Origin of the sequence: Vagococcus luciliae (genome assembly GCF_024637875.1) — a bacterium.
Taxonomy (GTDB): Bacteria; Bacillota; Bacilli; order Lactobacillales; family Vagococcaceae; genus Vagococcus; species Vagococcus luciliae.
Window position 1 is genome coordinate 778,701 of sequence record NZ_CP102451.1, and the last position, 115,343, is coordinate 894,043.

Below are 115,343 nucleotides of genomic sequence, written 5' to 3' on the forward strand. Positions count from 1 at the left end.
GATCAGGTATTATTTTATAATTATTTTTCCTATAGAAACTATTTGAGAATAAAAGATTTATATAATTCACCAAGATTTAATAGGGATAAGTATAAGTATTCATATTTTATAAAATTAGATATTCAGAGATGCTTCCCTAGTATTTATACTCATTCATTGGCCTGGGCTATATTTGGAGATAAAGCTCTTGCAAAAAAATATAAGGGGAAAAAATTTGACAATACTTTTCCTAATGAAAGTGATACAATTTGTCAAAAAATCAATTTTAATGAAACACATGGTCTAGTTGTAGGACCTGAATTTTCTAGAGTTATGGCGGAATTATTATTTACTAGGATAGATATTGACTTACAAATGAAATTAAAAGAACATGGTCTAATTAACAAGAAGAATTATTCTATATACAGATATGTAGACGACTATTTTATTTTTTCTCAACATAAAGAAGAAGCAAAACTTATTGAGGATTGTTTAAAAAAAGAATTAAACAAATATAATCTAAACTTGAATATAAACAAAAGTCAAATGCAAGAGAAACCGTTTAGAATAAGTGGTAATCAAATTATGAAATTAAAATTGATTCTTAAACAGTTTAATCAAGATAAAAAAATGTCATATGATATAAAAAAGGAAAACTCTAATTCTAATAATGAAGTAATGTTCTTTTCAAGTTATAAAGGAAGTCGTAATCAATGGAATCATTTGTTTAATAGGGTGGAAGAATTAATTGTTGATAACAAAGAAGAAAAATCTAAAATAGTGAACTATTTTTTGAAATCAATCCGAAGCTCAATAAGTTATGATGGTAATCATAATTATGTGATTGCTAATATTTTGGAAATAGTTTCCAATATTTTTGTTCTAGATATTAATTATAATAGTACAAATTACTTGATTTCTATTTATATAAAAATTTTGAATAAAGCTAGAGAAATTGCTAAAAAATGCGAACAAAAAGTACAAATTTGTGATAATGAAGAGAATAGGCGTGATTATGAAATAAATATGGTAAATTTAGCTTTTATGGAAGAACACATTTTTCAAAATGCATTTAGGATCTTGAAAAATAATATGAGTAATATAGAACAAATGAATGATTTAATCGTGTTTATGAAGTTTTTAGATAAAAAAGTGTCGTCTTCTTTTTTATGTGAGATATTGTCTAAATATCAAGACTCTTATTTTATTTGTTGCGGAGTAGCATATTATATATTAGATAATAAACAAGAAAAACTGGATTCGAGATTTAAGACAGTAAAATCTAAATTATTAAAAACTATTACTAATAAAATTTATAATTACAAATCAAAAGGTTCTGATTATATGATTTTGGAGGGGGAGTACTTTTATTTTCTAAATGATTTTTCAAAGTATCCGGGATTTGAAAGTAGTGAGAAGAACAAATTAGTAGAAAAGTTACGAACAGAATATAAACGTTGTTCTTCTGGAAATACTTATGTATGGGATAGAATAACTAAATATTCATATTTTGAATGGGACAGTGATGCGGACAGTTTTGTTAGAAAAATAGTTAAAAAGAGTTCCAATACTAGTTTAAATAGTATGGTTGAATATTGATGGCTATACTATCCATAAGTTTATATTAAAAATTTTGTTAGTATTTATATTGATTAGAATATATACAAAAAGACCTGTGTCAATCATTAAGATTGTTAGGTCTTTTTAATTATTAGTAAATAAATTCTATTTAGTTTGTAAATTAAAAAATTAACTCGGAAGAGAAGGTATAATAAAAAAAACCCTACCGAAATTTTCGGTAGGGTTTTTGGTAGGAAATTATATCATTTTTAATGGTAATCAATCATTTTAGCAATTGTAAAACGTTGATTTATCGGCATTCCTCATTTATATTATGTTAGCTTTTTACTCCCACTCAACAGTTGCAGGTGGTTTACTTGTAATATCATACACGATACGGTTAACGTGATCGACTTCGTTTACAATACGAACTGAGATTTTTTGTAGTAAGTCCCAATCAATACGAGCAAAGTCAGCAGTCATACCATCAATAGATGTAATCGCACGGATACCGATAGTGTAGTCATAAGTACGACCGTCTCCCATAACCCCAACAGAACGGATACCTGGTAAAACAGTAAAGTATTGCCAAATATCACGATCTAAACCAGCATTTGCGATTTCTTCACGTAAGATAGCGTCACTTTCACGCACGATTTCTAATTTTTCTTCAGTAATTTCGCCTAAGACACGGATTCCTAAACCAGGACCTGGGAATGGTTGACGCCATACAATTGAGTCAGGCATGCCAAGTTCAGTACCTAACGCACGAACTTCGTCTTTAAATAATGTGTTTAATGGTTCAATTAATTTGAATGCCATATCCTCAGGAAGTCCACCAACGTTATGATGTGATTTGATCACTTCAGCTGTATCAGTTCCACTTTCGATAACATCTGTGTAAAGTGTTCCTTGAGCTAAGAATTCAATCCCATCAAGTTTTGCTGCTTCATCATCAAATAAGTAGATAAATTCATTACCAATGATTTTACGTTTTTGTTCAGGATCAGAAACACCTTTTAATTTATCCAAGAAGCGATCTTTTGCATCCACTTTAATGATGTTTAAGCCAAATTTTCCACCTAAACTTTCCATTACTTGTTCTGCTTCACCTTTACGTAATAGACCATGATCAACAAAGATACAAGTTAATTGATCCCCAATCGCGCGTTGTAACAATACTCCAACAACACTTGAATCAACCCCACCTGATAAAGCAAGTAAGACTTTTTTGTCGCCAACTTGTTCGCGGATTTTAGCAGTTTCAATATCGATAAAGCTATCCATTGACCAATCACCTTTGCATCCACAGATGTCAAAAGCAAATTGACGTAGCATGTCATTACCATTGATTGAATGACGAACTTCTGGATGGAACTGAACAGCATACATTTTTTTCGCATGATTTTCCATAGCGGAGATTGGACAGTTTTCACTTGTCGCTGTAACAGTAAATCCTTCAGGAACTTCTGTCACTAAATCACCATGACTCATCCAAACTTGTTGTTCTTTTGGTAAAGAATCAAATAAAGTTGATTCAGTTGTTAAAGACAACATGGCTTTACCATACTCACGGCTGTTAGCTTCAGACACAACGCCACCTAATTTATATGTCATTAATTGCATACCGTAACAAATACCTAAAATAGGAATCCCTAATTCAAATATTTCTGGATCAATGTTAAAACTTCCTTCATCATAGACACTGTTTGGCCCACCAGAGAAAACAATTCCCTTAGGAGCAATTTCTTTGATTTCTGCTGCAGTGATTTTGTGGCTCAATAATTCTGAGAATACACCCAATTCACGAATACGTCGCGTAATTAATTGATTGTACTGGCTACCAAAATCTAACACTATAATCTTTTCCATATCTTTAAGTTCAGATACTTTCGTCACTTACTTCACCTTTTCTTTCTATATATTAATTTTATTAAAACTTACGTAAATAAATTTCATCAATCTCGTGGTTTTGTGCTTTATGTAAAATAACATCTGCACGACTACGAGTTGGCAAAATGAACTCATTGAGGTTTTTTAGATTGACATCTTTCCACACACGACGAGCCATTGCTAATGCATCTTCACGCGGACCATTAGCATATTCATAATAATAATTAGTTTTATCATTTTTTGCAAGAACCAATAAATCTTCAAAGCGTTTTAAATACCAACTTTCAATCAGTTTTGGATCAGCATCAACATAGACTGAAAAGTCGAAGAAGTCACTGATATAAATGTGTTGGTTGGCTGGTGATTGCAAGACGTTAATCCCTTCGACTATTAATATATCTGGTTGCGAAATTGTTTCAAATTCTCCAGGAATAATATCATAAATCTCATGAGAATAGATAGGGATTTTTAAATTATCTCCACCATTTTTAACAGCATTTAAAAAAGATAGTAATTTTTCCATGTCATAACTCTCAGGAAATCCTTTTTTATTTAAAATACCTTGTTTGGTTAGTTCATCCGTTGAATATAAAAATCCATCTGTTGTAATCAGTTGGACATGACGTCGCTTAAAAATACGGGAGAGCATCATTTGTAACAAACGAGCCGTCGTACTTTTTCCAACAGCTACACTACCAGCAACCCCAATAATAAAGGGAGAGGAAGGTAAAAATTTTTGCATAAATAATCCTTTACTAAGATGGAGGGATTCGTACTCTTTCATATAAATATTGATTAAATGAGTTAGTGGAATATAAATATCTTGTACATCTTGTAATGAAATAGTGTCATTATAGCTTTTAATTTGTTGTAGTTCTTCATCTGTTAGAGGCGCAGTTCCATTACGATAAAAGCTTTGCCATTCCTCACGAGTTAAATGATAGAAATTCGTTTTTTCATCCATAAACAGTATCCTCTACTTATTATCTTCAATCAAATTGGGTAATTGTTGGGTGATGTATTGTCCTAATTCTTTATTAAATGACAATTCTCTTAATCTATTTTCACGTCTTTTTTTGTATCCTTTATGAATCATTTTTTCTTCAGTTGATTCTGGGATAATTTGAGGTACACTAGTAAATGTTTCATTAACTTTAACTACAACAAACGTCATAAAACACGTTGCAGCTAAATAATGTTCTCCAGTTTCTAAATCTTCCCCAGTCACTTTGACGAATACTTCCATAGATTTTTTTCCTGTACCTGAAACATAAGCTTCTACAGTTACAGCATCATTTTCATAAATTGGATGTAAAAAATCCAAACTATCTGTTGAGGCAGTCATTGTTGGAATACGGCAATGACGAGATACAGCGATAGAAGCCGTGTCGTCAATTAACGCCATCAATTTACCTCCAAATAACGCACCAAACGAGTTAAGATCATTTGGAAAAACACGATGTGTTTGGATAGCGTAAGAATCTTTACATTTTTTTTCGTTAGGTAATGGTACAAACACGTTAAAAACTCCTTTTTCGTGGTATGATATTATAAAGTCTAACTGATTATATCATAGATAAACGCTGAGATAAGGAATTGAGGTTTGAAAGATGAAAAAAATCATATTATTTGGTGATAGTATCACAGCTGGCTATAGAAATGGTGAAATTGATATTGTATTAAATACTAAAATTAAGCAACTACTCAATACTAAAATAGAAATTATTAATGCTGGTATTCCTGGTGATACAACTGAGGGGGCGTTAAGTCGGTTTAAAGAACATGTTGTTTTTTATGAACCAGATATTGTGACCGTCTTTTTTGGTGCTAATGATGCTGCTAAGCTTTCAGGTATCTCGCTCATTCAGTATGAAGAAAATTTGACTTATTTAGTAAAAGAAATAGGTACCAAACGAGTGGTATTGGTTGGGCCACCTTACGCTCATCAAATGATGTATCGTGATGACCGTCCTTTAGTTGATTTAATGCAATATAATAATGTGGCTCAACGTGTGGCGAAAACATTTAATATTCGTTATATTGATATACTAAAAGAGATGATTGCTTCAGAAGATCCAACGCGTTTTTTGGAACCAGACGGGCTTCATTTCTCAGATGAGGGTTATGATTTGTTAGCAAAATTAATAGTAGAAACAATTAAAGAAAGAGTGTGAAAAATGAGTGCCCATTATTATACGAATAAACCAGAAACGGCTCATGATAGAAAAACATGGACATACCCATTATTAGGCAAAACATATCAATTTGTAACGGATAGTAATGTGTTTTCAAGAGATACAGTGGACTTTGGTTCCCGTGTTTTAATAGAAGCTTTTTTAGATGAAGATATCCCTAGAGGAGAAATTTTAGATGTCGGTTGTGGATATGGCCCTATTGGTTTATCTTTAGCTCATTCAACCAAACGATTTGTTCATATGGTTGATGTGAATGAAAGAGCAATGGAATTAGCTAAAGAAAATGCTAGTTTAAATAAAATTGAAAATATTGAAGTATATGAATCAAATGTTTATGATAATGTAACAAAAAAAGATTTTGCAGCGGTTGTAAGTAATCCACCAATACGTGCTGGAAAAAAAATTGTCCATAGTATTATTGAAGGAGCTAAGGAACATTTACAACAAAAAGGTACCTTAACGATTGTTATTCAGAAAAAACAAGGTGCACCAAGTGCAAAGAAAAAGATGGAAGAAGTCTTTGGACAAGTTGAAGTAGTGACGAGTTCGAAAGGATATTATATTTTCAAAAGTTATAAATCATAAAAATAAAACACGAACGTTGAATTATAAGAAACAGTATTCAAAAACGATTAAACGAACGGTTTGCATATGCATAGGAAAAAAGTGGGATAAAAAAAGTATAGAAAATCATTATAATGAAATTGCAGTTCCGTTTAGTGATGGTTTATTATAAAACTTATTGACTTTTTATGTCTATAAGGAAGACCAAGTGTTTGAAACACTATACAAGTATGGGTAAGGGCATACAAGTTAATGGTTTAAATATAATGAAAACAAAATAACATTTAATGGCTTATCTAATGTTTGTTAAGGGGAATGAATTTAGAAAGCATATTGGAACGCCAGTCCGGATTAATTAACTCATGTGGATGTTTTTTGTAGGGGAAAAATATGATACGGGCTAGTTTATTATGATGGATTGTTTTATGGGGGAGAGGCTAGAAGAAATTCTAGCTTTTTTATTTTATTTTAATGTTGACATTTGTATTTTTATAGGCTAAAATGATTAGTTGCAGAAACCTTTATGTTTTAAATGTGAAAGGTGATGAAATATTGTCCATCAGCCTTTATTTTATAGGAAAACAAAGATAGATCGACCATATCGAGATATGTTCACCATCTATTTTTGGTTTTTTTTTACTTTAAAACAGATAAGTAATGAAATTGTTATATGTTTTTAACATTTGTAACATAAGGTATTTTTGAAAAAACTCAGAGGGGTGACTAATTTGGTTGGACACGTAGTTAAATACGGAAAACACCGAGAAAGACGTAGCTATTCTAGGATTAGTGAAGTACTAGAATTGCCAAACTTAATTGAAATTCAAACTGATTCTTATAAGTGGTTTTTAGATGAAGGTTTGCGCGAAATGTTTGAAGACATTATGCCAATTACAGATTTTAGTGACAAATTATCATTAGAATTTGTCGATTATGAAATGAAAGAACCAAAGTATACAGTTGAGGAAGCGCGCGCGCATGATGCCAACTACTCAGCTCCTATCCACGTAACATTGCGTTTGGATAATCAAGTGACTGGAGAAATCAAGTCACAAGAAGTGTTCTTTGGCGATTTCCCATTAATGACAGAGATGGGAACATTTATTATCAATGGTGCTGAACGTGTAGTAGTATCACAGTTAGTAAGATCACCCGGAGTTTATTTCAACGAGAAGAAAGAAAAAAATGGACATGAGGGATTTGGAACAACTGTTATCCCTAACCGTGGTGCGTGGTTAGAACTAGAAACAGACGCGAAAAACTTATCTTATGCTCGTATTGATAGAACTAGAAAGATACCTTTAACTGTTTTAGTTAGAGCATTAGGTTTTGGTTCTGATACAACTATTACAGAGATCTTTGGTGAAAGTGAAAGTTTACAATTAACGATTGAAAAAGATATCCATAAAAATGCAAGTGACTCTCGTACTGAGGAAGCATTAAAAGATGTTTATGAAAGACTTCGTCCAGGTGAACCTAAAACAGCAGAAAGTTCAAGAAACTTATTGAACTCTCGTTTCTTTGATCCTAAACGCTATGATTTAGCATCAGTAGGACGTTATAAAATTAATAAAAAATTAAGTCTAAAAACACGCTTACTAAACCAAACATTAGCTGAAACATTAGTTGACCCTGAAACAGGAGAAATCCTTGTAGAAAAAGGAACAGTTATTACTCATTCAGTGATGGATGAATTGGAAAAACATTTAGATAATGGTTTAAACAATGAAACTTACTATCCAAGTGAAGACGGTGTTGTAACTGAACCAATGACAGTTCAAGTGATCAAAGTATTATCTCCAAAAGACCCAGAGCGTATAGTTAACGTGATTGGAAATGGTCAACTTGATGCTGATGTACGTACCGTTCGTCCGGCTGATATTGTGGCGACAATTAGTTACTTCTTAAACTTAATGGAAGATATCGGTAAAGTGGATGACATTGATCACTTAGGAAACCGTCGTATTCGTTCAGTTGGAGAATTATTACAAAATCAATTCCGTATTGGGTTATCTCGTATGGAACGTGTGGTTCGTGAAAGAATGTCTATTCAAGATACTGAAACATTAACACCACAACAACTGATTAATATTCGTCCTGTTGTGGCTTCTATGAAGGAATTCTTTGGTTCTTCTCAGTTATCACAATTCATGGACCAAACAAACCCATTAGGAGAGTTAACACATAAACGTCGTCTATCAGCCTTAGGGCCTGGTGGTTTAACACGTGACCGTGCTGGATATGAAGTTCGTGACGTTCACTATTCACATTATGGTCGTATGTGTCCGATTGAAACGCCTGAGGGACCAAATATCGGGTTAATCAATAGTTTGTCAAGTTATGCGAAAGTAAATAAATATGGTTTCATCGAAACACCTTATCGTCGTGTTGACCGTGAAACAAAACGTGTTACAGAACATATCGATTACTTAACAGCTGACGAGGAAGACCATTACATGGTAGCGCAAGCGAACTCACCATTAAATGACGATGGAACGTTTGCTGAAGATGTTGTAATGGCTCGTATCCAAAGTGAAAACTTGGAAGTTTCAGTAGATAAAGTGGACTACATGGACGTTTCTCCTAAACAGGTAGTTGCGGTAGCGACAGCATGTATTCCTTTCTTGGAAAACGATGATTCTAACCGTGCGCTTATGGGAGCGAATATGCAACGTCAGGCAGTGCCTTTGATTCAACCACGTTCTCCACTTGTTGGGACCGGTATGGAATACAAAGCTGCCCATGACTCAGGAGCAGCACTTTTATGTAAACATGATGGAGTCGTTGAATACGTTGACGCTCGTGAAATTCGTGTTCGTCGTAATGATGGTGCATTAGATAAATATAATATCATTAAATTCCACCGTTCAAATGCCGGAACAAGTTACAACCAACGCCCTATCGTTAGAAAAGGTGAAATCGTTGAAAAAGGCGATACATTAGCTGATGGTTCTTCTATGGAAGAAGGGGAAATGGCATTAGGACAAAACGTTTTAGTAGCATTTATGACGTGGGAAGGTTACAACTACGAAGATGCGATTATTATGAGTCGTCGTTTAGTTAAAGATGATGTATACACGTCTATTCATATTGAAGAATATGAATCAGAAGCACGTGATACAAAATTAGGACCTGAAGAAATTACTCGTGAGTTACCAAACGTTGGGGAAGATGCTCTTAAAAACTTAGATGAAATGGGTATTATTCGTATTGGTGCAGAAGTTCAAGATGGTGATTTACTTGTTGGTAAAGTCACTCCTAAAGGGGTAACAGAATTATCGGCAGAAGAACGTCTATTGCATGCAATCTTCGGAGAAAAAGCTCGTGAAGTTCGTGATACATCTCTACGTGTTCCACATGGTGGCGGCGGTATTGTTCATGACGTCAAAATCTTTACTCGTGAAGGTGGAGACGAGTTATCTCCAGGTGTTAACATGTTAGTTCGTGTTTATATCGTTCAAAAACGTAAAATTCATGAAGGAGATAAAATGGCTGGTCGTCATGGTAATAAAGGGGTAGTATCTCGTATTATGCCAGAAGAAGATATGCCATTCATGCCAGATGGCACACCAGTTGATATCATGTTAAACCCATTAGGGGTACCTTCTCGTATGAACATTGGACAAGTATTAGAGTTGCATTTAGGTATGGCAGCTCGTTCATTGAATATCCATGTTGCCACACCGGTATTTGATGGAGCGAATGAAGAAGATGTATGGAGCACTGTTGAAGAAGCTGGGCTAGCACGCGATGCTAAGACAGTTCTTTATGATGGACGTACAGGTGAACCATTTGATAACCGTATTTCTGTAGGTGTCATGTATATGTTGAAACTTGCTCACATGGTTGATGACAAGTTACATGCTCGTTCTATTGGACCTTATTCATTAGTTACACAACAACCACTTGGTGGTAAAGCACAATTTGGTGGACAACGTTTTGGAGAGATGGAAGTTTGGGCTCTTGAAGCATATGGAGCGGCTTATACTCTACAAGAAATCTTGACTTATAAATCAGATGACGTTGTTGGTCGTGTGAAAACTTACGAATCAATCGTTAAAGGTGAACCAATTCAAAAACCAGGTGTTCCTGAATCATTCCGCGTGCTTGTTAAAGAGTTACAAGCTTTAGGATTAGACATGCGAGTATTAGATGCAGACGATCAAGAGATTGAATTACGTGATATGGATGATGAGGACGATGATTTGATTACTGTTGATGCCTTAGCTAAATATGCTAAAGAGCAAGAAGAAAAAGCATTAGCAGAAAAATCGTTGAAAGATGCACAAGAAAACCAAGAATAATCCAGCTGAATTATTCTGACAGACAAAGAAACGGAGGGACATCTTTTGATCGATGTAAATAAATTTGAAAGTATGCAAATTGGACTAGCTTCTTCTGAGAAAATTAGAAGCTGGTCATATGGTGAAGTGAAAAAACCAGAGACAATAAACTACCGTACTTTAAAACCAGAACGTGATGGTCTTTTCTGCGAGCGTATTTTCGGTCCTACTAAGGACTGGGAATGTGCCTGTGGAAAATATAAACGTATCCGTTATAAGGGGATTGTTTGTGACCGCTGTGGGGTTGAGGTAACACGTTCTAAAGTTCGTCGTGAACGTATGGGTCATATCGAACTTGCAGCTCCAGTAACACATATTTGGTATTTTAAAGGAATTCCTAGTCGTATGGGTCTTGTACTAGATATGAGCCCTAGAGCATTAGAGGAAATCATTTATTTTGCTTCTTATGTAGTAACTGATCCAGGTGACACTAACTTAGAATTAAAACAACTTCTAACTGAACGTGAATACCGTGAAAAACGTCAGCAATATGGCCAAGCATTTAAAGCTGGTATGGGTGCTGAAGCAATCAAACGTTTATTAGAACAAGTTGATTTAGAAAAAGAAGTCGCTGAATTAAAAGAAGAATTGAAAAAAGCGTCTGGACAAAAAAGAACACGTGCTATTCGTCGTTTAGATATCTTAGAAGCATTCCGTACATCAGGAAATGATCCTGACTGGATGGTAATGGACGTTGTACCAATTATCCCGCCAGATTTACGTCCGATGGTTCAATTAGAAGGTGGACGTTTTGCGACAAGTGATTTGAACGACTTATACCGTCGTGTCATTAACCGTAATAATCGTTTGAAACGTTTATTAGACTTAAATGCACCAGGAATTATCGTTCAAAACGAAAAACGTATGCTACAAGAAGCGGTAGATGCGTTAATCGATAATGGTCGTCGTGGTCGTCCAGTAACTGGACCAGGTAATCGTCCACTTAAATCGTTATCTCATATGTTGAAAGGTAAACAAGGCCGTTTTCGTCAAAACTTATTAGGTAAACGTGTTGACTACTCAGGTCGTTCAGTTATCGTTGTTGGACCTTTCTTAAAAATGTACCAATGTGGATTGCCAAAAGAAATGGCAATTGAATTATTCAAACCATTTGTGATGCATGAATTAGTTAAGCGTGAAATTGCAAGCAACATTAAAAATGCAAAACGCCAAATCGAACGTCAAGAAGACGCTGTTTGGGATGTATTAGAAGATGTGATTAAAGAACATCCTGTATTACTTAACCGAGCACCTACTCTACATAGACTTGGTATCCAAGCGTTTGAACCAGTTTTAGTTGAAGGACGCGCAATCCGTCTTCACCCATTAGTATGTGAGGCGTATAATGCCGATTTCGATGGGGACCAAATGGCGGTTCACGTTCCATTAAACGAAGAAGCTCAAGCAGAAGCGCGTATGTTAATGCTTGCTGCTCAAAACATCCTTAATCCAAAAGATGGTAAACCAGTTGTTACACCATCTCAAGATATGGTCCTTGGTAACTACTATTTAACTATGGAAGAACCCGGACAAATAGGTGAAGGAATGATTTTCCGTGACTTAGACGAAGTTGTTTTAGCATGGAGAAATGGTTGTGTCCACTTACATACTCGTATTGGTTTACAAACAAGCTCAATGCCTGAAAAACCATTTACAGAATGGCAACGTGAACGTATTTTAACAACAACTGTTGGTAAAGCAATCTTTAATGAAATTATGCCACCAGAATTCCCTTACTTAAATGAACCAACTGATTATAACTTGACTGTTCAAACACCTGATAAATACTTTGTTGAAGCCGGAGCAGACATTCCTGCATTCATCAAAGAACAACCAGAAGTTGGACCATTCAAGAAGAAAAATCTTGGTAATATTATCGCTGAAGTCTTCAAACGTTTCAAAATTACTGAAACATCTAAAATGTTAGATAGAATGAAAGACTTAGGCTACAAACATTCTACTTATGCAGGTATGACTGTAGGGATTGCCGATATCGTTGTGTTACATGAAAAACAAGCAATGATTGAAGAAGCACATAATCAAGTAGAAAAAGTAACAAAACAATTCCGTCGTGGTTTAATTACAGATGACGAGCGTTATGAACGAGTAATTGGTATTTGGAACGCGACAAAAGATGCTATTCAAGCAAAATTAATGGAAAGTTTAGATGCACGTAACCCAATCTTCATGATGAGTGATTCTGGAGCCCGTGGTAATATCTCCAACTTTACTCAGTTAGCCGGTATGCGTGGATTGATGGCTGCTCCTAATGGTCGTATCATGGAGTTACCTATCGTATCTAACTTCCGTGAAGGATTAACCGTCTTAGAAATGTTTATCTCGACTCATGGTGCTCGTAAAGGTATGACCGATACAGCCCTTAAGACAGCCGATTCAGGTTACTTAACTCGTCGTTTAGTTGACGTGGCTCAAGATGTTATTATTCGTGAAACTGACTGTGGAACTGACCGTGGTTTAGATATTTCAGTGATGAAAGAAGGAAATGAAATCATTGAAACACTAGAAGAGCGTATGTTAGGTCGTTACACACGTAAATCAGTAATTCATCCTGAGACTAAAGAAGTAATTGTTGGCGCTAATGAAATCATTACAGAAGATATTGCAAAACAAATTGTTGATGCAGGTATTGAACAAATTACGATTCGTTCAGTCTTCACATGTAATACAAAACATGGCGTATGTAAACATTGCTATGGTCGTAACTTAGCGACTGGTTCTGAAGTTGAAGTTGGAGAAGCAGTTGGTACAATTGCAGCCCAATCAATTGGTGAACCTGGTACTCAGTTAACCATGCGTACATTCCATACGGGTGGGGTTGCCGGAGACGATATTACTCAAGGTTTACCTCGTATCCAAGAGATTTTTGAAGCTCGTAATCCTAAAGGACAAGCTGTTATTTCTGAAGTAGCTGGTGAAGTTATTGAAATTACAGAAGACCAAGCAGATCGTACAAAAGAAGTGGTTGTTAAAGGTCAAACAGATACAAGATCTTACTCTGTTCCTTACACTTCTCGTATGAAAGTTGCTGAAGGTGATATTATTGACCGTGGTACTCCATTAACAGAAGGATCAATTGATCCAAAACAATTATTAACAGTAAAAGATGTATTAGCTGTTGAAAACTATCTACTTAAAGAAGTACAAAAAGTTTACCGTATGCAAGGGGTAGAAATCGGAGATAAACACGTTGAGGTTATGGTTCGTCAAATGCTACGTAAAGTAAGAGTTATGGATCCAGGTGATTCTGATATCTTACCAGGTACACTAGTTGATATTAGTGAATTTAAAGACCGTAACTACAATACACTTGTTTCTGGTGGAACACCTGCAACTGGACGTCCAGTCTTGTTAGGTATCACTAAAGCCTCACTTGAAACAAACAGTTTCTTATCTGCTGCATCATTCCAGGAAACAACTCGTGTGTTAACTGATGCTGCAATTAGAGGTAAAAAAGACCACTTACTTGGATTGAAAGAAAATGTTATCATTGGTAAAATCATTCCAGCTGGTACTGGTATGGCGAAATACCGTAACATGGAACCAAAAGAAGTGGGTGTAGCAAGTGAAAATGTGTATAGTATCAGTGATATTGAAGCACAAATGGCTGCTGCAGAAGCGTTAAAAAATCAAGAATAAAATGTATTACTAGCATGAGTCAGATTAGACTTGTGCTAGTTTTTTTATCGGCTCTCCGTCAAATGATGTGGATGAGTAAAATTTAGTGAATTTAAGCAACGAAAGACAACAGGTTTTCGTTGCTTATTTATTTACCTTGAAAACTAAGTAAAATTCTATATTTATAGTTTTGGAAATTTCTATAGCCATAGGCTATTCGTTTGATTAGCTTAATTTTATTGATGGTCCCTTCTAATGGTCCGTTAGAAAATGGAAACTTGAAAGTATTATTAATTCTTGGAAGATGTTTTTTTAGTGTTCTGATAGATGTTTTCATTGGTTCAGAGATTAACTCATGACTTAATAATAGTAGATCTGAGAAAGCCTCAAAATCATTGTTTTTACTACAATATAATAAGTTTTGATAGAGTCCGTATGTCTCAGATAGTTCTTTGCTTAAGCTTAGTAAATAATCCATAATATCTGTTTCAGGTAAGATATTTTTAAATAATCGTTGATAACGATAGTCTTTATAATTTAATTCGTTAGAGTCTTTTAAAAATAGCTTCCAATATCTCTTTAGTTTTCTATAATTCTTTAGATCATTAAGGTTTGATGTCTTAAACTTATTCATTGTTCTAATTCTTGTAATATTTAATGAACGACTAATTAATTGAACTAAGTGAAATCGGTCAATAACCACTGAAGCATTTGGAAAAAGTTTATTAGCTAGTTTAAAATAGCCAGCATTCATATCAACAACGATCGTTGCGACTTTATTTCTTACTTTCAAAGGGTATTTTGAAAAGTGTTTTTCTAACGTAATCCTTTTATTATCTGGTAAAATATCAATAATTTTATGTGATAAGGAGTCTGAGTAGATAAAACTGTACTTACCTTGATTGTTTTTTACAGATGTAAACTCATCAAAACATAGGTGTTGAGGCAAGTCCGTAAATTTATTTGACAGTTCTTTCCCAAATAAATTAAGAATTCTACTGATTGTAGTAGTTGATACAAAATGTCTTTTAGATAAGTCTTTCAATGAGATAGCATCGGATAACTCCATGCCAATAGACTGTTTCACTCTGTTAGCAATAAAGCAGTGCTTATCAATTTCTAAAGATTCAGCTATAAAAGAGGTGTGACATTTACGACAAAGGAACCGTTGTTTCTTTAGTGATAGATAGGTTGGATAATGGGCAACACTTAGCCATTTTATTCGAGAAGAAATAAAACCATTTTTTACAATAGAATAGTTTTCATTCTTAATTCCACAACAAGGACAAGCCAAAGGCTTATAAGTAAGTGTTCCGCTATAGATTTTACTTCTAACTCCTTTTATCATTTTTTCTTCACAAAAAATAGAATCAAAATAAATGTTTGTGTCTTTCAAATCCAGCGACACTCGGATACAATGGTTGTGAGACATATGAATCTTCCTTTCTAAAATTTGGTTTGGTCACTTTAATTTTACCTGGAAAATTCGTATGTTTCTTTTTTTTATGTAAAAAAATAGATGCAGATGAATTTCTTCATCCACATCAAAAATTATACAGCCTTTTTATCGAGTCGGTTATCATTTCGTGTTAAACTGATTCTATCAAAATAAAAAATGAGGCGAGTATGATGAAAAAAGGGGTATTGATTATATTTTTATCAATGACACTGGTTGGTTGTGGCAAGCAAGAGAAAACAGCTAACACAAAAGTCAGTGATACAAGCTCAAGTACACAAATCAGTAGTCAATCAAGTACCAAAAATAGTTCAACAATAGACAAAATAGTGGATTCATCATCTATTTTAGAAGAAAAAGTAGAACAACATTCTGGTGTTACAACATTATCTAAAGAAAATTATTATCAAAATAATATCATTCAGGAAATTAATCAGCAATTTTTAAATTGGGCGAGTGACCGAGCTAAAATTGGAGGTATGGCTGTAACGTCTGAATTTTTTGATCACGGGGCAGCAGGTCGAGGAGATTGGTTTGCTGTAACGCCCGATAGATTAGCAATGGTACAAGATTTAAATAATCCAGGATACGATTATTTTCCATTACATGTAGTAGGTGGTGTGACTTTTTACTATTCTTCAAAGGGAACACTTGGCGCAACCAATGAGCGACAACAAAGTTCATTTGCAGCGGGATTTAGTGAAGTAGCTGATATTACTAAACCAATTATTAAGTACATTTTATGTGACAATGGCATGATTTATGAGTTGAATAGTGACTCATCTTTATCAACTGGATTTAATGAAATGAATGATGACGGGACTATCCCACGTAGTCAAATTAATGTAAAAGAATTTCATTATTCTGAAGATACTGATGCGATAAATGAATTACAACGTATTCTATCAATAGTAAATAAATAAGGAGAACATTATGACATTTGAAAAAATATTACCAGAATTAAAAGCAGGAAAAAAAGTGATTAGAACAGGCTGGGGTGGTTTTGAGTTATATGTCACACTTGTATCAGGAGAAAACTATGATAATTGCCCTGTAACTGATTATTTTTTAATTAAAACAAGCGATGAAGGATTTTCCAGTTTTGCTCCAACAGTGTGCGACATTTTGGCAGATGATTGGGAGATAGTAGAATAATGAGTAGTATTACTTATACAGAATTTAAAGGCAAAGTAGTCTTTGTTACAGGTGTTGCATCAGGCATAGGAAAAGAGCAAGCTCATTTATTTTTAGATCAAGGAGCTTACGTATTCGGATTTGATAAAGCAGAAGCTGACAGTGGTTTTTCTGGTCGATTTACTTTTTTTAGAGGTGATGTCACCAATATAGAAGATTTGGAACAAGCAGTTAGTGAGTGCTTAGCCAAGTATAATAAAATAGATATATTATTAAATACTGCTGGTAAGTTAGATGAATTTAAACCACTAGTCGAAACGTCTGAAGAGTTATGGGATGATATTTATGAAACCAACGTGAAAAGTTATTTTCGGTTAACTAAGTTAATTTTACCAATTATGCTAAAACAAAAAAGTGGCACGATTATCAATATGGCCTCTATCGCTGGTTTAATTGGTGGTGGCGGTGGTATTAGTTACACTATGTCAAAACATGCGATTGTCGGGTTTACGAAACAATTAGCCTTAGATTATGCTAATCAAGGGATTCATGTGGTTGGCATTGCTCCTGGTGCCATTAAAACGTCAATGAACGCGGCTGATTTTTCGGGTGATGGTCAGATGGCTAAATGGGTAGCAGATGAAACACCTTGTAAACGCTGGGCTTCACCTGAAGAAGTAGCACAATTGACACTATTTTTAGCAAGTCAAGCTTCATCTTACATACAAGGAAGTATAGTACCAATAGATGGTGGATGGATGACAAAATAGGGTTGTTTTTTTGTAAAAAAAGTGTATCCTATTATTTAGCGAGTTTTCGCACTATAACACTTCGCTGGGAAATTTTTCTCACATCCTTTGGTTGTAGTTATTAGCAAGGTAATCCCTTGTAAAGGAGAAATGTAAATGGAAAATAAAAAAGAACAATCTGCTGTAATATCTTGGACAACACAAGACACAGCAAAGATGGCCATTGTGGCAGGATTGTATGTTGCAGTGACGTTAGTGTTATCGGTCATTAGTTTTGGCGCAATTCAGTTAAGATTATCTGAGATGTTTAATTACTTGTCGCTCTATAACAAACGCTACATAGTTGCTGTGACATTAGGTGTGGCAATAGCCAATGCTTTTTCACCATTAGGAATTATCGATGTATTAGTTGGAAGTATTAGCACGTTTTTAGTATTGGTGATAAATTATGCTATCACTAAACATGTTAAGAATATGAAAATAAAAATGGTCATAACAGCTATTACGTTTGCGATATCTATGTTTACTGTTGCGGGACAACTCACAATACTATATGGCTTACCATTTTTCTATAACTGGTTGATTGTTGGCTTAGGCGAACTATTTTCGATGACAGTTGGTGGGGTTATGATATACTGGATGAGTAAAAAAATTGATTTTACTAAATAAACAAACCTCTATGATTGAGCAATATCAATCATAGAGGTTTTTAAATTATTTAACGTAGTCTTCTGTTAATTCTAAGAATGTGTTCACATCTTGAATCATCATATCAATTCCAGCTTGCCAGAATTCACTTGATGTTAAGTCGACATTTAAATGTTTTTTAGCTAACTCTTCAGTTGTCATTGACGCTGTATCACGTAATAAAGCGATATAGTCATCTTCAAATGATGTTCCTTGTTTTTGAGCGAAGGCATAAATACCTAAGCTGAACAGGTAACCAAATGTGTATGGGAAGTTGTAAAATGGCACATCATCAATATAGAAGTGCAGTTTACTTGCCCAGAAATGTGGATGATAAGAATTCAATGAATCACAGTAGCTTTCTTTTTGAGCAGCTACCATTAAATCAGTGATTTCAGTATCTGTTAGGACTTTTTCTTTGCGTTCAGTATAGAAATTATTTTCAAAAATGAAACGTGCGTGAATGTTCATAAACATGGCTGTTGCATTTTGCATTTTAATATCAAGTAAATTGATTTTTTCTTCAGTTGATTTTGCTTGTTTAAGTGTTGCATCTGCTACAATCAGTTCGGCAAATGTACTAGCAGTTTCTGCTACGTTCATTGCGTAATCTTGACTAACTGATGGTAAATCCCACATCACGTGTGAATGGAAAGCATGTCCTAATTCATGAGCTAATGTAGAGACTTCGTTGATTGATTCACCGTATGTCATGAAGATACGAGATTCTTCATTTTCTGGCAATCCAGTACAATAACCACCTGGACGTTTACCTGGTCTATCTTCTGCTTCAATCCAGCTTTTTTCAAAGGCCATTTTAGCAAAATCAGCCATCTTAGGACTAAATTTATTGAAGTTTTCAACAATGAAATCAGCTGCTTCATTGAATGTATAGCGTTTTTCTTCAAATTCACCTAAAATAACAGGTGCATCTTGATCTTGCCAATCCATTTTTTCTTTACCGAATAATTGTGCTTTACGAGTTAAAAAATCAACGAATGGTTGTTTGTTTGCAGCAATGGTTCCCCACATAGCGTCCAATGTTTCTTTTTTCATACGGTTGTATTCTAAAGGAATCTCTAAATGATCAGTGATGCCATGTAATTTGTTGTTTGTTAAACGGAAACCATCCAAATGGTTCAACGTATCAGAGAACAGTGGTGCATAATTTGCCCACGTTTTTTCCCACGTATCAAATAAACGCTGTCTAACATCTGTATCAGCGTCACCCATCATACGGTTAAAGGCTTGCCCTGCTGAAAGATATGTTGTTTTTCCATCTTCTTCAAATGGAAATTGAATGTTTGCTACAATTGTGTCGTAGTGAGCACTCCATGCATTAAAGCCATCTGTTGATAATTGGTTGATGACTGATTCTTCTTTTTCACTTAAAAGGCGTTTGCTTTGTTCACGTGCTTCTGTTAAATTAAAAGCCACACCTTGTTTTTGAGCAAAATCTGAAGCAAGTAAAGCTTGCCAAGTATCAGTTGACAGGTTAGTTAATTTTTTATTAAAAAGAACATTGGCATTTTTAAACCCAGTGTGTTTTGTAAACAAGCCAGCTAAAACACTGCCTGCTTTTTTATTGTTAACATCTGCTGATTGAATGGCATTAACAAAACTGATTGTTTGGCCAAATCCTTTAGATATTTTTTCTTGAACTGTCATAATAGCTTCGAATGCTTTAAATTCTGGCGTATCTGTTTCTGGATTCCAATCTGTTACGAGTGATTGGTACTCTGTAATCTCATCATCTAGTAATAAAAGGCGTTGTTCTAACTCTTTTGAGTCAATGCCTCCGTTAAAAATTGAATCTAAATCCCATGTTATTGAATATGTCATATTATCTGACTCCTTTCATTATGGTTATATTATACCCTATACTATTAAAAAACAATGATAAAAAAGGAAAAAAGTTTAAGATTGGAGAAGTTCATTATGAAAAGTAAATTAAGTCAATCGAAAGTTTACATAGTAATCTCAATTGTGATTATGGTTATTTTATTTTACAGCTCATCAAAAACATACACAGAGCAAAGTTCTGTCCCACTTCTTCAAAAGTGGCTAGCTAGTGAGCCTTTTGCTTCGAAATTACAAAATGTTGTGTTTCATTATGGAGGAAATGAGGTCAGTATTCAAGCAATGGGATATTTTAAATTTGTGGAATTTTTTATTCGAAAAGCAGCTCATTTTTTTACCTTTTTTATCTTAGGTGGAAGTTTATTTTTAATATTGCATTCAAAATTAAAGCAATCGCTATTTAGTTTATTTTTTGCTTGGTTTAGTGCGACAGGTTATGCGGCAATGGATGAGTTTCATCAGATGATAACGGGTGATAGAACGCCGTTATTTCAAGATGTGATGCTTGATAGCATTGGGGCGTTAACAGCATGTGTGATGTTAGTAATTTATCTTGAATTTGGTCGCAAAAAGTCAAGGTGAGGTCTCTTTTTTAATCAATTTATGATAAAATGACATTATATGTTTGATATTATTTTAGAAAGAGGGGAATTGAAATGGCAGGACATTCAAAATGGAATAACATTAAGAATAGAAAAGGGGCACAAGATGCTAAACGTGGTAAAGTGTTCCAAAAATTATCGCGTGAAATCTATATGGCAGCAAAAAGTGGTGGTTCTGACCCGTCTTCTAACCCTTCGCTAAGATTAGTGTTAGATAAAGCAAGAACAGCGAATATGCCAAATGATAATATTCAACGTGCAATAAAAAAAGCAACGAGTGCTGGTGAAGGTGAAAACTATGATGAAGTTGTTTATGAAGGATATGGACCAGCAGGTGTGGCAATTTTAGTTCATGCTTTAACAGATAATCGTAACCGAACTTCAACTAACGTACGTGTTGCATTTAATAAAAATGGTGGTTCTCTGGGTGAATCTGGTTCGGTCTCTTATATGTTTGATCGAAAAGGCTACATTGTGATTGAAAGAGAAGGACTGGATGTAGATGAAGACACGATGATGCTAAGTGTGCTAGAAGCTGGTGGTGATGATATAGAAGCATCAGAGGAAGTATTTGAAATTTATACTGATCCAAGTGCATTCACAGCAGTACGAGATGAGTTAGAAAAAGAGTATACGTTGGCACAAGCAGAATTAACTATGGTGCCACAGACACTTGTTACATTGAGTGAATCAGATAAAGAAAAATTAGAGAAGATTGTTGATATTTTAGAAGATGATGATGATGTTTCAGAGGTATTCACATCTGCAGACATGTAGCAATAAAGCAAAAAACAACCAGAAAAAATTCTGGTTGTTTTTTTTTTTGCTTTTTTAAGAATATTTTTTAAAAAAAGCAAATATTAAAGATGAGAAAGGAAAAAAATATGAAAAAACTAGCTAAAAAATTATTAGAAGTTGGTTATAAAAACCAAGTGAGTGATTTGTATATTCTCCCTAAATCTTCATCAATGTATGACGTGTCATTTCGGAAGCATCATGATATGACAAGTTATGATTTATTATCCTATAAAACAGCTGAACAATTAATTTTATATTTTAAATACCTTGCAGGGATGGATATTGCCGAAAAGCGTAAAGTTCAGATGGGTGGAACGACTATTAAAGTTAAAAAAGAAACCTTTCGGATTCGATTATCTGTTGTAGGTGATTTCTTGAATCGTGAAACACTTGTGATTCGTTTTTTATACCCGATGTCGAGCAAAAGTCTTCAGTTTGTTGATAATAATCAAATTGAAAAAATAAAAAAACAAATTACACGCAATGGCTTATTCTTATTTTCTGGTCCTACAGGTTCGGGAAAATCAACTACGATGCATTTACTGATGCAATATTTAATTCATCAGGAAAAAAAGCATATTATCACGATAGAGGATCCAGTGGAAATAGAGGATACAGATTGTCTTCAATTTCAAGTCAATGAAAAAATCGGTTTAACTTATCAGGAACTGATTAAGGTATGTTTACGACATCGACCAGATTGCTTGATGATAGGAGAAATAAGAGATACAGAAACAGCACAAATGGCTATGAGAGCAGCTTTAACGGGACATTTAGTCTTTTCAACTATCCATGCTAAAAATAGGAAAGGAGTTGAGGAAAGATTAATCGAATTAGGGATTCCTAGAGAAGAGATGAATCAAAGTGTACAAGGAATTTTCTATCAAGAGATGTTGCCGTTAACATCTGGAAAAAATTATGGAGTGTTATATGACATATTTTATAAAGAAGGAGAAGATGAGTGGGAAAAAAGTTTACAAAAAGCCTATTATGAAAAGAAAATCACACAAAAAACTTATCAAATCTATAAAAATTAAACCGTATAATCATCAAGAAAAATATGAGTTTATCTATCTATTAGGTAATTTGTTAGAAAATGGGTTTAGTTTGGAACAAAGTATTCAATTCATGAAGACTATTTCTTTCAAACAAGAAAAACAATTGACTTATATTGAAAGAAAACTACTAAAAGGTGAGTCTTTAGCGAAGTGTTTACTGGGAGTTGGTTTTTCAAAAGAGCAGTTAGCGCCAATTAAATTCTCAGAAGTTCATGGGGATTTAGTTGGAACGTTAAAGAGAATGTCTTCGCAAATGAAAGAACGACAAAAACAGCGAAAAGAAATGATAAAGGTATTAAGCTATCCTATTTTGTTATTAATCTTTTTAGTAGGGATGATTGTTGGAATGAAGTGGGTAATACTACCGCAGCTTTCAGAATTATCGCAAGACCCTGCAGCACCATCCATGTTTAGTTTGATTGATAAGGGATTGAAATATGGCCTATTTTTCATTAGTACTTTGGTATTATCTGGGTATTTAGTAGTCAATCAGTTAAATCGACACTCGCAAATAAATAAACTGATGCTTTATGCTCGATTACCTGTTATTGGAAAACTTTTAACCAGTTACTATACATCATTGTTTGCAACAGAATGGGGGAACTTATTATCACAAGGAATGGAATTTAAAGAGGTTGTATTGATTATGCAACAAAAAGGGTATTCACAATTAATGCAAGAGATGTCAAAAGAAATAAAAATAAAATTAGAACAAGGTATTTTTATTGATGAGCCAATTAGTCAATGGCGTTTTTTGAAACCAGAATTGACGTGGATTATTAGACAAGGTGAAATTCATGGGAGACTTGGACAAGAGTTAATCATTTTTGGCGAACGAGAGTGGGAAAATTTTATGACAGAATGTGAGAAAAAGATTCACTTGCTTCAGCCAATAACCTTTTTAATCATTGCGATATTAATTGTGTCTGTTTATGGCTCATTATTATTGCCAATATATAATGGAATGGGGGATTTTTATTGAAACTATTACAGAAATTAAAAAAGAAGAATGATGGTTTTACCTTACTTGAAATGTTGATTGTATTGCTAGTTATTGCTGTATTAATTATTTTGTTTGTACCAAATCTTTCTAAACAACAAGCGAGTATTAATAAACAAGGTGATGATGCCTTAAGTAAAGTTATTCAGACGCAAACAGAAATGTATTATTTAGATAATAATGAAAGACCAAAAGATTTAGATGAGTTAGTACAAGGCGGGTATATTTCGAAAGAACAAAAAGATAAGGCAGAAAAAATAGGCATTAAAGTTGAGTAATGACGGGTTTACTTTATGGGAATGCCTATGTGTGTTACTTATTATCAGTATTTTTGGATTACTGCCAATTATCAAAATAGAAAAGTGGAAAGAACAGAAGACTATTACGTCACAATTAATAATGTTTGAAAGATTATATGAAAAAAGTCAACATAGTGCAGTGATAGAAAAGGAAAGTAGTAAAATATTTGCGGATAAAGATTCACAAAGAATCATATTTAATTACACATTAAAAGGCCAAAAGAAGGAAGAGTTTCTTTACATAGAGGAACCATTACTCATTATGAGAGAGAGCTCCCTTGAACTACAAGCAGGAACAGCAAGTCCTAGTAAATTGGAAACGTTCACTTTCTTTGATCAATCAACACAAACAAAAATTGACTATATTGTTCAATTAGGAAGTAGTAAGGTGTTTAAATATGTGGAAAGGCAATGATGGCTTTTTATTATTTGAGAGTTTGTTAGCTTTGTTTATATTAACAGTTGGTATTTTGTTTATGCTACAAATAATATTATTTGTAAGGCAACAAGAAAATCAAAATCAATTATATTTAGAGTTAGCTATTTTTGCTAAAGAATGGGAATATATAGAAACTAAGATTGATGAACAAGGATTAAAAGAAAAAGCAGTTAAACAAAAGATTCAATTAATAGAAAGTAGTGAGGACACTTTTATTATAGAAAAAGAAGGAACAACTTTAGAGATAATGATTTTAGATGTGAATTAAATAATGGCTTTACTTTGTTAGAGTGTTTAATAGCATTAAGTCTTATGACGGGTTTGTTATTGTTTTTAACGCCGTTTATTAAACAAATAAATCAATTATGGACGTATCAAGAAAATGCTTCATATTTAGAAATACATATTGGTAAAAGGCAGTTAGAACATGAAATTGAGTCTTTGACGTTGCTAGAAGTAAAACCAACTGAATTAGTTTATAAAAAAGCAGTGGACGGAAAAGCAGATGAGCGGATTATTTTTGATATGTATGAGGACAAGTTACGAAAAAAACCAGGATTTCAGCCTATTATAGTTGGTTTGAGATCAGCAACATTTGTCGAACTTGATTCATTAATTGAGATGACACTAGTGACATTACAGGGGGAGCGGTATGTTTACTTTCTTAAAAAATAAAGAAGGAAGTATTGCTCTTCCTTTTTTAGCAGTCCTTTTATTATTTACAATAACGACATTATATTTTATCGATGATTATCAACATAAACAATTTGTTATAAAACAAGCAACAGATGCTTATTTAGCAGATATTCTAGAAGAAAAATGTCGAAATTACGCTTTAGAAATGGAAGATAATACATCAAAAATAATTGATTATAATATTGGAACAGTGAAACTTGAAAAAAGTAAGTATGGTACGTATGTTACTATTTTTATTGATTTAAATACAGGTTTTAAACGACAGGTTTTTGTAAAGATTAAGTAAAGGCTATCAAAACTTCAAAAAAACCCTATCATTTTCAGTTTTAATACCTTGAAATATCCAAGTGCTTTCGATAGAATAGGAAAGTAAGAGATTTGTGAATTAAGACAAGGAAGAGGTGACACAATTGTCTCAAACGAATGTGGAGATAGGCTTTAAAAATATGCATGAATCTGTGAAATTGCTTCAGCAAGAACTGGATACATCTTTTTTTGATGCTTATGTCGAAAACGGAGAGAATTTATTGGATGGTGGTAGCGTTCGTGTTATTGATAATGTTCCAAATCAAGTAGCAGTTAAACAGCTTGAAGCGTATTATCAAGAGTTATTAGGCATGACGTTGTCAACTGAAGAAAAGAGAAAAATCACTCAGTTAACATTACTTAGTGGATTAAAAGTGGAACCACTTCAAGCAAATCATCAACTAACACCAGATGGTATTGGCTTTTTATTTGTTTATATGATTGAACAATTGATGAAAGATAAGCAAGACGATATGGTTGTTGGGGACTTGTCTGTTGGTATGGGTAATCTACTTTATACAATTTTAAGCAATTTAAGCGTAGCCGGTTATACTAATATTAAAGGAATTGGTGTTGATATCGATGAGTTATTATTAGAAGTAGCTGCTGTGAATAAAAATTGGTTAGGATTAAAAGCAGAGTTATTTCATCAAGATTCTTTAGAACCATTGCTTATGGAACCATTAGATGTAGCAGTTGCTGATTTACCGATTGGGTATTACCCAAAAGATGATGTATCAAAAGACTTCATGACATCTTTCGCTACTGAACACAGTTATGCACATCATTTATTAATGGAACAGAGTATGAAGTATGTGAAAGAGGAAGGCTTTGGCTTATTCTTAGTGCCAAATAATTTTCTAGAAACAGAACAAGCTGATTCTCTTAAAAAGTGGTTAGTTGAAGAAGTTTATCTGCAAGGTATATTACAGTTACCAAAAACTCTTTTTAGTCAAAAAAGTTTAGGAAAATCGATTGTACTTGTCCAAAACAAAGGAAATAAAGCTAAGCAAGCCCAAGAGGTATTACTAGCAGAGTTACCATCTTTAAAGGAAAATAAAAGTGTATTAAATTTTGTCAATCAGTTTCGTCAATGGTGCGAATCGAATATAAATTAGAGGAGAAAATAAACATGTCAAAAACAATCGCAATTAATGCTGGAAGTTCAAGCTTAAAATGGCAATTATATACAATGCCAGAAGAAACAGTTATCGCTAAAGGAATTGTGGAAAGAATTGGATTAAATGATTCAATTTTTACGATTAAATATGGTGAAGATAAAAAATATGAAGTGATTAAAGATATTGAGGATCATGAAATTGCTATTAATATGTTATTAGAACAATTAACTGCATTAAATATTATTGAATCTTTTGAAGAAATCACAGGAGCTGGTCACCGTATTGTAGCTGGTGGAGAACATTTCAAAGAATCAGCTATTATCGATGATGAAGCACTTGCTTTAGTTGATGATTTAGCAGAATTTGCGCCATTACATAACCCAGCAGAAGCGAAAGTTATCCGCGTATTCCAAAAATTATTGCCAAATACATTAAATGTTGGAGTATTCGATACATCATTCCATACAACAATGCCTAAAGTAAACTATTTATATAGCATTCCAACAGAATACTATGAAAAATATGGCGCAAGAAAATATGGGGCACACGGAACAAGTCATCGTTATGTATCAGAACGTGCTGCTGACATGTTAGGTAAACCAATTGAAGAATTAAAAATCATCACTTGTCACTTAGGTAATGGGGCGTCAATCACAGCTGTTGATGGTGGAAAATCAATTGATACATCAATGGGATTCACACCATTAGCTGGTGTTACTATGGGAACTCGTTCAGGTGATATTGATGCGTCATTATTACAATATTTAATGGGTAAATTAGAAATTACTGATATTAAAGAAATGGTTGATATTTTAAACAAAAAATCAGGTTTACTAGGTTTATCAGGTATTTCAAGTGACATGCGTGACTTAGAAAACGCTGATACAGAAGCTGCTAAAGTAGCAATTGAAATCTTTGAAGACCGTATCCGTAAATACATTGGTAGCTATGTCGCAACAATGAACGGTGTTGACGCTATTGTCTTTACAGCAGGTATTGGTGAAAATGCTATCGAAATTCGTAAAAATATTATTGACGGCTTAAGTGTTTTCGGCTGTGAAATCGATGCTGAGAAAAATAATATTCGTGGGGAAGAACGTGTTATTTCGACAGATGATTCTAAAGTTAAAGTATTATTAATTCCAACGGATGAAGAATTAATGATTGCAAGAGACGTTGAAGCGTTAAAAAAATAATTTATAAATTAATAAAAAGCTGGGATCACTTACTTTAGGGTCCTAGCTTTTTTGTTTAATTAATTTATTTTACTGTTTTATTATCCATATCTGTACGAACAACTAAAACGTCACTTTTGGCATGGATAGAGACATAACTTGATACAGAGCCAAGTAAAATTCTCTCCATAGCATTTAACCCAGTTGCTCCTAGCATAATTAAGTCGATTCCTAATTCTTTTGGTAAATCTTCTGATAGGACGATTTTAGGCACACCTATGCGAATCACTGTTTCTACTTTGTCGAAATTATGCTCATGAGCATACTCAATATATTGTTTTAGGGCCTTATCAGCTTCTTTTTTTGCATTTGTTGCGAGTGTTTCATCGTAGGATGAAACTGTTTCAAATGCGCGCATATCAACAATGTGAGCAATGTAAAGGGTAGCGTCATTTCGTTTAGCAACATGCACAGCTTTTTTAAGTGCGCGTTCAGCTTCCTTTGATCCATCCATTGCGACCAATATTTTTTTGTATTGTTTTTGCATGATAATCCATACTCCCCTTAGTGAATGTTTTGAGATAATATTATACTAAATATTGATGAAACGCAAAGTACAAGAAAGATGTACATTAAACTAATAAACTTTGTTGCAAAAAATAATCCAATAATTATGCCAATTATTGCTAATAAAAGAAGTGATATTGAAAATTTTTTTAATATTGGTTGATTTTTTTCTGTAAAGACAACTAACAAAGCCTTTTGTTTTTTTGATAAAAAATAACTGATTATACATAAAATAAAAGCAAAAATTATAAGGATAAATTTATACAACGTATCACAACCTTTTCATTTTAAACGCAAAAAAATATCCGTCGATGCCGTTTTGTATCCCTGATGGTTGAACCCGCTAAAAAATGCAGGTGGGAATCGCTGTAAATATCTCAAACTACCAAATGAAAAGGCCTGTTTTTAATAAATACTCGTTGATTCCCAAAGTAAAACGATTTGTTCGGTCAACACTAATGGGGATACTGCGTACATCACAGATATTATAGTTATATAATATCACAGGAAATTAAATTCTTCAATTGTTAGGGCTGACGTTTCTTTTGTGAAGTTAGCCATTCCCATTGTTTTCCTAAAGCCATTTCGTATTTCCCTGTTTGAACAGGTTCGTAGTAAGTAGCATATTTTATTTTATCTGGTAAGTATTGTTGTTTGACCCAATGATTATTAAAACTATGTGGGTATTTGTAATCAACACCTCGATTTAGTTTTTCAGCACCTTTGTAATGTGAGTCTTTCAAATGATCAGGCACGTCTCCTGTATTTCCTTGTCTGATGTCACTTAACGCGTTATCAATGGCGACAATACTTGAATTTGATTTTGGTGATAAACACAAATCAATCACAGCATTAGCAAGTGGAATACGAGCTTCAGGAAATCCTAATTTTTCAGCTGCTTGAACAGCAGACACAGTCCTTGCACAAGCTCCTGGATTAGCTAGACCAATGTCTTCGTACGCAATCACCATAAGTCGTCTACAAATCGACATCATATCCCCAGCTTCGACTAGTCTTGCCATATAGTGTAAGGCAGCATCCACATCACTTCCACGAATACTTTTTTGAAAGGCGGAAATCACATCATAATGAGCATCTCCATCCTTATCATGCGTGAGAGATTTTCGTTGCACACATTCTTCTATCACTTCTAATGTAATAACTATTTTTCCTTTATCATTAGATTTAGTAGATTTTACAGCAAGTTCCAAACCATTTAGCGCACTTCTTAAATCACCATTTGTTGCACGTGTTAAATGTGTCATGGCTTCATCAGTGAGTGTAACATCAAGGTTTCCTAAACCATCTACCTCATCAGTCAAAGCTCTATTAATAGCTTCTTTAATATCGACTTCAGTGAGAGGTTTGACTTCAAATATTTGAGTTCGACTGCGAATGGCAGGATTAATTGATATATATGGGTTTTCTGTTGTTGCTCCAATTAAAATCACGCGACCATTTTCTAAATGTGGTAGTAAAAAGTCTTGTTTTGGTTTATCAAGACGGTGAACTTCATCTAGTAACAAGATAAGTGTTCCACTCATTTTGGCTTCTTCTACAACAATTTGTAAATCTTTTTTACTATCGGTTGCAGCATTTAGCATACGAAAAGCATAGTGAGTTGAGCCTGCAATCGCACTAGCAATACTTGTTTTTCCAGTTCCAGGTGGGCCATATAAAATCATAGAAGAAAGTTGTTTCGCATCAACCATGCGGCGAATAATTTTTCCTTCACCGACTAAATGTTTTTGCCCAACAACGTCATCAATTGTTTTTGGTCTCATACGATAAGCGAGAGGTTTATTCATCTGTTTTCCCCCTTTAATAAACTTATTATAACATAGGTTTAGTATTGGCAAATGCTATCAACTTTTGTATGATAGAGACAATACAAAGAAAGTGTAAGTGTGTGAAAAAATGAAAGACAATATGTTAACAGAATTAGAAAAACAGCTTGAAAAAGCCTTAGAAGAATTTGACTTTGCCATTGATTGGGATGTTAAACAACATCGTATAGAATTATCTGTTGTGCTATTTGCTGAAAATAAATCAAACGATGTCATCGAAGACGAAGAAGGCGTTCAATCGGAAGAAGAAGTGATAGAGTTTGAAGATAGTTTAGTATTATATGCTGATGATAAAGAAACACCTGATGAATTAGAATATTTAACTGTGATTCCATTTAATCGTAAAAAAGGAATGACAAAAGGAGATATCACAGCGTTAGCAAACTATTTAGCAGAAGTGTTAGTGAATGGACAAGATGATTTACTAGACTTTTTAAATGATGAAACCATTGAAACATTTGAATTAGTGTGGAATGATGAGGCATTTGAAGAAATGAAAAAAAATAATGATGAGACAGCTATGGTAGCTTATCCAAAGTATTAAAAGGGAGATTAGACAATGAAGTGGAATCAATTATCTGTTATTACTTCCAGTGAGGCAGTAGAAGCAGTATCAAGTATTTTAATGGAAGCAGGAGCTAATGGAGTTGCGATAGAAGACGCGATGGACTTAGTAAATTTTGAGAGTGATCCTTTTGGTGAGATTCTAGATAAGGATACTTTTTCTCATCGAAAAGAAGGGGCAGAAGTCATTGCTTATTTCCCAGAAACGTTATTTTTACCAGAAATTATTCCTAGTATTCAACTAAAAGTAGAAGAACTAGCTTCTTTTGGGTTAGATATTGGTGAACATAGCATCACAGCTTCTGAAGTAGAAGAAAGTGATTGGGCGACTGCTTGGAAAAAATATTATCATCCAGTAAATATTAGCCGTTATTTAACGATTGTGCCTGAATGGCAAGACTATACATCAAACAATCCTGATGAACATATTATCTACCTTGATCCAGGCATGGCATTTGGAACAGGTACACACCCAACCACACGTTTGACGTTACAAGCACTTGAAGTGACTCTTCGTGGGGGAGAAATGGTATTAGATGTGGGAACAGGTTCTGGCGTATTAAGTATTGCGAGTAAGTTTCTAGGAGCAAAAGATGTGTTTGCTTATGATTTAGATGAGGTTGCGGTTAATTCTGCAAAAGAAAATATGGCATTAAATCCTATTGCAAAAGACGTACATGTTTCGGCGAATGATTTATTAAATGGTGTTGATAAAAAAGCAGACGTGATTGTGGCAAATATTTTAGCTGATATTATTGTATTAATGTTAAAAGATGCTCACCGTTGTCTAAAAGATAATGGAACACTGATTATCTCTGGAATTATTGAAGATAAAATACCAATGATTTTATCTGAGTTAGAAAAAGAGAAATTTATCGTTGATCAGTTGTTTAAACAAAAAGATTGGTATGCCATTATTGTTAAAAAGCAATTGGAGGACTAAACATGCAACGATATTTTTTACCTTGTGATTATGAAGAACAAGTAACTTTTGATTTAGTTGGAGATGATTTTCATCATGCGAAACATGTGATGCGAATGGTACTAGATGATGAGTGTTTTTTGGTTTTTAAAAATGAGTTGGCTATAAAAGCGAAAATTATTGAGATAACTGATGAAAAAATTATCTTTGAGGAAGTTGCTAAAGAAGAAATGGTAAAAGAGATGCCGATAAACGTGACGATTGCTTGTGGTTATACCAAGGGAGATAAGTTAGAATTGGTTGCACAAAAAGCAACGGAGTTAGGTATGCATGGATTGATTGCTTTTCCTTCGAAAACATCTGTGGTGAAATGGGATGAGAAAAAACGAAACAAAAAAGCACAAAGACTTGAAAAAATCGTTAAAGAAGCATCGGAGCAATCTCATAGACAAGTAGTACCTAGTGTATCATTGTATGGTTCTTTTAACGACTTACTAGAAAAAGCTATAGATTTTACACAGTGTTTAGTGGCGTATGAAGAGTCTAGTAAACAAGATGAGAATAGTCAACTCGTGAAAACATTAATGACTTGTCAGCCAGGTGATTCTCTATTGATTGTATTTGGACCAGAAGGAGGTTTAACATCCGAAGAAATAAACATATTAGAAGCGAAGAATGTTAAATGTTGCGCATTAGGTCCACGTATCTTACGAGCAGAAACAGCTCCATTGTATGCATTGTCTGCCATGAGTTATCAATGGGAATTAAATAAAAAATAAAATACGAAAAAAATCATCATAAATTGAAAATAGTGATTTAGGTGGGTTATAATAATCGTAATAAGATTAAGTTAAAAAGTACTATTGAGGTACTTTTTTTTCATAAGGAGGGGAAAACATGCCAAAAGAAAAAGATTTAACCGCTGAAGAAGTCATAAAAATGGTATCGACATATATGAACCCTCAGCATGTTGCATTTGTTGAAAAGGCAAGTCATTATGCAAGAGAAGCACATAAAGGACAATTTAGAAAATCAGGAGAGCCTTATATTATCCATCCTATCCAAGTAGCAGGGATTTTGGCTGAACTAAACATGGATCCTCATACGGTTGCGACTGGATTTTTACATGATGTAGTAGAAGATACGGACGTGACGTTAGAAGATTTAGAAAAAGAATTTGGTCCCGATGTCGCTATGTTAGTAGATGGCGTAACAAAACTTGGAAAAATAAAATACAAGTCACATGAAGAACAGTTAGCTGAAAACCATCGTAAAATGTTATTAGCGATGTCACAAGATTTGCGTGTGATTATGGTGAAACTAGCAGATAGAGTTCATAATATGCGAACACTGAATCATTTAAGAGAAGATAAACAACGACGCATTGCAAAGGAAACATTAGAAATTTATGCACCACTTGCTCATCGATTGGGGATTAGTTTGATTAAATGGGAGCTTGAAGATCGTTCGCTTCATTATTTGAACCCTCGTCAATATTATCGTATTGTTCACTTGATGAAATCAAAACGTGGTGAACGTGAACAATATGTCGCTCAAGCAGTAGAAGAAATCAGAGAAGCAACAGAAGAATTGGGAATCTATGGTGAGATTTATGGTCGCCCAAAACATATTTATTCGATATATTGTAAAATGCATAACAAGAAAAAAGAGTTTTCAGAGATTTACGATTTATTAGCGATTCGTGTCATTGTTGATTCAATTAAAGATTGTTACGCTGTTTTAGGTGCAATTCATACAAAGTGGAAACCACTTCCTGGACGATTTAAAGATTATATTGCAGTACCTAAGACAAATATGTATCAATCTCTTCATACGACGATTATTGGACCTAATGGTAGTCCAATCGAAATTCAAATTAGAACACATGAGATGCATCAAATTGCCGAGTTTGGGGTAGCAGCTCATTGGGCGTATAAAGAAGGAAAAACAGAGCAACAAACGGATAATAATGCTAATCAAATTAGTCTACTTCGTGAAATCATTGAGTTACAAGATGAAAATTATGATGCATCTGAATTTATGGCTAATGTTAAAGGCGAAATCTTTAGTGATAAAGTATATGTGTTTACACCAAAAGGGGATGTAACTGAATTACCGAAAGGATCTGGTCCACTTGATTTTGCTTATAACATCCATACAGAAATTGGAAATAAGACTACAGGTGCAAAAGTTAATGGTAAGATGGTTCCGCTTGATTATAAGCTAAAAAATGGAGACATCATTGAGGTCTTAACTTCTCAAAATTCATTTGGTCCAAGTCAAGATTGGATTAATATGGTTGTAACAAGTAAAGCCAGAAATAAAATCAAACGATTCTTTAAAATTCGTGATAGAGAAGAAAATATTGATAAAGGGAAACATCAACTAGAAAAACTATTTGAAGACAATGATTTTGTTGCAAAAGACTTTTTAACGAAAGAAAAAGTCGATGATGCTTTAGAAAAATTTGCGTTTCAACAATTAGATGATTTATATGCGGCTGTTGGTTTTGGTGAAGTAACAGCACAAGTTGTCTTTAATCGTCTAACAGAAAAAGAACGTAAAGAACGAGGCATTAAAAAGCAACAAGAAGAAAACGAAGAATTAATAAAACAATCTGCACAGAAAAAAGAAGTGAACCGAATGAAGATTCGTCATGAAGGTGGCGTCGTTATTCAGGGTGCGGATAATCTATTGGTTCGGATTAGTCGTTGTTGCAATCCTGTACCAGGGGATGAAATTGTTGGCTACATTACAAAAGGTCGTGGTGTGTCTATTCATCGTAAGGATTGCCCAAATATGAATAGTTCTCCTGAAGTAAAAGAACGTCAGATTGAGGTAGAGTGGGAAGACACTGCAGCAAACAGCGATCAAGAATATAATGCTGATTTAGAAATTTATGGGTATAACCGTTCAGGGTTGTTGAATGATGTTTTACTCGTTGTGAATGCTAATACTAAAAAATTGATGAGTGTTGAGGCTAAAACAGCTAAAAATAAAATGGGTGTTATCCATTTAACGATTAGCATCCGTAATCTAGCTCATCTAGAACAAATTGTTGATAAAATAAAAAACATACCAGACGTTCATAGTGTGAAGCGGACAAAAGGGTAGGTGTAAATAGAATGCGAATTGTATTACAACGTGTATCAGAAGCAAGTGTTTCAATAGATAAAAAAGAAGTAGCAAGTATTAAAAAAGGATATGTATTACTAGTTGGTATAGCAGAAGAAGACACAGAAAAAGAAGTCGATTATTTAGCTAAGAAAATAAGCAAACTAAGAGTATTTGAGGATAAAGAAGGAAAGATGAATCTTGATATTCATCAAATTGAAGGAAGTATCTTGTCTATTTCTCAATTTACCTTACTAGCAGATACAAAAAAAGGTAATCGACCTAGTTTTGCTAAAGCGGGTCATCCGGATATGGCAAGTAAACTCTATGATTACTTTAATAAACAATTACGTCAAGAAGGATTAGAAGTTAAAGAAGGTATTTTTGGAGCGGACATGTTAGTTGATATAAAAAATGATGGACCTGTAACGATTGTCTATGATAAATAAAAAAATAATTTGGATAACTTTAGTCAAGTTATTCAAATTATTTTTTGTCTTCTTAACAGACAAATTTCATCATATGGAAAAATATTAAAAAATGTTCTTTCCTTTTAACGATAATTATGATTTAATAGTAAAAATGGTTAAAAGAAGGAGAGATTGTTCGTGTCTAAGTATCAACGAAAAGTTTTAGTATCTACAGCAGCAGGTATTGGGTTAGAGAACATGGATATCATGTTTTTGGCATTTTCATTATCATCTATTATTTCATCACTACAGGTTACAAGTGCTCAAGCGGGATTTATTTCCACTATTACTAATTTGGGCATGTTGGCAGGTGGTATTTTTTTTGGTCTTTTAGCCGATAAAATAGGAAGAGTTAAAGTCTTTTCATATACAGTTATCACTTTTTCGATTGCGTCATTATTAATGTTTTTTGCTTCAAATATTTATTTAGTGTATTTATTCCGTTTGATTGCAGGGATTGGAGCAGGTGGAGAGTATGGAGCTTGTATGTCACTTGTATCTGAAACATTTTCTAAGAAAAATTTAGCCAGAGCAACGTCGGTAGTTGCGATTGGAGGACAAGTAGGAGCGATTGTCGCAGCCATTTTAGCATCCTTAATTATTCCAGTATTGGGATGGAAAATGTTATATGTCATTGGAGTACTACCAATATTTTTCGTTTTATTTATTAGACGAGGTTTAGAAGAACCTGACAGTTTTAAAGAACGTCAGGAAAGTGGTGAAAAGCCAAAATTATCTTTATTATTTAAAGATGGCCAAACGACTTGGCAAACAGTTGGATTAACTCTGATGGTAACCGTTCAAATTGCGGGATATTTCGGGTTGATGAATTGGCTACCTTCCATCATGCAAAAACAGTTAGGATTGTCTGTTTCAGGATCATCTTTATGGATGATTAGTACTATATTTGGTATGAGTTTGGGGATGTTAACCTTTGGAATAATCATGGATAAATTAGGTCCTAAATTATCTTTTGGACTATTTTTGATTTTTTCGTCATTATTAGTTTATTTGATTGTATTGGCAAAAGGGCAATGGAGCTTGTTACTATCAACCATGTTAGTTGGGTACTTTATTAATGGTATGTACGGAGGATATGGCGCAATCATCAGTTCATTATATCCAACAGAAATTCGCGCGACAGCTAATAATGTGATTATGAACTTAGGTCGTGCAATTGGAGGATTTTCTTCTGTTGTGATTGGCTTTTTAATGGACAATTATTCCCTAACAGCTGTAGTGGTGTGTTTATCGGCTATTTACTTAGTAAGTTTATGTATCATGCTGACTATTCCAGGGTTTAAATTGTATAAAGAAAAGTAGAGAGGAATTTATCTTTATATTTTCTTAAGTAAAAGTTTAAATAAACTAATAAAAAAAGGCATTGTTTTATCATGGTTTGATATTATTATATAAGTGTACCAACAAAACAACCCTAACAAACTTTTTCATTTTATTTACTCCTCCAAAGTAAATAAACAACTCCTTTTTGCCACTAGTGAAAACTAGTGGCTTTTTTATGTGGGATGTTCTTTACTTTTTCTTAAGTAAAACGTCACAAAAAGAATAAAAAAGGACATCATTTTTTCATAAAAAGAGGTTAGTATATAGTCATACCAACAAAACAACCCTAACAAACTTTTTCATTTTATTTACTCCTCCAAAGTAAATAAACAACTCCTTTTTGCCACTAGTGAAAACTAGTGGCTTTTTTATGTGAGATGTTCTTTACCTTTTCTTAAGTAAAACGTCACAAAAAGAATAAAAAAGGACATCGTTTTTTCATAAAAAGAGGTTAGTATATAAGCATACCAACAAAACAACCCTAACAAACTTTTTCATTTTATTTACTCCTCCAAAGTAAATAAACAACTCCTTTTTGCCACTAGTGAAAACTAGTGGCTTTTTTATTATCATAAATTATCAACTATACCGATGAAATTATCATATGAGATAGGAGTTATCTGGTCTATCATATATGGAAAAGGTAAGTTAAACGTGTTGTTTAGATGTTCTGTTACATAGTAGAGTTGTTTATCTAATGAAACAGCTAGTCCAAGTTCGAAGAAAGAAGTATGATCCATGTAACCAGTAATAAAAACTAAAGAACTCTTTTTATGGTATCGATTGTTTGTTCTAATGAGGAACACATACTAGTCATAATGGAAAACCATTGAGAAAACCAAACGATGTTGTTTCTTCTTTTTTATAAAAATAGGATAGAGCACGGCTTTCTATGATAGGATTAGTTGAAATTTGGTAGATATATTTTGTTTTAGTAGACATATCTTTATCTCCTTTACCATTGTTTTAATTATCATACTATTTATATACACTAGATATCAAATAAAACCTCCAACAACTATCTTTGTTAGAGGTTTAAAGTAACTTTTATTGTACAGTTTCCATTCTTTCAACATCAAATTCTTCACCTAAGTCATGAATTCTTTTAATCCATTCTTCTGGTGTAATGTTATTTTCAGTGATGTAACGATTTCTTTCATGAATACGACAGTCATGAGAACAACCACGTACATATTTTGCTTCGTTTTCTTCAGAGCACAAGATTTGTCTGTTACATTCTGGGTTACCACAGTTAACGTAGCGTTCACAAGGTGTACCATCAAACCAATCAACACCAACGATAACTGGGTCAACATGATTGATAGGAACACTAATACGTTCATCGAACACATACATTTTTCCATCCCATAGTTCACCTTGAACTTCAGGATCACGACCATAAGTAGCGATACCGCCATGTAATTGACCAACATCATTGAAACCTTCACGAACTAACCAACCAGAGAATTTTTCACAACGAATTCCCCCTGTACAGTAAGTCACAACACGTTTATCCATGAATTTTTCTTTGTTATCACGAATCCATTGAGGGAGTTCTCTAAATGTACGAATATCTGGTCGAACTGCTCCTCTAAAGTGACCTAAATCATATTCATAATCATTTCTTGCATCGATTACAATCGTATCTTCATCTAAAATAGCTTCTTTAAATTCTTGAGGTGATAAATAGTTTCCAGTTAATTCTAATGGGTTAATATCATCTTCTAATTTTAAAGACACTAATTCAGGACGAGGACGGACGAACATTTTTTTGAACGCTTGCTCGTCAGCGGGATCAATTTTAAAGAAAGTGTCTTTAAAACGCTCATCAGCATGCATGTAATCCATGTAACGTTGAGTATCTTCAGTTAAACCTGAAAGAGTTCCATTGATACCCTCTTTAGCAACTAATATACGTCCTTTTAGGTTCAATGATTTACATAATTCTAAATGTTCTTTGGCAAATTCTTCAGGATTTTCAATAGGGACATATAAATAATATAATAATACTTGATACTTTGACACAGTAATTCCTCCTAGAGTTTGTATCAAACAATTATAGATAAAAGTTTTAAAAATAGCAATATTGATGTTTTTTTCACAAGTGTATAAAAGGATATTTAAATAAAAAGTTGACGATTTTTGATTTTAACGTTATCTTACTAAGAGTAGTGCTTGAAAGGAAATAAAAAGATGAAATTATGGCATGAATTAAAAAAACAATGGCGATATATGGATGGTGTTGTAATCATTTGTTTGATTATGTTGTCATTTGTTCCGTATGTGGTTTTTGGAATGAGTCAAGCAAAAGAAAAAGATAATGACAATGGTACAATAGCCATTATAACCATAAATGGAAAAGAAGTTGATCGCTTTGATTTAAATGAAAATACCAAACATTTTGAAAAAACCTATTATCCAGGTGGAGATAAATATAATATAGTTGAGGTGGATGGGACGCGTATTCGAGTAAAAGAAGACAATAGCCCTGATCAAATAGCAGTAATGACAAGTTGGATTAGTCGTGTGGGTCAAACCAGTATCTGTTTACCACATAAACTAGTGATTGAGATAAAAGCAAAAAATCCAGAAAATGATGAAGATGATATGATTATGACTTACTAAAACTCTTACGAAAAAGTAAGAGTTTTTTGTTATACTAATAGAGAGAAGGGGAGGTATCATAACAATAAAAAAAATAGATTATTTATATCTAGTGATTGGGATTTATTGTGTTGTATTATTAATATCTGGAAAAATGTGGTTAATGATAACTTACCTAACCATGTTATCTATTGCAAAATATTATTCTATTAAACGGCAAAAAGAATTAAATTATATGTGGCATTTGGCTGAGAAAAATGGAATGTCATTATCTGAATTGAGTCAGTTATCAAATATAGGCCAATTGGATTTAAAAGCAACACAATATGAGGAATCGGGAAGGTATTTACCACCTAGAAAAGTAGTGGAACAGACAATCAATAAACTTGAAAAATATTAATGATGTCAGAATAAACATGTTAATGCACTTTATATTGTTTTTAAGTAGTTAAGATGAAATATTCTGTTCTTTAGTAGAATAATTTAAATATAAAACCCCACTTTAATTAAAGTGGGGTAGACTGATACAAGTACATAAGCAAGCGTAAGTGATATACGGGTTATGTCTCATAATAAAGTCATTTATTATTCTATCATATTTGTTCAAAAAAACAACGATTTTTTTCTATAGATGTTGTCCACCTTTTTGATAGATTTTCAACAACACGCCAGTAATAGTACTTACTACAATACCAGCTACTAATGCTTCTGGGACACCATTAATAAAAATAACACTTAAAACAGCTTTATAAAGACCAGCTCCGATGGCTACCCCTTTTAATTGAGAATAGGCATCTTGGAATAATAGATAGATTAAATTCATAACCAGAAGTGTATTAACCATTGAAGCAGCAACACCGGATATAAAGAGTGATAGTCTATCAGGTAATTTATTATTTGATTTTAGCCACTTATAAACAAAATAAGGGACAACACCAGTTAAAATTCGTGGGATAAGTGCAATGACAATCGCCCATAAACTACCATTATTTGTCCCAATGACAGGAATAAATGGTGAAAAAGCAAAAGATAAAGCAGAAGGCGTCATGGTATTAATCGTCATACTCAGTAATCCAAATGATAAACCTAAAAATGCTCCGATTCTTGGTCCTAAGACAATTCCTCCAATAATAACAGGTATGTGTACGAGTGTAGCTTTTATAAACCCTAAGTTAATAAATCCTAATGGGGTAAAAGAAAATAAAATGATGATTGCTAAAAATATAGCGGTAAGTGTTAAACGTTTTGTTTTCACAATGAAACTCCTTTTTATTTTTTGATTAATTCCTTTTTGATTATATCAATGATAACCTCAACATCAGCTAAGGCACCTTTACCATAATCACCACAAGCTAGTAAACTTTCTTTTGGTTCAATAATCGTGTAACCATCTTCTTCTAACTGTGCTAAATTTCGTTGCATAGCAGGATTTGTATACATATAGGTATTCATGGCAGGAGCAATAAATTTAGGGATATCATGGACAGCTAAAGCTGTGGTAGACAGCATATCATCTGCAATTCCATTAGCCATTTTCCCAATAATATTAGCAGTAGCAGGAGCAACTAAAAATAAATCCGCGCGTTTTACCATATCAATGTGATTAATATCACTCGGTTTACCCTCATACATGACATCAGTATGAACCATCTCTTTTGATAGTACTTGAAGGGTTAGTGGTGGAATTATTTGCGTGCTATTTTTTGTCATAATCACTTCAACGTCGATTTGTTGTTTTTTTAATTGACTGATAATATCAGCTGCTTTATAGGCAGAAATACTTGCAGAAACTCCTAATAATACTTTTGGCATAAGTTTATTCCTCCTGTTTAATGATATTTAACAGACTATTAGCAATGTCTTGTTTTGTTTCACATCGCTCTTTAATACCTATTTGATTAATGATGAGAGCTTGATGTTGAGTAGTTGAAATATGTTCTAAATCATTTGCTACGATATAGTCAGCTTTATTTTTTTCAATACTTTCTTTTGCTGCTGTTACTAGGTCTATTTCTGGGACACCCACTAATAATTTAAATCCAATCAGCTGAGTGGTTGGTTGCCACTTCTTAATAGAATGAATCACTTTAGGTGCTTTTTTTAACGCGATAATCAGTTGTTCAGAGGTTGAACGAATTTTTTTCTCTTTATTTGTTACAAATTGATTAGATATTAGTGTTTCTTTAATTAATGTCTCAAGATTTTCTTTTGTTGCAGGTTGTTTAGTTGTAATGACATCGGCTAGTTGTTTGGCAAGATTAACTTCTGATGTTGTGTAATCAAGCTCATAATCACTGACAGCCATGCTATGAATGACAGTGTGAATGGTATGAGTAGTTAATAAATCATGCATCGTTTTTTCTAAATCTCTGACAGAAGAAATAGGATAGTTATGAATATTATCTTTATCTGGTAAAACAGCCCTTGGCCCATGAACATAAAAGATAGTATGGACATGCGGACTTAGCGTTTCTGCTATGACTTTTCCTAAAGAACCTGTGGCGTGATTGGTTAGATTTCTAACCGAATCAATGGCTTCAGATGTTCCTCCTGCAGTTATTAAAATATTCACTTCAGACAGCTCCTTTTACTGTGTTAAATCAACATATTTACTTTGTTTATCCGGTGTACTAATAATGTTCAAAATAGTTTTTGAAAGTTTGTCTACATCAATAGGATAGACTTGTCTACACCAGTACGATAAAAGAGGCAAGCTAGAACCTAATTTTAAAGCTATTGCTTGCATTTGTTTAAACCGCTTCTTTTTTTGTGTGACTAGACCAGAGTAGACAATCGTGTTGACATTTGGTTGAGCTATTAAATAGCTTTCAGCTTCTTTTTTAGCCTTAATATAGCCAAATGGTCCTAATTTAGCTGATAAAAATAAATAAGGAACATAGTGAGATGATGCCCATTGGCTGATAATTTTATTTGGTTCAATGATACTATTTTGATAGGTTTGCTTGTTTGATGGGAGTAATATTCCAATTAAATTAATACAATAGTAGATATTTTGTGGAAGTTGTTTTTGCCAAGTGTCATGGTCTACTACGTCGCTTGCAATCCAAGTCATGTTCGCATGATGTATCCAGTCTTCATTTAAACTAGGTTTTCCATGCGTTGAAATGCTATAGACGTGATATCCTTGAATTAAAGCCTTCTGGCAAATGTTTCTTCCAATAAAACCGCTTCCGCCAAAGATAAGTAGAGTGTTTGACATACTAACGACATCCTTTCAATAAACACTATTTTTATCATTTTAACATAAAAATAATAGAATGAAAGATAGAAAAAACTTCGATTTCTTTTATTTAGGTTTGAAACTTGTTAAAATATATTGGTAGCTAATTAGAAAAGAGGAAAATAAATGCGTTTATTATTTGTTGGAGATGTCGTTGGATCATTAGGGAGAGAAACCTTAGGTACTTATCTTCCAAAATTAAAGAAAAAATATCGTCCCCAGGTGACCATTGTCAATGGTGAGAATGCCGCAGCAGGACGTGGGATTACAGAAAAAATATATAAAGAAATATTACAAGATGGGGCAGACGTGGTAACGTTAGGTAATCATGCGTGGGACAACCGCGATATCTTTGAGTTTATACAGGACGCAAAAAAAATGGTTCGACCAGTGAATTTTCCAAAAGACACAACACCTGGACAAGGAATTGTCTATGTTAAAGTGAATACGATTGAGTTAGCCGTCATTAACTTACAAGCAAGAACGTTTATGACACCAATAGATGATCCATTTGATGTTATTGATAAATTAGTCGAAGAAGCATCACAAAGAACATCTCATATTTTTATTGATTTTCATGGAGAAGTAACGAGTGAAAAACAAGCAATGGGTTGGTTTTTGGATGGGCGTATTTCAGCGATTGTTGGGACACATACACATGTTCAAACAAATGATGCTCGTATTTTGCCACAAGGAACAGCCTATTTATCAGATGTTGGAATGACTGGTCCATATGACGGTATTTTAGGTATGGAAAGAACAGCTGTTATTGAAAAATTTCGTACTGCTTTACCACATCGTTTTGAGGTAGTCGCAAGTGGGCGCTCAATCTTATCTTATTGTGTGATAGATATTGATGATAAGACAGGAAAAGCGAAAAAAATAGAAGCAAGTACCATTAGTGCAGACAGTCCATTTAGAGAATAATGTGATAAGAAAGGAGCTTTTATGATGGCGAAAAGAGAAGTCTATGATACACAAATAAATGAGTCTTTATCTATCTTGTTAGAGGGTTTAGGAAATCACGACACCATAAAAGCTTATAAAAAAATAGAGAAAAAAATAGATGAGCATGATGGGTTAAAAGAAATGGTGGAACAAATCAAACAGCTACAAAAAGAAGCAGTGAAATTTGCTCACTATGACAAACCAAATGCTGAAAAAGAGGCGTTAAGACAAGCCGATGAACTGCAAGAAACGTTTGATAAACATCCTCTAGTACTTGAATATAGAGAGTGCTTAGTTGAAGCCAATGATTTGTTACATCATTTAACGTCTTTATTGCAATCGCAAGTGAACGAGTCATTAGAAAAGTTATTAAATGAAAAAGAGTAGGGAAGTGATTGTATGCCACAAAAAACAAAACATACGCCAATGATGGAGCAGTATTTTGAAATCAAAGCGCAATATCCAGACGCTTTTTTATTTTATCGTTTGGGTGATTTTTATGAAATGTTTTATGAGGATGCAGAAAAGGTATCTCAATTATTAGAATTAACGCTAACTAGTCGAAATAAAAATGCAGAAAATCCGATACCAATGTGTGGGGTGCCACATCATTCTGCTGCCAATTATATTGATATTTTGGTTGAAAAAGGGTATAAAGTGGCAATTTGTGAGCAAGTTGAAGACCCTAAGACCACAAAAGGTATGGTGAAACGTGAAGTCGTACAGTTAGTTACACCAGGGACTGCATTAGGAAAGCAAGAAACAGATGCAAAGCAAAATAATTTTTTAACAGCGATTGTCTACGATGAGGTTAGTGGTCACTATGGCTTTTCTTATACGGATTTAAGTACAGGGGAAATGAATGTTGCCACATTGCTAGATGAAGAGACAGTTCAAAATGAGTGTAGTGGGTTAAGAACGAAAGAAATCGTAATCGGAAGTGACTTGCCACATTCGTTACTAGAGTGGTTCGAATCTCAATCGATTGTTCAGTCACCTCAAACAATAGGCGAAATAGAATCTGAATTTAGCTATCTAATGGAAAAAGTAGAGGACGAATTAGCTAAGTTATCCATTCAGATATTATTGACTTATCTTTCTACGACTCAAAAACGTCAATTAAGTCATTTGCAACAAGCACAGGTTTATGAGCCAAGTCATTTTTTAAAAATGGATTATTATTCTAAATATAATTTAGAGTTAACCCAATCTATTCGCTCAAAGGATAAAAAAGGCACATTGTTATGGTTACTTGATGAAACTCAAACAGCCATGGGAGGACGACTATTAAAACAATGGATTGATCGTCCGTTATTGAAGCTATCAGCTATTAAAGAACGACAAGAAATGGTCGAAATTTTGACTCAAGCTTATTTCGAGCGAATGGATTTAAAAGAATATTTACGCCATGTCTATGATTTAGAGCGATTAGCTGGACGTGTGGCTTTTGGGACAGTGAATGGTCGTGACCTACTTCAGTTAAAACAATCACTTGAACAAATTCCGATGATTCAATCCATTATTCAAGGATTAGATAATGGTCAGTTTGGTACATTGTTGGAACAAATTACACCAATGGATGACTTAGTTTCGATTATTAGTGAATCGATTAATGAAGAAGCCCCTTTATCGATTACTGAGGGGAATGTCATTAAAGATGGATTTAATGACGAGTTGGATAAATACCGTGATGCGATGAAAAATGGTAAACAGTGGTTAGCCGAAATGGAAGCCAAAGAACGCCAAGCAACAGGCATAAAAACATTAAAAATTAAATTTAACCGAGTATTTGGCTATTTTATTGAAGTGACAAAAAGTAATATTCAAGATGTACCAGTTGATCGGTATGAAAGAAAGCAAACATTAGCCAACGCAGAAAGATATATTACACCTGAGTTGAAAGAGATGGAAACACTCATTTTAGAGTCACAAGAAAAATCACAAGAATTAGAATACCGATTGTTTTTAGAAGTAAGAGAAACAGTCAAAGAGTCAATTGAACGGTTGCAGTCACTCGCAAAATCTGTGGCAACACTTGATATTTTACAAGGATTTGCTGAGATTAGTGAAACGTATCAATACGTTCGCCCAGAAATGACAACGAATCAATCAGTTATCCAGGTAGATAATGGACGACATCCAGTTGTTGAAAAAGTATTAGGTAGTCAAGAATATGTGCCAAATGGTATCGAGATGGATAAAGACACGATGATTTTACTAATAACTGGACCAAACATGTCAGGAAAAAGTACCTATATGAGGCAACTAGCTCTAACAGTTATTATGGCTCAAATTGGCTGTTTTGTCCCCGCTGAAAAAGCTATTTTACCAATTTTTGATCAGATTTTTACCCGAATTGGAGCATCAGATGATTTGATATCAGGTCAAAGTACATTTATGGTTGAAATGATGGAAGCAAATCAAGCATTGCAGTATGCAACACCAAATAGTTTGATTTTATTTGATGAGTTAGGTCGTGGAACTGCAACGTATGACGGAATGGCATTAGCTCAAGCGATTATCGAATATATTCACGAATATGTGGGAGCTAAAACTCTTTTCTCTACGCATTATCATGAAATTACAACACTTGAACAAGAATTAAAAGGTGTTAGTAATCGTCATGTGGGAGCAGTGGAAGAAAATGGTGAAGTTGTCTTTTTACATAAAATGATGGAAGGTCCAGCCGATAAAAGTTACGGGATTCATGTGGCCAAATTAGCAGGATTACCAACGAATTTATTGAATCGGGCATCTGATTTATTAGAAAATTTTGAGTCACAAGCAGTCCATACAACAGAAGCTAGTGATACGGATATTATGACTGAAAAAGAAGAGTCATTAACAGAAGATGTGTCTCAATTAACCTTGTTCTCAGAAGAAAGACCGGAATCGGTTGAAGTAGTGAACGATATTAAAAAATTAAATTTATTGAGCGTAACGCCACTCGAAGCGTTAAATATTTTATCTGAATTACAGAAAAAAGTGCAGTAAAAGGAGGCTAAAAGCATGGCGAAAATTGAAGAGTTATCACAGATTTTAGCAAACCAAATTGCTGCTGGTGAAGTAGTGGAACGTCCTGCTTCAGTCGTTAAAGAATTACTCGAAAACTCGATTGATGCTGGTAGTACGAAAATTGATATTTTTATTGAAGAATCAGGATTAAAGAAAATTCAAGTGATTGATAATGGGGAAGGAATAGCTTCAGATGACGTGTTAAATGCCTTTAAGCGACATGCTACCAGTAAAATTCATACACGTGAAGATTTGTTTCGTATTCGTTCACTAGGATTTCGTGGTGAAGCACTACCAAGTATCGCTTCAGTATCTGAGGTGACACTTGAAACATCAACTGGTGAAGAGGGAAGCTATCTTTTCTTATCAGGAGGTGTGGTGAAAGAGCATAAATCCCATTCATTGCGTAAAGGAACTAGTATAACGGTTGAAAATATCTTTTTTAATACACCAGCTAGACTAAAATATGTTAAAACATTACAAACAGAGTTAGCTAATATTGGTGATGTAGTCAATCGGTTAGCTATGAGCCATCCAGATATTTCTTTTTCATTAACGAATGATGGTCATCGAATGTTACGAACACTAGGAAGTGGCGATTTAAAACAAGCGATTGCCGGTGTTTATGGTGTTAATACAGCAAAAAAAATGATTGAAGTATCAGGGGATGATTTGGATTTTAAGCTAACAGGTTATGTGTCTTTACCAGAAGTGACACGAGCTAGCCGTAATTATATCTCACTCATCATTAATGGTCGTTATATCAAAAATTTTATTTTAAATAAAGCAATCGTGTCTGGCTATGGATCAAAACTGATGGTGGGTCGTTTTCCAATCGCGGTATTATCCATTCAGATGGATCCATTGCTTGTTGATGTGAATGTTCATCCAACTAAACAAGAAGTTCGCCTAAGTAAAGAAAAAGAACTCGTTACGCTAATTGAAACAAGCATTGCTAAAGCGTTGGGTGAGGAAGTGTTGATTCCTCGCGTGAATGATAGCAAACCATTTAAAAAACAAGTTGAAACGGTTAAAGTAGAGCAACAACAATTACCATTTGAGCATTCAGCTAAACCACTAGAGCGTGAACAACAAATTCAAGATACCAATTTAGCTTATGATTCATTGACAGGTGAATTTTATTTAAAAAATAATGAAGAAAAAGAACTATTTAAAGAAGCAAAAGATTACACAAATGGTGTCTCAGAAAAATTAGATGATGCGAATTATACGCAAGAGAGTGACATAGAATCAAATACTGTTTCTCATGAAGTGATTGAAGAAGTGGTTGATCTACCAAAAACTGATACGCAAGAAACACCAACGCACAGTTTTCCCCATTTAGAATATTTTGGTCAAATGCATGGCACCTATTTATTTGCCCAAAGTGATGAGGGACTTTATATTATTGATCAACATGCCGCTCAAGAACGTATCAAGTATGAGTATTTTAGAGAAAAAATAGGAGACGTTGGGGAAGATAAACAACAACTCCTTGTGCCGATTATTTTAGAATACTCAGTAGATGATTACATAAAGATTAAAGAAAATCTATCGGTGTTTGAAGAAGTCGGGATTGAGTTAGAGGATTTTGGACAACAGAGTTTTATTATCCGTTCTCATCCAACATGGTATCCAGTTGGAAAAGAAGAGTCGACCATCCGTGAAATGATTGATATTTTCCTAGAAGAAGGAAAAGTTGAAGTGAAATCTTTTCGTGAGGCTACAGCAATTATGATGAGTTGTAAGCAATCAATTAAGGCCAACCATCATTTGGATGAACGTCAAGCACGAGCCTTATTAGACGAGTTAAAAACATGTGAAAATCCGTTTAATTGTCCGCACGGTCGCCCTGTGTTGATTCACTTTACCAATCAGGATATGGAAAAATTATTTAAACGAATTCAAGAGCCACATTAGAAAGGAAGACGTACATGATACTAGCGTCAGCATCACCTAGAAGAAAAGAGTTATTGTCATTTGTGACAAGTCATTTTACAATAAGCCCAGCCGATATAGATGAGACGGTCAATTTAGATGAATTACCCAAAGATTATGTTCGTCGCATGGCCAGAGAAAAAGCTAAAGAAATTGTTAAACTTTATCCAAATGAAACAGTAATTGGGTGTGATACAACAGTTGTGTTAGATAATGACATTATGGGGAAGCCGATTGATGAAAAAGATGCTTACTATATGTTAGAAAAACTAAGTGGTAAGACACATAGCGTAATGACAGCAGTCTGTGTGATAACCCCTGAAGAAAGATATGAACACATTGAAGAAGTGGAAGTAGTGTTTTATTCACTAGATAAAGAAGATATAAATGGCTACATTCAAAGTGGCGAGCCGATGGATAAAGCAGGTGCTTATGGTATTCAGGGTAAAGCAAGTGTGTTTGTTAAGGAAATTAAAGGAGATTATTTTTCAATCGTTGGCTTACCTGTAGGGTATCTAAATCAATTATTTAAACAATTAGGAAGGTGAATGAGTTGGTAAATAAAGATGAATTAAAAGAACAATTAACTCCCTTACAATATCAAGTAACACAAGAAAATGGAACAGAACGCCCGTTTTCAAGCGAATACGACCAATTTGATAAAGATGGCATTTACGTAGATATCGTTAGTGGGGAACCATTGTTTTCTTCAACGGATAAATATGACGCTGGATGTGGGTGGCCATCATTTACAAAGCCTATAGCAACATTAAAAGAACTTGAAGACACTACGCTTGCAAGAGTACGAACTGAAGTAAGAAGTTCTCAAGCTGATTCTCACCTAGGCCATGTGTTTCCTGATGGACCACAAGACAAAGGTGGACTAAGATATTGTATTAATGGTGCTGCTTTACGTTTTGTTCCAGTTGAAGATTTAGAAAAAGAAGGCTATGCTGAATATTTAGCACTGTTTAATTAATTAGAGCTTCCCATATTTATGGGGGCTTTTTTTAGTGATTAAAGCATAGGATAATTGTCTGGGATATGGTACAATTTTAGGGAACATGCGTACGTGAAAGGAAGAAAACAAGTGTATGAATACATTAAAGGGACAGTGACATTCACTAGTCCGTATTATATAGTGGTTGAAACAAATGGATTAGGCTATCAAATTGCGGTAGCTAATCCATTTCGCTATTCAGCCTATTTAAATCAAGATGTGACGGTTTATTTGCATCAGGTCATTCGTGATGATGCCCATTTGCTTTATGGGTTTGCCACACTTGAAGAAAAGCAATTATTTTTAAAACTAATTAGTGTCTCAGGAATTGGACCAAAAAGTGGATTAGCGATTATGGCATTAGATGATCATGCTGGGTTAGTTCAAGCAATCGATGCTCAAGATGCAACATATTTAACTAAATTCCCAGGAGTTGGGAAGAAGACAGCGCAACAAATGATTTTAGATTTACAAGGAAAATTAGATGATGTTGAAATAGAAGGATCTGAGACGATCGCTATTTCGACACAGGAAGATTTATTTGTAGTTGAGCCAACTCAACAATTAGATGAAGCAATCGAAGCACTTAAAGCTCTTGGCTATTCTGAAAGAGAAATCAAAAAAATCAAAAAAGAGCTTGAGAGCTATCAAGATAAAACAACGGATGAGTATTTACGTATTGGATTGAAATTATTAATGAAAAAGTAAGGAATGATAAAGAAGATGTCAGAACAAGAAGAAAGACTTGTCTCTTCTGAAACACTATATGCAGAAGAAGTGGTGGAAAAGTCACTTAGGCCAACACGATTGTCGCAATACATTGGCCAACAAAAAGTGAAAGAAGAGTTGACAATTTATATTAAAGCAGCAAGGCAACGAAAAGAAGCTTTAGACCATGTCTTACTTTATGGGCCACCTGGATTAGGTAAAACAACCATGGCGATGGTCATTGCAAATGAAATGGAAGTTGGTATTAAGACAACGAGTGGACCAGCTATTGAAAAACCAGGCGATTTAGTGGCAATACTAAATGAGTTAGAACCAGGTGATGTCCTATTTATTGATGAAATTCATCGTCTACCACGTGTGGCGGAAGAACTTTTGTACTCAGCTATGGAAGATTTTTATGTGGACATTATGATTGGACAAGGTCCTACCTCTCATCCTGTTCATTTTGAGTTGCCACCATTTACACTAGTGGGTGCAACGACACGAGCAGGGATGCTATCAGCTCCTTTGAGAGATCGCTTTGGAATTATTAGTCATATGGAATATTATGAAGAAGAGGATTTAAAGGAAATTATTATTCGTTCAGCAGATATTTTTGATGTGGTGATAGAGGAAAGTGGTGCGTATGAAATTGCTAGACGTTCACGTGGCACGCCACGTATTGCCAATCGTTTATTAAAACGTGTGAGAGATTTTGCTCAAGTCACAGGAGAAGGTGTTGTGACAACACCCATTGCAGATGCAGCATTGAAAATGTTGCAAGTTGATGATAAAGGACTTGATCATGTCGATCAAAAATTACTTCGTGCCATGATTGAGCTATATAACGGGGGACCTGTTGGGCTAACTACTATTGCCGTTAATGTCAGTGAAGAACGTGAAACAGTAGAAGATATGTATGAACCTTACCTTATCCAGAAAGGGTTCATCAAACGCACACAACGAGGACGTGTTGTAACAGAATACGCGTATCAACATTTAGGTTATCCTTATAATCAAAATAGTTAAGCTATCTTGACTGTTTTTATTTATGAGTAAAAGTGTTAAAATACAACGGGAGATAGAACAGAAAGGAAACAGGTGAGTATATGACATTAAAAACCTCTGACTTTGATTTTGATTTACCAGAAGAGTTAATAGCACAAACACCACTAGAAAATCGTGCGGCATCAAAGTTATTAATATTAGATTCGAAAACTGGAGCAATTGAGGACACACAATTTCCTGCAATTATAGATGAATTAAATGAAGGAGATGCTCTTGTTATGAATGATACAAGAGTTCTTCCTGCAAGGCTTCACGGAGAAAAACCTGATACAGGTGGTCATTTAGAAGTTTTATTGTTAACGAATACAACAGGTGACACATGGGAAACCTTAATTAAACCAGCCAAACGTGCCAAAAAAGGTACCGTGATTTCATTTGGAAATGGGGCATTAAAAGCAGTCGTTGAGGAAGAACTAGAACATGGTGGTCGAATGATTACTTTTTCTTATGATGGTGTCTTTTTAGAGATTTTAGAATCTCTTGGAGAAATGCCATTACCACCATATATCAAAGAAAGATTAAGTGATAATGATCGTTACCAAACTGTTTATGCGAAAGAAAATGGGTCAGCTGCAGCACCTACTGCGGGACTGCACTTCACACCAGATGTTTTGAAAAAAATTGAAGACAAAGGTGTTAAATTAGTGTATTTAACGCTTCATGTTGGATTGGGAACATTTAGACCAGTCAGTGTGGATGATGTGGAAAATCACAAAATGCATAGTGAATTTTATCGTTTAACCAAAGAAGCAGCAGATACTTTGAATGAAGTCAAAGAACAAGGTGGAAAAGTTGTCGCAGTTGGGACAACGTCTATTAGAACACTTGAAACCATTGGGACAAAGTTTGATGGAACATTGCAAGAAGATAATGGATGGACAGATATATTTATTAAACCAGGTTATGAATTTAAAATAGTCGATGCATTTTTAACTAATTTCCACTTACCAATGTCAACATTGATTATGTTAGTCAGTGCGTTTGCCGGAAAAGAGAACGTCCTACATGCCTATGAGCATGCAGTAAAAGAAAAATATCGCTTCTTTAGTTTTGGGGATGCGATGTTTGTTAAATAAAGAAAGAGAGAAAAGACATGACAGAACCAGCAATTAAATACCGATTGATAAAAAAAGAAAAACATACTGGCGCAAGACTAGGTGAAATTATTACTCCTCATGGAACATTCCCAACGCCAATGTTTATGCCTGTTGGAACACTTGCGACTGTAAAAACAATGGCACCGGAAGAATTAAAAGAGATGGGTGCGGGAATTATCTTAAGCAATACGTATCATCTATGGTTACGTCCCGGTGAGGATATCGTAGAAGGAGCAGGTGGACTGCATAAATTTATGAACTGGGATCAAGGAATTTTAACTGATTCTGGCGGATTTCAAGTCTGGTCACTATCAGACATGCGACAAATTGAAGAATCTGGTGTTCATTTTAGAAATCATTTAAATGGCTCTAAAATGTTTTTATCACCTGAGAAAGCTATTCAAATTCAAAATAAATTAGGCCCAGATATTATGATGAGTTTCGATGAATGCCCGCCATTCCATGAAAGTCACGATTATGTAAAAAAATCAATTGAGAGAACATCACGTTGGGCTGAACGTGGACTAAAAGCTCATCAAAATCCTGATAGACAAGGACTATTTGGGATTATTCAAGGAGCTGGGTATAAAGACTTACGTGAACAAAGTGCACGTGAATTAGTCGGGTTAGATTTTCCAGGGTATTCTATCGGTGGGTTGTCAGTAGGGGAACCTAAAGAAGAGATGAACAAAGTTCTTGAATATACCACACCACTTATTCCAGATAATAAACCACGTTATTTGATGGGAGTTGGGACACCTGACTCATTAATTGATGGCGTGATTCGTGGTGTTGATATGTTTGACTGTGTGTTACCAACACGTATTGCACGAAATGGAACATGTATGACAAGTCAAGGTCGATTAGTTGTAAAAAATGCGAAGTACGCTGAAGACTATCGCCCAATTGATGAGAAATGTGATTGCTACACTTGTCGAAATTACACACGAGCTTACATTCGTCATCTTATTAAATGTGATGAAACATTTGGTATTCGTTTGACGTCTTATCATAATTTGTATTTCTTATTAAATACAATGAAACAAGTCAGACAAGCGATTATGGATGATAACTTATTAGAATTTAGACAAGCATTTTTTGAAGAGTATGGTTTTAATAAAGAAAATGCCAAGAATTTCTAAAATTTATAGAATTTTTGTAGTTAAACAATTAAAAATTTGTTACAGTTATAGTTGAGTGAATTAAGAAAGAGGTGAACTAAGTTATGCAAACATTGATACCATTGATATTGATTATGGGTGGGATGATGTTTTTTATGAGTCGTTCTCAAAAGAAACAACAAGCTCAACGTCAACAATTATTAGATAGTATGCAACCTGGTAGTGAAGTTGTGACTATTGGTGGACTATATGGAATCGTTCATGAAGTAGATAAAGAAAAAGGCACAGTAACTCTTGATTGTGAAGGAATTTATTTAGAATTTGAACGAGGAGCAATTAAAACAGTTAAAGCTCCTACAGCACCTACATCTAATGAACCAATAGAGGATACTAAGTCAGAAGTTGAAGTAACTGAAGTTGAAGTGGTTGAAGAACCAGTAACTGAAGAAGAAAAAAAAGATAACGAATAGAAATGAGGAAATAACACTTTTTTTAAGTGTTATTTTTTTTATAAGAGGAGTGAAGCTAATATGACCAACCAACTTGTATCAGTTGTTGTGTTAAAAGAAAGGCTAATTAATCAAATAAAGGCTAATTAATCAAAAAGCGTTGTACGATTCACCGTTATTTGAAGAATCTATTTGTTTAATGGAATTAGACAATCAACAAACAAAAGAAAAAATGATTGAATACATTCAAAAGACATTAAGTTCTGTTGAAACGAGTTATTTTAATCAATTTAATGAAGAAATTAGTTCAAAAATAGTCAAGATAGAGGAGTTACTTCATCTTTGTATTTTTTTATTAAATCTTCGTCATTAATTTCCTGGATGGATTAATTAATCTGTTTTAATAAATATGGAAAATTTTTAGGTAAAGCAATGGCTGTTTCTTTGTCTGAATCGTTAATTTCGATATCTGCAAACATCAATGAGTCATCTGGTGTTAGATAAGTTTCAGCAACCGGTTCTTCAATCACAGCTGCATCAATCTTACTTTGTTGGGGTTATAAAATAAGGTCTGGTATGTTTTGTAAAGACACAGTATCAGCTTGTATTTCTTTACTAGATAGCCTCTCTTGTTTTGTTTGAACTTGTGCTCCAACTTTTACCCTTTCTAGGGATTCTAAGGAATTGTATTTGTTTTGATTGCTTTTTCTAATGACAATTTTTTGTTGAACAGTCATGTAAGAATTTGAGAAATCAACTTCTTTTAATTGCTCTGGTGTGGGTGTCATGCCAGAAATAATTACGTCGATTTTCCAGTTTTAAGAGCACCTAATAACGCGTTAAAACTGTATTCTTCAATTTTTAATTTAACTCCCATATCTTTTGCAATCTTTTCAGCAATTAAAATATTGGTCGCTACAATTGTATCTTTTCCGTCAATTGTAGCATGGAATTCATAGGGTGCATAAAAGACAGAAAGACCGACTGTAATTTCCCCTTTATCTTTTATTTTTGTAAGTAGGGAAGGAATCCGTTGACTCAGCAAAAACGGTGGATGAAATAAAAAAGTAACCAATTTATACAAAAATACCAAGAAATCACATGTTAAAGTGTTTCTTGGTATTGAGTAGACTATTTAATTTTTTAAAGGTGATAGAAGTCTTAAACCATTGAATAAAACAACCAATGTACTACCTTCATGGGCTAAGATACCTATTGGTAAATTCATTTGTCCGAAGATATTAAGTATCACAAGTAAAGCGACAACACCCATAGAGAAAATAATGTTTTGTTTAACTACTTTATCTAATTTTTTAGATAAACGGTAAGCATATCCTAGTTTGTCTAAGTCATTTTGCATTAAAACAACATCTGCCACATCAATGGCAACATCTGTCCCATCACCCATAGCCACACCAATATCAGCTTTTACAAGAGCTGGTGCATCATTGACCCCATCACCAACCATGGCTGTTAAACCATATTTGTCTTGAAGTGAGCTAACAATTTGTGATTTATTTTCAGGTAGAACATTTCCTGCAACTTCGTCAATTTTAAGCGTACTTGCAACCGCACGACCAGTACGTTCAGCATCACCGGTGATCATTGTAGTATGAATATTATTTTCTTTGAAGTAAGCAACAAGTTGTTGTGCTTTTGGATTTGGTAAGTCCATCATAGCGATTAACCCAATGACAACATCATCTTCAGAGAATAAAACCACAGTTTTTCCTTCTTCAGCATATTTTCTTTCAAAAGATTCAATATCTGAAGAAACGTTTGTAAATTGAGAAGCCTTCCCGATTTTGTAAGTATGTCCTTTATAAGTTGAAACTAAACCTTTTCCAATTTGATTTTCTATTGTTAACGGAATATCATTTACAATTTCAATTGATTTGACGATAGCATTTGCTAAAGGATGGTTAGCTTGTTTTTCCATGGCTACAATTAAATCAGTATAGAAAGTTTCTTCATTAGTAATTTCGCCAATGAAGTGTACATCTGTTACTTTAGGTTTTCCTTCAGTCAAAGTACCTGTTTTATCAAATGCAATGGCTTGAATTTCAGAAAGGTTTGAAAGGTAAGATCCACCTTTAAATAGTACGCCACGTTTGGCTAAGTTTGAAATAGCAGATAGTGTTGCGGGTATATCACTTGCTGCTAAGGCGCAAGGAGAGGCTACGGTTAAGAATACCATTCCTTTATAAAAACTATCATACCAAGTCATATTGAAAATCAAAGGCATTAATACAATGTATAAGAAGACAAGTACCATGACGCTTGTTACATATTTTGGTTCTAGTCGTTTAATTTTTGTTGCAGTTTTAGATAGATTGGATTGTGATTCATTAACTAGTTGCAATATTTTAGCAAACACAGTGTCTGAACTATCTTTTGTTACAGCCATCGTGATTGTTCCATCCCCGTTGATTGTACTACCAAAAACAGTGTCACCAACTGTTTTTTCAGCTGGAATACTTTCTCCATTTATCGAAGATTCATCAATAGATGTATAACCAGAAAGAATGGTTCCATCTGTTGGGATTTGTTCGCCATTTAATACTTTTAAATGATCTCCAATTTTTAAATCAGCTACATCAACAGTTTTTGTTGACCCATCAGAAAGAATTAATTTTGCATCAGTAGGATTCATTTTCATCAAAGAAGTAATTTCTTTTTTACTTTTATTTTCCACGTAATGTTCTAGAAAATGTGCGGCAGCAAAGATAAGAATTAACAGAGCCCCTTCAGTGTAGTCACCAATAATCGCAGCACCAATTGCTGCAAGTGACATCAAAACATGGACATTTGGAGTAAATTTTTTAAGGCGTTTTGTTTCGTTAATAGTATCTTCAAAACCTTCAATCATAATGTGGTAACCTGAGAGAACAATGGTTGCTAAGGCAAGAATTGTTTTAGGAGTACCTGTTGGTAAAAATAAACTAATGATAAAAGTTGCTAAACCAGCAAAGAAAAGTACGACTGGTAAATTACCATGGTTATGATCATGAGATTGTCCTTTAGAATGGTCATGAGAGTGGCTACAATTTTTATGATTATGTTCGACAGTTTGGTGTGATTGGGTCATCTTATCCAGCTCCTTTTTTATATAAGTGAATATTCATATGATTAATTATTCATATATAAATTATAGCTCCTTATTCCAAAAAAAGCAAACAAAATATCAATAACTTTTTGAATAAGCGTTAGAATGTCTATTAATTCTATTTTTTAACAAATGGTGTTATTATAAGGATATGGATATGAGTAATTGATAGTAGTAAATAGATGATTTGCTAAGTGTTTTAAAATAGTTTTATTTAGTGTCTAAAAGTTTACTCGAATCAAGTTTATATCCAACTGTTGAAAAGTTAAGGAATTTTAAGGAGGAAGGACAATGAACGTGGTCGAAAAAATTAATAAGAAAATTGTTGAATTAAAAAAAGAAGAAGAACGCTTAGTGACTAAACGTTTGTCTGAATTAGGTAATTCCATAAATTATATTGAGAATGAAATAGAAATTCAACGATGCAATGCACAGATAGACATTTTGCAAGAATTATTAGAAGAAATTTAAAAATAGTCTAGACTTTAAAAGTCTAGACTATTTTTTATTTAGTTGTTAAGACATTAAAGATTCTTTTGCAAATGTTCATACTCATGTCCAGCAATATTCGTTTCACCAATTTTTTCGAAGCCGTTATTTAGATAGATTCTTTTAGCATTATCATTAATTTTATCTACATTCAGTCCAATAGTAGTAAGACCAGTTTGCTTTGCCAAATTAGGTAGTGAATTAAGGAGTTCTTTAGCAACCCCTTGTCCTCGAAATAGTGGAGAAGTAACAAGCGTATCCAAGTACCACTCGTTATCAAATGCCTCTTCTTCAGTAAATAAGCGATACTCTTGTGACAAATTATTTTGTTCAAGTATATCGTAAAAACCGTCATCAATTGTTTTTTCGTGGTGATAAGGATAACCAAAGGCAATACCAGCAATTTGCCCATCTATCTCTTTCACGATAGCATTTTTATAGCCGTAACGATGTGTTGGTTTATCTATATAAGCAGAAACTAACAGGTCTTTTACTTCCTTATCTGAAAGTTTTTCAAAAATATCTAATTCCATATCTTTTAAGACAATCATAACCAAGTCGATAGCTTGGCTAGCATCTTCTTTTTGTGCAAAGCGAATCATGTTGAATCGTTCCTCCTAGTGTATAATAAGTACTGTTACTATATCACGCACTTACTATAGTAGCAACTTTCTAGAAATAAAAAATACAGATTAAGTATTGATTATTTTTCAATTTGTAGTATAATTTAAAGGTGCGTGTAATACACGTATTTCTTTTTTATTTAAAGTGTGGGAGGAGAAATTTCCATCTCCATTAAACCACATCACGGACTTAAGGAGGTATGTCTCGTGGCAAAGAAAGTTGAAAAATTAGTTAAATTACAAATTCCTGCAGGGAAAGCAACACCAGCTCCACCAGTAGGTCCAGCATTAGGTCAAGCGGGTATTAACATTATGGGATTCACAAAAGAATTCAACGCTCGTACAGCAGATCAAGCTGGTTTAATTATTCCAGTTGTAATTTCTGTATATGAAGATCGTTCATTTACATTTATTACAAAAACACCACCAGCTGCAGTGTTACTTAAAAAAGCAGCTAACGTAGAAAAAGGTTCTGGTGAACCAAACTCTAAAAAAGTAGCATCAGTTACTAAAGATCAAGTAAAAGAAATTGCTGAAACTAAGATGCAAGACCTAAACGCAGCTGATATTGAAGCAGCTATGCGCATGGTAGAAGGTACTGCACGAAGCATGGGTATCACTGTAGAATAATTTTCTACAGCGACTCTTGAAGTAGCTTCTCAGTCGATTTATATTGAAAGATATAAATGCGTGGGAGGTACAACCGTTATAACCACAATCAAGGAGGAAACAAAATGGCTAAAAAAAGTAAAAAAATGCAAGAGGCATTGAAAAAAGTAGATGTAACAAAAGAATACTCTGTAGCAGAAGCAGTAGCTTTAGCTAAAGAAACAAACATTGCTAAATTTGACGCAACTGTAGAAGTTGCTTATCGTTTAAATGTAGACCCTAAAAAAGCTGATCAACAAATTCGTGGAGCTATGGTTTTACCTAATGGTACTGGTAAAACTCAATCTGTTTTAGTTTTTGCTAAAGGCGAAAAAGCTAAAGAAGCAGAAGCTGCAGGAGCTGACTTTGTTGGTGAAGCTGACATGGTTGAAAAAATTAAAGGTGGATGGTTTGGTTTTGACGTAGTCGTAGCTACTCCAGACATGATGGCTCAAGTTGGTCAATTAGGACGTGTATTAGGACCTAAAGGATTAATGCCTAACCCTAAAACAGGAACAGTTACTATGGACGTAACAAAAGCTGTTGAAGAAGTTAAAGCAGGTAAAGTAACTTACCGTGTAGACAAACAAGGAAATGTTCATGTTCCAATTGGTAAAGTATCATTTGATGATGCTAAATTAATTGAAAACTTTGAAGCGTTAAATGATGTTATCCTAAAAGCTAAACCAGCAGCTACAAAAGGTGCTTATATCCAAAACTTAACGATTACAACAACTTTTGGACCTGGTGTAAAAGTTGATAAATTTTCATTTTAATTAATAAAAAAACAGTTGACCTAGGTAACTGTAAATGTTATAGTTATCTAGGTTAAAATATTATGCCGAAGACAGTAGGTGGTTCTAGAACCTTAATTTCCTACCGAGGACAATGATTAATACAATCAATAGTCCCTCTATGTCAACGGTGGCATGGAGTTTTTTTATTGAAAAAATTCCACCATCTATTAATTTACGGAGGTGAAAATAAATGAGTGAAGCATCAATTGCAAAAAAAGCACAAGAAGTTGAAGTGATTTCTGCTAAACTAAAAGAAGCTGCATCTGTTGTTGTAGTGGATTACCGTGGTTTAACTGTGGAAGAAGTAACTAACTTGCGTAAACAATTACGTGATGCAAACGTTGAGATGAAAGTTATCAAAAATGGTATCTTACGTCGTGCCGCTGAAAAAGCTGGATTAGAAGGTATGGAAGATGTATTCTTTGGACCTACTGCTGTAGCATTCAGTAACGAAGACGTTGTTGCACCTGCTAAAATCATGAATGATTTTGCGAAAGAAGCAGAAGCATTAGAAATTAAAGGCGGAGTTATCGAAGGAAATGTTTCTTCTAAAGAAGAAATTATTGCTTTGGCAAAACTACCAAGTCGCGAAGGCTTACTTTCTATGTTACTATCTGTACTTCAAGCTCCTGTCAGAAACGTGGCTTATGCAGTCAAAGCTGTGGCAGAAAAAGAAGAAGAAGTTGCTTAATAGCAGCTTAGTTTATTAAAAAATAAAAATTAAATAATCGAAAGATTTAAAATGGAGGAAAACAACATGGCATTAAACGTTGAACAAATTATTGCTGATTTAAAAGAATCAACTATTTTAGAATTAAATGATTTAGTTAAAGCTATCGAAGAAGAATTTGGTGTATCTGCTGCTGCTCCTGTAGCTGTAGCTGGTGGCGCTGCTGAAGGCGGAGCTGCTGCTGAACAAACTGAATTTACTGTAGAATTAACTTCTGCTGGAGATTCAAAAGTTAAAGTAATCAAAGCAGTTCGTGAAGTAACTGGTTTAGGATTAAAAGAAGCTAAAGCATTAGTTGATGGAGCTCCATCACCAATTAAAGAAGGCGCATCTAAAGAAGAAGCTGAAGAAATCAAAGCTAAATTAGAAGAAGTTGGCGCTTCAATTACATTAAAATAATCATTTATTTTAATGATCGAGAGGAAGAGAAATCTTCCTCTTTTTTTTATTGTCTCAAAAGGATAAAAGTTGAGAATTTTGTTTATAAGACGTAAAATGTAAATGATAGAATAAAAGGAAAAAGAATTGGAGAAGATGATGATTAATCGATTACATGACGATAGTTTGGCATTACACACGGATTTATATCAATTAAATATGATGAAAACATATTGGGAATTAGGGCGTGATGATAGACATGCTGTATTTGAGTGCTATTTTAGAGATATGCCATTTAAAAATGGGTATGCTATTTTTGCAGGATTAGAAAGAGTGATTGATTATCTTGATAATTTAGTATTTTCTGATACAGATATTGACTATTTAAGACAAGTTACAACCTACCCTGAGGAATTTTTAACTTATTTAAAAGAATTTAAATTTAAGTGTACAGTACGATCTGCTCTAGAGGGAGAATTAGTTTTCAATAATGAACCAATATTCCAAGTAGAAGGACCCCTTGCGCAATGTCAATTGATAGAAACGGCCATATTAAACATTATAAACTATCAAACACTGATTGCAACAAAAGCTGCGAGAATTCGTGCAGTATGTGGCGATGATTTAATTATGGAATTTGGAACACGACGAGCACAGGAACTTGATGCATCAATTTGGGGAACTAGAGCAGCTTATATAGGCGGTTTTGATTCAACAAGTAATGTCAGAGCAGGGAAAATGTTTGGTATACCTATTGCAGGAACTCATGCTCATAGTTTAATTCAATCCTATCTTAATGATTATGAAGGATTTAAAGCCTATGCTCAAACGCATAAAGACTGTGTGTTTTTAGTCGATACATATGATACATTGCGCTCTGGTGTGCCTAGTGCGATACGAGTAGCTAATGAAATGGGCGATAAAATTAATTTTATTGGTGTTAGAATTGATAGTGGAGATATGGCTTATATCTCTAAAAAAGTAAGAAAGCAGTTAGATGAGGCAGGGTATCCAGATGTTAAAATTTATGCATCAAACGATTTAGATGAATCGACTATTCTAAACTTAAAAATGCAACGAGCAAAAATTGATGTCTGGGGTATTGGAACAAAGTTAATCACAGCTTACGATCAACCAGCACTTGGAGCCGTGTATAAGATTGTATCCATTGAAAATGATGAGGGGAAAATGGTTGATACTATTAAACTCTCAAGTAATGCAGAAAAAGTATCAACTCCTGGTAAAAAACAAGTGTGGCGTATTACTGGAGAAGATGGAAAATCAGAAGGCGATTATATTACACTTTGGACAGAAGACCCAAGAAAAGAAAAAGCATTGTATATGTTCCATCCAGTTCATACTTACATTAATAAAACTGTAGAAAATTTTACAGCTAGACCAATTTTACAAGATATCTATATAAAAGGAAAACGTGTTTATGATTTACCTACTTTAGAAGAAATTAAACAACGAGCAACAGCCAATCAAGATTCTTTGTGGGAAGAATATAAACGTAGTTTAAACCCACAAAAATATCCAGTTGATTTATCGACAGAATGTTGGGAACATAAAATGGCAACGATAAAAAAAGTACACGAAATGACACATAACCAATCAAAAAAATAATCACATAAGGATAATCGTATGAATAAAAAAGAAGCTGCTTTTTGGCAAAAATTTCTTAGTCAAACAACCATTAAAAATCCACAATTTGGTAAAGCTTGGTCGTTTGGAGGTACAAATGAACTGGCTGATGAATTAGCAAAACTTGTACTAAATAGTACCAAGACAGCAACAGCTAGTGCTAAAGTTGAGTATGAGTGGGAAAATGAGGTGTTACCAAAAGCTAAACATCATTATGATATGTTGTTAGATGGAAGTGGAAATCCAGTAGCAGTTCTTATGACAACTAAAGTCTATATGACGAAATTTTGTGAAGTAACACCAGAACATGCCTATAAAGAAGGAGAAGGGGATTTATCACTTAAATACTGGAAACAAGTTCATTACGATTTTTGGCAAACATTATTTAAAGATATCTATAATAAAGAAGTAGATATAATAGATATGGAAGTAGTATGTGAAGAATTTGAAGTTATTTATAAATAAATAAAAAAAGACATCTTTTTGTGAAAAGTTGTCTTTTTTATTATCAAATATATTTAAATGACATTTAATGTAAAATATCAATTATTTTTTTATTAAAAGTTTATTATTATTACATATGATAATTATATGCATATGCTATATGATAAACTACCAGATATTACAATGAAAAAGGGGTACATAATGGTGGAACAAAAAAGTATTTATGTAAACAGTTTTGGCAGAGGGCGTTTACTCAATGACAAAGGAGAACGCATTTTACTTCGTACAAAGAAAGCATATGAATTATTTTTTTATCTTTTCCATTATAGAGAAGAGTTAGTTACTAAAGATGATCTAGTTGATATGTTATTTCCAGATATGACTAGTGAGCGAGGCGGAAGTAACTTACATACAACCATCTATCAAATTAGGAAAGAGTTTGATAAACATGGTTATCCTGATATTATCGTGTATAAAGCTGGGACTTATTTTATTAATGCACAAATCAAAAGTGATTGTGAAGAAGTTCAAAAAATTTTAATGGATATGTTAACAGAAGAATCCTTGATGAGAATATTAAAAGTTTATGATGGTCAATATTTTGAAAGAGATAACTATGAGTGGAGTGAGTATCTAAGAAATGATATTCATAGTAAAATTATATTAGGTGTGAAAGAAGCGATATCTTTAAACAAACTTTCTAATATGGTGTTAATGCAATTTTTACTTGTATTTAAAGAGGATTGTTTATGTGATTTAGAATTATTGGATAGTATTTTAGACCAATTTAATCAAAGTAGGGATAGATTGAAAGTCAAAAAGATAATAAATGATGCACAAAGATATTGGGAAATTAATATGTTGTGCACTTTACCTGAAGAAATTAGTAAAAAGTATCAATAAATGTTAATACTGTATTATGATAAATAGTCTAATAAAGGTATTAGACTATTTTTTATGCGTATTATTTTTAGTTTTATTAGACTAAAAGTAACATTTTCGTTACCGAATAAGGTAAATTTTTCATGATTGACAAGACTTGTAGCCATAGGAGATTTTCTATAAAATATTATCATATGATACATATTTTATAATATCTCATATTGTTTAAAAAGTATAAATTGCGGTATTTTCCAACAAAATGGCTTATATGATATAAAGGAACTGTTTTTTTGAATAAACTAACTAAGTTAGTTAAAAGGTTAAGTTGACTTTAAGACCAGACAAGTTTCTTTAACGTTACGTCAAAATAGATGGTTTGAACAAGTTTTATAACAAAGAAAAAGCTTCGAGCCTTGGATTATTCCATGGTTCGAAGCTTTTATAGATTAGTCTACCCAATTTTTTGTTAAAAACTCATAGGTTAAGTCGTTAGTTGTTGAAACTAGTGTGATGTCTGTGCCTAAATCTTGGCTGTTACTAACACCAATTGGTAGAGCGCCACTTTTTTTGATTGCTGTAATACCTGCTTTTGAGTCTTCAATCCCTATACAACTTGATATTGAGCAATCAATGGCTTTTGCAGCAGCGATAAAAATATCCGGTGCAGGTTTGCCAAAAGCCACACTACTAGGATCGACAATAGCATCAAAATAACTCGTTAATTTCATTTTTTTTAATAATAATGGGCCATTTTTACTGGCGGAGGCTAAGGCTATTTTTATATGATGTTGCTTTAATTCTTTTAGTAGGGGAAGAATTCCTGGAAAAATATCGTCTTCTGAAAAAGATTGTATCATCTCAACGTAAACATCATTTTTTTTTGCAGCAAGCTCTTTAAAGGTATCGTCATCAATATCAGACCTTTTGCTACCGTGTTTCAAAATTAAGTCTAACGAATCTTCGCGACTCACACCTTTTAATTGTTCATTAAATTCTCGATCGATATCAATTCCTAACTCCTTAGCTAAACTCTTCCATGCTCTATAATGGTATTCTGCCGTATCTGTGATGACACCATCTAAGTCAAATAGTACTCCTTGAAACATATTATTCCACTCCTTTAATCATTAATTTAACTGTTAATGAGTCGGTCAGTGTGTGCGTATTACCATAAATTGTGACATCTAAAGGTTCACCATTTAATAAATCAATGTTAATGTTATCTGATACACTGATATAAAGTAGACGACCTCGATAGTTTATATGGAAAGCATAACTGTCCCATTTTGTTGGTAAGAAAGGAGCAAAGCTAAGTGATTCGTTGAAAACTTTCATTTGTGCAAAGCCTTGTACGATGGTCAACCAACTTCCAGTCATTGATGTGATATGTAGCCCGTCATCTGTGTCATTATTGTAGTTATCTAAGTCTAGTCTAGCAGTTCGTTGATACATTTCTACCGCTTTTTCTTCCATCCCTAATTCTGCAGCTAATATGGAATGGATACATGGAGAAAGGGATGATTCATGTACGGTCATTGGCTCATAAAATTCAAAGTTTTTACGTTTTTCTTCAATAGTGAATTGATCGTTAAAGAAATAAATTCCTTGTAGTACATCTGCTTGTTTGATAAAACAAGAGCGTAAAATTTTATCCCAAGACCAGTTTTGATTCAACGGAACATCTTTTTTATCTAAATCAGTGACAGGCATTAAATCCTTGTCTAAAAAAGTATCGTGCTGAACAAAAATGCCAAGTTCTTCATCTTTCGGTAAATACATTTTATCGATAATATCTTGCCAATGTGCCATTTCTTCTTCAGACAAGGATATAGTTGTATCGTTTTTATAAAGTTGATAATTTTCGAGTGTGTAGCTTAATACCCAGCGTGCAATATAGTTTGTGTACCAGTTATTATTAATATTATTTTCATATTCATTTGGTCCAGTAACACCATGAATCATGTAAGCATCATGACGTTTAGAAAAATGAACTCTGTCAGCCCAAAAACGTGAAATTTCAGATAATACTTCTAGTCCTTCGTGTTTCAAGTAAGAGGTGTCACCGGTATAGTTTGTGTAATTATAAATAGCATAAGCGATAGCGCCGTTTCGGTGGATTTCTTCAAAGGTGATTTCCCATTCGTTGTGGCACTCAACTCCTGTGAAAGTGACCATTGGATAGAGAGCACCTTGTAATCCTTGCTGTCTAGCATTGTGCTGTGCTTGTGGTAGTTGATTATGACGGTATTTTAACAAGTTTTTTGTCACACTAGGTTCAGCTAAAGATAAGTATAATGGAACTGCGTAAGCTTCAGTGTCCCAATAAGTTGCACCACCATATTTTTCACCAGTAAATCCTTTTGGACCAATATTTAGGCGCTCGTCTTCACCATAGTAAGTTGAAAATAATTGGAATAAATTGAAGCGAATGCCTTGTTGAGCTTCGTCATCACCTGTAATAACCACATCTGCTACTTTCCAACGTTTTAACCAAGCGTTTTTATGTTGAGAGATTAATTCTTCTACAGTATTTTTATTAACTTGATTTAATAAATTTCTAGCATGTTCTAATTGATTATTTTCTGCAATGTCTCGGCTTGTAACGACAATCACTTTTTTATCTAATGAGATGATATCGCCAGTTTGTAATGTCGTAGTGATTATTTCTGAAGCTTCAAACTCTTTGAATTCTTTTTTAGTAGGTAAGTTTGGTTGAGATAAATCATTTTGCATGAACGTTGTCACACAGAATTCATCTATACCAAAAGGGTTGCTGATGGTTTTCGCTGTGACAAAGTTCTCACCACTTTGTCTATGTTCCCAAAACATATCATCGTAATTGCTATCTTCATTATGAACATGGTTATCTAATTTAGAGACTAATGTAATCTCACCTGATCCTTCTAGCATTTCGACAGATACGTTAACTAAAGCCAGTTCTTTAATAGTTAAGCTAAGCAAGCGTTTGAAAGAACACTTAACAGTGCAATCGTTAATAGTTACTGTAAACTGGCGTGATAGAATGCCATGTTGCATGTCTAATTCTTGATAAAAATCTGTAGGTGTTATCGTATTTAAATCAATTTTATGATTGTTAACATATATATCAACAGCAATAAAATCAATTGCATTAATGACTTTTCCAAAATAGTCCGGGTAACCATTCTTCCACCAACCAACACGTGTTTTATCAGGATACCAAACACCTGCCAAATAAGTTCCTTTGTGATTATTTCCTGAGAAACCTTCTTCAAAGTTTCCTCTTAATCCCATATAGCCATTTCCAATACTTGTTAAAGATTCTTGCAAACGGATATCTTCTTTGTGTAATGAGTGAGTGGTTAATTTAAATGGGTTAATGTCAAACAGTCTTTTTAAATGAGTCATACTATTCCCTCCATGAATTAAAGTTGTTAATTACATGATATACGCAAACGATTGCGAAAGCAATATAAAAATAAAAATGTTTTTTTATATTGTTTAAATATGATTTAAAAAAGTGTTTACTTTTCATAAACTGATACGTATAATATGAATTACGCAAACGATTTCGTTTAAGATTAATTTAAGAAAGAGGTAAGGGTACAATGAAAAAGTTACTAAGTTTTGAGTTTTGGCAAAAATTTGGAAAAGCATTAATGGTTGTGGTAGCTGTTATGCCTGCTGCTGGATTAATGATTAGTATCGGAAAAACGATTCCGATGATGTCACCAGATATGGCGTTTTTAGTAACAACTGGTGGAGTAATTGAAAATATAGGATGGGGAATTATTGGAAATCTTCATTTATTATTTGCACTAGCAATTGGTGGTAGTTGGGCTAAAGAACGTGCAGGAGGAGCTTTTGCTGCAGGTATTTCATTTATTTTGATTAATCGTATTACTGGCTCAATTTTTGGTGTGACTTCAGAAATGCTGACAAACGATGAAGCATTTACTCACACATTATTTGGAACTAAAATCATGGTTAAAGGATTTTTCACTAGTGTACTTGAAGCACCAGCGTTAAATATGGGTGTTTTTGTCGGAATTATTGCGGGATTTGTCGGAGCGATGGCTTACAATAAATACTATAATTATCGTAAATTACCAGATGCATTATCATTCTTTAATGGTAAGCGCTTTGTGCCATTTGTTGTCATACTTTGGTCAACGATTGTTTCAATTGGTTTAGCTATTGTATGGCCAGTTATTCAATCAGGAATTAACAATTTTGGTTTGTGGATTGCTCAATCACAAGAATCTGCACCAATTTTGGCACCGTTTTTATATGGAACACTTGAGAGATTATTACTACCATTTGGATTGCATCATATGTTGACTATACCAATCAACTATACTCAACTAGGTGGAACCTATGAGATTTTATCTGGGGCACAAGCTGGAACGCTTGTCTACGGACAAGATCCTCTATGGCTTGCTTGGGCAACTGATTTATTTAACTTAAAAAATGCTGGAAATGTTGAACAATATAATTATGTGTTATCAAATTGGACACCAGCTCGTTTTAAAGTAGGGCAAATGATTGGCGCATCAGGTATTTTAATGGGCTTCACTTTGGCGATGTATAAAAATGTGGATAGTGATAAGAGAAAACAATATAAATCAATGTACGTCTCAGCAGCGTTGGCAGTATTTTTAACCGGTGTTACAGAACCGTTAGAATTCATGTTTATGTTTGCAGCAGTTCCGTTGTATCTAGTGTATGCAGTGATTCAAGGAGCGGCATTTGCGATGGCCGACATCATCTCATTACGCGTCCATTCATTTGGAAATATTGAGTTGCTAACACGAACACCATTAGCCATTAAAGCAGGATTAACACAAGATTTGATTAACTTTGTGATTTGTATTATCGTGTTTGCTATTGTTTCTTATTTTATTGCTGGATTTATGATCAAGAAATTTAATTTAGCAACACCAGGTAGAAATGGAAACTATGATGTGGATACGTCAGATAATACATCTTCAACAGGAAGTTCTGAAGGAATCTCCCCACAAATCGTATCAATCATCCAACTACTTGGTGGAAAATCAAATATTTCTGAAGTAGATGCTTGTATGACTCGTTTAAGAGTAAGTGTCAAAAATGCCGATTTAGTTGGAACAGAACAAGAATGGAAAAAAGCAGGAGCACTTGGTTTAGTGATAAAAGATAAAGGTGTTCAGGCGATTTATGGACCAAAAGCAGATGTTATCAAATCTGACGTACAAGATGCGTTAGATAGTGGGGTTGACATTGATTCTCTTACTGTTGATACCGTTATTAATGAGCCAAACGAACAAACAACTGTTCAAAAAAATGTTACCATTCCATTTGTTTCTGTAGCAGACGGAGAAGTCATTCCGATAGAAACTGTTTCAGATGATGTGTTTTCGCAAAAAATGATGGGCGATGGTTTTGCGGTAAAACCATCGAATAGTCAAGTGGTTTCACCAGTATCTGGTGTGGTTCAGTCAATTTTTCCAACAAAACATGCCATAGTGTTATTAACACCTGAAGGATTAGAAGTGTTAGTACATATGGGACTAGATACTGTAGAGATGACTAAACAAGTATTTGACGTATCAGTTAAAGAAGGTGATACTGTAAAAGCGGGTCAATTATTAGCAACAGTCGATTGGAAAACAGTTGAGAATGAAGGAAAGGGTACCACGATTGTAGTAGTTTTTACAAATACACAAGAAATTAAAACGCTCGAGTTATCAACTGTTGGTGAACATAAATCATCAGAAAAAATTGGTCAAGTATCATTATAAAGTGAGGAAAAAAAGATGAAGTGGTTAACAATAAATATTCACAGTTGGATGGAAGAACATACGGAAGAAAAGATGGACACGCTAGCCAATTTTATCGTATCAAATGAACTGGACGGGTTATCTTTACAAGAAGTAAATCAACGAGTTGATGCTTTAGAGGAAATCGATCCACTTCATTTTTCTCCTTCTGAAAATGAATCAGTAATCATTCGAGAAGATAATTATGCTTTATGTTTAGTAAAACGGTTAGCTGAACTTGGAGAAACTTATTATTGGAGTTGGACGTTTAGTCATATTGGATATGATGTATTTGAAGAAGGTGTTGCTATTTTATCAAAAAAACCTTTACAATCAAGTGCTGTATTAGTATCATCAGCGGATGATAAGACCGATATAAAAAGACGTATGATGCTCTGCTCTAAAATTAATGACGCACATGGAGACATCATGGTAACAAGTAATCATTATTCATGGTGGAGTGATGCTAAGACTGAAGGATTTCAGCTAGAGTGGGAAATGACCAAGCAATTTTTAGATCAATATAATTGCCTTAAGATGTTATTTGGTGATTTTAATGGCCCTGCCACTGTTAGAAATGAAACATATGATTTGGTAACAGACTCATTTTTTGATACCTTTAAGTTAGCAGAAATTGCTACAGGTCGTTATACAATTCCAGAAAAGATTGATGGATGGGACCATAACACACAACAGTTTAGAATTGATTATGCATTTATATCAAAAAAATATCGGGTTAAATCACATGAAGTTGTATTTGACGGAGAAAAGTACCCATGCGTGAGTGATCATTATGGCGTAATGGTTTCTATTGATAGGTAATAAAAATTAGGAGACAAAACTATGGGAGTTACAATTAAAGATGTCGCAAAAGAGGTGGGAGTTGCACCGTCAACAGTATCTCGAGTATTAAAAGATCATCCAAGTATTTCATCTGAAACGAAAGAGCGAGTTAGAAAAGCGATGGATAAGCTAGGATATGTTCCAAATATCGCTGCAAGAAATCTTGTCAGTAAATTATCAAATGCTATTGGTGTCGTATTGCCAATTATCGAGTCAAAAGAACGGGCAAGTGAACCGTTCTATTTAGAGGCAATTACTGCGATGAATGAGGAAGCTAGCAATCATCAAGTAAGTATCGCGATAGCATCTGGCAATACTGAACTGGAATTGTTAGAAGCGGTACAACTGTTGTTTTTACAAAAACGAGTAGACTCATTTATTTTGATGTATGTTAAGGAAAATGACCTCATTTTAGACTTTTTAATTGAGAAAAATATTCCGTTTACAATTATTGGGCATCCGTATCGTTACTACAATGAAACGAGTTGTGTAGATAACGATAATCAGTTGCTTGGAAGAAGTGTGACCCAGTATCTGATTGATAAAGGTCATAAAGACATATTATTTGTTACTAACAATGCAACAGAGAACTTTTTTAAGGAACGATTTTATGGGTATGAGTCATGTTTGAAAGAAAATAACCTGACGTGCTATCCTGTTTGTGATTTAGAAAAAACAAATGAGTTTATACAACTGGATTCTTTGCTGCGTGAGAGGAAAATATCAGCATGTATTGCTATTGATGATATGTTTGCTTTAAAAGTTATTCAATTCATTCAATTAAGTGGTTTGGTTGTCCCGGATGATGTGTCGGTTATTAGTTTTAATAACTCCATTTTTTCAACGCTAATTCATCCTTATATCACATCAGTGGATATTAATACCAATGAGTTAGCAAAATCGGCTGTATTGGAGTGTCTCAATCAAGTGAAGCATCCTGAAGAATTGAAAAAAAGAGTGATTATTCCACACCAATTAATCGAACGAGAAACTGTCATAGAACATTGATAAGAAGTCCATCGAAATTCTTTTTAGAATGTTGATGGATTTTTTTATATAATAGATGAAAGACTAAACGAGCCAAAAAGGGAGTGAAGAGATGAGCTTATATTTGGAAATGCCTGAATGGGATAATATATTACCGTTTAGAGCCTTTGAAAATGAAGGGGAAGTCGTAGTTGAACCGCATTGGCATAAAGAAATAGAAATGATTTATGTAACAAAGGGCCTGGTTAATATTGGATATGACAATCAATTATTTCAGGTACAAGAAGGAGAAATTTTTATTTTTGGTAGTGGTGAGTCTCATTATTTTTTAGCTTCGCCAGGCAGTACACGGATTGTTTATCAATTTGATTTAGCAGTTTTTCAGACAACTAGTGTCAATCAATTTAACCAAAAAAAAATAACCTCACTCTTTGAACAAGCAGAAAATTTTAGTCGTTTTTGGGGCAAAGAATTAGAAGATGAGATGCGATCTATTTTAGAAAAACTTTTTGAAGAAGTTCAACAAAAAGAAACTGGTTACGAGTATGCTATTATGCGATTTTTATATCAATTATTAATGTTGTACTATCGAGATATTCCTCAAAAAAGTAAGACCTTAAAAGAAGGGAATTTTGTTGAATCAACCCATCAAAAACAGACGTTAGAAAGACTGAATGATGTGTTTATTTACATAGAAAATCATTTTCAAGAGGTGATTACACTAGAAGATGTTGCCAAATATGTGGGATTTAGCCCATATTATTTTTCACGTTTTTTTAAGAAAAATACAGGGCAAAATTTTAGTCAATTCCTGACAGAGTACCGATTAAATCAAGCCAAATATATTCTTTCTCATGAAAATATTCCAATGATAGAAGTGGCAGAACGTTCAGGATTTAATAGTGTTAAAACTTTTCACCATGTTTTTAAAGAGCATATGGGTATTTCCCCATTAAAATATCATAAGACAATATATGGGAATAATTGACCAAAATAACAGGAAGAAAACCTTATCATTTTTTTGTATGATGAATCTATCAACAAGAAAACGATGGAGGTTTTTTTATGACATTAAAAGTAGGGATTATTGGTTGTGGTGGTATTGCTAATGGAAAACATATGCCAGCATTAAGCAAAGTAGAAGAAGTTGAAATGGTCGCATTTTGTGATGTGATTGTGGAACGCGCTGAAAAAGCAAAAGAAGAGTATGGAACGGCAGAATCAACAGTTTATCAACATTATCAGGATCTATTGGCTGATAAAAATATTGATGTAGTACATGTCTGTACACCAAATAATTCTCATGCGGAAATTTCCATTGCTGCAATGAAAGCGGATAAACACGTGATGTGTGAAAAACCAATGGCTAAAACAAGTCAGGAAGCAAGAGCGATGTTAGAAGCTGCGAAAGAAACAGGAAAAAAATTAACAATTGGGTATCAAAATCGCTTCACAACAGCTGCTAGTTACTTACATCAAGTATGTGAAGAAGGTGAGTTGGGAGATATTTATTATGGAAAAGCACATGCGATTCGTCGGCGTGCGGTACCAACTTGGGGGGTATTCCTTGATGAAGAAGCACAAGGCGGAGGACCATTGATTGATATTGGGACACATGCGCTAGATCTAACATTGTGGATGATGAATAATTATAAACCGAAATATGTGGTAGGAAATACGTATCATAAACTGTCACCAACAAAAAATGCAGCAAATGCATGGGGACCTTGGGATCCAGAAAAATTTACTGTAGAAGACTCAGCATTTGGTTTTATTACGATGGAAGATGGCGCAACGATTTCTTTAGAATCAAGTTGGGCATTAAATAGTCGTCAAATCGGTGAAGCCAAAACAAGCTTGTCTGGCACAAAAGGTGGGGCAGATATGTTTGATGGCTTGACTATTAATGGTGAGGATAATGGGTTACTGTATGAAAAACACATTGAATTAGAAGCAGGCGGCGTTGATTTTTATGATGGTGAAGGAAATGACCCAGCCTTTTTAGAAGCACAGTCTTGGATACAAGCAATTATAAATAATACAGAACCAGTTGTTTTACCAGAACAAGCATTAGTTGTTACAGAGATTTTAGAAGCGATTTATCAGTCATCACAAACTGGCGAGCCAGTATATCTTAATAAGTAGGTGGAAAAATGATTCACGTAACAGTATGGAATGAATACAGACATGAGAAGACAGATGAAGCTGTACAAGAGGTTTACCCAAAAGGTATCCATGAACAATTAGCCTCTTTTTTAAAAGAAGAGTTTGACGTTAAAACAGCGACACTTGATGAGCCAGAACATGGTTTAACAGAAGATGTACTGAACAACACAGATGTATTGGTTTGGTGGGGACATATTGCTCATGATGAAGTGAGTGATGAAATTGTTCAACGTGTGCATCAACGTGTCCTACAAGGTATGGGATTGATTGTACTCCATTCAGGACATATGTCTAAAATTTTTATGTCGTTAATGGGAACGTCATGTGATTTAAAGTGGCGTGAAGCAGATGAAACCTGTCGTATTTGGAACGTAAACCCGAGCCATCCAATCGTAGAAGGGGTTGGCGAGTACATTGAGTTAGAAAAAGAAGAGATGTATGGTGAACACTTCGACATCCCAGCTCCTGATGAATTGATTTTTGTGAATTGGTATAAAGGTGGCGAAGTATTTAGAGGTGGCTGTACGTTTAGACGTGGAAACGGTAAAATTTTCTATTTCCAACCTGGGCATGAAACGTATCCATCATATTACAACGAACAAGTTCAACTAGTGATTAAAAATGCAGTGAAGTGGTGTAATCCAATTGATAGCACCTACCCAACATATGGACATCATGAACCATTAGAAGAGTTATAAAAAAGGAGGAAACAAACATGAAATTAGGCGTTTTTACCCCATTATTTAACAATTTATCATTTGATGAGATGATTGAAAAAGTAGCAGAACAAGGCTTACAAATGGTTGAAATCGGAACAGGTGGGTCTCCAGGAAGTGCTCACTGTGATGTGGATGCGTTACTGGCCAGTAGTGATAAACGAAAAGAATACCAAGCAAAATTAAATGATAAAGGATTAGAAATTAGTGCCTTTAGTGCACATCATAATCCTATTTCACCAAAACCAGCAGAAGCAAAAGAAGCAGACGAACTATTAAGAAAAACAATTAAGTTGGCATCTCTAATGAATGTGCCAGTGGTAAATGGATTCTCTGGTGTTGGTGGAGGAAACGAAACAGATACATCTGTGAACTGGCCTGTTTTACCATGGCCAACAGATTACACAGATATCTACCATTATCAGTGGGAGAATAAATTAATCCCTTATTGGAAAGATATTAACAACGAGTGTCAAGCAGCTGGTGTAAAAATCGGGATTGAACTTCATGGTGGCTTTTTAGCTCATACACCATACACTATGTTGAAATTACGTGATGCAGCTGGGGACAACATTGGGTGCAACTTGGATCCGTCTCATCTATGGTGGCAAGGAATTGAACCAGTTGGTGCGATTAAAATCTTAGGAAAAGAAAATGCGATTCATCATTTCCATGCAAAAGATACTTACCTAGACCAAGATAATATGAACATGTATGGTGTGACAGATATGCAACCTTATACAAACGTTCAATCAAGAGCATGGACATTTAGATCAGTAGGATGTGGTCATAGTTTACAAGATTGGTCAGATATAGTTAGCGCGTTGCGTTTATATGGTTACGATTATGTACTAAGTATTGAGCATGAAGATCCATTGATGTCAATTGATGAAGGATTCTCTCGTGCAGTGACGAATCTTAAGTCAATCATGATTCATGATAAACCAACTGACATGTGGTGGGCATAGGAGGTCGTCAAATGCTTAATATAGGAATTATTGGTTATGGTGGTATGGGAAGCTATCACCACCGTGAATTAATAAAAAAAGAAGATGGTGTGCAAGTTGTCGGGGCGTATGATATAAAGAAGGAACGTTTGGACGCAGCAAAGAATGCAGGACTAACAATTTATGAATCATTAAGTGATTTGTTATCAGATAAGACAATTGACGCAGTATTAATTGCGACACCTAATGATGTGCATAAAGAGCTGGCTATTCAAGCGATGACGAGTGGAAAACATGTTGTTTGTGAGAAACCAGCAATGATGTCAACAAAAGAATTAGATGATGCCATTAAAGTATCAAATGAAACGGGTCAAGTGTTTATGGTGCATCAAAACAGACGCTGGGATAATGACTTTTTAATCATTCAAGATATGTATCAAAAGAAACCGATTGGTGAGTTATTTCAAATTGAGTCACGTGTTCATGGTGCGAATGGTATTCCAGGAGATTGGCGTCATTTAGAAAAACACGGTGGTGGCATGTTGCTTGATTGGGGTGTTCACTTACTGGATCAACTTCTTTTTATGGTAGACAGTCCAGTGAAAGAGGTATCGGCTGATTTAAGCTACATCTTGGGTGACGAAGTAGATGATGGCTTTATTGCTTACATTACTTTTGAAAATGGTATCAAAGCATTAGTTGAAGTTGGTACAACTAATTTTGTGAAATTACCACGTTGGTATGTCAAAGGCCTTGAAGGAACGGCTATTATTGATGATTGGGATTTGTCGGGTAAAATAGTGAAACAAACCGGAGTGATTGATCATCACAATTTAGTGCCAATTAAAGCAGGACAAGGATTAACTAAAACAATGTCCCCACCTTCAGAAGATGCGACTAAAATTTTACCAATCGTTGGAGTTGAGGCAGATTATGATGGATTTTATCGAAACTTCTATGATGTCGTTGTTAATAATGCAACGCCAATTGTAAAAAATGACGAAGTTAGAAATGTCTTAGCACTGATTGAAAGAATATTTGAGGTGGCGAAATAAGAGAGTAACAAACAGGATGAAATTTTCCTGTTTGTTACTCTCTATTTATTGATTGTCGTGCCTCTAACAATCAAGGTTGGTTCAAAGAGTTCATTTCCTTGAGGAGCTCCATTTTGTTTGATTTTGTTTAATATCATCGTTGCACAAGCCATTCCCATTTCGATGACTGGCTGTTTTACAGTTGTTAGTTGAGGATGGGCTATTTGATCTAAGAACACACCATCATACCCAATGACACCATAGTTCTCTGGCAGTTTTTCTCCATTTGATTGAATGCCTCTTTCTATTCCAATAGCTAATCTATCTGAGCTACAAATAAAAGCCGTTTTTTTAGGGAAACGATTTAGATTTTTAGTAATAAACTCGTAACTGTACCTAGAGCGATTGTCGAAACGGTAGATTTTAGGTACCATTTTGTATTTTTGCATAGTATTGATGTATCCTGCCTCACGAGAATATTCAAATGATTCTTTTACATCAATCCCGATATAAACAATATTGGTATATCCAGAATCTATCGCATGTTGAGTTGCATAAGATGTACCTAAAGCATTGTCAGTATCAACATAATCATACCCATATCGGTTTTCTCCAAACAAGACAAACGGTTTTTCAAGTCGTTCAATCCACTCTGCATGCTTTTCCCTCATACCAGTGATAATATAGCCGTCACTTTGTCCTAAGTCAAAACTATTCTGTGTAATCAATTGGAGAGAGTATTGATGTTGATCGAGTGTTTTTGATATGCCCATCAAGAGGTTCATATAGTAGGGTTCAGTTGTATCAATTTCTTCTAAAATAAAAAATTTTATAATTTGAGTTTTGTTATTTACAAGTGCTTTAGCAGCAGCATTAGGCTTATAATTTAAGTCTTTCATGGCTTGGAAAACAAGCTCTTTTAGTTCATCAGTGACTTTTTCAGGATGATTGATAACTCTTGAAACTGTCATTTTTGAGACATTGGCTTTTCGTGCTACATCAGATAATGTTACCATTAAAATCCTCCGTTTCTTTGTAAAAATTCTCTTACTTTAATTATACCTGTATTCGTATAATTTTCATCATAATATTTAAAGTATTTAATGAATATAACAATAATGTTAACGCTAACACTATTTTAAAGCTTGTATGTTAAGGTAACATTTTCTAGACTGAGGATAGATAAGGAGGGAGAGTATGAACGAGTTTTGGTGGCAGGAAGCAATTATTTATCAGATTTATCCTAAAAGTTATAAAGACAGTAACCAAGATGGTATAGGAGATATTCAGGGAATTATTTCATCTCTTGATTACATTCAAAATCTAGGAATCAATACTATATGGTTAAATCCGATATTCATTTCACCTCAAATTGATAACGGTTACGATATCTCAAATTATTATGCGATTGATGATATTTTTGGCACTCTGGAAGAGGTTGAAAAGTTAATTGATGAAGCACATAAACGTGATATTAAAATTATTTTTGATTTGGTATTAAATCACACTTCATCACAACATCCTTGGTTCCAAGAAGCCCTAAAAGGAAAAAATAATATGTATCGTGATTACTATCTATGGTCGGAACCATCAGATGATGGCAGTGTTCCGAATAATTGGGCTTCATTTTTTGGTGGTTCGGTCTGGGAAAAGGACGAATCAAGCAATCAATATTATTTTCATTTGTTTGATAAAGAGATGCCAGATTTAAACTGGGAAAATTTGGAAGTACAAAAAGCGATGCTAGATATCGCTAAGTATTGGCTTGATAAAGGAATAGATGGATTTCGATTAGATGCATTCATTCATATTGCAAAAGATGACTTTGGTAAACAAATGGTTACTAAGGAGAAACAACCTGTTATAGCTGAAGAGTATTATGCCAATTTACCAGATGTTAAACCATTATTAAGTCAATTTGTAAAAGAATTAAAGCAAATAAAACCTGATATTTTTATCCTCGGGGAAGCAGCTTCAGCCTCTCCTAGCAAGGCATTAGATTATATGTCGGAAGATTTGTGTGGCGCCATTATTTCATTTGATCATTTTAGAGAATTACCTCTAAACGAAGAAGTAATAAAATCAACACACAAAACCCATCAGTTAGACCACAAAGCGTTCAAAAAATCTCTGATTGACTGGCAACAAACACTGACAGGAGAAAAATACCCAACACTTTATTGGAATAATCATGATATGCCAAGGGTTGTATCGAGATTTGGTGAAGTCAATCATTACAGAAATGAGAGCGCAAAATCTTTAGCGACAGCGATGTATTTATTGAAAGGCATTCCTATTATTTACTATGGTGAAGAAATAGGCATAAAAAATTTAGATGTTACATCAATAGACTTTTTTGAAGATAAAGATGTTGTTTCTAACTATGAAAAATTAATCCAACAAGGCGAAAATCCTGAGAGCGCTTTATTTATTGTTTCTAATCAACATAAAGAAGTTAGCCGAGGTGGTATGCAGTGGAATGCAACAGATTTTTCTAACTTTTCAACAGTTGCTCCTTGGAATGCTGTTAACAAAGAAAAAATATTTAACGTTTATGAGCAAGAAAGAGATCAAGAGAGCATTTTAGCTCATTATAGAAAACTAATTCAATTAAAAAAACAACCTGTTTTTCAAACTGGAGAGGTCATATGGCTTGATTCGCCACCTGAAGTCATTGCTTACAAAAGAGTAACAGAGAGTGAGGAGATGGTTGTTATTGCTAATATCTCAGATAAACGATTTGATAACATGGCAGGTTTATTTACAGCAAATACTTGTTCAAGCGTTTTATTAGGAAATCGTACGTGTGTAGATAAGGGGACCATAGAACCGTATGATTTTGTAGTATTTAAGAAATAAATTGATTAAATGGAGGAAATGATTTGGAAAAAGCAGCTTTATATCATAGACCAGAAAGTGAATATGCTTATTTATATGATAAGGACACGATGCATATTCGTTTACGCACAAAAAGAGACGATGTTTTAAGAGTTCAGCTAATAAGTGGAGACCCATATTTAATTCATGAAACAAATTGGTATAACTCGTCAGAAGAGATGAAAGTTATTGCTCAAACTGAGGAGTACGATTATTGGTTTATAGAAAAAACAGCTGACTTTAAACGATTGCAATATGCCTTTGAGTTATCGGATGGCAAAGAAAAAGTATTTTATGGTGATAGAGGGATTTTTGAATTAAACGAGCAAACACGCATGAAAGCAGAAAACTATTTTAGATTACCTTATTTCCATGACATTGATAGGGTCAAAACACCAGAGTGGGTAAAAGAAACAGTATGGTATCAAATATTCCCAGAAAGATTTGCCAATGGCGATCCGAGTAATGATCCTGACGGAGTTCTATCATGGGGATCTAAACTTCCAGGTAGAGATGATTTCTTTGGTGGAGACCTACAAGGTGTTATTGATAACTTGGATCATTTGGTAGATTTAGGTATTAATGGTATTTATTTCTGTCCAATTTTTAAAGCTAGCTCAAATCATAAGTATGACACGATTGATTATTTTGATATTGATCCTAATTTTGGAACAAAAGAATTATTTAGGGAGCTTGTAGAAAAAGCCCATGAAAAAGGGATTAAGGTTATGTTAGATGCTGTGTTTAACCATACAGGCTATTACTCAAAAGAATGGTTAGATGTGGTTGAGAATGGTGAAAAGTCACAATATAAAGATTGGTTCCACATTAATCGTTATCCAGTTAAATTTGGAGAGAATGGTAATTTTGAAGGAGCAACAACAATTGCCTATGATACATTTGCCTTTACTCCAAGAATGCCTAAGTTAAATACAGCAAATCCTGATGTTAGAAAGTACTTATTAGATATTGCGACTTACTGGATTAGAGAATTTGATATTGATGCATGGCGATTGGACGTAGCAAATGAAGTGGATCACCATTTTTGGAAATCATTTTATGCTGAAACAACTGCATTAAAAGAAGATTTTTATATTCTAGGCGAGATTTGGCATTCGTCTCAAAGTTGGTTAAACGGCGATGAGTTTCATGCGGTGATGAATTATGCCTATACTGAAACGATTATTAACTATTTTATTAAGAAAGATATTAGCTCGACTAAATTAGCTAGTGGGTTGTTTGATCAACTGATGCTTTATAGAGAACAAACGAATCAAGTGATGTTTAACTGTCTTGATTCACATGATACAACAAGGTTATTAACACTATGTGAAGGTGATAAAGAGTTAGCAAAAATGACATTAGCCTTTACCTTTTTACAACAAGGATCACCGTGTATTTATTATGGAACAGAGTATGCAATGGAGGGTGAAAATGATCCGGATTGTCGTCGTTGTATGATTTGGGATGAAAAAGATCAAGATCTTGATTTTTACGAATTTGTCAAAAAATTAATTGCGTTACGACACTCAGAACAACCGTTATTGAGTTATGGTGTGCTAGATTTCACAGTATTAGATAATCAAAAAAATATCGTAGGATTTAGTAGACGTTATGATGAACAAACATTGCAAGCTGTTTTCAATAATGGAACCGAAGAATGCTCTATTGAAAAAATAGATGAGGTGTTATTGAGTCAGAAGACTGTTGTAGAAGGAGATAGGATGATTATTAAACCTAAAGGATTCATCGTGTATAAAAAATGTTACCGATAACAATAAAAAAGCGTTTGCAATAAGTTGTGTAACAACATAATCTAAGAATGTAGTTAGTTGAAATATAGGGGGATAATTTAGATGAATAAGATGAAAAAAATCGGATTAGGCTTATTAACTTTAAGTGCAGTAGTGGCTTTAACTGCGTGTGGTGGGAGTAAAACAAGTAAAAAGGAAACGGAAAGTAGTAGTGACACACTGACAGTCTCAGTGGATAAAGGGTATATCAAGTATCTAGAAAAAGTTAAAGGTGACTTTGAAAAAGAGAATGATATTAAGATTAAATTAGTTGAGAAAGACATGTTTGATCAATTGGATGCGTTATCTTTAGATGGTCCTGCTGGAAAAGCACCTGATGTTATGATGTCAGCATATGATCGCTTAGGGCCATTAGGACAACAAGGACATATTGCAGAAGTTAAGTTATCTGAAGATAGTCATTACAATGATAAAGATAAACAACAAGTAACAGTTGATGGAAAATATTATGGGTCACCAGCCGTTATTGAAACGTTGATTATGTATTACAACAAAGCATTAATTGATGAAGCGCCAACAACTTTTGAACAATTAGAAGAAATGTCTAAAGATGATAAATTTGCGTTCGAAGGTGAAAAAGGAAAAAATGTTGCGTTTTTAGCAAAATGGACAGATTTCTATAGTGCATATGGTTTATTAGCAGGATATGGTGGATATGTATTTGGTGACAATGGAACAAATCCTGAAGATGTTGGTTTAGCAAGTAAAGGTTCTATTGAGGGAATCGAATATGCGACTAAATGGTACCAAGATGTTTGGCCTAAAGGAATGATGGATATTAAGAGTGCTGGAGATTTCATCGATAACCAATTTATCAATGGGAAAACAGCTGTTGTAATCAACGGACCATGGGCAGCGCAAGGGTATACAGAATCAAATGTAGATTATGGTGCAGCAAAAATTGCCAAGTTACCTAATGGAAAAGATTACGAACCATTTGGTGGAGGAAAAGCTTGGGTAGTAAGTAACTATTCAAAAAATAAAGAATTAAGTCAAAAATTTGTTGATTACTTAACGAATGTAGATAATCAAAAAGTATTTTACGATATGACAAAAGAAGTACCAGCTAACAATGAAGCAAGAGAATATGCTAAAACAAAAAATGACTCTATCACAACTGCTGTAATTGAGCAGTATGAATCTGCAAGTCCAATGCCAAATATTCCTGAAATGGCTGAAGTTTGGGCAGGAGGAGAAAACTTAATGTTTGATGCAGCATCTGGAGAAATGACTCCTAAAGAAGCTGCTGAAGCGGCTGTTAAAATTATTAATGATAATATTTCACAAAAATACAGTGAATAGGCAATGACTAATATAAACAGCGAAAGAGATTCTTTTGCTGTTTTATTTATACTAATGAAGGTAGGGGAGAGCCATGAAGGATGAAGAAAAGCAGTCTACAGTAAAAAAAGCAATGTTATTGTCATTGATACCTGGTTTAGGCCAATTTTATAACAAACAGGTATTTAAAGGTATTATATTCTTAATTATTTTTGTGTTGTTTGTTTTCGAATTTATATTTTTTGGTTTTAGTGCACTTCAAGGATTTATTACATTAGGAACTGAACCTATAGTGGATCATTCATTATTTATGTTAATTGAAGGAACATTACAGTTAATTATTACTTTATTATTCTTTGTTTTTTATTTTTTGAATTTAAAAGATGCTAAGACGATTGCCACTCGTTGGCAAAAAGGAGAAAAAGTTAATACAACAGCAAAATCAATTATTCTAAATGTTTTTGACGAGGGATTTCCATACGTTTTAACGTTACCTGCTTATATCGTGATGACTATTTCGATTATTTTTCCAGTTTTGGTAACCTTGTTCATGGCATTTACAAATTATGATTTTAAACATATTCCACCAGCAGGTTTAATTGACTGGGTTGGTTTTAAAAACTTTTTTAGTATTTTCTTTTTGAGTTCTTACAGAGAAACATTTGTTTCTGTTTTAGGTTGGACACTTATCTGGACTATTTGTGCCTCAACGTTACAAATTGTTTTGGGTGTTGCGACAGCAGTAATTAGTAATCAGCCATTTATAAAAGGAAAGCGTCTATTTGGTGTCATTTTCCTATTACCATGGGCAGTACCGGCATTTATCACAATTATGAGTTTTTCAAATATTTTTAATGATAGTATCGGGGCAATCAACACACAAATTTTACCATTATTAAATCATTTACCGTTGATTGATATTTCTCCTATAGCATGGAAAACAGACCCATTTTGGACAAAAACAGCCATTATTATGATACAAGGGTGGTTGGGATTCCCATATATTTACGTTATGACAACAGGTATCCTACAATCAATACCTGGTGAATTATACGAAGCAGCAAAAATAGATGGCGCAAATGCTTTACAACGTTTTAGAACGATTACATTACCAATGATTTTATTCGTAGCAGCTCCAATTTTTGTCACACAATATACTGGTAACTTTAATAATTTCTCTATGATTTATTTGTTCAATAATGGAGGACCAGGAAGTGTTGGTGGGGGAGCTGGATCAACAGATATCCTAATTTCTTGGATTTATAAACTAACAACAGGAAATGCACCACAATATTCTGTTGCAGCAGCGATTACATTGATTATTTCATTTATTGTTATTAGTGTGTCACTTATCGTATTTAAGAAAACAAAAGCCTTTGATATGGAGGGAATGTAAAAATGAAGACAAATCATTCAGTTAAGCGAGCTAGATTTTTAAGTCATTTCTTTACCTATCTTTTCTTAATAATATTGTCAATTATTGTTATATATCCTCTGTTGATTACAGCTAGTACGGCATTTAAAACAGGGAATGTTGGGGCATTTACATTAGATTTTTCTAGCGATTGGACATTATCTAATTTCTCTAGATTATTTTCAGAGACAATGTATGGTACATGGTATAAAAACACACTAATTATTGCAGTTTCCACTATGTTCTTTCAAGTGCTGATTATAACATTAGCAGGATACACATACAGTCGATATCGTTTTGTCGGAAGAAAGAAAAGTTTGAAATTCTTTTTAGTAATTCAGATGGTACCAACTATGGCAGCTTTAACAGCCTTCTACGTTATGGCACTTTTGTTAAATGCATTAGATCAACCATGGTTTTTAACATTGATTTACATCGGTGGAGGAATCCCTATGAATACATGGTTAATGAAAGGTTATTTTGATACTGTACCAATTGATTTGGATGAATCAGCTAAGTTAGATGGAGCAGGCCATTTTAGAATCTTTTGGCAAATTATTTTACCTCTTGTGAAACCAATGATTGCAGTTCAAGCATTGTGGGCATTTATGGGACCATTTGGAGACTTTATGTTAGCTAAATTCTTACTAAGAAGCCCAGAAAGTATTACAGTAGCAGTTGGGCTACAAACATTTATCAATAATTCAAGAGATCAAAAAATCGCACTATTTTCAGCTGGAGCAATATTAATTGCTTTACCAATTTCTATTTTATTCTTCTTCTTACAAAAGAATTTTGTGTCAGGTTTACTATCAGGTGGAACGAAAGGATGATTTAACTTATGATAGAAGACAAATTTCCAATGAACTATTTTAAAATGTCGTTCAGTCCTAAAAAAATGTTTTTAGGTAGAGATTCTTTACGTTGGTATCAAAAAATGGTGATTGTGTTCTTTTTACTGTCATTGATGTTGATTCCAATTTCAATCCAATCAAAAAATGTCCCTTCTATTAAATTAGATGCGCTATACCCAAAATTAGTACAGCAACTAAAAACTGAGCCATCTAACAAAGAGTTACTTAAAGAAATTTCTATTGTGGATGGAAAATTAATAGGCAAATCAAGTGACATTAAAAGTAGCAATATCATTATAAATCCTGAAAAAACAGATCAAGCATCATTAAAAAATAACGTCGTTTTCTTCCCAAATAGATTAGAGCTAGTTGATGGGGAAAAAACAATAAAAATAGCATACGATGAAGATCTGACGATACATAGAATAGCGTCAATGGAAGAATTTATTTCTTTTGTTGAGGAGAATTGGAATGAACAAACTGTTTTCTATCGAACAATCGGTTACACCTTTTTAATTGGCATGTTGGTATTAGTGAGTAGTGTGTTTCTAATTTTTGGAACCAGTTTTTTCATCTATTTAACTAGAAAAAATGATTTATCTAGTATCAAAACTTACCGTGAAGCAACCAATTTAGTGATGAATGCGTTATTCATCCCAACATTAGTATCAGCTATTTTTGGTATGTTTCACTATGATGTTTCATTGATGCTAACTATACAAGCACTAGGGTTAGCCATTATTATTTTACTGATTTTTGTAAAAACAAAATTTAATGATAAGCTAGTAACAGCATAAATAAAAACCAAAACATGATTAGTGTTTTGGTTTTTTTACATGCATTAATGGCAATCGAAAGGTGAATGACACACCAACAGGGGTAAGATTTTTGGCTTGTATATTCCCCCCATGTTCTTCAATAATTTGCTTAGCAATGGATAATCCTAAACCATTTCCACCAGTTTCTTTGTTTCTTGAATCATCTTCACGGTAAAATCTAGTGAAAATATGATTTAACTTATCTTCATTAATGTGTGGTCCGGAATTTTTAATTGAAACTTCCCATTGTTTTTTATTGGTAATAGAGGAAGTAACAGTAATAGAATCCCCAGTTTTTGTATATTTAAAGGCATTGTCTAATAAAATTAGCAATACTTGATGAAGTTTTGCTACATCTATATCGGCGTTAAATGACTTATTTTCTTTAAATATTAATTGTTTTTCTTGTTCTTCAGCGAGTAATTGAAAGGGATCCAATACTTTATGGATAAATGTATTGGTATCGATTGTTTCTTTATCAAGGATTAAAGTATTAGAATCTCCCTTAGCTAAAAGAAGTAAGTCACTTGTCAGTTTGGTAAGTCGCTGTGCTTCATTTAGAGCTTGAGCAATAGTTTCAGATTCATCAATTATTGTATTATTTGGGTGCGTAAATAATTTTTCCAAATTTAAACGAATAATTGTCAAAGGAGTTCGTAATTCGTGAGAGGCATTTTCAACAAACTCTTGTTGTTTTTTCCATGATTTTAATATAGGTTTCATCGCGAAATCAGATAATCCGTAACTGATGACTAAAGATAGAATCCAAAAAATAAACATACAAATTAAAATAATCAGACGAGATTGTTTAACTGCTTCATCTATTTGATTAACATTGACTAGTACTTGAATATAGGCTATGTTCAAGTTATTTTCACTTGGAGAGATGGTAATACTACGAAATGAAAAGTTAGAGTCATTATTTTTATTCTTCAAAGATAGAGTAGAAATAATATCGGTATTTTTTTTATCTAGTGTAGGTTCTTCTAAATTCTCTAACCTATCTTTTACCGAAGAGTCATTTAAAATTTTTCCATTTTTATCCCACAGAACAACGACTGTATTAAACTGATTATTTGGCCCATCAAAATTAAATTTTGGGGTTCCAATAGGGCTGTCTTTTCCATCTTTATTTAACATTCTGATTTCTCTGTCTAATAGACTGGGATCACTAGCCATTCTTTCTAAAGTAGAATCGGTTTCTGTATAAGCAGAGTATTGGATGACTTGAATAGTGATAAAAGATAGTAGAGAAAATATAACGGCAAAAGCGCCACAGTTAATAAGGAAAAATCTTAAACGTTGTTTTTTTGATGCAGTTGACTTCATAGCGTTTCCTCTTTTTGTAAGATGTAACCAACATTTCGGATAGTAGATAGTTGTTTGTTTAGATTAGTTTCTTTCAAATGTTTTCTTAAATGACTCATATAGACTTCCACTACAGACAATGCTGTATCAGAGTCATAGCCCCAGATACGATTAAAAATTTGTTCTTTCGTTAGAATAATTCCTTTATTTTGTAAAAGATAAACGAGCAAATCATATTCTTTTCCTTGTATAGGTAAAATATCATCTTTATATTTCACTTCTCTTTGCATTAATAAACAAGTTAAATCTCCGTAATTAAGTGTATTATCTTCGTACAACTCAAACGTTCGTTTTAAAATAGCCTTACTTCTCATCAGTAATTCTTCACGGTGAAATGGCTTAGTTAAATAATCATCTGCACCGACTTCAAACCCTTCAAGTTTGTTATCAAGGCTATCTTTAGCGGTTAAAATTAAAATAGGTATGTTATTCTTATCATTTCTTAATTTTTTTAAAATAGATAGTCCATCCATGTTTGGAAGCATTAAATCGAGAATAACAAAGTCATATTCACCAGACTCGACCTCATACAGTGCTTCATCACCATCGTATACTTGTGTAACTTTTCCTAGTTCAACTAAAATATCTTTAATATGTTGGGAAATTTCTTTTTCATCTTCTATAACCAATATGTTTATCATAGTGTCACTCCTTTATGTACACTTCTTTTGTACATTAAATAAGAAAAAAAAACAAATAATAACTAACCAGTTATATGATTAACTGGTTAGCTTTATAATATTATCTAGGGTTACCCATACTACCTCTAGGAATCCCCATACCACCTTGTACAATATTTCCATCTTGATCGATATTTAATATATTTGAACTACTAAATTTAATTGTACTGATTATTTTACCGTTGGTTTTAGTTCCAGATTTATACAAACCATTTGTATCTTTTTCAGATATTGTTCCACCAGATAATAAAGAATAGGTTGAATTATTAGTTAAATCTGGGCTAGAAATAAGTAGATGTTGAAATTCTTTTTTAGATTTAAAGGTGACTAACGTTTTTCCATTACTATCAGTTAAACTATATAGTGTATTTCCTGATTGTGTTGTATCAAAATAAATACCGACACTAGCCTGTTTACTATCATCACTAACGTTCATTGCCATATCAGATGTCCCAGTCGTAATAAGTGTTCCACCAGTTAAATTAAAGGTTCCATCATAATCGATTGCACCATTTCCTCCTTCGGTTGGACCATAAACAAGGACATTACCACCGGACATTGTAATAGACCCATTACTGTCTAAACCGTCACCAGATGCATCAACGACAATTGTTCCATTAGTGATTTCAAGTGATTTACTATCATCAGCTTGTCCAGGAGGATTACCGCCTTTACCAAATGAATCAGCGCCAAATTTTCCTGAGCCATCATCTTCGCTACTTCCACCAGCGTTAATACCATCATCAGATGATGTAATTAATAAATGACCACCATTTAATTTGATAACACTTGATTCAACTCCTTCATAGCTATGGTTGATAGTTATATTACCATCGTCAATTATTAAACTGTTATCAGCATGAATACCATCATCTCCTGTGTCAATAGTATAGTCACCATTTTTTATGGTTAGTGTGTCATTGCTATGTATAGCATCATCTAATGTGTTAAGGGTATATGATCCACTAAGGAGGGTTATCTTATTTGCTTTAAGTCCTTTGTAACTTTCGTTTGTGTCAAATTGTTGTGTATCATATCCATCACTTGTTTTGATGTTAAAAGTTGCTTGCTGGATAGAAAGGGAGTTTTCTGCTTGAATACCATCACGACCGCTATCAATCACAAAATCTCCACCATCTATTGCAATGAATCCTTTGTCTTCTTCAGTTGAATTATTTGCTTGAATGCCATCACCTTCTTCAGTCGTTAAGTGATAGGTCCCATCTTTAATTGAAACGGAATCTTTTCCTTTTAAGGCATTATTTTTAGCGTTAATAGTATAATTTCCTGAGATAAGGGTTAGGTCATCTTTACTATGAATCCCATTATTATATTTAGCTTCAACATCTAAGGAACCATCTCCATTGATAGTTAAATCATCTTTACTAAAAATAGTAGCATCAGGTTCTGTTTCACCAGTTTTTAAAGTATAGTTATCGCCATCTGATACAGTATTTTTAGTATCTTTTGCTAAAGTTATAACAGCTTTATCAGCTTGTTCAATTAAGATAGCAGGACCACTATCATTGTGAATAGACACATTGTTAAAAACTAGTTGAACTTTTTCTGTTTTATCAACATTAATAATTACTTGTCCATTACTTAATGATCCACTTAAAATATAGGTTCCACCCTTTGAAATAGTTACGACTTGTTCTTTTGCTGTTGCCCCCTCTCCATTTATAGCAACAGTATCATTTAACTCTATTTTAGTTGCTGTTGATTCATCGTAATCAGCGTTAAGATCAGTATTTGAATAAGTTCCTAACAACTTAGTGTTATTACTATCTGTTTTAGTAGAAGAACTATTATTTGTTTGAATGGTAGTAGAAGTAGCAGTGTTATTTTGTGAGCTCTGACAAGCAGTTAAGAGCATCATTGGGCTTATTAATAACATTAATAATTGAGCTTTTTTCATAAAAATTGTCCTTTCTATTATAAGGTGTCATTATGAGTTTTGCATCGACCAAGTACAACCGGAAGATTACCATTTCTCACTCGAATAGCATCTAACAATTCTTTTTCATTGGTACCTTCTTTTAAAATTAAATGATATCTAAGTTCGTAAAGACTACCCATAGTAGTTGTTCGAACAGAATCTAGTTGTTGATTTGTTACATAAGAATCAAAAATATCTTGGAATAAATCTGGGTAGTCTAAGTCTTCAGAAATGGTAATTTTTAACTCTCTCTCAGTTAATTTTTGTTTACTACCAAATGGTGATAGATACAATCCCATTAGAATGATTGTGACAAAAAGAGAGAAAATAATAGCATATACGATAAAGCCCATTCCTGTTGCTAATCCAATCCCCATTGACCAAAAGATGCTAGTAATTTCCCGTGATCCACCTGCAACAGAACGAAAACGAACTAAACTAAAAGCTCCGACAACGGCCATCCCAGTTCCAAGATTTCCATTAACCAGCATAATGACTGATTGAACTAAAACCGGGAGAATAGCAAGAGTAACGATAAAATTTTTGGTATAAATATTATTGACTGTATGAATATAGGAAACAACAATCCCTAAACCGATTGATGTTAAAGTACATAAGAGTAGTTGAGTTAACTCAATAGTAGAACTGCCATCTGGAAAGATACTAGCTAACATGTGTCATCACCTCAATATTATTTTTATGGATATAACGAGTATAGGTTTGAGAGTATTTTGAAAAACTCGATTTTCTTAAATGATATTTATTTAATAAATCGACAAACCATAAAGGATAGGCTCCTAATACTTTAACTTCCATTAATACGCCTATTTCTGGAGCCACTAGTTTCCCATAACTTCCATTTTTTAGAGATAAATCATGTGTTCTAAAGCGAATGTCGTGGTCAAATGTTACACGAAAATTAGAATCATCCGGTGTAAAAAAGGATAGGCGGTCATAAGATATCAATACTCTTGGTTGAAGTGTCTTATAGCGTTTATAAACCCAATCAATTTCTCGATAAGTTTGTGTGCGTTCAATATTTTCAGATAATTTTTTTGTGGTTTCAAGTTTTAGATACTCTCTATAAGGAAGTTCAATGCGTCTTTTATAAACTGTACCTTGAATTTTTTTCTTTAATTCTAAAAAGACAGTCGTATCATTATTAGGTGTCTGATAACTTCTAACACGGAGCTTTTCTTTATAAGCTGGTTTCTCCATAGAGTGTCTAATTAATAGAAAATCATCTGTATCATAATAGAGTGACATAATTGTATGTAACCCATATTTGTCGATAGACATATGTTTTTGTAAATCGATTATAAATTGATCATATTTGGTACTATCGATGATATATTTATGTTCTTTTCGTTTGAATTCTTTTTTTGCTTTCATAGTTAATCAACCCCTTTAAAAATTGTATGACTGTAGTTTAAGATATTAAACTTAAATGGAGCTTAAAGTGAAAAAAGTTTTAGTGATTAAACGCACAATATAATGTTTTTTTATTAATATATAAGATGTTTTTAATAGAATGTAAGATTTTATGCTATATTTTTAAAGGTTTTATTAAGGAAAACGTATTCATTTTGCTAAAGTGAAAAAAATCACATAAAGGTATTTACAAGTTTAAAAAAATGTTGTATATTATATTTGTGAAATACATAACGAATTGAATTCAGGAGGGTATTACTTTGAAAGATAAAGATAAAAATAAAAAAGCTGAAGTAAAAGAACAATCAGTAATAGAAACAATTGATCATTTGGTAGCTAATGCACAAGAAGCATTAAAAGAAATGAAAACTTTTGACCAAGAAAAAGTGGATCATATCGTTCACCAAATGGCAATGGCTGCCTTAAATGAACACATGCCTTTAGCAAAATTAGCAGTAGAAGAAACTGGCCGTGGTATTTATGAAGATAAAGCAATCAAAAACATGTTTGCTTCTGAAAGTATTTGGAACAACATTAAAAATGATAAAACTGTGGGAGTTATCAATGAAGATGAACAAAAACAAATCATCGAAATTGCTGATCCAGTCGGAGTTGTGTGTGGGGTAACACCAACAACAAACCCAACATCAACAACCATTTTCAAATCAATGATTGCGATTAAAACACGTAACCCAATTATTTTTGCTTTCCATCCAAGCGCACAAAAATCATCTGCAGCAGCTGCAAAAGTTGTAAGAGATGCAGCAGTTAAAGCTGGCGCTCCTGAAAACTGTATTCAATGGATTGATACACCATCTATTGAAGCAACAAATACATTAATGAACCATGAAGGTGTCGCAATTGTCCTTGCAACTGGTGGTTCTGGAATGGTTAAAGCAGCTTACTCTACTGGTAAACCAGCTCTTGGAGTAGGTCCTGGTAACACACCAGCTTACGTTGAAAAATCAGCTAAGATCAAACGTGCGGTAAATGATTTAATTACATCTAAATCATTTGATAATGGGATGATTTGTGCGTCAGAGCAAGGTGTCATTGTTGACAAAGAAATCTACGATGCAGTGAAAAAAGAATTTGAAGCCCATCAAGTATACTTTGTTAAACCAAACGAATTAGAAAAATTAGAAAAAGCAGTGATGAATGAAACCCAAACAGCTGTTAACCCTAAAATTGTTGGACATTCAGCCGTATCTATCGCTAAAGATGCTGGAATTAAAGTACCAGAAGGAACGAAAATTTTAGTAGCTGAATTAGAAGATGCTGGTCCAGATTATCCATTATCACGTGAAAAATTATCTCCAGTATTAGCAATGTTTAAAGCTAACAATACTGAACATGGTTTAGAATTATGTGAAAAAATGTTAAAACTTAATGGTGAAGGACATACAGCTGTTCTACATTCTGAAGATGAAGACTTACAATTAGCATTTGGTCTAAGAATGAATGCTTGTCGTATTTTAATTAACTCTCCAGCGGCTCAAGGTGGTATTGGTGATATCTACAACGAAATGATTCCATCATTAACTTTAGGTTGTGGATCTTATGGTAAAAACTCAGTATCTAAAAACGTTTCAGCAGTTAATTTGATTAACACTAAAACTTTAACGAAACGGAGAAATAACATGCAATGGTTTAAATTACCTGAAAAAATCTACTTTGAATTAAACTCAATTCAATACTTACAAAAAATGAAAGACGTTGAACGTGTATTCATCGTTTGTGACCCAGGTATGGTTGAATTTGGTTATGCTCAAAAAGTTATTGACGAATTAATGAAACGTCAAAATAAAGTGAAATTTGAAATGTTCTCAGATGTTGAACCAAATCCTTCAACCAATACAGTTTATGCTGGTACAGAACAAATGATGAAATTCCAACCTGATACAGTTATTGCTATTGGTGGTGGATCTGCTATTGATGCGGCTAAAGGTATGTGGTTATTCTACGAACATCCAGAAACAGAATTCTTTGGCGCTAAACAAAAATTCTTAGATATTCGTAAACGTGCTTACAAGATTCCTGAAGCAAGAAAAGCTAAAATGGTTGCTATTCCAACAACGTCAGGTACTGGTGCGGAAGTAACACCATTTGCGGTTATTACAGATAGTGAAACACATGTTAAATACCCATTAGCAGACTATGCATTAACTCCAGACGTGGCAATCATTGACCCACAATTTGTTATGAGTGTTCCTGCTTCAGTTACAGCTGATACTGGTATGGACGTATTAACACATGCAATTGAATCATATGTTTCTGTTATGGCAAGTGATTACACGAGAGGTTTAAGCTTACAAGCTATTAAATTAGTTTTTGAAAACTTAGAAGACTCAGTTAAAAACCCTAATTTAGAAAACCGCGAAAAAATGCATAATGCTTCTACAATGGCTGGTATGGCGTTTGCTAATGCATTCTTAGGTATTTGTCACTCAATTGCTCATAAAATTGGTGGAGAATACGGTATTCCTCATGGACGTACTAATGCGATTCTTTTACCACATATTATTCGCTACAATGCAAAAGACCCTTCAAAACATGCATTGTTCCCTAAATATGATTACTTTAGAGCTGACACAGATTACGCAGATATCGCGCGTTTCTTAGGACTTAAAGGCAATACAACAGAAGAATTAGTCGATGCTTTAGCTAAAGCTGTTGATAACTTAGGAAAACGTGTTGGAATCGACATGAACTTATCAGCACAAGGGTTAAGCAAAAAAACATTGGATGAAACAGTTGATCGCATGGCTGAACTTGCTTACGAAGATCAATGTACAACTGCTAACCCTAAAGAACCATTAATTAGTGAATTAAAACAAATTATTATTGATTCTTACGAAGGTAACTAAAAAAAATCATTTTAAAAAGGTCGTCCCAATGTTTGGGGCGACCTTTTAATTTAATAAATCATAAGTTTTTGTTTTAGGTTGATAGAGCACATTTTCTTCAGATATAGGAACAATGATAGAAGATATGCCGGGTCCAATTTTTTCTTTGAAGCCAATAGACGTAAAAGAGGCATCAATTAAAACAGCGTATTCTTTAGTAACAGCTACTTGATTGACAGGATTAAACTGAATTAAGTTACTGGAAATATCTAATCGATAGATGTCTTTATTGTCTGTAAAATAGTAAAACACATCGTCTTTTCCAAGATATTTTAGGCTATCTTGTTCTGTTGAGACTTCTTTTTTATAAAATGGAAGATTTAATGTTTTATCTACATCGTATAATGAGGCGCGATTTGAGGAATCATTAGGTCGTGTTTGATAATGTAAAACAGCCATTTTTATTTTTCGATTAGCATTTGTTTCAAAAGAAATGAGCTTACGATAATCCTTTGTTATTAAAAAAATAGTGGAAATACATATAGTAGTAATAAGAAAAGTTAGTCCAATGATTTTATAAATTTTTTTAGAATTTGTAGTTGAAGAGATAATACCAAATAAAATAAATAGAATGATAGCTACTATAAATAAGATAACAGGTAATACAACGTTAATTAAATGTTCGGAAAGGTACCAATAATTACCATTGACTGTCATAATATACCCTCCTGATGAGTTGATAATCTTATTATAGTCTAAAGAGTCTGAAATAGTAAATTAGTTTATTAAAATTTTAAAAACAAATAGGTAGTTATGTGGTTTATATTGAAGAATAATGGTAAAATCAAGGATGTATGTTTTTTTAGATTATAAGATATTACGGGGTGAAATAGTGAAAAAAAATAATTCGAGTCGAAATATTATTATAGCCATTACTGTTGTGATTGTTATTATTTTATTAGTGACATTTAGTGCAATGCAGCGAGATGATAATAAAAAAAGTTTGCCAGGGCAATCTCAAATGAATAATGTGATTTCAAAAGTAGATTATGTCGTGAAAGCTCCCTTTAGAATGCTTGAAAGCGGAGTGAAAAGTATAAATAATTTATTTAATACCTATACAGAAAATGAAGAGCTAAAAAAACAAATTGATAAAAGTGTTTCTTTAGAAGCAGAATTGGAAAGTCAAAAAGCTGAGACAAGAAAATTAAAAGAACAACTAAAATTGAATGATACATTAACCGATTATAATGTGATTAACGCTAGTGTTATTAATCGTTCACCAGATAGTTGGCAAGATGTTTTGATTATTGATAAAGGAACAAAAGATGGTATAGAAGTGAATATGGCTGTTATGGGTGATAAAGGATTAATTGGTCGAGTGATTATTGCTGAATCGGGTAGTTCAAAGGTAGAATTATTAACGACTCAAAATCAAAATACCAATCATTTTCCTGTAATGATTCAGACGAAAGATGATAAATCTGCATATGGATTAATGGAAGGTTATAACAGTAAGACACATACTTTAGTCGTCTCCCAATTAACGAGTGTGGATAACATTAAAAAAGGAGATTTGGTTTCAACATCAGGTTTGGGAAATAATTCTCCAGAAGGGTTAGTTGTTGGGGAAGTAAAAGAAGTGAAAAAAAATAAAACAGGGTTAAATGCAGAAGTATTGGTGACTCCTGTTGCTGATATGTATGACGTTTCAAGCGTAACAGTTATTAAACGCCTCGCTGGAAATCAAGGGGTGGAGTAATGGAAAAAAATTCATACTACTCATACTATTTACCCGTTTTATTGTTTGTTGCAATGTTAGTTGATGGTCATGTAAGCAGTGCAATGATGGGGATGTTATCTATTCCTATGACATTTACAAGTCATTTAGTTTTGTTAATTTTAATGTTTTCGACGTTTAAAGTAAATCAAACTTATTTAATGATTTGTGCAACAGCTATTGGATTGTTATATGATTCTTATTTTTATAATGTTTTGGGGATTAATTTAATACTGTTACCTATCCTTGTTTTTTTTATGTATAGACTTTTTGAATATGTCGAACCAAATACTCTGACACTTATATTAAGTTTTATTGTGTTTGTCACACTTATGTCCATAGGAAGAGCGGTTTTACTTAGTATTTTCAAATTAACTAATGCTAACTTTTTAGACTTTTTCACGCGAAACCTAGCTCCATCTTTATTAATCAATGTATTATATATATGTCTGTTAGTTATACCACTATCAAAGGTATATGGAGTTTACAAGAAAAAGTGATTATTTGAAATGTTTTTGTAACATTCCTATCATCAAAGTGACATGTATCTATGTTAGAATTTGATTGTTGTTAAAGTTAACGTAAATTTAAAAAAATGAATAAAAATTTAATCAAATAAAAATAAATGTGAAATGAAAAAATGGAGGATGGCTAGCTTTGAAAAAGAAAGTATTATCGACGATTTTATTAAGTAGTATATTATTAAGTACCGTGGGTGCTCCAGCGTTAGCTACTGCAGCTAACACAGACTCAAAAGTAGAAGAACAAAATAAAAAAATTAAGGAGTTAGCCTCTAAAGAAGAAGAAGCAACTACTCAATTATCAAGTATAAAAGAAAATATTTCATCTATTAAAGAAGAAGCATCAGCTTTACAATCAAAACAAGCTAAATTAACAAAAGAAATTTCTAGTCTAAATGGAGAAGTAAAAGATTTAGAAGCACGTATTGCAAAACGTGATGCATCAATCAAAGAACAAGCTAGATCGGTTCAAGTAGAATCAAACAGTTCAAACGTTGTTGATTTAGTTTTAAACGCTGATTCTGTTTCAGATGCTTTGACAAAAGTTATGGCGGCTAATCGTTTAGTAGGTGCTAATAATGATATGATGAAACAACAAAAAGAAGATAAAGAAGCAGTAGAAGCGAAAAAAGCATCTGCGGAAGAAAAAGCAAAAGAAGTACAGAAAACAGCTGTTACTTTAGAAGCAAAAAAAGGTGAATTAGAAGATCAAGAGTTAGCACAACAAGCAACTGTTAGCCAAATTTCTGCTGAAAAAGCGACAGAGGAAAATAAAAAAGAACAGTATTTAGCTGAACAAAAAGCCGCAGAAGAAAAACGTGAAGAGCAACGCAAAGCTGTAGAAGCAGCAGCTCAAGCAGCGAAAGAACAAGCTAAAACTGTCAAAAGTGAAAAAGTAGACACCGCTAAAACTAATAGCGACAGTAATAATGCTGCTAATAGTAATAATACTGATAATACTTCTAATGAAATTACTAATAATACGACAGATAATTCTGGAAAAATCGATAAACAAGTGACTGTTGTGACACCAAACGATATCAATGAAAATAAACCTGCTCAAACACAACCAGAAGTAGAAGAAACAAATACAACAGAGACAAACACAACAGAGACAAGTACGCCTGTTGCGACAACACCAGCGCCATCACAAACTTCTACAGCACCAGCTGCAAATGGTAATGCTGTTGTGTCTGAAGCATATAAACATATTGGAAAACCATATGTTTGGGGAGCAAAAGGACCTAGTTCATTTGACTGTTCAGGATTTACATCTTATGTATTCCGTCAAGCTTCAGGAAAAGAAATTGGTGGATGGACTGTCCCACAAGAAAGTGCTGGAACACAAATTTCGTTAGGTGAATTACAACCAGGAGATTTGGTATTCTGGGGTTCTAGAGGTGCGACGTACCATGTAGGTATCTATGTTGGTGGAGGTCAATACATTCATGCTCCGCAACCAGGAGAATCAGTTAAAGTGACAAGTATGTCATATTATTCACCAGATTTTGGTGTAAGAGTTAACTAATTTAAACGATTATTATTAAAAAGATGATTTCAAGTGTTGCTTGAAATCATCTTTTTTTATTGACAAAAACTATATCATTATATAATATATCAGTTAACGATATATTATATAATGATATAGTTGGATATGGATTAAAGGAGAGTGACAAAATGGAATCTATGACAGACTCGACGTATTTAATCTTGTTAAGTTTATTAGAGCCAAGACATGGCTATGCAATAATGAAAGGTATCAGTGAGATGACGCATGATAGTGTAACAATTGGTCCAGCAAGTATGTATACTATTTTAAAAAAATTAGAAAAAAAAGGAGATATTCGTTTAAAAGAGGATAAAGATAGAAAAAAAATCTATGTGATAACTTCTAAAGGAAAAGATGAGTTGATAAATGAGGTGGACAGACGACGTATGTTTTATGAAGCAGGACGTTCTTTGTTAATGGGAAATAAGGTGGATGTGTATGATATGGAAGAACACGAAAATTAAACTATCAAAAGGTTTAGCTTTTTACGCTGAAAAAGAGAGCATTTATTTTTCGAAAGAGGCTAGTAAGGGATGGCAATTAAAAAAAATTAGTCCTTTAGGATTTTATGTATTTAGAAAAGCAGCAGCAGAAGAATCAACTTGGGTCATTGATTTTTATAGTGAGAAAAAAGAAGATATTCATGAGTATATTGAGTTTTATCAAGACTCAGGTTGGTTGCTAGTCGAAAATTATCGAAATCGTTATTTTGTATTTAAATCAACTGGTAATTATGTTTTTAATTATACTGACAGACAAACTTATAAAGAACGTTTGAAAAATGAAACAGTCTGGATGTTGTTACAGTCTTTATGGGCCTTTTTTCCAAGTTTAGCTATATATCTGATATTGTTTTATTTCAATCATTTTGATATGGGCTTGTGGTTCAAAGCAATCATTAGTGGCATATTATTTTTGGGGATTATTTTTCCAGTGATATTGGGTGTTTTATTATTATATTTCAAAATGATGTATCGTAAACGGCCAGAATTGTATAACAATCCTAAAGCAATAGATAAAAGCCAAAAATTTGGAAGAGATATGGTTATTACGATGATTATTGGAGCTCTTTTCGGATTTATTAGTAGTATATTATTTTTTAATCAATAGGAGGGAAAAGAATGTTAGAAGTAGAAGGATTAACAAAATATTTTGGGGATATGGCAGCAGTAGATGATATGTCTTTTCGTATACCTGATGGCAAAATTTTAGGATTAATCGGACAAAATGGTGCGGGGAAATCAACCACCTTTCGTTTGATTTTAAACTTTTTAGATGCAGATGATGGAACGATTTTATGGAATGGAAAACCATTAAAAGAGAAAGATTATGATGTTATTGGTTATTTACCAGAAGAAAGAGGACTTTATCCTAAAGTAACAATTGAAGACCAGTTGATTTATTTTGGTCGCTTACGTGGAAAAAAGAAAAAAGAAATTGTTCCGCTAATTGATAAATGGATGGAAAAGTTTCAAGTAAAAGGGGAAAAAACAGATAAAGTAAAATCGTTATCTAAAGGAAATCAACAAAAGGTTCAGTTGATTGCAACACTTATCCATGAACCCAAATTGATTATTTTGGATGAACCATTTAGTGGATTAGATCCAGTAAATGCTGAGCTTTTAAAAGAAGGTATTATCGAATTAAAAGAAAACGGTTCGTGTGTTATTTTTTCTAGTCACAATATGGAAAATGTTGAAAAAATTTGTGATCATTTAGTCATGTTACGAGATGGTGAAATGGTGCTTGATGGCTCTGTTCAGGCCATTAGAGAATCTTTTGGTAGAACCCACTTAGAGATAGAAACACCTCTATCTAAAGAAGAATTAGAAGCTATTCCTGGGGTATTAAGAGTAGAAAATCCAAGAGAAAATTATTATCATCTAAGGTTGGAGTCTTCAGATGTAGGTCGAGAAGTATTTGAAGAAGCAATCAAGGTGACTGATTATATTCCAATATTTAATCAACAGCCACCGACATTAGAGGAAATATTTAAATTAAAGGTTGGTGAAGAGGATGAATAAATTTTGGGTTGTTGCACTTGAAACGTATAAGAAGCATGTTAAATCAGCAAGTTTTATTATGATGGTTTTAGCACCATTTTTATTAATTGGCTTTTCTTTAGGAATGGGTTACTTTGGGGATAAATTTTCAGACGTAAATGAAATAGCGATTGTCTCGGATGATAAGGCTATTAGTGAAACTTATAGAGAAATGGCTAAAGATGATTTCGATATAAACAAGAAGATAACGACAGAATCTAAGGCAAAAAAAGCACTTGAAAACGAAGAAATTGATGGGTATCTTTCTATTTCGGTTTCTGAAAATCAATTAAAAGGACAGTATACAGGAGTAGAAACACTTGGTACAACAAATCAACAAATACTACTTGGCTTTCTAAATCAAATGCAACTAGGTATTAATTCAGGTTCATTAGGGTTAACGCAAGAGCAAGTGACGACGCTATTATCTCAAGCAACTTTATCAGAAAAACAAGTCAAAGTATCAGATGGACAGATTAAGGAAAATAAAGATAATCGGATGGCGTTAACACTAGTGGGATTCTTTATTGTTTTAGCGATGTATATGATAGTCTTACTATATGCTTCTATTACAGCGCAAGAAGTGGCGTCTGAAAAAGGGACACGTATTATGGAAATTATTTTGTCCAGTACAACGGCAGCAAAACATTTTTACGGGAAAATTATGGGGATTTTCCTCGTGATTTTAACGCAAGTTCTCATCTATCTGTTTTCTGGCGTGATTGCTTACTTTTTAGCAAAAGATATGGATATGGTAAAAGGATTTTTGGAAACAGTGTCAATTGATGAATTAATCAAAGGAATTTTAGGTTACAATCTCTTATATTTACTATTAGGTGTGTTAATCTATACGATTTTATCAGCTTTTACAGGCTCGTTAGTAAGCAAATCAGAAGATGCTGCAAAAGCTGTAACACCTGTGACTTATTTGATTATGATTGCCTCGTTACCAACAATGATGTTAGGCATGTCTGATCCACAAAATATGTTGATTAAAATCTTTTCATTTATACCATTTTTCTCATCATTTGCTATGCCTGTTAGAATCGCAAATGATAGTGTAACCAATACAGAGATTATTATTTCCTTAGGTATACTATTAGTTGGCATTATTTTATTACTTAGACTTTCAGCTAAAGTATACAAATCAACTGTTTTAATTTATAGTGATAAGAGTATGATGCAAGTATTTAAAGATGCGGTAAAAGTGACAAAAACAAGATAAAAGAAACGCTTGGAAAATTTTTCCAAGCGTTTTTCGTTATGTCATTTTTGGCTGTATAATTTTTGATGTGGATGAAGAAATTCATCTGCATCTATTTTTTTACATAAAAAAGAAACATACGAATTTTCCAGGTAAAATTAAAGTGACCAAACCAAATTTTAGAAAGGAAGATTCATATGTCTCACAACCATTGTATCCGAGTGTCGCTGGATTTGAAAGACACAAACATTTATTTTGATTCTATTTTTTGTGAAGAAAAAATGATAAAAGGAGTTAGAAGTAAAATCTATAGCGGAACACTTACTTATAAGCCTTTGGCTTGTCCTTGTTGTGGAATTAAGAATGAAAACTATTCTATTGTAAAAAATGGTTTTATTTCTTCTCGAATAAAATGGCTAAGTGTTGCCCATTATCCAACCTATCTATCACTAAAGAAACAACGGTTCCTTTGTCGTAAATGTCACACCTCTTTTATAGCTGAATCTTTAGAAATTGATAAGCACTGCTTTATTGCTAACAGAGTGAAACAGTCTATTGGCATGGAGTTATCCGATGCTATCTCATTGAAAGACTTATCTAAAAGACATTTTGTATCAACTACTACAATCAGTAGAATTCTTAATTTATTTGGGAAAGAACTGTCAAATAAATTTACGGACTTGCCTCAACACCTATGTTTTGATGAGTTTACATCTGTAAAAAACAATCAAGGTAAGTACAGTTTTATCTACTCAGACTCCTTATCACATAAAATTATTGATATTTTACCAGATAATAAAAGGATTACGTTAGAAAAACACTTTTCAAAATACCCTTTGAAAGTAAGAAATAAAGTCGCAACGATCGTTGTTGATATGAATGCTGGCTATTTTAAACTAGCTAATAAACTTTTTCCAAATGCTTCAGTGGTTATTGACCGATTTCACTTAGTTCAATTAATTAGTCGTTCATTAAATATTACAAGAATTAGAACAATGAATAAGTTTAAGACATCAAACCTTAATGATCTAAAGAATTATAGAAAACTAAAGAGATATTGGAAGCTATTTTTAAAAGACTCTAACGAATTAAATTATAAAGACTATCGTTATCAACGATTATTTAAAAATATCTTACCTGAAACAGATATTATGGATTATTTACTAAGCTTAAGCAAAGAACTATCTGAGACATACGGACTCTATCAAAACTTATTATATTGTAGTAAAAACAATGATTTTGAGGCTTTCTCAGATCTACTATTATTAAGTCATGAGTTAATCTCTGAACCAATGAAAACATCTATCAGAACACTAAAAAAACATCTTCCAAGAATTAATAATACTTTCAAGTTTCCATTTTCTAACGGACCATTAGAAGGGACCATCAATAAAATTAAGCTAATCAAACGAATAGCCTATGGCTATAGAAATTTCCAAAACTATAAATATAGAATTTTACTTAGTTTTCAAGGTAAATAAATAAGCAACGAAAACCTGTTGTCTTTCGTTGCTTAAATTCACTAAATTTTACTCATCCACATCATTTGACGGAGAGCCTCATTTTTACATTTAAAAGATGGTCTGTATGTGTTACAGTGCCTGTTTTTGTTAAAACGAATGTGTCAATATCATCCATATTGGTTAAAACAACAATCATAGAAGTTTCTTTTTTCGCTTCTTTAATTTGTTCTAAATCAACCCTGGCCAATAAGTCACCTTGTTTTACTTTCTGACCTTGTGTTACTTTAACATCAAAAGGTTTTCCGTCAAGATTGACAGTATCAATTCCCATATGGATTAAAACATCTAGTCCATTAGTTGTTGTGATACCAATGGCATGTTTTGTTGGGAAAACAGTGGTAATTGTTCCATCAACTGGAGAATAGATATGACTATCACTTGGATCAATAAAATAACCATCGCCCATCATTTTTTCTTGGAATACAGGGTCACTTACTTCTTCTAATGTATGAGCTACACCGTTTGCAATAGAAGTTAAACTCACTTCTTTTACTTGACTTGTGGGTTTGACAATAATATCCTCTGTTGTTTCTGCTAAGGTGTTTTTTTCTAATTGTTCTTTTGGAATACCAAAGAAGTAAGTCGCTAAAAATCCACCAACATAAGCAGCAATTAAGCCTAAAACGTATCCCCACCATCTACCATTCGCAATTAATGGAATTAAGGCTACACCTGAAGGGCCAATAGCAATCGCGCCGATATTTCCAACTAATCCAACAACAGCCCCACCAATACCTCCACCGATACAAGCAGTAATAAATGGACGGCCTAAAGGTAAGGTTACACCGTAAATTAAAGGTTCACCAATACCTAAAATTCCAACAGGTAAAGCTCCTTTAATCATTTCAGTTAATTCTTTGTCTTTTTTGCATCGAACCCATAGTGCAATCGCAGCTCCGACTTGACCAGCACCTGCCATTGCTAGAATTGGTAGTAGCATCGTTTGTCCTGTTTCATTAATCATTTGGACATGGATAGGTGTTAGTATTTGATGCAAACCAAACATCACCATTGGCAAAAAGAATGTTCCTAAAATAAATCCAGAGAATGCTCCACCAACGTTTAGTACCCAATTAATCCCACCAACCATACCATCAGAGATAAATCCAGCTAGAGGCATAATAAAGAATATTTCAATTAGTCCAATAATAATCAAAGATAGAGTTGGAGTCACAATAATATCTATCGAATCAGGAATGATCTTATGTAATCTTTTTTCAACAAGAGAAAGTAACCAAACAGCAAAGATAACACCTAAAATACCACCTTGGCCAGGAGAAAGAGCTTGCCCTGTGAAGAGATTTTTAAGTGGGGCTTCAGGGTTCATACCTGTTAGCATGACAACAGCCCCAATAACCCCACCTAGAGTGGGTGTTGCTTTAAATACTTGAGCAGCGTTAATCCCTGTATAAATAACTAAATAACCAAACATCCCATTTTTTAGAATATTCATCACATCGATATACTGTTGCCAAGTTGCCCCATTAATACTACCAGCTGTTACTAAGTTGGTTAAAATAGCAGCAATCCCTGCAACAATACCAGTACCAACAAAAGCTGGAATCATTGGAACGAAAATGTTAGAAATGTCCTTAAGAATGACTTTTAAGGTAGATTGTTTTTGCTTGGCTTTTTGAGCTTCTTTCATTTCTCTTGCTTTTTCATTAACCATTTCTTTTCCTGAATGGGCTTCAGGGAACGTTTCACCTAAATCAACGCCAGCCATATCAACCATCTCTTTAGCTACTTTATTGACTTTTCCTGGTCCAATGATAATTTGTAATTGTTCATCATCGACTACTCCTAGTACGCCAGGAATAGCTTTTAAGCCATCTAAATCAACTAAATCACGATTTTTAAGAGTCATTCTAACGCGCGTCATGCAATGAACGATTGAGATAACGTTTTTCATGCCACCAACATGATTGTAAATTTGTTGTGATAATTCGTTTAAACTTAATTCATTCTTTGACATAGTGATTCTCCTTTATAATGTTTTTTTTATAAAACCTTTAGCCTGAGTTAACTTGTCCATTGCGTCATCTTTGCTACTATTTGTCAAAATCATGACAATAGCTAATTTGACATCTTCATCTGCTTCATAAAAGTATGTTTCAGCTGTTTTATAATCGACTTCTGTTGCTTGCATAATAATCCGTTTGGCGCGCTCTACGAGTTTTTCATTGGTGGCTTTAACATCAACCATTAAATTGTTAAAGACTTTTCCGATACCAATCATGCTAATAGTAGAAATCATATTTAAAACGAGTTTTTGAGCGGTTCCGGATTTTAGTCGAGTCGATCCTGTTAAAAATTCTGGGCCAACGCTAACTTCAATTGGAAAATCAGCACTTTGGCTAATCAATGCATTTTTATTACAAGATAAGCTAGCTGTTTTTGCTCCTATTTCTCTAGCGTAGTTGAGACCACCAATCACGTATGGAGTTCTACCACTTGCAGCAATCCCAATGACCATATCGTGTTTTGAAAGATTTAAATCAACTAAATCTTTTCTACCAAGTTCCATGGAATCTTCAGCTCCTTCGACTGCAATGGTCATCGCTTTTTCTCCACCGGCAATTAAACCAATCACCATATCAGGGCTAACACCAAAAGTTGGGACACATTCAGCTGCGTCTAAAACACCCAGTCTACCACTTGTGCCAGCCCCCATATAAATAAGACGTCCTCCTTGGTTAAAGGCTTCAATTGTCTGGATAATCACTGGTTCAATGCTATCTAATTCATCTTTAACTGCTTCGGCTACTTTTTCATCTTCTTGATTCATTAATAAAAGAGCTTCTTTGACACTCATCGTATCTAAACCTAATGTATCTTGGTTGCGCTGTTCAGTAGTTAAATTAGTTAAATCGACTTTACTCATTATCATCATCCTTTCTTAATTCATAACTCATGCCTGCTTTGATGTGGTCTATTAAGGGAATATCTTTTTTAATTACATGAGCGACAACGTTAACCTTATCATCTTTTGGTAGGTCTGCTTTTGTAATTTGTAATTCTCCCATATAGCGTAAATATGCGTGATTATCTAACGTCACACTTCCTTTTAAGCGTGGTAGGTTTTTTTTGGGGGGAATATCAGGTATTTGTTTAAATCGTGCATTGGCGCTTCTTACCACATCGCGAGCTTCATCTTGGCGATTGTGATGTTGACCAAGAAACAGAAAGCTAAATTCTTCATCAATGGTATTAACATGGAGAGTGAGAGTATCATTTTGTAAAAACTCTTTAAACTGAGATTGTGTGACCTCGCTTAAGCCACCGTCTCCAATATAAATGTAATCAGTAAGTTGGTTAGCTAAATCTAAAGCACTTGCTAGAGGGTGGATATAACGATGTTCCTCTAGTGTAGGTAAACCTTCATAAAGTGGACCTCTTAAATCATCATCACCTGGAACGAAACCTTGAATAGTAAATCCATTTTCTTTTAGCCACTGATTTTTTTCTAAATACCAGGTTTTATCTAATCCAGTTTCTGGTCGAGGATAGTAGTTATGCCATGCTTCTAAATGTTTGAAATTTGCTTTGTATTTGATTAGGTCATCAATATCATGTTGTGTAATAGTACTAGCATTTAATCCAACTGTCATATGGTGAGAGCACTTGGCGATTGTATCATTTGGAATATGGTAATCCATTCGAAGAGCTGTCACACCAATATGTTTTAATTCATCAAGACGATCAATAGAAAATCCTGCTTTAGACAAAGCATCACCTGATATGTCAATCATTAAGTTAAGATTGTTTTTTTTAGCTTCCGTGCCAAGTTCAATTAGTCTGGAATAGTAGGTAGCGGCATCATCTTCTGGAATATGTAGCGAAGTGAAAATACCTGTAAATCCAATTGTTTTCATTTTTTCTATGTAACTCTTTTTTTCATTCGATAAAGGCTGATTCATAAAAATAGAAAAACCAAACATTATTTTTTACACTCCTTTCTTGACTGTATTCGTTTTCATATAAGATAAGACTATTATATCTTATTGAAATTTTTTTTCAATTAAAATATTATATATTATAAAATAATATTCCTTAAAAAGAAGGAATACTTTGTGAATAAATCATATTATGTGACGAATAAAAGAAGATTGTTTAAAATGGTTAGAAATAGATAAGGAGATGATTTTAATGGAAGAAAAAGCAATATTTGCTGGTGGATGCTTTTGGTGTATGGTAAAACCATTTGATGAGTTACCTGGAATTATTAAAGTAGTTTCGGGGTATACAGGAGGTCATACGGTTAATCCAACATATGAACAAGTGTGTAGTGGAACAACAGGTCACACAGAAGCTGTTGAAATTACATTTGATCCTGAAATAATTAGTTATAAAGACTTGGTTGAGATTTATTGGCATCAAACAGATCCAACAGATGCTATGGGGCAATTTGTTGATAGAGGTGATTCTTATCGTCCAGTTATTTTTTATGAGAATGAGGAACAATATGAGATAGCAAAAGAATCAAGAAAAGAGCTAGAGGAAAGTGGAAAATTTGATCAACCCATTGTAACACAAATAGAAAAAGCTAAAACTTTTTATCCTGCAGAAGATTATCACCAAGATTTTTATCAAAAAAACAAAGAGCATTATCAAAATTATCGACGAGCTTCTGGTCGTGATCAGTTTATTGAGAATAATTGGTAAAAGAAAAAGTGCCTTGCGTCTAAAACGCAAAGCACTTTTTAAAAATGAAAATCAACAATTTGAGTTCCGTGTACCTCTTTTACATTTAAAAAAGAAGTCACTGTATCAATATTCTTATAAGTAATTCCACCACCAGGTAGGATTGTAATTCGGTTATTAGCGTAGGAAATTAAATCATTAAGGTATTCTAAATGTTGTTCAATTGGTACGACACTTGCTCCACCATGAGTTAAAATCCGAGTAACGCCATGTTGACTTAACCAGTCAATGGCTTCAAATTGATCATCACGCTTCATTAAGTCAAACGCCATATGAAAGGTGACTTGCATGCCTTCAGAAGCTTCCAATAAGATTAACATAGCTTCTTCATCGATTTTATGTTGTTCATTTAAACAACCAAATACTACCCCATCAACACCAAGTTGTCTTGCTTCTAAAATATCTGCTTCCATAATTTTTAATTCAATGTCAGTATAGACGAAATTTCCACCACGAGGTCTGATAATCGCCATCACAGGAACGCCTTTTTCACTACAGTAGGCCATGGTTTCTGCTAAGACACCTTTACTAACTGTTGTCCCACCGACAGCTAAATTATCACAAAGTTCAATGCGTGTTGCACCTGAAGCAATCGCATTTGGAATATTCGTAAAGTTTTCAGCACAAAATTCTTTAATCATCACAAACAAATCCTCCGAGTTTCATTCATTCTTATAATATTAGTATAGCATAAACCATCATTTGTCGATGAAAATTATGGTATGATAGTCGTAACATTTATTTAGGAGTTTAAATATGCTAAAAAAGAAAAAAGAGTACGCGATAGATCACTTAAAAACGACAGTGGGTGCAATAGCATGTCCCAAATGTCATAGTGCATTTGATTTATTAGATAATGGATTAGTTTGTCAGAATAATCATCATTTTGATTTATCGAAAAAAGGAACGATCCATTTTCCACTTCACCATATGGAAAGTGATTATGATCATCAGATGCTTGAACATCGACGCAATATGATTCAAAAGGGATTATATCAGCCAATTGAAAAGGAAATAGCCCGTATTATTTTAAATCAAGGGGAAATTGGTTTAATAGTAGATATGGGAGCTGGAGAAGGAAGTATCTTAGAGAGGCTAATCAGAAACAATGATATTTCTGGTACTAAGATGGGATTTGATTTGTCCAAGGATGGTGTGGTATTAGCAAGTGACTTTTCAAAAGAGGCTTTTTGGTTCATTGGAGATGTCACAAATATGCCATTTAAAGATGAGAGTGTAGATACTTTATTAAATATTTTTTCACCTAGTCACTATGAAGAGATGGGACGTGTGTTAAAAAAAGAGGGCCTGGTGATTAAAGTAATCCCAGAAGAAAATTATTTAAAAGAATTACGTGAGCTATTTTATTATGATGAGCAAGCTAAACAACAATATAGTAATGAAAAAGTGTATCAAAAATTTTTAAAAGATATGCAGCTAATAGAAGAAAAAAGAATAACCTATCATTTTGTTGTGGAAAAAGAAGATTTTCAAGATGTTTTGATGATGTCACCAATGCATTGGGGAGCCAGTATTCAGGCAAAAGAGCATGCTCGTGATAATTATTTTCAGAAATTAACAATAGATGTGAAAATATTGGTTGGTAAAAAATATTGATTTCCAAAACTAAGGTTGTTTTTTATAGTTGTTAGTGCTACAATAACATCAAGTCATTTTCAGCGGTTTTTATCAGATTCCTGTTCTGATAAAAGTTGGTGAGATGGCAAACCGCCAACGTAGCGACTCGCAGTGAACTAACACCGAGACGATACGTTTTTTTTATGCCAAAAAATAGGAAAGAAGAGACCCAAAATAATGAATCATATCGTATTATTTGAGCCACAAATACCGGCAAATACCGGAAATATTGCACGAACTTGTGCTGCAACAAATTCACCATTACATTTAATTGAGCCATTAGGATTTTCAACAGATGATAAACATTTAAAACGAGCAGGGCTTGATTATTGGAATGATGTGAATATTACATATCACAAAAACTTAGAGGCTTTTTTAGAAACATTAGGCGATTCGCCACTACATTTGGTCACAAAATTTGCTAGAAATACTTATAGCGATGTGGCATTTAATGATGGGCGTGACCATTATTTTATTTTTGGAAAAGAAACAACAGGATTACCAGAAACATTTATGAGAGAAAATGAAGAAAAATGCATCCGTATTCCAATGAATGATGAGCACGTTCGATCATTGAATTTATCAAATACCGTTGCGTTAGTTGTTTATGAAGCATTAAGACAACAAGCGTTTCCCAATTTAGAAGCAGTTCATATATATGACAATGATAAATTAGGCTAGGAGTTAGTTGAATGAAATTATATTTTGTCCGCCATGGAAAAACAGAGTGGAATTTAGACGATCGGTTACAAGGAATGAAGGATTCTCCTTTATTACCGCAAAGTTATGAAGACATGAAAAAATGTGGTCAAGCGTTAAAAGATATTCCGTTTAAAGCAGTGTATACAAGTCCTATTAAACGAGCAAAAGAAACGGCTGAAGGTATTGTGTCACAATTTGATTATAATGTCCCTATGTATGAAAGGCCAGGCTTTGTAGAGCTTAGTTTTGGCGATTTAGAAGGAGAAAAGTTTTTAACAGCAAAAGAAACGTTTCCTAATGAGATGTTTTATTTGAGAAATCACCCAGATAAGTATGATCCATCCGTTTTTAATGGGGAAAATTATGGCTCAATGATTAAAAGAAGCACCACTGTTGTAAAAGAAGCAATAGAAGACAATGAAACAGGGCCATTGTTGTTTGTTGGACACGGAGCGATGTTAATTGCTTGTTTACGTACACTTTTGGGTGTACCAATTGAACGTATTCGTGAAGTTGAGGGAATGTTAGATAATAATAGTGTGACAGTTTTATCATTTAATGATGGAGAATTTACTTTAGATGATTGGAACAATACAGATTTCTTATCATGATAGATGGAGGTGACGACAATGGAAGAGATGCCAAAGACGCCTTTTCTAAAGGGAGTGGTTGAAGCAATTTTTTTTGAAAATGCCACAAATTTTTATAAGGTCATGTTGGTAAAAGTAAAAGAGACTAACACAACTTATGATGGTGATGAGATTGTTGTCACTGGAACATTTGGTCAGATTCAAGAGGGAGAACCGTATTGTTTTTATGGAGAAATCGTTAATCATCCAAGATATGGAGAGCAATTAAAGGTAGAGCGTTACGAGCAGGATAAACCAACTTCAACAGAAGGATTGATAAACTATTTATCAAGTAGTAAGTTTCCTGGGATAGGGAAAAAAACGGCTCAGACAATTGTTGAGTTGCTTGGTGAAACGGCTATAGATGACATCTTAGATAATCCAGATTTACTTGATCAAGTTGCAGGACTTAATCAAAAGAAAAAAGAAACACTTGTGTCTTCTTTGAGAGAAAATTACGGAATGGAACAAATTGTTGTTGGCTTAAATCGTTATGGTTTTGGAAATCAGCTAGCTTTTACTATTTACCAGTATTATAAGGGCGATACATTAAAAATCATTGAAGAAAATCCTTATCAGTTGGTAGAAGATATTGAAGGAGTGGGATTTAAAAAAGCGGATATGTTAGCAGAACGAATTGGAATTTCTGCTACCTCTTCAGAGCGTATTCGAGCAGCATTGGTTCATGAGTTATATCAAGGCTGTTTAAATGCTGGTGATACTTACATGGAAGCAAAGCAATTATTATCAGCTTCGATTCAGGTGTTAGAAAATAGTCGTCCTGTTGAAATTGATCCACAATTAGTAGCAGATGAAGTAATTCGTCTAGCTGAAGAGGGTGTGATTATTCAAGAGGGAACTCGTTTGTTTGAAAAATCGTTGTATTTTTCTGAGGTTGGTACGGCGGCGTCTATCAAACGATTACTTGAAAAAAAGAAAAAGTTACCTTATAAAGAAAAAGAAATTGATGCCACGATTAAAATGATTGAAAAACAAAGTGAGATAATATATGGCAACAGTCAAAAAGAAGCGTTGAAAGAAGCCATCATGTCCCATTTCTTTATTTTAACAGGAGGACCTGGTACAGGTAAAACAACCGTAATTAATGGTTTGGTGTCTTTATATGCAGAATTAAATGGCCTTTCTCTAAATTTGGAGGATTACACGCAAAAGGTATTTCCAATTCTTTTGGCCGCACCAACTGGTCGAGCAGCTAAACGGATGAATGATATGACTGGCTTACCAGCAAGCACCATTCATCGCCTGTTAGGCTTAACAGGGCGAGAAAAAGAAGGAGTAGAAGAGGCTAGAGAGCTTGAAGGTGGACTGTTGATAGTTGATGAGTTGTCAATGGTTGATACATGGTTAGTTAATACATTATTAAAATCTGTGCCAAATAATATGCAAGTTATTTTTGTAGGGGATAAGGATCAGTTGCCTTCAGTTGGACCAGGTCAAGTATTAACCGATTTATTAAGAGTAGAAGAAATACCCAAAAAAGAATTAGTGGATATTTATCGACAAGATGATGGCTCTTCTATCATTTCATTAGCACATCATATCAAAAATGGTAAGGTACCAAATGATTTAACAGAAAATAAAAAAGACCGGTCGTTTATTCAATGCCAGGTTAGTCAAATCGAATCAGTTGTTGAGCAAGTGGTCTCACGAGCAAAAGATAAAGGCTTTTCTAATCAAGAAGTGCAAGTATTAGCACCAATGTATCGTGGAAAAGCAGGCATTGATCAATTGAATATCATGATGCAGCAGATTTTAAATAGTAATGAGACTGGTGAAAGAAAAGAAGTAAAATGGTTGGACAAGTTATATCGTATTGGTGATAAGGTACTACATCTTGTGAATAGTCCAGAGGTGAATGTTTTTAATGGTGACATGGGAGAAATTGTTGGGATTACTTATGGAAAAGATACAGATGATAAGGTCGATGAGATGACGATTTTATTTGATGAAACAGAAGTGGTTTATAAACGGAATGAATGGCAAAAAATTACATTAGCTTATGCGTGTTCAATTCATAAATCACAAGGTAGCGAGTTTCAAATGGTTATCCTACCATTAGTAAATCAATACGGGCGTATGTTACAAAGAAAATTGCTTTATACAGCAGTAACACGAAGCCGAGACTTTTTAATTTTACTTGGTGAACCTGATGCATTTGTTCGAGCAATTGAAAGTCAGACATTAGAGCGACAAACAACTTTAGCGGAACGACTTGTTGAAAGCGATGAGTTATTAGTTAAACGAGCTAAAGAGGAAGAAGATTATTTAGATGAAAAAGAGCAAGAAGTTAAAGAAACTCTACACCATAAAGTAGAAGAAAAACTTGAACAGTTACCAGAAAAATCAAACGTTAAAGAAGTGTCTTTATTTGAAAAAGTAGATGAAGAGATTCCTAAAACATATGTTTTAACATTAGATAATTATCTTACCATTGATCCAATGATTGGAATGAGTGACCAAACTCCTCACGATTTTGAAATAAAAAAATAAGCGATGGCTTTTGCCATGGCTTATTTTTACATCCAAAATAAATGTTGAGTGGTTTTAAAGCGTAGTTTAAAGTCTCTTTCTCCCAGTTCTTCACCATCTGCTTGTCCCACTTGTGCAAGAGGACAGGTTAGTGTCAATTCTGAATCGACAAAGCGATGTAGATGTGGGGAGGTTAAATGTTGTTTAAAAAATAATTTTATAATTAACCAAGCTAAAGATAAAGGGAAAATTTTTTCAACAATAATTAAGTGAACATCATCTGTATAAGCTGAAGCGGTCGGATCAATCGCAACTCCTCCACCAAAATAAGGATGATTAGTAGTGGTACATAAAAAGGCACGTTCAAATTCTTTTTTTTCTGCGGTTGTTTCAATAATTAAGGGAAAAGAAGGTTGCTTAAACAGGGAAGATAGAGCCGCACTAACATACGATAAAGAGCCTAATTTCATCTGATTTAATAATGATTTAGCCTTTGAATGATTGGCGGTTGCCACAATTTTCGCATCAATCCCTACACCAACATTGTTTAAAATAAGACGAGTATCATTTGAGTCAACATCCATTGCCTCCATTAAACTAATTGGTTTTGGTTCGTTTACATCTAACAAGTGTGTTAAGGCTGCATTTATTTTTCTTGAAATGCCGACCCCCCGAGCAAAATCATTTCCAGAACCACTTGGGAGGTAGCCAATGGGAATAGTTGGCTCGTATTTTAAAGCATTGACTACTTCATGTAAAGTACCATCACCACCTAATACGACTAATAAATTTTCAAATGGTTCATCTTGTTTATAAGGGGTAAGAGTACCGTTTAATAATTCTTGGACAATCTCTTTTTCATGACCAGCATATTCAGTAAAATAGGTTTTAAATGGAACGTTTTTGGCTATCAATTGTTTTTGAACTTCTTTATATTGTTTAGCTCCTTTTCCAGAACCAGCATGTTGATTAACTAATAAATGTAAGATTAATTTTTTCATAAAGTAACTCCTTAAATTCTGACGGTTCTACTAATAAACACGATATGATTAAACCACTTTCTTAAGACGTAGTTGGTCTTTTAATTGAATACCATGCTCAAAAATAGGTTCAGAATAGTTTTTGAGAAAGTAGTCAATCTGGATGTCTGTTATGCGAAAGCCGTGTTTTTGATAAAAATAAAGTTGCCAGATACTTGTAGAACCTGTACAAACTTCAAGTGTAGAGTAATGGTTTTCTTTTGCAAAATTTTCAGTAAAAACTAAGAGAGAAGACCCGATGCCTTGATGTTGATATTCTTCAAGGACAGAAATATTTAAAATTTCTAATGCGTTCTCTTTATTCTGATTTAATGCTAGAACACCTACAATTTTATTATTATAAAGGCATTCGAACAAAAAAGCACGATAAATATATGAATTAATCATATCCTCATCTGGATCTGCTTGTTTTAATAAAGCGAAATGTTGTGTTGTAATCGTTTTGATTTTTTGAATAATAAGTGACATTATTTTCTTCCTTTTTGTTAGTCATGCTCTTATCATACCAAAAAACTTTGACATTTGGGAAAACAAAAGGTAGGATAATATCGTTATGTTGAATAACCGCAGTTCGTTCATACCATCCTGCGATATCAAAACTAGGAAGGGAGAAAAAGAAAAATGGAAAAATCAGTATCACAATCAAAGACAACTACATTAGTTGTTAATGGGTTAATAGCCGCATTGTACGTTGTGCTGACACTTGTCGTAGCACCTATTGCCCAAGGCCCGGTTCAATTTCGGGTATCCGAGAGTCTGAATCACTTGGTAGTTTTTAATAAAAAGCTATTATGGGGAGTCCTTCTAGGAGTTATTACGTTTAATTTGTTTTTTTCTGAAGGAGGCATGATGGACGTCTTATTCGGTGGAGGGCAGACACTTTTAGCACTGAGTATCACAGCTATATCAGCTAGATGGATTAAGAGTGAAAAAAAACGAATGGTTATTAATATCATCGCATTTTCAGTGAGTATGGTATTAATTGCAATTATGATTTGTATTTTATCAAAACAATCGATTGGATCGCCTTTTTTCTGGGGAACATATGGCTCATTATTCTTAAGTGAATTAATCATTATGAGTATATCAGCACCTATTATGTTTGGTATTAATCGTATGATTCATTTTGAAAAATTTTAATAATGAAAATAAAAATGCAACCAAATTTAATTGGCTGCATTTTTTTAATTTAAAGGTTGTTGTAAATCTTCGACCTGAGCGACAAAGAAATCTTTTTTATTTAATGCTTTGATGATTAAATCACATGTTTCTTTATCAGTATCCGCTGGTAGTGTGATAATAGTTCGACGAATGTATTCATCGCGACCAACATCAAGTGTAATACAACTTGCAATATCAGAGTATTTAGAAATAATTTTTGTCATGTTTGCTAAGTCACCTTTACGGCCAGTTGAAGCAATTGTTAATGCGAAGCGTCCTTCTTTAACATTCCATGATTGAGATAAAATACCTAATAAACTACTATGTGTTAAAATGCCATAAAATTGATTGTTGGCATCTAAAACAGCGATGTATGGTAACTCTTTAATAGTGAAAAAGATTTTGAAGAAAGATGAATTCAAATGAATAAATTTTGTCGCATTTTTAATCAAATGTGTGACAGGTAAACTCATATCTCCACCATTTGATTTGTGACGATATATATGCATTTTATAGATATTTCCTCTAAAGAATTTTCCTGTTTCGTCAAGTACAGGGACGCAACGGAAACCAGACTCTTCTAAGATATTCAAAGCATCTTCTAGCGTACAAGTTTCACTAACTGTTGTTAGTAATCTTTTTGGAATACAGACTGATTCAATTAACATAATATGTAGCTCCCTTCATTTTTCATTACAACCTAATAATACCATAAACAAATGGTTAAATAAAAGAACAATAAATCTGTTCAGTAAATGAACGTGTTTGACAAAACTTCTTTTAAACGTTATACTTTAAAAGTTATTAATACAGTGGGAGGATTCTACCCTTGGCTCAAAAAAAATCAGCACTTGCTTGTACTGTATGTGGTTCTCGTAACTATTCAAAAGCAGTTAGTGATTCACAACGTACTGAGCGTTTAGAAGTAAAAAAATTCTGTAAGTATTGTAAAAAGCACACACTTCATAAAGAGACAAAATAGTCATCATTAAGGAGGGGAAAAAGAATGAAATTTTTCAAAAGCGTTATTGAAGAAATGAAACTTGTTACTTGGCCTAGTCGTAAAAAATTAGTTAAAGATGTGATTACAGTGATTCAGTCAACTATCTTATTTGCTCTATTTTTCGCAGCAGTTGACTTTTTATTAGCAAAACTTTCATATCTTGGGCTAAAAGGTCTGTAGATATAACTAGAAAAATGCACATTTGAGTGTTACAATTAAGTTGAAAGAAAAACTTCGGCTCTCTGAGGTTTTTTTAT

The 115,343-nt window shown here is 33.7% G+C and carries 111 protein-coding genes, 1 other RNA gene, 1 pseudogene and 1 other annotated feature (1 of these 114 only partly in view); of the genes and pseudogenes, 79 read left to right on the forward strand and 34 right to left on the reverse strand.

Annotated features, from left to right (window positions below; translation table 11 throughout):
* On the forward strand, window positions 1-1,578 hold the 3' portion of the coding sequence (locus G314FT_RS04060; RefSeq protein WP_257702168.1) for an RNA-directed DNA polymerase. 414 nt of this gene lie to the left of the window's left edge; 1,578 of the gene's 1,992 nt are visible here — the last part of the coding sequence; its start codon lies beyond the left edge, outside the window; the stop codon is at window positions 1,576-1,578.
* Between the two features lie 306 nt (window positions 1,579-1,884).
* Here G314FT_RS04060 and guaA read toward each other — a convergent pair whose 3' ends face one another.
* The 3 genes from guaA to G314FT_RS04075 all read right to left on the reverse strand — a co-directional run bounded on the left by guaA (window position 1,885) and on the right by G314FT_RS04075 (window position 4,951).
* Window positions 1,885-3,411 (reverse strand): glutamine-hydrolyzing GMP synthase, encoded by a 1,527-nt coding sequence (gene guaA / locus G314FT_RS04065; protein ID WP_257702501.1) that lies wholly within the window; start codon window positions 3,409-3,411, stop codon window positions 1,885-1,887.
* 61 nt (window positions 3,412-3,472) lie between these two features.
* Window positions 3,473-4,396 (reverse strand): type I pantothenate kinase, encoded by a 924-nt coding sequence (gene coaA, locus G314FT_RS04070; protein WP_257702169.1) that lies wholly within the window; start codon window positions 4,394-4,396, stop codon window positions 3,473-3,475.
* Between the two features lie 12 nt (window positions 4,397-4,408).
* Window positions 4,409-4,951, reverse strand: a complete 543-nt coding sequence (locus G314FT_RS04075) for an acyl-CoA thioesterase (protein WP_257702170.1) — start codon at window positions 4,949-4,951, stop codon at window positions 4,409-4,411.
* A 91-nt stretch (window positions 4,952-5,042) separates the two neighbouring features.
* On the opposite strand from G314FT_RS04075, the gene G314FT_RS04080 reads away from it, so the two are divergent.
* The 4 genes from G314FT_RS04080 (at window position 5,043) to rpoC (ending at window position 14,191) form a co-directional block, all read left to right on the forward strand.
* Window positions 5,043-5,606 (forward strand): SGNH/GDSL hydrolase family protein, encoded by a 564-nt coding sequence (locus G314FT_RS04080; protein ID WP_257702171.1) that lies wholly within the window; start codon window positions 5,043-5,045, stop codon window positions 5,604-5,606.
* A gap of 3 nt (window positions 5,607-5,609) precedes the next feature.
* Window positions 5,610-6,212, forward strand: a complete 603-nt coding sequence (locus G314FT_RS04085; RefSeq protein ID WP_257702172.1) for a class I SAM-dependent methyltransferase — start codon at window positions 5,610-5,612, stop codon at window positions 6,210-6,212.
* 707 nt (window positions 6,213-6,919) lie between these two features.
* On the forward strand, window positions 6,920-10,495 hold the full coding sequence (gene rpoB / locus G314FT_RS04090; RefSeq protein WP_257702173.1) for a DNA-directed RNA polymerase subunit beta: 3,576 nt from the start codon (window positions 6,920-6,922) through the stop codon (window positions 10,493-10,495).
* A gap of 45 nt (window positions 10,496-10,540) precedes the next feature.
* A complete protein-coding gene (gene rpoC / locus G314FT_RS04095) occupies window positions 10,541-14,191 on the forward strand; it encodes a DNA-directed RNA polymerase subunit beta' (protein WP_257702174.1) in 3,651 nt (1,216 codons plus the stop codon).
* A gap of 127 nt (window positions 14,192-14,318) precedes the next feature.
* Here rpoC and G314FT_RS04100 read toward each other — a convergent pair whose 3' ends face one another.
* Window positions 14,319-15,602 (reverse strand): ISL3 family transposase, encoded by a 1,284-nt coding sequence (locus G314FT_RS04100; RefSeq protein WP_257700363.1) that lies wholly within the window; start codon window positions 15,600-15,602, stop codon window positions 14,319-14,321.
* Between the two features lie 197 nt (window positions 15,603-15,799).
* Between G314FT_RS04100 and G314FT_RS04105 the strand changes: the two genes are divergently transcribed.
* The 4 genes from G314FT_RS04105 (at window position 15,800) to G314FT_RS04120 (ending at window position 18,178) form a co-directional block, all read left to right on the forward strand.
* Window positions 15,800-16,549 (forward strand): hypothetical protein, encoded by a 750-nt coding sequence (locus tag G314FT_RS04105; RefSeq protein WP_257702175.1) that lies wholly within the window; start codon window positions 15,800-15,802, stop codon window positions 16,547-16,549.
* A gap of 10 nt (window positions 16,550-16,559) precedes the next feature.
* A complete protein-coding gene (locus G314FT_RS04110; RefSeq protein WP_257702176.1) occupies window positions 16,560-16,781 on the forward strand; it encodes a DUF2829 domain-containing protein in 222 nt (73 codons plus the stop codon).
* A complete protein-coding gene (locus G314FT_RS04115) occupies window positions 16,781-17,530 on the forward strand; it encodes a 3-oxoacyl-ACP reductase (protein WP_257702177.1) in 750 nt (249 codons plus the stop codon). The genes G314FT_RS04110 and G314FT_RS04115 overlap by 1 nt, the downstream gene beginning before the upstream one ends.
* Window positions 17,531-17,665: 135 nt before the next feature.
* Complete coding sequence (locus G314FT_RS04120) at window positions 17,666-18,178, forward strand: QueT transporter family protein (RefSeq protein WP_257702178.1); 513 nt, start codon at window positions 17,666-17,668, stop codon at window positions 18,176-18,178.
* A gap of 45 nt (window positions 18,179-18,223) precedes the next feature.
* Here the strand turns inward: G314FT_RS04120 and G314FT_RS04125 are convergent, their stop codons facing one another.
* Window positions 18,224-20,038: a M3 family oligoendopeptidase gene (locus tag G314FT_RS04125; protein WP_257702179.1), complete on the reverse strand. Its 1,815-nt coding sequence runs from the start codon at window positions 20,036-20,038 to the stop codon at window positions 18,224-18,226.
* Window positions 20,039-20,134: 96 nt separating this feature from the next.
* On the opposite strand from G314FT_RS04125, the gene G314FT_RS04130 reads away from it, so the two are divergent.
* From G314FT_RS04130 to G314FT_RS04180, 11 genes are all read left to right on the forward strand, one after another.
* On the forward strand, window positions 20,135-20,638 hold the full coding sequence (locus G314FT_RS04130) for a VanZ family protein (protein WP_257702180.1): 504 nt from the start codon (window positions 20,135-20,137) through the stop codon (window positions 20,636-20,638).
* Window positions 20,639-20,712: 74 nt separating this feature from the next.
* On the forward strand, window positions 20,713-21,435 hold the full coding sequence (locus G314FT_RS04135; RefSeq protein ID WP_257702181.1) for a YebC/PmpR family DNA-binding transcriptional regulator: 723 nt from the start codon (window positions 20,713-20,715) through the stop codon (window positions 21,433-21,435).
* 107 nt (window positions 21,436-21,542) lie between these two features.
* Complete coding sequence (gene comGA / locus G314FT_RS04140; RefSeq protein WP_257702182.1) at window positions 21,543-22,493, forward strand: competence type IV pilus ATPase ComGA; 951 nt, start codon at window positions 21,543-21,545, stop codon at window positions 22,491-22,493.
* Window positions 22,414-23,496 (forward strand): competence type IV pilus assembly protein ComGB, encoded by a 1,083-nt coding sequence (gene comGB / locus G314FT_RS04145; protein ID WP_257702183.1) that lies wholly within the window; start codon window positions 22,414-22,416, stop codon window positions 23,494-23,496. The genes comGA and comGB overlap by 80 nt, the downstream gene beginning before the upstream one ends.
* Before the next feature lie 50 nt (window positions 23,497-23,546).
* A complete protein-coding gene (comGC, locus tag G314FT_RS04150) occupies window positions 23,547-23,792 on the forward strand; it encodes a competence type IV pilus major pilin ComGC (protein ID WP_257702502.1) in 246 nt (81 codons plus the stop codon).
* Window positions 23,785-24,228, forward strand: coding sequence for a type II secretion system protein (locus tag G314FT_RS04155; RefSeq protein ID WP_257702184.1), 444 nt, complete (start codon window positions 23,785-23,787; stop codon window positions 24,226-24,228). Before comGC ends, G314FT_RS04155 begins: the two co-directional genes overlap by 8 nt.
* Window positions 24,212-24,520 carry a type IV pilus modification PilV family protein gene (locus G314FT_RS04160; RefSeq protein ID WP_257702185.1) on the forward strand — a complete coding sequence of 103 codons (309 nt, stop codon included), beginning with the start codon at window positions 24,212-24,214 and terminating at the stop codon, window positions 24,518-24,520. The genes G314FT_RS04155 and G314FT_RS04160 overlap by 17 nt, the downstream gene beginning before the upstream one ends.
* A 44-nt stretch (window positions 24,521-24,564) precedes the next feature.
* Window positions 24,565-24,927, forward strand: coding sequence for a ComGF family competence protein (locus G314FT_RS04165; protein ID WP_257702186.1), 363 nt, complete (start codon window positions 24,565-24,567; stop codon window positions 24,925-24,927).
* Window positions 24,905-25,234 (forward strand): hypothetical protein, encoded by a 330-nt coding sequence (locus tag G314FT_RS04170; protein WP_257702187.1) that lies wholly within the window; start codon window positions 24,905-24,907, stop codon window positions 25,232-25,234. The genes G314FT_RS04165 and G314FT_RS04170 overlap by 23 nt, the downstream gene beginning before the upstream one ends.
* A gap of 124 nt (window positions 25,235-25,358) precedes the next feature.
* Window positions 25,359-26,372, forward strand: a complete 1,014-nt coding sequence (locus G314FT_RS04175; protein WP_423837523.1) for a class I SAM-dependent methyltransferase — start codon at window positions 25,359-25,361, stop codon at window positions 26,370-26,372.
* A gap of 14 nt (window positions 26,373-26,386) precedes the next feature.
* Window positions 26,387-27,571, forward strand: a complete 1,185-nt coding sequence (locus G314FT_RS04180; RefSeq protein WP_257702188.1) for an acetate/propionate family kinase — start codon at window positions 26,387-26,389, stop codon at window positions 27,569-27,571.
* A gap of 64 nt (window positions 27,572-27,635) precedes the next feature.
* On the opposite strand, the gene G314FT_RS04185 is transcribed toward G314FT_RS04180, so the two are convergent.
* The 3 genes from G314FT_RS04185 to G314FT_RS04195 form a co-directional block, all read right to left on the reverse strand.
* Window positions 27,636-28,097 carry a universal stress protein gene (locus G314FT_RS04185; RefSeq protein ID WP_257702189.1) on the reverse strand — a complete coding sequence of 154 codons (462 nt, stop codon included), beginning with the start codon at window positions 28,095-28,097 and terminating at the stop codon, window positions 27,636-27,638.
* Window positions 28,098-28,415: 318 nt separating this feature from the next.
* Window positions 28,416-28,605, reverse strand: a non-coding RNA gene (ssrS, locus tag G314FT_RS04190) — 6S RNA.
* A gap of 39 nt (window positions 28,606-28,644) precedes the next feature.
* Window positions 28,645-29,925, reverse strand: coding sequence for a replication-associated recombination protein A (locus G314FT_RS04195; protein ID WP_257702190.1), 1,281 nt, complete (start codon window positions 29,923-29,925; stop codon window positions 28,645-28,647).
* A gap of 109 nt (window positions 29,926-30,034) precedes the next feature.
* Here G314FT_RS04195 and G314FT_RS04200 point away from each other — a divergent pair, with 109 nt between their 5' ends.
* The 6 genes from G314FT_RS04200 to G314FT_RS04225 all read left to right on the forward strand — a co-directional run bounded on the left by G314FT_RS04200 (window position 30,035) and on the right by G314FT_RS04225 (window position 36,357).
* Window positions 30,035-30,508 carry a DUF3013 family protein gene (locus tag G314FT_RS04200; protein ID WP_257702191.1) on the forward strand — a complete coding sequence of 158 codons (474 nt, stop codon included), beginning with the start codon at window positions 30,035-30,037 and terminating at the stop codon, window positions 30,506-30,508.
* 15 nt (window positions 30,509-30,523) lie between these two features.
* Complete coding sequence (gene prmA, locus G314FT_RS04205; protein WP_257702192.1) at window positions 30,524-31,471, forward strand: 50S ribosomal protein L11 methyltransferase; 948 nt, start codon at window positions 30,524-30,526, stop codon at window positions 31,469-31,471.
* Between the two features lie 2 nt (window positions 31,472-31,473).
* Window positions 31,474-32,229: a 16S rRNA (uracil(1498)-N(3))-methyltransferase gene (locus G314FT_RS04210; protein WP_257702193.1), complete on the forward strand. Its 756-nt coding sequence runs from the start codon at window positions 31,474-31,476 to the stop codon at window positions 32,227-32,229.
* 118 nt (window positions 32,230-32,347) lie between these two features.
* A complete protein-coding gene (locus tag G314FT_RS04215) occupies window positions 32,348-34,564 on the forward strand; it encodes a RelA/SpoT family protein (RefSeq protein WP_257702194.1) in 2,217 nt (738 codons plus the stop codon).
* A gap of 11 nt (window positions 34,565-34,575) precedes the next feature.
* Complete coding sequence (gene dtd / locus G314FT_RS04220; protein ID WP_257702195.1) at window positions 34,576-35,013, forward strand: D-aminoacyl-tRNA deacylase; 438 nt, start codon at window positions 34,576-34,578, stop codon at window positions 35,011-35,013.
* A 159-nt stretch (window positions 35,014-35,172) separates the two neighbouring features.
* Window positions 35,173-36,357 (forward strand): MFS transporter, encoded by a 1,185-nt coding sequence (locus G314FT_RS04225; protein WP_257702196.1) that lies wholly within the window; start codon window positions 35,173-35,175, stop codon window positions 36,355-36,357.
* Between the two features lie 834 nt (window positions 36,358-37,191).
* Here G314FT_RS04225 and G314FT_RS04230 read toward each other — a convergent pair.
* Together G314FT_RS04230 and trhO are read right to left on the reverse strand one after the other, a co-directional pair.
* A complete protein-coding gene (locus G314FT_RS04230; RefSeq protein ID WP_257702197.1) occupies window positions 37,192-37,320 on the reverse strand; it encodes a hypothetical protein in 129 nt (42 codons plus the stop codon).
* Window positions 37,321-37,425: 105 nt separating this feature from the next.
* Window positions 37,426-38,403 (reverse strand): oxygen-dependent tRNA uridine(34) hydroxylase TrhO, encoded by a 978-nt coding sequence (gene trhO, locus G314FT_RS04235; RefSeq protein ID WP_257702198.1) that lies wholly within the window; start codon window positions 38,401-38,403, stop codon window positions 37,426-37,428.
* A gap of 168 nt (window positions 38,404-38,571) precedes the next feature.
* Between trhO and G314FT_RS04240 the strand changes: the two genes are divergently transcribed.
* Window positions 38,572-39,003: a NusG domain II-containing protein gene (locus G314FT_RS04240; protein WP_257702199.1), complete on the forward strand. Its 432-nt coding sequence runs from the start codon at window positions 38,572-38,574 to the stop codon at window positions 39,001-39,003.
* Between the two features lie 142 nt (window positions 39,004-39,145).
* A complete protein-coding gene (locus tag G314FT_RS04245) occupies window positions 39,146-39,382 on the forward strand; it encodes a hypothetical protein (RefSeq protein WP_257702200.1) in 237 nt (78 codons plus the stop codon).
* Between the two features lie 225 nt (window positions 39,383-39,607).
* Here G314FT_RS04245 and G314FT_RS04250 read toward each other — a convergent pair whose 3' ends face one another.
* The 4 genes from G314FT_RS04250 to G314FT_RS04265 are packed head-to-tail and all read right to left on the reverse strand — an operon-like array spanning window position 39,608 to window position 42,202.
* Complete coding sequence (locus tag G314FT_RS04250; RefSeq protein WP_257702506.1) at window positions 39,608-40,240, reverse strand: ECF transporter S component; 633 nt, start codon at window positions 40,238-40,240, stop codon at window positions 39,608-39,610.
* Window positions 40,241-40,251: 11 nt separating this feature from the next.
* The gene (locus tag G314FT_RS04255; protein WP_257702201.1) at window positions 40,252-40,794 is read right to left on the reverse strand and encodes a phosphopantothenoylcysteine decarboxylase; all 543 of its coding nucleotides are present in this window, start codon (window positions 40,792-40,794) and stop codon (window positions 40,252-40,254) included.
* 4 nt (window positions 40,795-40,798) lie between these two features.
* Entirely contained in the window at window positions 40,799-41,554 is a 756-nt protein-coding gene (locus G314FT_RS04260) for a phosphopantothenoylcysteine decarboxylase domain-containing protein (RefSeq protein ID WP_257702202.1), read from the reverse strand.
* 15 nt (window positions 41,555-41,569) lie between these two features.
* A complete protein-coding gene (locus G314FT_RS04265) occupies window positions 41,570-42,202 on the reverse strand; it encodes an NAD-dependent epimerase/dehydratase family protein (protein WP_257702203.1) in 633 nt (210 codons plus the stop codon).
* A 147-nt stretch (window positions 42,203-42,349) separates the two neighbouring features.
* Between G314FT_RS04265 and G314FT_RS04270 the strand changes: the two genes are divergently transcribed.
* The 12 genes from G314FT_RS04270 (at window position 42,350) to G314FT_RS04325 (ending at window position 53,940) form a co-directional block, all read left to right on the forward strand.
* A complete protein-coding gene (locus tag G314FT_RS04270) occupies window positions 42,350-43,150 on the forward strand; it encodes a TIGR00282 family metallophosphoesterase (protein WP_257702204.1) in 801 nt (266 codons plus the stop codon).
* Window positions 43,151-43,174: 24 nt separating this feature from the next.
* Window positions 43,175-43,558, forward strand: coding sequence for a YlbF family regulator (locus G314FT_RS04275; RefSeq protein WP_257702205.1), 384 nt, complete (start codon window positions 43,175-43,177; stop codon window positions 43,556-43,558).
* A gap of 12 nt (window positions 43,559-43,570) precedes the next feature.
* The gene (mutS, locus tag G314FT_RS04280) at window positions 43,571-46,165 is read left to right on the forward strand and encodes a DNA mismatch repair protein MutS (protein ID WP_257702206.1); all 2,595 of its coding nucleotides are present in this window, start codon (window positions 43,571-43,573) and stop codon (window positions 46,163-46,165) included.
* 15 nt (window positions 46,166-46,180) lie between these two features.
* Window positions 46,181-48,106, forward strand: a complete 1,926-nt coding sequence (gene mutL / locus G314FT_RS04285; RefSeq protein ID WP_257702207.1) for a DNA mismatch repair endonuclease MutL — start codon at window positions 46,181-46,183, stop codon at window positions 48,104-48,106.
* A 14-nt stretch (window positions 48,107-48,120) separates the two neighbouring features.
* Window positions 48,121-48,672: a Maf family protein gene (locus G314FT_RS04290; RefSeq protein ID WP_257702208.1), complete on the forward strand. Its 552-nt coding sequence runs from the start codon at window positions 48,121-48,123 to the stop codon at window positions 48,670-48,672.
* Window positions 48,669-49,103 carry a peptide-methionine (R)-S-oxide reductase MsrB gene (msrB, locus tag G314FT_RS04295; protein ID WP_199500912.1) on the forward strand — a complete coding sequence of 145 codons (435 nt, stop codon included), beginning with the start codon at window positions 48,669-48,671 and terminating at the stop codon, window positions 49,101-49,103. Before G314FT_RS04290 ends, msrB begins: the two co-directional genes overlap by 4 nt.
* Window positions 49,104-49,214: 111 nt before the next feature.
* The gene (gene ruvA / locus G314FT_RS04300) at window positions 49,215-49,832 is read left to right on the forward strand and encodes a Holliday junction branch migration protein RuvA (RefSeq protein ID WP_257702209.1); all 618 of its coding nucleotides are present in this window, start codon (window positions 49,215-49,217) and stop codon (window positions 49,830-49,832) included.
* A gap of 15 nt (window positions 49,833-49,847) precedes the next feature.
* Window positions 49,848-50,861 (forward strand): Holliday junction branch migration DNA helicase RuvB, encoded by a 1,014-nt coding sequence (gene ruvB / locus G314FT_RS04305; protein WP_257702210.1) that lies wholly within the window; start codon window positions 49,848-49,850, stop codon window positions 50,859-50,861.
* Between the two features lie 80 nt (window positions 50,862-50,941).
* Window positions 50,942-51,976, forward strand: coding sequence for a tRNA preQ1(34) S-adenosylmethionine ribosyltransferase-isomerase QueA (gene queA / locus G314FT_RS04310; RefSeq protein ID WP_257702211.1), 1,035 nt, complete (start codon window positions 50,942-50,944; stop codon window positions 51,974-51,976).
* Window positions 51,977-51,993: 17 nt separating this feature from the next.
* The gene (gene tgt / locus G314FT_RS04315) at window positions 51,994-53,139 is read left to right on the forward strand and encodes a tRNA guanosine(34) transglycosylase Tgt (RefSeq protein WP_257702212.1); all 1,146 of its coding nucleotides are present in this window, start codon (window positions 51,994-51,996) and stop codon (window positions 53,137-53,139) included.
* Window positions 53,140-53,222: 83 nt separating this feature from the next.
* Window positions 53,223-53,588: a preprotein translocase subunit YajC gene (yajC, locus tag G314FT_RS04320; RefSeq protein ID WP_257702213.1), complete on the forward strand. Its 366-nt coding sequence runs from the start codon at window positions 53,223-53,225 to the stop codon at window positions 53,586-53,588.
* A gap of 178 nt (window positions 53,589-53,766) precedes the next feature.
* Window positions 53,767-53,940: a hypothetical protein gene (locus tag G314FT_RS04325; protein WP_257702214.1), complete on the forward strand. Its 174-nt coding sequence runs from the start codon at window positions 53,767-53,769 to the stop codon at window positions 53,938-53,940.
* Between the two features lie 13 nt (window positions 53,941-53,953).
* Here G314FT_RS04325 and G314FT_RS04330 read toward each other — a convergent pair whose 3' ends face one another.
* The 3 genes and pseudogenes from G314FT_RS04330 to G314FT_RS04345 form a co-directional block, all read right to left on the reverse strand.
* Window positions 53,954-54,097: a type 2 periplasmic-binding domain-containing protein gene (locus tag G314FT_RS04330; protein ID WP_257702215.1), complete on the reverse strand. Its 144-nt coding sequence runs from the start codon at window positions 54,095-54,097 to the stop codon at window positions 53,954-53,956.
* A 27-nt stretch (window positions 54,098-54,124) separates the two neighbouring features.
* Window positions 54,125-54,660 (reverse strand): annotated as a pseudogene (locus tag G314FT_RS10535) (transporter substrate-binding domain-containing protein).
* Between the two features lie 42 nt (window positions 54,661-54,702).
* On the reverse strand, window positions 54,703-56,655 hold the full coding sequence (locus tag G314FT_RS04345; protein WP_257702218.1) for a heavy metal translocating P-type ATPase: 1,953 nt from the start codon (window positions 56,653-56,655) through the stop codon (window positions 54,703-54,705).
* 309 nt (window positions 56,656-56,964) lie between these two features.
* On the opposite strand from G314FT_RS04345, the gene G314FT_RS04350 reads away from it, so the two are divergent.
* Window positions 56,965-57,144 carry a hypothetical protein gene (locus tag G314FT_RS04350; protein WP_257702219.1) on the forward strand — a complete coding sequence of 60 codons (180 nt, stop codon included), beginning with the start codon at window positions 56,965-56,967 and terminating at the stop codon, window positions 57,142-57,144.
* A 53-nt stretch (window positions 57,145-57,197) separates the two neighbouring features.
* On the opposite strand, the gene G314FT_RS04355 is transcribed toward G314FT_RS04350, so the two are convergent.
* Entirely contained in the window at window positions 57,198-57,764 is a 567-nt protein-coding gene (locus tag G314FT_RS04355; protein ID WP_257702220.1) for a GNAT family N-acetyltransferase, read from the reverse strand.
* A 228-nt stretch (window positions 57,765-57,992) separates the two neighbouring features.
* On the opposite strand from G314FT_RS04355, the gene rplK reads away from it, so the two are divergent.
* The 7 genes from rplK (at window position 57,993) to G314FT_RS04390 (ending at window position 63,329) form a co-directional block, all read left to right on the forward strand.
* On the forward strand, window positions 57,993-58,415 hold the full coding sequence (rplK, locus tag G314FT_RS04360; protein ID WP_165865474.1) for a 50S ribosomal protein L11: 423 nt from the start codon (window positions 57,993-57,995) through the stop codon (window positions 58,413-58,415).
* 104 nt (window positions 58,416-58,519) lie between these two features.
* Entirely contained in the window at window positions 58,520-59,209 is a 690-nt protein-coding gene (gene rplA / locus G314FT_RS04365) for a 50S ribosomal protein L1 (protein WP_257702221.1), read from the forward strand.
* Between the two features lie 47 nt (window positions 59,210-59,256).
* Window positions 59,257-59,384, forward strand: a sequence feature (ribosomal protein L10 leader region).
* Window positions 59,385-59,420: 36 nt separating this feature from the next.
* The gene (gene rplJ / locus G314FT_RS04370) at window positions 59,421-59,921 is read left to right on the forward strand and encodes a 50S ribosomal protein L10 (RefSeq protein WP_257702222.1); all 501 of its coding nucleotides are present in this window, start codon (window positions 59,421-59,423) and stop codon (window positions 59,919-59,921) included.
* 66 nt (window positions 59,922-59,987) lie between these two features.
* Window positions 59,988-60,359 (forward strand): 50S ribosomal protein L7/L12, encoded by a 372-nt coding sequence (gene rplL, locus G314FT_RS04375; RefSeq protein WP_257702223.1) that lies wholly within the window; start codon window positions 59,988-59,990, stop codon window positions 60,357-60,359.
* Window positions 60,360-60,497: 138 nt separating this feature from the next.
* On the forward strand, window positions 60,498-61,964 hold the full coding sequence (locus tag G314FT_RS04380; RefSeq protein ID WP_257702224.1) for a nicotinate phosphoribosyltransferase: 1,467 nt from the start codon (window positions 60,498-60,500) through the stop codon (window positions 61,962-61,964).
* An 18-nt stretch (window positions 61,965-61,982) separates the two neighbouring features.
* Entirely contained in the window at window positions 61,983-62,447 is a 465-nt protein-coding gene (locus G314FT_RS04385) for an ASCH domain-containing protein (RefSeq protein ID WP_257702225.1), read from the forward strand.
* 180 nt (window positions 62,448-62,627) lie between these two features.
* Entirely contained in the window at window positions 62,628-63,329 is a 702-nt protein-coding gene (locus G314FT_RS04390; protein ID WP_257702226.1) for a winged helix-turn-helix domain-containing protein, read from the forward strand.
* 425 nt (window positions 63,330-63,754) lie between these two features.
* On the opposite strand, the gene pgmB is transcribed toward G314FT_RS04390, so the two are convergent.
* Both pgmB and G314FT_RS04400 read right to left on the reverse strand, forming a co-directional pair.
* Window positions 63,755-64,414, reverse strand: coding sequence for a beta-phosphoglucomutase (gene pgmB / locus G314FT_RS04395; protein ID WP_257702227.1), 660 nt, complete (start codon window positions 64,412-64,414; stop codon window positions 63,755-63,757).
* A 1-nt stretch (window position 64,415) separates the two neighbouring features.
* Window positions 64,416-66,695 (reverse strand): glycoside hydrolase family 65 protein, encoded by a 2,280-nt coding sequence (locus tag G314FT_RS04400; RefSeq protein WP_257702228.1) that lies wholly within the window; start codon window positions 66,693-66,695, stop codon window positions 64,416-64,418.
* A gap of 200 nt (window positions 66,696-66,895) precedes the next feature.
* On the opposite strand from G314FT_RS04400, the gene G314FT_RS04405 reads away from it, so the two are divergent.
* The 8 genes from G314FT_RS04405 to G314FT_RS04440 all read left to right on the forward strand — a co-directional run bounded on the left by G314FT_RS04405 (window position 66,896) and on the right by G314FT_RS04440 (window position 75,799).
* Window positions 66,896-69,067, forward strand: coding sequence for a PTS transporter subunit IIBC (locus G314FT_RS04405; protein WP_257702229.1), 2,172 nt, complete (start codon window positions 66,896-66,898; stop codon window positions 69,065-69,067).
* 15 nt (window positions 69,068-69,082) lie between these two features.
* Window positions 69,083-69,907, forward strand: a complete 825-nt coding sequence (locus tag G314FT_RS04410; RefSeq protein WP_257702230.1) for an endonuclease/exonuclease/phosphatase family protein — start codon at window positions 69,083-69,085, stop codon at window positions 69,905-69,907.
* Window positions 69,908-69,928: 21 nt separating this feature from the next.
* The gene (locus tag G314FT_RS04415; RefSeq protein ID WP_257702231.1) at window positions 69,929-70,936 is read left to right on the forward strand and encodes a LacI family DNA-binding transcriptional regulator; all 1,008 of its coding nucleotides are present in this window, start codon (window positions 69,929-69,931) and stop codon (window positions 70,934-70,936) included.
* A 91-nt stretch (window positions 70,937-71,027) separates the two neighbouring features.
* Entirely contained in the window at window positions 71,028-71,903 is an 876-nt protein-coding gene (locus tag G314FT_RS04420) for an AraC family transcriptional regulator (protein WP_257702232.1), read from the forward strand.
* A gap of 77 nt (window positions 71,904-71,980) precedes the next feature.
* Window positions 71,981-73,060, forward strand: coding sequence for a Gfo/Idh/MocA family protein (locus G314FT_RS04425; protein ID WP_257702233.1), 1,080 nt, complete (start codon window positions 71,981-71,983; stop codon window positions 73,058-73,060).
* Between the two features lie 8 nt (window positions 73,061-73,068).
* Window positions 73,069-73,779 carry a ThuA domain-containing protein gene (locus G314FT_RS04430; protein WP_257702234.1) on the forward strand — a complete coding sequence of 237 codons (711 nt, stop codon included), beginning with the start codon at window positions 73,069-73,071 and terminating at the stop codon, window positions 73,777-73,779.
* 17 nt (window positions 73,780-73,796) lie between these two features.
* On the forward strand, window positions 73,797-74,765 hold the full coding sequence (locus tag G314FT_RS04435) for a sugar phosphate isomerase/epimerase family protein (RefSeq protein ID WP_257702235.1): 969 nt from the start codon (window positions 73,797-73,799) through the stop codon (window positions 74,763-74,765).
* A gap of 11 nt (window positions 74,766-74,776) precedes the next feature.
* Window positions 74,777-75,799 (forward strand): Gfo/Idh/MocA family protein, encoded by a 1,023-nt coding sequence (locus G314FT_RS04440; protein ID WP_257702236.1) that lies wholly within the window; start codon window positions 74,777-74,779, stop codon window positions 75,797-75,799.
* 41 nt (window positions 75,800-75,840) lie between these two features.
* Here the strand turns inward: G314FT_RS04440 and G314FT_RS04445 are convergent, their stop codons facing one another.
* Window positions 75,841-76,794: a LacI family DNA-binding transcriptional regulator gene (locus tag G314FT_RS04445; RefSeq protein WP_257702237.1), complete on the reverse strand. Its 954-nt coding sequence runs from the start codon at window positions 76,792-76,794 to the stop codon at window positions 75,841-75,843.
* Window positions 76,795-76,975: 181 nt separating this feature from the next.
* Here G314FT_RS04445 and G314FT_RS04450 point away from each other — a divergent pair, with 181 nt between their 5' ends.
* From G314FT_RS04450 to G314FT_RS04475, 6 genes are all read left to right on the forward strand, one after another.
* Entirely contained in the window at window positions 76,976-78,637 is a 1,662-nt protein-coding gene (locus G314FT_RS04450) for an alpha-glucosidase (protein WP_257702238.1), read from the forward strand.
* Window positions 78,638-78,660: 23 nt separating this feature from the next.
* Window positions 78,661-80,430, forward strand: a complete 1,770-nt coding sequence (locus G314FT_RS04455) for a glycoside hydrolase family 13 protein (protein WP_257702239.1) — start codon at window positions 78,661-78,663, stop codon at window positions 80,428-80,430.
* Window positions 80,431-80,511: 81 nt separating this feature from the next.
* Entirely contained in the window at window positions 80,512-81,771 is a 1,260-nt protein-coding gene (locus G314FT_RS04460) for an extracellular solute-binding protein (protein WP_257702240.1), read from the forward strand.
* 73 nt (window positions 81,772-81,844) lie between these two features.
* Entirely contained in the window at window positions 81,845-83,146 is a 1,302-nt protein-coding gene (locus tag G314FT_RS04465) for a carbohydrate ABC transporter permease (RefSeq protein ID WP_257702241.1), read from the forward strand.
* Window positions 83,147-83,148: 2 nt separating this feature from the next.
* A complete protein-coding gene (locus tag G314FT_RS04470; protein ID WP_257702242.1) occupies window positions 83,149-83,997 on the forward strand; it encodes a sugar ABC transporter permease in 849 nt (282 codons plus the stop codon).
* 8 nt (window positions 83,998-84,005) lie between these two features.
* Window positions 84,006-84,815, forward strand: coding sequence for a hypothetical protein (locus G314FT_RS04475; RefSeq protein ID WP_257702243.1), 810 nt, complete (start codon window positions 84,006-84,008; stop codon window positions 84,813-84,815).
* An 18-nt stretch (window positions 84,816-84,833) separates the two neighbouring features.
* Here the strand turns inward: G314FT_RS04475 and G314FT_RS04480 are convergent, their stop codons facing one another.
* The 5 genes from G314FT_RS04480 to G314FT_RS04500 form a co-directional block, all read right to left on the reverse strand.
* Window positions 84,834-86,165 carry a sensor histidine kinase gene (locus G314FT_RS04480; protein ID WP_257702244.1) on the reverse strand — a complete coding sequence of 444 codons (1,332 nt, stop codon included), beginning with the start codon at window positions 86,163-86,165 and terminating at the stop codon, window positions 84,834-84,836.
* On the reverse strand, window positions 86,162-86,845 hold the full coding sequence (locus G314FT_RS04485; RefSeq protein WP_257702245.1) for a response regulator transcription factor: 684 nt from the start codon (window positions 86,843-86,845) through the stop codon (window positions 86,162-86,164). The genes G314FT_RS04480 and G314FT_RS04485 overlap by 4 nt, the downstream gene beginning before the upstream one ends.
* A gap of 100 nt (window positions 86,846-86,945) precedes the next feature.
* Entirely contained in the window at window positions 86,946-88,802 is a 1,857-nt protein-coding gene (locus G314FT_RS04490) for a carbohydrate-binding domain-containing protein (protein WP_257702246.1), read from the reverse strand.
* Between the two features lie 17 nt (window positions 88,803-88,819).
* Window positions 88,820-89,497 (reverse strand): DUF4956 domain-containing protein, encoded by a 678-nt coding sequence (locus tag G314FT_RS04495; RefSeq protein WP_257702247.1) that lies wholly within the window; start codon window positions 89,495-89,497, stop codon window positions 88,820-88,822.
* The gene (locus G314FT_RS04500) at window positions 89,487-90,215 is read right to left on the reverse strand and encodes a polyphosphate polymerase domain-containing protein (RefSeq protein ID WP_257702248.1); all 729 of its coding nucleotides are present in this window, start codon (window positions 90,213-90,215) and stop codon (window positions 89,487-89,489) included. The genes G314FT_RS04495 and G314FT_RS04500 overlap by 11 nt, the downstream gene beginning before the upstream one ends.
* A gap of 299 nt (window positions 90,216-90,514) precedes the next feature.
* Here G314FT_RS04500 and adhE point away from each other — a divergent pair, with 299 nt between their 5' ends.
* Window positions 90,515-93,121 (forward strand): bifunctional acetaldehyde-CoA/alcohol dehydrogenase, encoded by a 2,607-nt coding sequence (gene adhE / locus G314FT_RS04505; protein ID WP_257702249.1) that lies wholly within the window; start codon window positions 90,515-90,517, stop codon window positions 93,119-93,121.
* A gap of 45 nt (window positions 93,122-93,166) precedes the next feature.
* Here the strand turns inward: adhE and G314FT_RS04510 are convergent, their stop codons facing one another.
* Window positions 93,167-93,817 carry a hypothetical protein gene (locus G314FT_RS04510; protein WP_257702250.1) on the reverse strand — a complete coding sequence of 217 codons (651 nt, stop codon included), beginning with the start codon at window positions 93,815-93,817 and terminating at the stop codon, window positions 93,167-93,169.
* A gap of 175 nt (window positions 93,818-93,992) precedes the next feature.
* Here G314FT_RS04510 and mreC point away from each other — a divergent pair, with 175 nt between their 5' ends.
* The 8 genes from mreC to G314FT_RS04550 all read left to right on the forward strand — a co-directional run bounded on the left by mreC (window position 93,993) and on the right by G314FT_RS04550 (window position 101,677).
* The gene (gene mreC / locus G314FT_RS04515; RefSeq protein WP_257702251.1) at window positions 93,993-94,862 is read left to right on the forward strand and encodes a rod shape-determining protein MreC; all 870 of its coding nucleotides are present in this window, start codon (window positions 93,993-93,995) and stop codon (window positions 94,860-94,862) included.
* Complete coding sequence (mreD, locus tag G314FT_RS04520; protein WP_257702252.1) at window positions 94,862-95,380, forward strand: rod shape-determining protein MreD; 519 nt, start codon at window positions 94,862-94,864, stop codon at window positions 95,378-95,380. Before mreC ends, mreD begins: the two co-directional genes overlap by 1 nt.
* A 157-nt stretch (window positions 95,381-95,537) precedes the next feature.
* Entirely contained in the window at window positions 95,538-96,929 is a 1,392-nt protein-coding gene (locus tag G314FT_RS10490; protein WP_279348163.1) for a C40 family peptidase, read from the forward strand.
* Between the two features lie 149 nt (window positions 96,930-97,078).
* Window positions 97,079-97,414 carry a PadR family transcriptional regulator gene (locus tag G314FT_RS04530; RefSeq protein ID WP_257702253.1) on the forward strand — a complete coding sequence of 112 codons (336 nt, stop codon included), beginning with the start codon at window positions 97,079-97,081 and terminating at the stop codon, window positions 97,412-97,414.
* On the forward strand, window positions 97,389-98,060 hold the full coding sequence (locus G314FT_RS04535) for a DUF2812 domain-containing protein (protein ID WP_257702254.1): 672 nt from the start codon (window positions 97,389-97,391) through the stop codon (window positions 98,058-98,060). The genes G314FT_RS04530 and G314FT_RS04535 overlap by 26 nt, the downstream gene beginning before the upstream one ends.
* A gap of 11 nt (window positions 98,061-98,071) precedes the next feature.
* Window positions 98,072-98,974, forward strand: a complete 903-nt coding sequence (locus G314FT_RS04540) for an ABC transporter ATP-binding protein (RefSeq protein ID WP_257702255.1) — start codon at window positions 98,072-98,074, stop codon at window positions 98,972-98,974.
* Window positions 98,967-100,217 carry an ABC transporter permease gene (locus G314FT_RS04545; protein WP_257702256.1) on the forward strand — a complete coding sequence of 417 codons (1,251 nt, stop codon included), beginning with the start codon at window positions 98,967-98,969 and terminating at the stop codon, window positions 100,215-100,217. Before G314FT_RS04540 ends, G314FT_RS04545 begins: the two co-directional genes overlap by 8 nt.
* A gap of 176 nt (window positions 100,218-100,393) precedes the next feature.
* Window positions 100,394-101,677 (forward strand): ISL3 family transposase, encoded by a 1,284-nt coding sequence (locus G314FT_RS04550; protein ID WP_257700363.1) that lies wholly within the window; start codon window positions 100,394-100,396, stop codon window positions 101,675-101,677.
* Between the two features lie 61 nt (window positions 101,678-101,738).
* Here the strand turns inward: G314FT_RS04550 and G314FT_RS04555 are convergent, their stop codons facing one another.
* The 3 genes from G314FT_RS04555 to G314FT_RS04565 are packed head-to-tail and all read right to left on the reverse strand — an operon-like array spanning window position 101,739 to window position 105,660.
* Window positions 101,739-103,694: a glucose PTS transporter subunit IIA gene (locus G314FT_RS04555; RefSeq protein ID WP_257702257.1), complete on the reverse strand. Its 1,956-nt coding sequence runs from the start codon at window positions 103,692-103,694 to the stop codon at window positions 101,739-101,741.
* A gap of 12 nt (window positions 103,695-103,706) precedes the next feature.
* Window positions 103,707-104,603, reverse strand: a complete 897-nt coding sequence (gene murQ / locus G314FT_RS04560) for an N-acetylmuramic acid 6-phosphate etherase (protein WP_257702258.1) — start codon at window positions 104,601-104,603, stop codon at window positions 103,707-103,709.
* Window positions 104,596-105,660 (reverse strand): DUF871 domain-containing protein, encoded by a 1,065-nt coding sequence (locus tag G314FT_RS04565; protein WP_257702259.1) that lies wholly within the window; start codon window positions 105,658-105,660, stop codon window positions 104,596-104,598. Before G314FT_RS04565 ends, murQ begins: the two co-directional genes overlap by 8 nt.
* 208 nt (window positions 105,661-105,868) lie before the next feature.
* On the opposite strand from G314FT_RS04565, the gene msrA reads away from it, so the two are divergent.
* Complete coding sequence (gene msrA / locus G314FT_RS04570; RefSeq protein WP_257702260.1) at window positions 105,869-106,384, forward strand: peptide-methionine (S)-S-oxide reductase MsrA; 516 nt, start codon at window positions 105,869-105,871, stop codon at window positions 106,382-106,384.
* 38 nt (window positions 106,385-106,422) lie between these two features.
* Here msrA and G314FT_RS04575 read toward each other — a convergent pair whose 3' ends face one another.
* Window positions 106,423-107,064, reverse strand: coding sequence for a copper homeostasis protein CutC (locus G314FT_RS04575; RefSeq protein ID WP_257702507.1), 642 nt, complete (start codon window positions 107,062-107,064; stop codon window positions 106,423-106,425).
* A 115-nt stretch (window positions 107,065-107,179) separates the two neighbouring features.
* Between G314FT_RS04575 and G314FT_RS04580 the strand changes: the two genes are divergently transcribed.
* The 4 genes from G314FT_RS04580 (at window position 107,180) to recD2 (ending at window position 111,903) form a co-directional block, all read left to right on the forward strand.
* A complete protein-coding gene (locus tag G314FT_RS04580; RefSeq protein ID WP_257702268.1) occupies window positions 107,180-108,040 on the forward strand; it encodes a methyltransferase domain-containing protein in 861 nt (286 codons plus the stop codon).
* A gap of 198 nt (window positions 108,041-108,238) precedes the next feature.
* Entirely contained in the window at window positions 108,239-108,742 is a 504-nt protein-coding gene (trmL, locus tag G314FT_RS04585) for a tRNA (uridine(34)/cytosine(34)/5-carboxymethylaminomethyluridine(34)-2'-O)-methyltransferase TrmL (RefSeq protein WP_279348164.1), read from the forward strand.
* A gap of 11 nt (window positions 108,743-108,753) precedes the next feature.
* Window positions 108,754-109,374, forward strand: a complete 621-nt coding sequence (locus G314FT_RS04590) for a histidine phosphatase family protein (RefSeq protein WP_257702270.1) — start codon at window positions 108,754-108,756, stop codon at window positions 109,372-109,374.
* 18 nt (window positions 109,375-109,392) lie between these two features.
* A complete protein-coding gene (gene recD2 / locus G314FT_RS04595; protein WP_257702272.1) occupies window positions 109,393-111,903 on the forward strand; it encodes an SF1B family DNA helicase RecD2 in 2,511 nt (836 codons plus the stop codon).
* A 26-nt stretch (window positions 111,904-111,929) separates the two neighbouring features.
* On the opposite strand, the gene G314FT_RS04600 is transcribed toward recD2, so the two are convergent.
* A complete protein-coding gene (locus tag G314FT_RS04600) occupies window positions 111,930-112,883 on the reverse strand; it encodes a diacylglycerol/lipid kinase family protein (protein WP_257702274.1) in 954 nt (317 codons plus the stop codon).
* A 48-nt stretch (window positions 112,884-112,931) separates the two neighbouring features.
* On the reverse strand, window positions 112,932-113,390 hold the full coding sequence (locus G314FT_RS04605; protein WP_257702276.1) for a GNAT family N-acetyltransferase: 459 nt from the start codon (window positions 113,388-113,390) through the stop codon (window positions 112,932-112,934).
* A 153-nt stretch (window positions 113,391-113,543) separates the two neighbouring features.
* Between G314FT_RS04605 and G314FT_RS04610 the strand changes: the two genes are divergently transcribed.
* Window positions 113,544-114,062, forward strand: coding sequence for a QueT transporter family protein (locus G314FT_RS04610; RefSeq protein WP_257702277.1), 519 nt, complete (start codon window positions 113,544-113,546; stop codon window positions 114,060-114,062).
* Between the two features lie 44 nt (window positions 114,063-114,106).
* On the opposite strand, the gene cbpA is transcribed toward G314FT_RS04610, so the two are convergent.
* On the reverse strand, window positions 114,107-114,751 hold the full coding sequence (gene cbpA, locus G314FT_RS04615; RefSeq protein ID WP_257702279.1) for a cyclic di-AMP binding protein CbpA: 645 nt from the start codon (window positions 114,749-114,751) through the stop codon (window positions 114,107-114,109).
* 161 nt (window positions 114,752-114,912) lie between these two features.
* Between cbpA and rpmG the strand changes: the two genes are divergently transcribed.
* Window positions 114,913-115,065, forward strand: a complete 153-nt coding sequence (gene rpmG, locus G314FT_RS04620) for a 50S ribosomal protein L33 (protein ID WP_125957218.1) — start codon at window positions 114,913-114,915, stop codon at window positions 115,063-115,065.
* A 24-nt stretch (window positions 115,066-115,089) separates the two neighbouring features.
* Window positions 115,090-115,266, forward strand: coding sequence for a preprotein translocase subunit SecE (gene secE / locus G314FT_RS04625; RefSeq protein ID WP_117973269.1), 177 nt, complete (start codon window positions 115,090-115,092; stop codon window positions 115,264-115,266).
* Window positions 115,267-115,343 lie beyond the last annotated feature (77 nt).

Excerpts from the sequence above, each read along its gene's own strand:
- yajC (WP_257702213.1), top strand. The coding sequence starts at position 53,223 with ATGCAAACATTGATACCATTGATATTGATTATGGGTGGGATGATGTTT.
- tgt (WP_257702212.1), top strand. The coding sequence starts at position 51,994 with ATGACAGAACCAGCAATTAAATACCGATTGATAAAAAAAGAAAAACAT.
- comGC (WP_257702502.1), top strand. The coding sequence starts at position 23,547 with ATGTTGATTGTATTGCTAGTTATTGCTGTATTAATTATTTTGTTTGTA.
- G314FT_RS04435 (WP_257702235.1), top strand. The coding sequence starts at position 73,797 with ATGAAATTAGGCGTTTTTACCCCATTATTTAACAATTTATCATTTGAT.
- G314FT_RS04085 (WP_257702172.1), top strand. The coding sequence starts at position 5,610 with ATGAGTGCCCATTATTATACGAATAAACCAGAAACGGCTCATGATAGA.
- G314FT_RS04240 (WP_257702199.1), top strand. The coding sequence starts at position 38,572 with ATGAAATTATGGCATGAATTAAAAAAACAATGGCGATATATGGATGGT.
- trmL (WP_279348164.1), top strand. The coding sequence starts at position 108,239 with ATGAATCATATCGTATTATTTGAGCCACAAATACCGGCAAATACCGGA.
- G314FT_RS04355 (WP_257702220.1), bottom strand. The coding sequence starts at position 57,764 with ATGATTCGCTTTGCACAAAAAGAAGATGCTAGCCAAGCTATCGACTTG.
- G314FT_RS04180 (WP_257702188.1), top strand. The coding sequence starts at position 26,387 with ATGTCAAAAACAATCGCAATTAATGCTGGAAGTTCAAGCTTAAAATGG.
- G314FT_RS04120 (WP_257702178.1), top strand. The coding sequence starts at position 17,666 with ATGGAAAATAAAAAAGAACAATCTGCTGTAATATCTTGGACAACACAA.
- G314FT_RS04160 (WP_257702185.1), top strand. The coding sequence starts at position 24,212 with ATGTGGAAAGGCAATGATGGCTTTTTATTATTTGAGAGTTTGTTAGCT.
- G314FT_RS04410 (WP_257702230.1), top strand. The coding sequence starts at position 69,083 with ATGAAGTGGTTAACAATAAATATTCACAGTTGGATGGAAGAACATACG.
- G314FT_RS04415 (WP_257702231.1), top strand. The coding sequence starts at position 69,929 with ATGGGAGTTACAATTAAAGATGTCGCAAAAGAGGTGGGAGTTGCACCG.
- G314FT_RS04195 (WP_257702190.1), bottom strand. The coding sequence starts at position 29,925 with ATGAATAAACCTCTCGCTTATCGTATGAGACCAAAAACAATTGATGAC.
- rplA (WP_257702221.1), top strand. The coding sequence starts at position 58,520 with ATGGCTAAAAAAAGTAAAAAAATGCAAGAGGCATTGAAAAAAGTAGAT.
- G314FT_RS04200 (WP_257702191.1), top strand. The coding sequence starts at position 30,035 with ATGAAAGACAATATGTTAACAGAATTAGAAAAACAGCTTGAAAAAGCC.
- G314FT_RS04110 (WP_257702176.1), top strand. The coding sequence starts at position 16,560 with ATGACATTTGAAAAAATATTACCAGAATTAAAAGCAGGAAAAAAAGTG.
- G314FT_RS04580 (WP_257702268.1), top strand. The coding sequence starts at position 107,180 with ATGCTAAAAAAGAAAAAAGAGTACGCGATAGATCACTTAAAAACGACA.
- G314FT_RS04590 (WP_257702270.1), top strand. The coding sequence starts at position 108,754 with ATGAAATTATATTTTGTCCGCCATGGAAAAACAGAGTGGAATTTAGAC.
- G314FT_RS04080 (WP_257702171.1), top strand. The coding sequence starts at position 5,043 with ATGAAAAAAATCATATTATTTGGTGATAGTATCACAGCTGGCTATAGA.
- G314FT_RS04460 (WP_257702240.1), top strand. The coding sequence starts at position 80,512 with ATGAATAAGATGAAAAAAATCGGATTAGGCTTATTAACTTTAAGTGCA.
- G314FT_RS04215 (WP_257702194.1), top strand. The coding sequence starts at position 32,348 with ATGCCAAAAGAAAAAGATTTAACCGCTGAAGAAGTCATAAAAATGGTA.
- coaA (WP_257702169.1), bottom strand. The coding sequence starts at position 4,396 with ATGGATGAAAAAACGAATTTCTATCATTTAACTCGTGAGGAATGGCAA.
- G314FT_RS04345 (WP_257702218.1), bottom strand. The coding sequence starts at position 56,655 with ATGACCCAATCACACCAAACTGTCGAACATAATCATAAAAATTGTAGC.
- rplL (WP_257702223.1), top strand. The coding sequence starts at position 59,988 with ATGGCATTAAACGTTGAACAAATTATTGCTGATTTAAAAGAATCAACT.
- secE (WP_117973269.1), top strand. The coding sequence starts at position 115,090 with ATGAAATTTTTCAAAAGCGTTATTGAAGAAATGAAACTTGTTACTTGG.
- G314FT_RS04610 (WP_257702277.1), top strand. The coding sequence starts at position 113,544 with ATGGAAAAATCAGTATCACAATCAAAGACAACTACATTAGTTGTTAAT.
- G314FT_RS04210 (WP_257702193.1), top strand. The coding sequence starts at position 31,474 with ATGCAACGATATTTTTTACCTTGTGATTATGAAGAACAAGTAACTTTT.
- queA (WP_257702211.1), top strand. The coding sequence starts at position 50,942 with ATGACATTAAAAACCTCTGACTTTGATTTTGATTTACCAGAAGAGTTA.
- G314FT_RS04510 (WP_257702250.1), bottom strand. The coding sequence starts at position 93,817 with ATGACAGTCAATGGTAATTATTGGTACCTTTCCGAACATTTAATTAAC.
- recD2 (WP_257702272.1), top strand. The coding sequence starts at position 109,393 with ATGGAAGAGATGCCAAAGACGCCTTTTCTAAAGGGAGTGGTTGAAGCA.
- G314FT_RS04245 (WP_257702200.1), top strand. The coding sequence starts at position 39,146 with ATGATAACTTACCTAACCATGTTATCTATTGCAAAATATTATTCTATT.
- G314FT_RS04385 (WP_257702225.1), top strand. The coding sequence starts at position 61,983 with ATGAATAAAAAAGAAGCTGCTTTTTGGCAAAAATTTCTTAGTCAAACA.
- G314FT_RS04105 (WP_257702175.1), top strand. The coding sequence starts at position 15,800 with ATGAAAAAAGGGGTATTGATTATATTTTTATCAATGACACTGGTTGGT.
- G314FT_RS04255 (WP_257702201.1), bottom strand. The coding sequence starts at position 40,794 with ATGCCAAAAGTATTATTAGGAGTTTCTGCAAGTATTTCTGCCTATAAA.
- G314FT_RS04575 (WP_257702507.1), bottom strand. The coding sequence starts at position 107,064 with ATGATTAAAGAATTTTGTGCTGAAAACTTTACGAATATTCCAAATGCG.
- G314FT_RS04440 (WP_257702236.1), top strand. The coding sequence starts at position 74,777 with ATGCTTAATATAGGAATTATTGGTTATGGTGGTATGGGAAGCTATCAC.
- ruvB (WP_257702210.1), top strand. The coding sequence starts at position 49,848 with ATGTCAGAACAAGAAGAAAGACTTGTCTCTTCTGAAACACTATATGCA.
- murQ (WP_257702258.1), bottom strand. The coding sequence starts at position 104,603 with ATGAGTAAAGTCGATTTAACTAATTTAACTACTGAACAGCGCAACCAA.
- G314FT_RS04465 (WP_257702241.1), top strand. The coding sequence starts at position 81,845 with ATGAAGGATGAAGAAAAGCAGTCTACAGTAAAAAAAGCAATGTTATTG.
- G314FT_RS04230 (WP_257702197.1), bottom strand. The coding sequence starts at position 37,320 with ATGTCTACTAAAACAAAATATATCTACCAAATTTCAACTAATCCTATC.
- G314FT_RS04400 (WP_257702228.1), bottom strand. The coding sequence starts at position 66,695 with ATGACTCATTTAAAAAGACTGTTTGACATTAACCCATTTAAATTAACC.
- G314FT_RS04430 (WP_257702234.1), top strand. The coding sequence starts at position 73,069 with ATGATTCACGTAACAGTATGGAATGAATACAGACATGAGAAGACAGAT.
- G314FT_RS04125 (WP_257702179.1), bottom strand. The coding sequence starts at position 20,038 with ATGACATATTCAATAACATGGGATTTAGATTCAATTTTTAACGGAGGC.
- prmA (WP_257702192.1), top strand. The coding sequence starts at position 30,524 with ATGAAGTGGAATCAATTATCTGTTATTACTTCCAGTGAGGCAGTAGAA.
- G314FT_RS04445 (WP_257702237.1), bottom strand. The coding sequence starts at position 76,794 with ATGGTAACATTATCTGATGTAGCACGAAAAGCCAATGTCTCAAAAATG.
- G314FT_RS04535 (WP_257702254.1), top strand. The coding sequence starts at position 97,389 with ATGATATGGAAGAACACGAAAATTAAACTATCAAAAGGTTTAGCTTTT.
- G314FT_RS04270 (WP_257702204.1), top strand. The coding sequence starts at position 42,350 with ATGCGTTTATTATTTGTTGGAGATGTCGTTGGATCATTAGGGAGAGAA.
- G314FT_RS04325 (WP_257702214.1), top strand. The coding sequence starts at position 53,767 with ATGGAATTAGACAATCAACAAACAAAAGAAAAAATGATTGAATACATT.
- G314FT_RS04275 (WP_257702205.1), top strand. The coding sequence starts at position 43,175 with ATGGCGAAAAGAGAAGTCTATGATACACAAATAAATGAGTCTTTATCT.
- G314FT_RS04475 (WP_257702243.1), top strand. The coding sequence starts at position 84,006 with ATGATAGAAGACAAATTTCCAATGAACTATTTTAAAATGTCGTTCAGT.
- G314FT_RS04185 (WP_257702189.1), bottom strand. The coding sequence starts at position 28,097 with ATGCAAAAACAATACAAAAAAATATTGGTCGCAATGGATGGATCAAAG.
- G314FT_RS04490 (WP_257702246.1), bottom strand. The coding sequence starts at position 88,802 with ATGAAAAAAGCTCAATTATTAATGTTATTAATAAGCCCAATGATGCTC.
- G314FT_RS04500 (WP_257702248.1), bottom strand. The coding sequence starts at position 90,215 with ATGAAAGCAAAAAAAGAATTCAAACGAAAAGAACATAAATATATCATC.
- G314FT_RS04550 (WP_257700363.1), top strand. The coding sequence starts at position 100,394 with ATGTCTCACAACCATTGTATCCGAGTGTCGCTGGATTTGAAAGACACA.
- G314FT_RS04495 (WP_257702247.1), bottom strand. The coding sequence starts at position 89,497 with ATGTTAGCTAGTATCTTTCCAGATGGCAGTTCTACTATTGAGTTAACT.
- comGA (WP_257702182.1), top strand. The coding sequence starts at position 21,543 with ATGAAAAAACTAGCTAAAAAATTATTAGAAGTTGGTTATAAAAACCAA.
- G314FT_RS04115 (WP_257702177.1), top strand. The coding sequence starts at position 16,781 with ATGAGTAGTATTACTTATACAGAATTTAAAGGCAAAGTAGTCTTTGTT.
- G314FT_RS04100 (WP_257700363.1), bottom strand. The coding sequence starts at position 15,602 with ATGTCTCACAACCATTGTATCCGAGTGTCGCTGGATTTGAAAGACACA.
- G314FT_RS04530 (WP_257702253.1), top strand. The coding sequence starts at position 97,079 with ATGGAATCTATGACAGACTCGACGTATTTAATCTTGTTAAGTTTATTA.
- G314FT_RS04555 (WP_257702257.1), bottom strand. The coding sequence starts at position 103,694 with ATGTCAAAGAATGAATTAAGTTTAAACGAATTATCACAACAAATTTAC.
- G314FT_RS04265 (WP_257702203.1), bottom strand. The coding sequence starts at position 42,202 with ATGTCAAACACTCTACTTATCTTTGGCGGAAGCGGTTTTATTGGAAGA.
- rplJ (WP_257702222.1), top strand. The coding sequence starts at position 59,421 with ATGAGTGAAGCATCAATTGCAAAAAAAGCACAAGAAGTTGAAGTGATT.
- G314FT_RS04540 (WP_257702255.1), top strand. The coding sequence starts at position 98,072 with ATGTTAGAAGTAGAAGGATTAACAAAATATTTTGGGGATATGGCAGCA.
- G314FT_RS04485 (WP_257702245.1), bottom strand. The coding sequence starts at position 86,845 with ATGATAAACATATTGGTTATAGAAGATGAAAAAGAAATTTCCCAACAT.
- pgmB (WP_257702227.1), bottom strand. The coding sequence starts at position 64,414 with ATGTTTCAAGGAGTACTATTTGACTTAGATGGTGTCATCACAGATACG.
- mreD (WP_257702252.1), top strand. The coding sequence starts at position 94,862 with ATGGAAAAAAATTCATACTACTCATACTATTTACCCGTTTTATTGTTT.
- msrA (WP_257702260.1), top strand. The coding sequence starts at position 105,869 with ATGGAAGAAAAAGCAATATTTGCTGGTGGATGCTTTTGGTGTATGGTA.
- cbpA (WP_257702279.1), bottom strand. The coding sequence starts at position 114,751 with ATGTTAATTGAATCAGTCTGTATTCCAAAAAGATTACTAACAACAGTT.
- G314FT_RS04605 (WP_257702276.1), bottom strand. The coding sequence starts at position 113,390 with ATGTCACTTATTATTCAAAAAATCAAAACGATTACAACACAACATTTC.
- G314FT_RS04170 (WP_257702187.1), top strand. The coding sequence starts at position 24,905 with ATGTTTACTTTCTTAAAAAATAAAGAAGGAAGTATTGCTCTTCCTTTT.
- G314FT_RS04350 (WP_257702219.1), top strand. The coding sequence starts at position 56,965 with ATGAACGTGGTCGAAAAAATTAATAAGAAAATTGTTGAATTAAAAAAA.
- G314FT_RS04545 (WP_257702256.1), top strand. The coding sequence starts at position 98,967 with ATGAATAAATTTTGGGTTGTTGCACTTGAAACGTATAAGAAGCATGTT.
- G314FT_RS04450 (WP_257702238.1), top strand. The coding sequence starts at position 76,976 with ATGAACGAGTTTTGGTGGCAGGAAGCAATTATTTATCAGATTTATCCT.
- mutL (WP_257702207.1), top strand. The coding sequence starts at position 46,181 with ATGGCGAAAATTGAAGAGTTATCACAGATTTTAGCAAACCAAATTGCT.
- mutS (WP_257702206.1), top strand. The coding sequence starts at position 43,571 with ATGCCACAAAAAACAAAACATACGCCAATGATGGAGCAGTATTTTGAA.
- G314FT_RS04420 (WP_257702232.1), top strand. The coding sequence starts at position 71,028 with ATGAGCTTATATTTGGAAATGCCTGAATGGGATAATATATTACCGTTT.
- G314FT_RS04165 (WP_257702186.1), top strand. The coding sequence starts at position 24,565 with ATGACGGGTTTGTTATTGTTTTTAACGCCGTTTATTAAACAAATAAAT.
- G314FT_RS04390 (WP_257702226.1), top strand. The coding sequence starts at position 62,628 with ATGGTGGAACAAAAAAGTATTTATGTAAACAGTTTTGGCAGAGGGCGT.
- G314FT_RS04130 (WP_257702180.1), top strand. The coding sequence starts at position 20,135 with ATGAAAAGTAAATTAAGTCAATCGAAAGTTTACATAGTAATCTCAATT.
- dtd (WP_257702195.1), top strand. The coding sequence starts at position 34,576 with ATGCGAATTGTATTACAACGTGTATCAGAAGCAAGTGTTTCAATAGAT.
- G314FT_RS04470 (WP_257702242.1), top strand. The coding sequence starts at position 83,149 with ATGAAGACAAATCATTCAGTTAAGCGAGCTAGATTTTTAAGTCATTTC.
- G314FT_RS04425 (WP_257702233.1), top strand. The coding sequence starts at position 71,981 with ATGACATTAAAAGTAGGGATTATTGGTTGTGGTGGTATTGCTAATGGA.
- G314FT_RS04290 (WP_257702208.1), top strand. The coding sequence starts at position 48,121 with ATGATACTAGCGTCAGCATCACCTAGAAGAAAAGAGTTATTGTCATTT.
- G314FT_RS04380 (WP_257702224.1), top strand. The coding sequence starts at position 60,498 with ATGATTAATCGATTACATGACGATAGTTTGGCATTACACACGGATTTA.
- G314FT_RS04135 (WP_257702181.1), top strand. The coding sequence starts at position 20,713 with ATGGCAGGACATTCAAAATGGAATAACATTAAGAATAGAAAAGGGGCA.
- G314FT_RS04600 (WP_257702274.1), bottom strand. The coding sequence starts at position 112,883 with ATGAAAAAATTAATCTTACATTTATTAGTTAATCAACATGCTGGTTCT.
- G314FT_RS04405 (WP_257702229.1), top strand. The coding sequence starts at position 66,896 with ATGAAAAAGTTACTAAGTTTTGAGTTTTGGCAAAAATTTGGAAAAGCA.
- guaA (WP_257702501.1), bottom strand. The coding sequence starts at position 3,411 with ATGGAAAAGATTATAGTGTTAGATTTTGGTAGCCAGTACAATCAATTA.
- G314FT_RS04480 (WP_257702244.1), bottom strand. The coding sequence starts at position 86,165 with ATGAAGTCAACTGCATCAAAAAAACAACGTTTAAGATTTTTCCTTATT.
- comGB (WP_257702183.1), top strand. The coding sequence starts at position 22,414 with ATGAGTGGGAAAAAAGTTTACAAAAAGCCTATTATGAAAAGAAAATCA.
- G314FT_RS04565 (WP_257702259.1), bottom strand. The coding sequence starts at position 105,660 with ATGTTTGGTTTTTCTATTTTTATGAATCAGCCTTTATCGAATGAAAAA.